General features: G+C 71.8%; 99 protein-coding genes and 1 pseudogene (1 of these 100 cut by a window edge). 63 read left to right on the forward strand and 37 right to left on the reverse strand.

Annotation, left to right across the window (positions count from 1 at the left end; translation table 11 throughout):
* Window positions 1-409: 409 nt before the first annotated feature.
* Window positions 410-1,402, forward strand: a complete 993-nt coding sequence (locus ABZ098_RS20705; protein ID WP_356593123.1) for a WD40 repeat domain-containing protein — start codon at window positions 410-412, stop codon at window positions 1,400-1,402.
* Here the strand turns inward: ABZ098_RS20705 and ABZ098_RS20710 are convergent.
* Window positions 1,385-2,176, reverse strand: a complete 792-nt coding sequence (locus ABZ098_RS20710; protein ID WP_356593125.1) for a TetR/AcrR family transcriptional regulator — start codon at window positions 2,174-2,176, stop codon at window positions 1,385-1,387. The genes ABZ098_RS20705 and ABZ098_RS20710 overlap by 18 nt on opposite strands.
* A gap of 88 nt (window positions 2,177-2,264) precedes the next feature.
* Here ABZ098_RS20710 and ABZ098_RS20715 point away from each other — a divergent pair, with 88 nt between their 5' ends.
* The 5 genes from ABZ098_RS20715 (at window position 2,265) to ABZ098_RS20735 (ending at window position 8,288) form a co-directional block, all read left to right on the forward strand.
* Window positions 2,265-3,236 (forward strand): ATP-binding cassette domain-containing protein, encoded by a 972-nt coding sequence (locus tag ABZ098_RS20715; RefSeq protein ID WP_356593127.1) that lies wholly within the window; start codon window positions 2,265-2,267, stop codon window positions 3,234-3,236.
* Window positions 3,233-4,042: an ABC transporter permease gene (locus ABZ098_RS20720; RefSeq protein WP_356593129.1), complete on the forward strand. Its 810-nt coding sequence runs from the start codon at window positions 3,233-3,235 to the stop codon at window positions 4,040-4,042. The genes ABZ098_RS20715 and ABZ098_RS20720 overlap by 4 nt, the downstream gene beginning before the upstream one ends.
* Window positions 4,043-4,171: 129 nt before the next feature.
* Window positions 4,172-5,692, forward strand: coding sequence for a cellulase family glycosylhydrolase (locus ABZ098_RS20725; RefSeq protein ID WP_356593131.1), 1,521 nt, complete (start codon window positions 4,172-4,174; stop codon window positions 5,690-5,692).
* A 166-nt stretch (window positions 5,693-5,858) separates the two neighbouring features.
* A complete protein-coding gene (locus tag ABZ098_RS20730) occupies window positions 5,859-7,472 on the forward strand; it encodes an alpha/beta hydrolase (RefSeq protein WP_356593133.1) in 1,614 nt (537 codons plus the stop codon).
* A gap of 213 nt (window positions 7,473-7,685) precedes the next feature.
* Entirely contained in the window at window positions 7,686-8,288 is a 603-nt protein-coding gene (locus ABZ098_RS20735; protein WP_356593135.1) for a hypothetical protein, read from the forward strand.
* A 70-nt stretch (window positions 8,289-8,358) separates the two neighbouring features.
* Here ABZ098_RS20735 and serC read toward each other — a convergent pair whose 3' ends face one another.
* The gene (gene serC, locus ABZ098_RS20740; protein ID WP_356593137.1) at window positions 8,359-9,477 is read right to left on the reverse strand and encodes a phosphoserine transaminase; all 1,119 of its coding nucleotides are present in this window, start codon (window positions 9,475-9,477) and stop codon (window positions 8,359-8,361) included.
* Window positions 9,478-9,567: 90 nt separating this feature from the next.
* Between serC and ABZ098_RS20745 the strand changes: the two genes are divergently transcribed.
* From ABZ098_RS20745 to ABZ098_RS20760, 4 genes and pseudogenes are all read left to right on the forward strand, one after another.
* Window positions 9,568-12,429 carry an FAD-binding and (Fe-S)-binding domain-containing protein gene (locus ABZ098_RS20745; protein WP_356593139.1) on the forward strand — a complete coding sequence of 954 codons (2,862 nt, stop codon included), beginning with the start codon at window positions 9,568-9,570 and terminating at the stop codon, window positions 12,427-12,429.
* 50 nt (window positions 12,430-12,479) lie between these two features.
* Window positions 12,480-13,247 (forward strand): metallophosphoesterase family protein, encoded by a 768-nt coding sequence (locus tag ABZ098_RS20750; protein WP_356593141.1) that lies wholly within the window; start codon window positions 12,480-12,482, stop codon window positions 13,245-13,247.
* Between the two features lie 12 nt (window positions 13,248-13,259).
* Window positions 13,260-13,700 carry a GNAT family N-acetyltransferase gene (locus tag ABZ098_RS20755; protein ID WP_356593143.1) on the forward strand — a complete coding sequence of 147 codons (441 nt, stop codon included), beginning with the start codon at window positions 13,260-13,262 and terminating at the stop codon, window positions 13,698-13,700.
* Between the two features lie 79 nt (window positions 13,701-13,779).
* Window positions 13,780-14,740 (forward strand): annotated as a pseudogene (locus ABZ098_RS20760) (EamA family transporter).
* Window positions 14,741-14,764: 24 nt separating this feature from the next.
* On the opposite strand, the gene ABZ098_RS20765 reads toward ABZ098_RS20760, so the two are convergent.
* The gene (locus tag ABZ098_RS20765) at window positions 14,765-15,505 is read right to left on the reverse strand and encodes a class I SAM-dependent methyltransferase (RefSeq protein ID WP_356593145.1); all 741 of its coding nucleotides are present in this window, start codon (window positions 15,503-15,505) and stop codon (window positions 14,765-14,767) included.
* A 268-nt stretch (window positions 15,506-15,773) separates the two neighbouring features.
* On the opposite strand from ABZ098_RS20765, the gene ABZ098_RS20770 reads away from it, so the two are divergent.
* From ABZ098_RS20770 to ABZ098_RS20810, 9 genes are all read left to right on the forward strand, one after another.
* Complete coding sequence (locus ABZ098_RS20770; RefSeq protein ID WP_356593147.1) at window positions 15,774-16,568, forward strand: TIGR03084 family metal-binding protein; 795 nt, start codon at window positions 15,774-15,776, stop codon at window positions 16,566-16,568.
* Window positions 16,565-16,738 carry a hypothetical protein gene (locus ABZ098_RS20775; RefSeq protein WP_356593149.1) on the forward strand — a complete coding sequence of 58 codons (174 nt, stop codon included), beginning with the start codon at window positions 16,565-16,567 and terminating at the stop codon, window positions 16,736-16,738. Before ABZ098_RS20770 ends, ABZ098_RS20775 begins: the two co-directional genes overlap by 4 nt.
* Window positions 16,735-18,411: an acyclic terpene utilization AtuA family protein gene (locus ABZ098_RS20780; protein ID WP_356593151.1), complete on the forward strand. Its 1,677-nt coding sequence runs from the start codon at window positions 16,735-16,737 to the stop codon at window positions 18,409-18,411. The genes ABZ098_RS20775 and ABZ098_RS20780 overlap by 4 nt, the downstream gene beginning before the upstream one ends.
* On the forward strand, window positions 18,408-20,006 hold the full coding sequence (locus ABZ098_RS20785; protein ID WP_356593152.1) for a carboxyl transferase domain-containing protein: 1,599 nt from the start codon (window positions 18,408-18,410) through the stop codon (window positions 20,004-20,006). The genes ABZ098_RS20780 and ABZ098_RS20785 overlap by 4 nt, the downstream gene beginning before the upstream one ends.
* A gap of 10 nt (window positions 20,007-20,016) precedes the next feature.
* Window positions 20,017-21,858: a biotin carboxylase N-terminal domain-containing protein gene (locus ABZ098_RS20790; RefSeq protein WP_356593154.1), complete on the forward strand. Its 1,842-nt coding sequence runs from the start codon at window positions 20,017-20,019 to the stop codon at window positions 21,856-21,858.
* A 67-nt stretch (window positions 21,859-21,925) separates the two neighbouring features.
* A complete protein-coding gene (locus ABZ098_RS20795) occupies window positions 21,926-23,062 on the forward strand; it encodes an acyl-CoA dehydrogenase (RefSeq protein ID WP_356593156.1) in 1,137 nt (378 codons plus the stop codon).
* A gap of 48 nt (window positions 23,063-23,110) precedes the next feature.
* A complete protein-coding gene (locus ABZ098_RS20800) occupies window positions 23,111-24,679 on the forward strand; it encodes a 4-coumarate--CoA ligase family protein (protein ID WP_356593158.1) in 1,569 nt (522 codons plus the stop codon).
* On the forward strand, window positions 24,676-25,410 hold the full coding sequence (locus tag ABZ098_RS20805) for an enoyl-CoA hydratase family protein (protein WP_356593160.1): 735 nt from the start codon (window positions 24,676-24,678) through the stop codon (window positions 25,408-25,410). The genes ABZ098_RS20800 and ABZ098_RS20805 overlap by 4 nt, the downstream gene beginning before the upstream one ends.
* On the forward strand, window positions 25,398-26,021 hold the full coding sequence (locus tag ABZ098_RS20810) for a TetR/AcrR family transcriptional regulator (protein ID WP_356593162.1): 624 nt from the start codon (window positions 25,398-25,400) through the stop codon (window positions 26,019-26,021). The genes ABZ098_RS20805 and ABZ098_RS20810 overlap by 13 nt, the downstream gene beginning before the upstream one ends.
* Before the next feature lie 66 nt (window positions 26,022-26,087).
* Here ABZ098_RS20810 and ABZ098_RS20815 read toward each other — a convergent pair whose 3' ends face one another.
* Window positions 26,088-27,212 carry a citrate synthase 2 gene (locus tag ABZ098_RS20815; RefSeq protein WP_356593164.1) on the reverse strand — a complete coding sequence of 375 codons (1,125 nt, stop codon included), beginning with the start codon at window positions 27,210-27,212 and terminating at the stop codon, window positions 26,088-26,090.
* A gap of 169 nt (window positions 27,213-27,381) precedes the next feature.
* Between ABZ098_RS20815 and pdxH the strand changes: the two genes are divergently transcribed.
* The 3 genes from pdxH to ABZ098_RS20830 all read left to right on the forward strand — a co-directional run bounded on the left by pdxH (window position 27,382) and on the right by ABZ098_RS20830 (window position 30,358).
* Window positions 27,382-28,011 (forward strand): pyridoxamine 5'-phosphate oxidase, encoded by a 630-nt coding sequence (gene pdxH, locus ABZ098_RS20820; protein ID WP_356593761.1) that lies wholly within the window; start codon window positions 27,382-27,384, stop codon window positions 28,009-28,011.
* Window positions 28,012-28,352: 341 nt separating this feature from the next.
* Window positions 28,353-28,811 (forward strand): GNAT family N-acetyltransferase, encoded by a 459-nt coding sequence (locus ABZ098_RS20825; protein WP_356593166.1) that lies wholly within the window; start codon window positions 28,353-28,355, stop codon window positions 28,809-28,811.
* A 146-nt stretch (window positions 28,812-28,957) separates the two neighbouring features.
* Window positions 28,958-30,358 (forward strand): PAS domain-containing protein, encoded by a 1,401-nt coding sequence (locus ABZ098_RS20830; RefSeq protein WP_356593168.1) that lies wholly within the window; start codon window positions 28,958-28,960, stop codon window positions 30,356-30,358.
* 23 nt (window positions 30,359-30,381) lie between these two features.
* On the opposite strand, the gene ABZ098_RS20835 is transcribed toward ABZ098_RS20830, so the two are convergent.
* Window positions 30,382-31,158 carry an SIS domain-containing protein gene (locus ABZ098_RS20835; protein ID WP_356593170.1) on the reverse strand — a complete coding sequence of 259 codons (777 nt, stop codon included), beginning with the start codon at window positions 31,156-31,158 and terminating at the stop codon, window positions 30,382-30,384.
* A 206-nt stretch (window positions 31,159-31,364) separates the two neighbouring features.
* Here ABZ098_RS20835 and ABZ098_RS20840 point away from each other — a divergent pair, with 206 nt between their 5' ends.
* Window positions 31,365-32,057, forward strand: a complete 693-nt coding sequence (locus tag ABZ098_RS20840; protein WP_037709529.1) for a metal-dependent transcriptional regulator — start codon at window positions 31,365-31,367, stop codon at window positions 32,055-32,057.
* A 521-nt stretch (window positions 32,058-32,578) separates the two neighbouring features.
* The gene (locus ABZ098_RS20845; RefSeq protein ID WP_356593172.1) at window positions 32,579-33,481 is read left to right on the forward strand and encodes an alpha/beta hydrolase; all 903 of its coding nucleotides are present in this window, start codon (window positions 32,579-32,581) and stop codon (window positions 33,479-33,481) included.
* Window positions 33,482-33,840: 359 nt separating this feature from the next.
* On the opposite strand, the gene ABZ098_RS20850 is transcribed toward ABZ098_RS20845, so the two are convergent.
* From ABZ098_RS20850 to ABZ098_RS20860, 3 genes are read right to left on the reverse strand one after another with little or no spacing between them, the layout of a single operon-like run.
* Entirely contained in the window at window positions 33,841-35,430 is a 1,590-nt protein-coding gene (locus ABZ098_RS20850) for a transporter (RefSeq protein ID WP_356593174.1), read from the reverse strand.
* A complete protein-coding gene (locus tag ABZ098_RS20855) occupies window positions 35,427-36,197 on the reverse strand; it encodes an ABC transporter ATP-binding protein (RefSeq protein WP_356593176.1) in 771 nt (256 codons plus the stop codon). The genes ABZ098_RS20850 and ABZ098_RS20855 overlap by 4 nt, the downstream gene beginning before the upstream one ends.
* Window positions 36,198-36,221: 24 nt before the next feature.
* Window positions 36,222-36,884, reverse strand: a complete 663-nt coding sequence (locus ABZ098_RS20860; RefSeq protein ID WP_356593178.1) for a bifunctional DNA primase/polymerase — start codon at window positions 36,882-36,884, stop codon at window positions 36,222-36,224.
* Between the two features lie 293 nt (window positions 36,885-37,177).
* Here ABZ098_RS20860 and ABZ098_RS20865 point away from each other — a divergent pair, with 293 nt between their 5' ends.
* Together ABZ098_RS20865 and ABZ098_RS20870 are read left to right on the forward strand one after the other, a co-directional pair.
* On the forward strand, window positions 37,178-38,563 hold the full coding sequence (locus ABZ098_RS20865) for a transcriptional regulator (protein ID WP_356593180.1): 1,386 nt from the start codon (window positions 37,178-37,180) through the stop codon (window positions 38,561-38,563).
* A 170-nt stretch (window positions 38,564-38,733) separates the two neighbouring features.
* A complete protein-coding gene (locus ABZ098_RS20870; RefSeq protein WP_356593182.1) occupies window positions 38,734-40,494 on the forward strand; it encodes a hypothetical protein in 1,761 nt (586 codons plus the stop codon).
* A 36-nt stretch (window positions 40,495-40,530) separates the two neighbouring features.
* Here ABZ098_RS20870 and ABZ098_RS20875 read toward each other — a convergent pair whose 3' ends face one another.
* Window positions 40,531-41,883, reverse strand: coding sequence for an ABC transporter substrate-binding protein (locus tag ABZ098_RS20875; RefSeq protein ID WP_356593184.1), 1,353 nt, complete (start codon window positions 41,881-41,883; stop codon window positions 40,531-40,533).
* Between the two features lie 118 nt (window positions 41,884-42,001).
* On the opposite strand from ABZ098_RS20875, the gene ABZ098_RS20880 reads away from it, so the two are divergent.
* Together ABZ098_RS20880 and purU are read left to right on the forward strand one after the other, a co-directional pair.
* Window positions 42,002-42,502 (forward strand): hypothetical protein, encoded by a 501-nt coding sequence (locus ABZ098_RS20880; protein ID WP_356593186.1) that lies wholly within the window; start codon window positions 42,002-42,004, stop codon window positions 42,500-42,502.
* Window positions 42,503-42,548: 46 nt separating this feature from the next.
* Window positions 42,549-43,430, forward strand: a complete 882-nt coding sequence (gene purU, locus ABZ098_RS20885; RefSeq protein ID WP_356593188.1) for a formyltetrahydrofolate deformylase — start codon at window positions 42,549-42,551, stop codon at window positions 43,428-43,430.
* Window positions 43,431-43,524: 94 nt separating this feature from the next.
* Here the strand turns inward: purU and ABZ098_RS20890 are convergent, their stop codons facing one another.
* Window positions 43,525-44,940 (reverse strand): MDMPI N domain containing protein, encoded by a 1,416-nt coding sequence (locus ABZ098_RS20890; RefSeq protein WP_356593190.1) that lies wholly within the window; start codon window positions 44,938-44,940, stop codon window positions 43,525-43,527.
* Window positions 44,937-45,518: a sigma-70 family RNA polymerase sigma factor gene (locus ABZ098_RS20895; RefSeq protein WP_356593192.1), complete on the reverse strand. Its 582-nt coding sequence runs from the start codon at window positions 45,516-45,518 to the stop codon at window positions 44,937-44,939. Before ABZ098_RS20895 ends, ABZ098_RS20890 begins: the two co-directional genes overlap by 4 nt.
* A 314-nt stretch (window positions 45,519-45,832) precedes the next feature.
* Between ABZ098_RS20895 and ABZ098_RS20900 the strand changes: the two genes are divergently transcribed.
* Both ABZ098_RS20900 and ABZ098_RS20905 read left to right on the forward strand, forming a co-directional pair.
* The gene (locus tag ABZ098_RS20900; RefSeq protein WP_356593763.1) at window positions 45,833-46,213 is read left to right on the forward strand and encodes an STAS domain-containing protein; all 381 of its coding nucleotides are present in this window, start codon (window positions 45,833-45,835) and stop codon (window positions 46,211-46,213) included.
* Window positions 46,214-46,398: 185 nt separating this feature from the next.
* A complete protein-coding gene (locus ABZ098_RS20905; RefSeq protein WP_356593194.1) occupies window positions 46,399-46,911 on the forward strand; it encodes an EF-hand domain-containing protein in 513 nt (170 codons plus the stop codon).
* On the opposite strand, the gene ABZ098_RS20910 is transcribed toward ABZ098_RS20905, so the two are convergent.
* Window positions 46,890-48,398 (reverse strand): AMP-binding protein, encoded by a 1,509-nt coding sequence (locus tag ABZ098_RS20910; protein ID WP_356593196.1) that lies wholly within the window; start codon window positions 48,396-48,398, stop codon window positions 46,890-46,892. The two genes, ABZ098_RS20905 and ABZ098_RS20910, sit on opposite strands and share 22 nt — an antisense overlap.
* 148 nt (window positions 48,399-48,546) lie before the next feature.
* Here ABZ098_RS20910 and ABZ098_RS20915 point away from each other — a divergent pair, with 148 nt between their 5' ends.
* The 3 genes from ABZ098_RS20915 to ABZ098_RS20925 all read left to right on the forward strand — a co-directional run bounded on the left by ABZ098_RS20915 (window position 48,547) and on the right by ABZ098_RS20925 (window position 51,622).
* Entirely contained in the window at window positions 48,547-49,680 is a 1,134-nt protein-coding gene (locus ABZ098_RS20915) for an acyl-CoA dehydrogenase family protein (RefSeq protein WP_356593198.1), read from the forward strand.
* Window positions 49,681-49,778: 98 nt separating this feature from the next.
* Entirely contained in the window at window positions 49,779-50,651 is an 873-nt protein-coding gene (locus tag ABZ098_RS20920; protein ID WP_356593200.1) for an acyl-CoA dehydrogenase family protein, read from the forward strand.
* Between the two features lie 509 nt (window positions 50,652-51,160).
* Complete coding sequence (locus ABZ098_RS20925) at window positions 51,161-51,622, forward strand: ATP-binding protein (RefSeq protein WP_356593202.1); 462 nt, start codon at window positions 51,161-51,163, stop codon at window positions 51,620-51,622.
* A gap of 316 nt (window positions 51,623-51,938) precedes the next feature.
* Here ABZ098_RS20925 and ABZ098_RS20930 read toward each other — a convergent pair whose 3' ends face one another.
* Complete coding sequence (locus ABZ098_RS20930; protein ID WP_356593204.1) at window positions 51,939-52,865, reverse strand: cyclase family protein; 927 nt, start codon at window positions 52,863-52,865, stop codon at window positions 51,939-51,941.
* 85 nt (window positions 52,866-52,950) lie between these two features.
* Between ABZ098_RS20930 and ABZ098_RS20935 the strand changes: the two genes are divergently transcribed.
* The 3 genes from ABZ098_RS20935 to ABZ098_RS20945 all read left to right on the forward strand — a co-directional run bounded on the left by ABZ098_RS20935 (window position 52,951) and on the right by ABZ098_RS20945 (window position 56,185).
* On the forward strand, window positions 52,951-53,832 hold the full coding sequence (locus tag ABZ098_RS20935) for an SDR family oxidoreductase (protein WP_356593206.1): 882 nt from the start codon (window positions 52,951-52,953) through the stop codon (window positions 53,830-53,832).
* Between the two features lie 152 nt (window positions 53,833-53,984).
* Window positions 53,985-55,136, forward strand: coding sequence for an acyl-CoA dehydrogenase family protein (locus ABZ098_RS20940; RefSeq protein ID WP_356593208.1), 1,152 nt, complete (start codon window positions 53,985-53,987; stop codon window positions 55,134-55,136).
* Window positions 55,136-56,185 (forward strand): Zn-dependent alcohol dehydrogenase, encoded by a 1,050-nt coding sequence (locus tag ABZ098_RS20945; protein WP_356593210.1) that lies wholly within the window; start codon window positions 55,136-55,138, stop codon window positions 56,183-56,185. Before ABZ098_RS20940 ends, ABZ098_RS20945 begins: the two co-directional genes overlap by 1 nt.
* 69 nt (window positions 56,186-56,254) lie before the next feature.
* Here ABZ098_RS20945 and ABZ098_RS20950 read toward each other — a convergent pair whose 3' ends face one another.
* Window positions 56,255-57,253 (reverse strand): helix-turn-helix domain-containing protein, encoded by a 999-nt coding sequence (locus ABZ098_RS20950; RefSeq protein WP_356593212.1) that lies wholly within the window; start codon window positions 57,251-57,253, stop codon window positions 56,255-56,257.
* A gap of 191 nt (window positions 57,254-57,444) precedes the next feature.
* Here ABZ098_RS20950 and ABZ098_RS20955 point away from each other — a divergent pair, with 191 nt between their 5' ends.
* The gene (locus tag ABZ098_RS20955; protein ID WP_356593214.1) at window positions 57,445-58,752 is read left to right on the forward strand and encodes an MFS transporter; all 1,308 of its coding nucleotides are present in this window, start codon (window positions 57,445-57,447) and stop codon (window positions 58,750-58,752) included.
* A 19-nt stretch (window positions 58,753-58,771) separates the two neighbouring features.
* Here ABZ098_RS20955 and ABZ098_RS20960 read toward each other — a convergent pair whose 3' ends face one another.
* The 6 genes from ABZ098_RS20960 to ABZ098_RS20985 form a co-directional block, all read right to left on the reverse strand.
* On the reverse strand, window positions 58,772-59,335 hold the full coding sequence (locus ABZ098_RS20960) for a flavin reductase family protein (protein ID WP_356593765.1): 564 nt from the start codon (window positions 59,333-59,335) through the stop codon (window positions 58,772-58,774).
* A 164-nt stretch (window positions 59,336-59,499) separates the two neighbouring features.
* Window positions 59,500-60,285: an enoyl-CoA hydratase-related protein gene (locus ABZ098_RS20965; protein WP_356593216.1), complete on the reverse strand. Its 786-nt coding sequence runs from the start codon at window positions 60,283-60,285 to the stop codon at window positions 59,500-59,502.
* Window positions 60,276-62,501: an acetate--CoA ligase family protein gene (locus ABZ098_RS20970; RefSeq protein WP_356593218.1), complete on the reverse strand. Its 2,226-nt coding sequence runs from the start codon at window positions 62,499-62,501 to the stop codon at window positions 60,276-60,278. The genes ABZ098_RS20965 and ABZ098_RS20970 overlap by 10 nt, the downstream gene beginning before the upstream one ends.
* 105 nt (window positions 62,502-62,606) lie before the next feature.
* Window positions 62,607-64,121 carry an FAD-dependent oxidoreductase gene (locus tag ABZ098_RS20975; RefSeq protein WP_356593220.1) on the reverse strand — a complete coding sequence of 505 codons (1,515 nt, stop codon included), beginning with the start codon at window positions 64,119-64,121 and terminating at the stop codon, window positions 62,607-62,609.
* Between the two features lie 148 nt (window positions 64,122-64,269).
* On the reverse strand, window positions 64,270-65,472 hold the full coding sequence (locus ABZ098_RS20980; RefSeq protein WP_356593222.1) for an NAD(P)/FAD-dependent oxidoreductase: 1,203 nt from the start codon (window positions 65,470-65,472) through the stop codon (window positions 64,270-64,272).
* A 278-nt stretch (window positions 65,473-65,750) separates the two neighbouring features.
* Window positions 65,751-67,439, reverse strand: coding sequence for a subtype B tannase (locus tag ABZ098_RS20985; RefSeq protein ID WP_356593224.1), 1,689 nt, complete (start codon window positions 67,437-67,439; stop codon window positions 65,751-65,753).
* 187 nt (window positions 67,440-67,626) lie between these two features.
* On the opposite strand from ABZ098_RS20985, the gene ABZ098_RS20990 reads away from it, so the two are divergent.
* The 4 genes from ABZ098_RS20990 (at window position 67,627) to ABZ098_RS21005 (ending at window position 70,424) form a co-directional block, all read left to right on the forward strand.
* Window positions 67,627-68,073: a DoxX family protein gene (locus ABZ098_RS20990; protein ID WP_356593226.1), complete on the forward strand. Its 447-nt coding sequence runs from the start codon at window positions 67,627-67,629 to the stop codon at window positions 68,071-68,073.
* Complete coding sequence (locus ABZ098_RS20995) at window positions 68,073-68,483, forward strand: OB-fold domain-containing protein (RefSeq protein ID WP_356593228.1); 411 nt, start codon at window positions 68,073-68,075, stop codon at window positions 68,481-68,483. The genes ABZ098_RS20990 and ABZ098_RS20995 overlap by 1 nt, the downstream gene beginning before the upstream one ends.
* Before the next feature lie 389 nt (window positions 68,484-68,872).
* Entirely contained in the window at window positions 68,873-69,469 is a 597-nt protein-coding gene (locus ABZ098_RS21000) for a GNAT family N-acetyltransferase (protein ID WP_356593230.1), read from the forward strand.
* A gap of 40 nt (window positions 69,470-69,509) precedes the next feature.
* Entirely contained in the window at window positions 69,510-70,424 is a 915-nt protein-coding gene (locus ABZ098_RS21005) for a GNAT family N-acetyltransferase (RefSeq protein WP_356593232.1), read from the forward strand.
* On the opposite strand, the gene ABZ098_RS21010 is transcribed toward ABZ098_RS21005, so the two are convergent.
* Genes ABZ098_RS21010 through ABZ098_RS21020 form a run of 3 tightly spaced genes read right to left on the reverse strand, consistent with a single transcriptional unit; the run spans window position 70,403 to window position 72,727 of the window.
* On the reverse strand, window positions 70,403-71,068 hold the full coding sequence (locus ABZ098_RS21010) for a pyridoxal 5'-phosphate synthase (protein ID WP_356593234.1): 666 nt from the start codon (window positions 71,066-71,068) through the stop codon (window positions 70,403-70,405). The two genes, ABZ098_RS21005 and ABZ098_RS21010, sit on opposite strands and share 22 nt — an antisense overlap.
* Window positions 71,069-71,071: 3 nt before the next feature.
* Window positions 71,072-71,497, reverse strand: coding sequence for a pyridoxamine 5'-phosphate oxidase family protein (locus ABZ098_RS21015; protein ID WP_356593236.1), 426 nt, complete (start codon window positions 71,495-71,497; stop codon window positions 71,072-71,074).
* A 60-nt stretch (window positions 71,498-71,557) separates the two neighbouring features.
* Window positions 71,558-72,727 carry an acetyl-CoA acetyltransferase gene (locus tag ABZ098_RS21020; protein WP_356593238.1) on the reverse strand — a complete coding sequence of 390 codons (1,170 nt, stop codon included), beginning with the start codon at window positions 72,725-72,727 and terminating at the stop codon, window positions 71,558-71,560.
* 81 nt (window positions 72,728-72,808) lie between these two features.
* On the opposite strand from ABZ098_RS21020, the gene ABZ098_RS21025 reads away from it, so the two are divergent.
* A complete protein-coding gene (locus ABZ098_RS21025) occupies window positions 72,809-74,191 on the forward strand; it encodes an acyl-CoA dehydrogenase family protein (protein WP_356593240.1) in 1,383 nt (460 codons plus the stop codon).
* Entirely contained in the window at window positions 74,188-74,679 is a 492-nt protein-coding gene (locus ABZ098_RS21030) for a nitroreductase family deazaflavin-dependent oxidoreductase (protein ID WP_356593242.1), read from the forward strand. The genes ABZ098_RS21025 and ABZ098_RS21030 overlap by 4 nt, the downstream gene beginning before the upstream one ends.
* A 46-nt stretch (window positions 74,680-74,725) precedes the next feature.
* Here the strand turns inward: ABZ098_RS21030 and ABZ098_RS21035 are convergent, their stop codons facing one another.
* A complete protein-coding gene (locus ABZ098_RS21035; RefSeq protein ID WP_356593767.1) occupies window positions 74,726-75,361 on the reverse strand; it encodes a TetR family transcriptional regulator in 636 nt (211 codons plus the stop codon).
* A 135-nt stretch (window positions 75,362-75,496) separates the two neighbouring features.
* Here ABZ098_RS21035 and ABZ098_RS21040 point away from each other — a divergent pair, with 135 nt between their 5' ends.
* The 3 genes from ABZ098_RS21040 to ABZ098_RS21050 all read left to right on the forward strand — a co-directional run bounded on the left by ABZ098_RS21040 (window position 75,497) and on the right by ABZ098_RS21050 (window position 79,277).
* Window positions 75,497-76,249, forward strand: a complete 753-nt coding sequence (locus ABZ098_RS21040; protein ID WP_356593244.1) for a VOC family protein — start codon at window positions 75,497-75,499, stop codon at window positions 76,247-76,249.
* A 168-nt stretch (window positions 76,250-76,417) separates the two neighbouring features.
* Window positions 76,418-78,766 (forward strand): PQQ-binding-like beta-propeller repeat protein, encoded by a 2,349-nt coding sequence (locus tag ABZ098_RS21045; protein ID WP_356593246.1) that lies wholly within the window; start codon window positions 76,418-76,420, stop codon window positions 78,764-78,766.
* A 34-nt stretch (window positions 78,767-78,800) separates the two neighbouring features.
* Window positions 78,801-79,277, forward strand: a complete 477-nt coding sequence (locus ABZ098_RS21050; protein ID WP_356593248.1) for a hypothetical protein — start codon at window positions 78,801-78,803, stop codon at window positions 79,275-79,277.
* A gap of 3 nt (window positions 79,278-79,280) precedes the next feature.
* Here ABZ098_RS21050 and ABZ098_RS21055 read toward each other — a convergent pair whose 3' ends face one another.
* From ABZ098_RS21055 to ABZ098_RS21070, 4 genes are read right to left on the reverse strand one after another with little or no spacing between them, the layout of a single operon-like run.
* Window positions 79,281-80,249: an alpha/beta hydrolase gene (locus ABZ098_RS21055; protein WP_356593250.1), complete on the reverse strand. Its 969-nt coding sequence runs from the start codon at window positions 80,247-80,249 to the stop codon at window positions 79,281-79,283.
* Window positions 80,250-80,285: 36 nt separating this feature from the next.
* Window positions 80,286-81,071 carry an enoyl-CoA hydratase/isomerase family protein gene (locus ABZ098_RS21060; protein ID WP_356593252.1) on the reverse strand — a complete coding sequence of 262 codons (786 nt, stop codon included), beginning with the start codon at window positions 81,069-81,071 and terminating at the stop codon, window positions 80,286-80,288.
* Window positions 81,056-81,463: an OB-fold domain-containing protein gene (locus tag ABZ098_RS21065; RefSeq protein WP_356593254.1), complete on the reverse strand. Its 408-nt coding sequence runs from the start codon at window positions 81,461-81,463 to the stop codon at window positions 81,056-81,058. Before ABZ098_RS21065 ends, ABZ098_RS21060 begins: the two co-directional genes overlap by 16 nt.
* Before the next feature lies 1 nt (window position 81,464).
* Window positions 81,465-82,625 (reverse strand): lipid-transfer protein, encoded by a 1,161-nt coding sequence (locus ABZ098_RS21070; RefSeq protein WP_356593256.1) that lies wholly within the window; start codon window positions 82,623-82,625, stop codon window positions 81,465-81,467.
* A gap of 105 nt (window positions 82,626-82,730) precedes the next feature.
* Here ABZ098_RS21070 and ABZ098_RS21075 point away from each other — a divergent pair, with 105 nt between their 5' ends.
* A complete protein-coding gene (locus ABZ098_RS21075; protein WP_356593258.1) occupies window positions 82,731-84,287 on the forward strand; it encodes a FadD3 family acyl-CoA ligase in 1,557 nt (518 codons plus the stop codon).
* Window positions 84,288-84,369: 82 nt separating this feature from the next.
* On the opposite strand, the gene ABZ098_RS21080 is transcribed toward ABZ098_RS21075, so the two are convergent.
* Window positions 84,370-84,558, reverse strand: a complete 189-nt coding sequence (locus tag ABZ098_RS21080; protein ID WP_356593260.1) for a hypothetical protein — start codon at window positions 84,556-84,558, stop codon at window positions 84,370-84,372.
* 237 nt (window positions 84,559-84,795) lie between these two features.
* Window positions 84,796-87,870, reverse strand: a complete 3,075-nt coding sequence (locus ABZ098_RS21085; RefSeq protein WP_356593262.1) for a BTAD domain-containing putative transcriptional regulator — start codon at window positions 87,868-87,870, stop codon at window positions 84,796-84,798.
* 208 nt (window positions 87,871-88,078) lie between these two features.
* Here ABZ098_RS21085 and ABZ098_RS21090 point away from each other — a divergent pair, with 208 nt between their 5' ends.
* The 7 genes from ABZ098_RS21090 (at window position 88,079) to ABZ098_RS21120 (ending at window position 96,214) form a co-directional block, all read left to right on the forward strand.
* A complete protein-coding gene (locus ABZ098_RS21090) occupies window positions 88,079-89,308 on the forward strand; it encodes an amidohydrolase family protein (RefSeq protein WP_356593264.1) in 1,230 nt (409 codons plus the stop codon).
* Window positions 89,305-90,219: an LLM class F420-dependent oxidoreductase gene (locus ABZ098_RS21095; protein ID WP_356593266.1), complete on the forward strand. Its 915-nt coding sequence runs from the start codon at window positions 89,305-89,307 to the stop codon at window positions 90,217-90,219. The genes ABZ098_RS21090 and ABZ098_RS21095 overlap by 4 nt, the downstream gene beginning before the upstream one ends.
* Before the next feature lie 11 nt (window positions 90,220-90,230).
* Window positions 90,231-91,001, forward strand: a complete 771-nt coding sequence (locus ABZ098_RS21100) for an SDR family oxidoreductase (protein ID WP_356593268.1) — start codon at window positions 90,231-90,233, stop codon at window positions 90,999-91,001.
* A gap of 98 nt (window positions 91,002-91,099) precedes the next feature.
* Entirely contained in the window at window positions 91,100-92,218 is a 1,119-nt protein-coding gene (locus ABZ098_RS21105; protein ID WP_356593270.1) for an LLM class flavin-dependent oxidoreductase, read from the forward strand.
* Window positions 92,219-92,338: 120 nt separating this feature from the next.
* A complete protein-coding gene (locus ABZ098_RS21110; protein WP_356593272.1) occupies window positions 92,339-94,069 on the forward strand; it encodes a D-aminoacylase in 1,731 nt (576 codons plus the stop codon).
* Window positions 94,066-95,532: an aldehyde dehydrogenase family protein gene (locus tag ABZ098_RS21115; protein WP_356593274.1), complete on the forward strand. Its 1,467-nt coding sequence runs from the start codon at window positions 94,066-94,068 to the stop codon at window positions 95,530-95,532. Before ABZ098_RS21110 ends, ABZ098_RS21115 begins: the two co-directional genes overlap by 4 nt.
* Before the next feature lie 145 nt (window positions 95,533-95,677).
* A complete protein-coding gene (locus ABZ098_RS21120) occupies window positions 95,678-96,214 on the forward strand; it encodes a DUF3455 domain-containing protein (protein ID WP_356593276.1) in 537 nt (178 codons plus the stop codon).
* A gap of 57 nt (window positions 96,215-96,271) precedes the next feature.
* Here ABZ098_RS21120 and ABZ098_RS21125 read toward each other — a convergent pair whose 3' ends face one another.
* A complete protein-coding gene (locus tag ABZ098_RS21125) occupies window positions 96,272-96,853 on the reverse strand; it encodes a sigma-70 family RNA polymerase sigma factor (protein WP_356593278.1) in 582 nt (193 codons plus the stop codon).
* 169 nt (window positions 96,854-97,022) lie between these two features.
* Window positions 97,023-100,403: a BTAD domain-containing putative transcriptional regulator gene (locus ABZ098_RS21130; RefSeq protein WP_356593280.1), complete on the reverse strand. Its 3,381-nt coding sequence runs from the start codon at window positions 100,401-100,403 to the stop codon at window positions 97,023-97,025.
* 213 nt (window positions 100,404-100,616) lie between these two features.
* Between ABZ098_RS21130 and ABZ098_RS21135 the strand changes: the two genes are divergently transcribed.
* The 3 genes from ABZ098_RS21135 to ABZ098_RS21145 all read left to right on the forward strand — a co-directional run bounded on the left by ABZ098_RS21135 (window position 100,617) and on the right by ABZ098_RS21145 (window position 103,762).
* Window positions 100,617-101,765: a serine hydrolase domain-containing protein gene (locus tag ABZ098_RS21135; RefSeq protein ID WP_356593282.1), complete on the forward strand. Its 1,149-nt coding sequence runs from the start codon at window positions 100,617-100,619 to the stop codon at window positions 101,763-101,765.
* Window positions 101,766-102,038: 273 nt separating this feature from the next.
* The gene (locus tag ABZ098_RS21140; RefSeq protein WP_356593284.1) at window positions 102,039-102,866 is read left to right on the forward strand and encodes an alpha/beta hydrolase; all 828 of its coding nucleotides are present in this window, start codon (window positions 102,039-102,041) and stop codon (window positions 102,864-102,866) included.
* A 62-nt stretch (window positions 102,867-102,928) separates the two neighbouring features.
* Entirely contained in the window at window positions 102,929-103,762 is an 834-nt protein-coding gene (locus ABZ098_RS21145) for an alpha/beta hydrolase (protein ID WP_356593286.1), read from the forward strand.
* 42 nt (window positions 103,763-103,804) lie between these two features.
* Here ABZ098_RS21145 and ABZ098_RS21150 read toward each other — a convergent pair whose 3' ends face one another.
* Window positions 103,805-104,197: a nitroreductase/quinone reductase family protein gene (locus ABZ098_RS21150; protein ID WP_356593288.1), complete on the reverse strand. Its 393-nt coding sequence runs from the start codon at window positions 104,195-104,197 to the stop codon at window positions 103,805-103,807.
* 92 nt (window positions 104,198-104,289) lie between these two features.
* On the opposite strand from ABZ098_RS21150, the gene ABZ098_RS21155 reads away from it, so the two are divergent.
* Window positions 104,290-105,117, forward strand: a complete 828-nt coding sequence (locus ABZ098_RS21155) for an endonuclease/exonuclease/phosphatase family protein (RefSeq protein WP_356593290.1) — start codon at window positions 104,290-104,292, stop codon at window positions 105,115-105,117.
* A gap of 83 nt (window positions 105,118-105,200) precedes the next feature.
* The gene (locus ABZ098_RS21160; RefSeq protein ID WP_356593292.1) at window positions 105,201-105,557 is read left to right on the forward strand and encodes a DoxX family protein; all 357 of its coding nucleotides are present in this window, start codon (window positions 105,201-105,203) and stop codon (window positions 105,555-105,557) included.
* Window positions 105,558-105,570: 13 nt separating this feature from the next.
* Here the strand turns inward: ABZ098_RS21160 and ABZ098_RS21165 are convergent, their stop codons facing one another.
* Both ABZ098_RS21165 and ABZ098_RS21170 read right to left on the reverse strand, forming a co-directional pair.
* Window positions 105,571-105,735: a DUF397 domain-containing protein gene (locus ABZ098_RS21165; RefSeq protein ID WP_356593294.1), complete on the reverse strand. Its 165-nt coding sequence runs from the start codon at window positions 105,733-105,735 to the stop codon at window positions 105,571-105,573.
* A gap of 10 nt (window positions 105,736-105,745) precedes the next feature.
* The gene (locus ABZ098_RS21170; RefSeq protein WP_356593296.1) at window positions 105,746-106,600 is read right to left on the reverse strand and encodes a helix-turn-helix transcriptional regulator; all 855 of its coding nucleotides are present in this window, start codon (window positions 106,598-106,600) and stop codon (window positions 105,746-105,748) included.
* A gap of 204 nt (window positions 106,601-106,804) precedes the next feature.
* Here ABZ098_RS21170 and ABZ098_RS21175 point away from each other — a divergent pair, with 204 nt between their 5' ends.
* Window positions 106,805-107,233 carry an ATP-binding protein gene (locus ABZ098_RS21175; RefSeq protein ID WP_356593298.1) on the forward strand — a complete coding sequence of 143 codons (429 nt, stop codon included), beginning with the start codon at window positions 106,805-106,807 and terminating at the stop codon, window positions 107,231-107,233.
* 38 nt (window positions 107,234-107,271) lie between these two features.
* Here the strand turns inward: ABZ098_RS21175 and ABZ098_RS21180 are convergent, their stop codons facing one another.
* Window positions 107,272-107,637 (reverse strand): VOC family protein, encoded by a 366-nt coding sequence (locus ABZ098_RS21180; protein ID WP_356593300.1) that lies wholly within the window; start codon window positions 107,635-107,637, stop codon window positions 107,272-107,274.
* Window positions 107,638-107,734: 97 nt separating this feature from the next.
* On the opposite strand from ABZ098_RS21180, the gene ABZ098_RS21185 reads away from it, so the two are divergent.
* On the forward strand, window positions 107,735-108,700 hold the full coding sequence (locus tag ABZ098_RS21185) for a WYL domain-containing protein (RefSeq protein WP_356593302.1): 966 nt from the start codon (window positions 107,735-107,737) through the stop codon (window positions 108,698-108,700).
* Between the two features lie 10 nt (window positions 108,701-108,710).
* On the opposite strand, the gene ABZ098_RS21190 is transcribed toward ABZ098_RS21185, so the two are convergent.
* Window positions 108,711-109,847, reverse strand: coding sequence for an NAD(P)/FAD-dependent oxidoreductase (locus ABZ098_RS21190; RefSeq protein ID WP_356593304.1), 1,137 nt, complete (start codon window positions 109,845-109,847; stop codon window positions 108,711-108,713).
* 292 nt (window positions 109,848-110,139) lie between these two features.
* Between ABZ098_RS21190 and ABZ098_RS21195 the strand changes: the two genes are divergently transcribed.
* On the forward strand, window positions 110,140-110,961 hold the full coding sequence (locus tag ABZ098_RS21195; protein ID WP_356593306.1) for an LLM class F420-dependent oxidoreductase: 822 nt from the start codon (window positions 110,140-110,142) through the stop codon (window positions 110,959-110,961).
* Window positions 110,962-111,112: 151 nt separating this feature from the next.
* Window positions 111,113-113,464, forward strand: the 5' portion of a protein-coding gene (locus tag ABZ098_RS21200; protein ID WP_356593308.1) for a bifunctional FO biosynthesis protein CofGH. Its footprint extends 234 nt past the window's final position; the window shows 2,352 of its 2,586 coding nt (coding positions 1-2,352); it begins with the start codon at window positions 111,113-111,115; its stop codon lies off the right edge, out of view.

Below are 113,464 nucleotides of genomic sequence, written 5' to 3' on the forward strand. Positions count from 1 at the left end.
CTTGGTCCCCGGCCTCCTTCCTCCGGTCCTCGGTCCCCGGCCTCCTTCCTCCGGTCCTCGGTCCCCGGCCTCCTTCCTCCGGTCCTCGGTCCCCGGCCTCCTTCCTCCGGTCCTCGGTCCCCGGCCCCCTTCCTCCGCCCCCGGTCTTCGGCGCCCTTTCTCCGGCCCTTGGTCCTCGGCGCCCTTCCTCCGGCCCCTGGTCTTCGGCGCCCTTCCTCCGGCCCCTGGTCCTCGGCGCCCTTCCTCCGCCCCCGGTCCCCGGCCCCCTTCCTCCGGCCCCCGGTCCCCGGCCCCCCGGTCCTCGGCCCCCCACCCCCGACCGCACCCTCCCGACCCCCTGCCCCCCCGGCCGACCCCTCCAACCCCTCCAACCCGTCCAACCCCCGGAGGGGATGGCAGGCTTGGGGGTATGCGTCGACCCTTTGCCCTGCTCGTCGGGATTCTGTTCGTGGGCGGCTTCACCCTGCCCGTCGTCGTGCCCGCCTCCGCCGCCGACGGGGACGGGAAGGGGGACGAGGGCTTCACCATCAGCGACCCCCGGATCACCGAGTCCAGCGGGCTCGCCGCCTCCCGGCAGCACCCGGGCATCTACTGGACCCACAACGACCAGGACACCGGCGCGTACCTGTACGCCGTCGACAGCGCGACCGGCAGGACCGTCGCCAGGATCACCATGACCGGCGTGGGCACCCCGCGGGACGTCGAGGCCATCGCCATCGGGCCCGGCAACCAGATCTGGGTCGGCGACATCGGCGACAACGACGGGGTGACCTGGCCCTATGTGTGGATCTACAAGCTGCCCGAGCCGAAGGACCTGAAGGACCAGTCCGTCAAGGCCACCCAGTACGTCGTGAAGTACACCGACGGCTCGCGCGACGCCGAGTCGATGGTCGTCCACCCGAAGACCGGGCGCGTCTACATCATCGACAAGCAGGAGGACGGCGGGCACCTCTACGCGGGGCCCACCACCCTCTCGCCCACCGGGACGAACGTGTTCAAGCCGGTCAAGCCCGTCGACCTTTGGGCCACCGACGCCGCCTTCTCACCGGACGGGCGGCAGCTCGCCGTACGCGGGTACTTCGGCGGCATCTGGTACGACTGGAACGGCGGCGACATCAAGAAGAAGGGGCGGCTCAGCGTGCCCCTCGGCCAGGGGGAATCCGTCTCCTACTCCCCGGACGGGACCAAGCTCCTGCTCGGCATGGAGGGCGCCGACAGCGAGGTGGAGGCGCAGGACGCGCCCGGTGACGGCGGGTCCGAGTCGTCCTCGGGGAGCGGGAGTTCCGCCGCCTCCGGGAGCGACGGCGGCGCGGACTCCCACGGCACCCTCAAGATCGGTGCCCTCGCCCTGGGGGCCGTCGCCGCCCTCTTCGGACTCCGGCGGCTATTCCGGCGCTCGTGAGCCGTCCGGGCCCGCCGAGCCCTCCCGCCGGGCCGCCACGAACACCTCCAGGCCGTCCAGGATCCGCTGGAGCCCGAACTCGAAGTGGTCGAACCCCGGGTCCCAGGTGTCCGCGGCGAGGGACGCGAGGACGGGGTAGCGCCCGCCGGCCATGACCTTCTCCAGGAACGGCGCCTGGGCCGCGAAGAAGTCCGCGGTCGTCATGCCCGACGTACGCTCCGCCTCCCGCTGGTAGACCTGCGTGCGCGCGGCCCCGACGACGTACCCGTCGACCATGATCACCGCCGACACCAGCTCCGGATCGGTCAGGCCCATCGGACGGATGCGGCCGAGCATCTTCTCCATGCCGTCCAGCGCGCTCGGGCCGAGCAGCGGACGGGCCTGGTTGACGCCGAGCAGCCAGGGGTGGCGGGTGTAGAGGGCGAGGGTGGCGCGGGCCATCGCCTCCAGGGCGGAACGCCAGGAGCCGTCACCAAGGTCGGACGGATTCTCGGACGGGCGCTGGACTCGGTCGAGCATCAGGTCGAGCAGCTCGGCCTTGCCGGGGACGTACCGGTACAGCGACATCGCGCCGGTGCCGAGCTCGGCCGCGATCCGGCGCATCGAGACCGCGTCGAACCCCTCCTCGTCCGCGATCCGGACGGCCACTTCCACGATCCGGTCCAGCGTCAGACCGGGCTTCGGTCCCCGGCTGGGCCGTGGGGCCCCGTCCCACAGCAGTTCGAGCGTGCGGACGATGTCCCCGCTGCCACTGGTGTCACCGCTGCTCGTCATGGGTGCAGCTTAGTTCCGGCGGAAAATTGAGTACAGCGTACGCGCAATCGGGTACGGTGTACTCAGTTGAGGAGAGAAGGGGGACCCCATGACCACCGACGACGGATACGCCGTGCGCGCCGAGGGGCTGGAGAAGCGGTACGGCGACAAGCGCGCCCTCGACGGCTTCGACCTGGCCGTCCGCGAGGGCACCGTGCACGGACTGCTCGGGCCGAACGGCGCGGGGAAGACCACGGCGGTCCGCATCCTGTCCACGCTGATCCGGCTGGACGGCGGCCGGGCGAGCGTGGCCGGCCTGGACGTCGTGAGCCAGGCGCGCGAGGTGCGGTCGAGGATCGGTCTCACCGGGCAGTACGCCGCCGTGGACGAGGTCCTCACCGGCCGGCAGAACCTGGAGATGTTCGGCCGGCTGTTCCACCTCGGCGGCAGGCGGGCCAAGCAGCGGGCCGCCGAGCTGCTGGACCGGTTCGACCTCACCGACGCCGCCGACAAGGGCGTGGGCAAGTACAGCGGCGGCATGCGGCGCCGGCTCGACCTCGCGGCCTCGATGATCCTCGCGCCCGCCGTGCTCTTCCTCGACGAGCCGACGACGGGCCTGGACCCCCGCAGCCGCGGCGAGGTCTGGGAGTCCGTGCGGGCGCTGGTGGCGAGCGGCACCACCGTGCTGCTGACCACGCAGTACCTGGAGGAGGCCGACAAGCTCGCCTCCCGCATCACCGTCATCGACCAGGGCCGGGCCATTGCCGACGACACCCCGGACGGCCTCAAGGACCGGGTCGGCGGCGACCGTATCGAGGTCGTGGTCGCCGAGCGGACGGACATCCCGCGCGCGGTGAAGGTCGTCGCCCGCGTCTGTGACGGCGAACCGGAGGCTGAGGAGGGGGAGTTGCGGGTGCACGCCCCTGTCGTCGACCGCGTCTCGGCGCTCACCGAAGTCGCCCGCACCCTCCAGGACGAGGGTGTGCGGGTCGAGGACATCGGACTGCGCAGGCCGAGCCTCGACGACGTGTTCCTGCGCCTGACCGGACACCGCACGGAGAAAGAGGAGACAGCGGCATGAGCACACTGGAGGCCACCCGCGGCCGTACCTACTGGGTCCTCGCCGACGTCTGGAACATCGTCCGCCGCGGACTCACCCACTACCAGCGCCAACCCATCAACATCGCCTGGCAGTTGGGCTTCCCGATCCTCTCCGTCCTGCTCTACGGCTATGTCTTCGGCAGTGCCATGCAGGTACCCGGCGGCGGGGACTACAAGGACTTCCTGATGCCCGGCATGTTCGTGATGACGATGGCCTTCGGGTTCATCAACACCGCGACCCTGGTGGTCCACGACGCCACGAAGGGCGTGATCGACCGGTTCCGCTCGATGCCGATGGCCTCCTCCGCGGTGGTCGCGGGGCGCGGGGTGACCGATCTGCTCGTCGCCTGCGCCGAGTTGGCGATCATGATGCTCACCGCGGTGGCCATGGGCTGGCGGCCCGACGGCGGGCTCGGCTTCCTCGCCGCCTTCGGACTGCTGCTGTGGCTGAGGTTCGCGCTCATCTGGATCGGGGTGTGGCTGGGTCTGATGGTCCCCAACCCGGAGGCGGCGGGCGGGCTGTTCGCGGTCGCCTTCCCGCTCACGATGATCTCCAGCATCTTCGTGGCTCCGCAGCTCATGCCCGACTGGCTGGGCGCGGTGGCCGCGTGGAACCCGATCTCCTCGACGGCCGCGGCCACCCGTGACCTGTTCGGCACGCCGGTCGGCGGCGGGGACTCCTGGGTCGAGCAGCACTCCCTGCTGATGGCCGGGGTGTGGCCCGTCGTGCTCACGGCGGTGTTCCTGCCGCTGGCGGTACGGAGGTTCCAGAAGCTCAGCAGGTGACGTCACGCGCACATGGACACGTCCAGCGTCTTGACGTGTCCATGCGACCTGTCTTCCATGGGAGGCGTGGGTGGTGGGAGCGCTCCCACCTCGTTCCGGGCCCGCGCCCCCCGAGAGGAAGCAGCGAACATGTTCCGCAGCTTGCGAAGAGCGCTGTGCGCGATGGCGGCGGCTCTCCTGTTGCCGCTGGGGACCGCCGGTCTTCAGACGGCCGACGCCGCCGAGGCGGCCGGCGCCGGATACTGGCACACCAGCGGCCGCCAGATCCTGGACGCCTCCGGGCAGCCGGTCCGGATCGCCGGCATCAACTGGTTCGGCTTCGAGACCAGCAACCAGGTCGTCCACGGCCTCTGGTCCCGCGACTACAAGTCCATGATCGACCAGATGAAGTCGCTGGGCTACAACACGATCCGCGTCCCGTTCAGCGACGACATCTTCAAGCCGGGCACCGTCCCCAGCAGCATCGACTTCTCCGGCGGCAAGAACGCCGACCTCCAGGGTCTGAACTCCCTCGGCGTCCTGGACCGGATCGTGTCGTACGCCGGCCGGGACGGCCTCAAGGTCATCCTCGACCGGCACCGCCCGGACGCCGGGGGGCAGTCGGCGCTCTGGTACACGGCAGCGGTCCCGGAGTCGACGTGGATCGCCAACCTCAAGGCGCTGGCGACGCGTTACAAGGGCCAGGACACCGTCGTGGGCATCGATCTGCACAACGAGCCCCACGACCCGGCCTGCTGGGGCTGCGGGGACACCGCAAGGGACTGGCGGCTGGCCGCCCAGCGGGCCGGGAACGCGGTGCTGTCCGTCAACCCCGAGCTGCTGATCTTCGTCGAGGGCGTGCAGACCTTCAACGGCGTCTCGGGCTGGTGGGGCGGCAACCTGATGGGCGTCGCCCAGTACCCGGTGCAGCTCGACGTCGCCAACCGGGTCGTGTACTCGGCCCACGACTACGCGACCAGCGTGGCCCAGCAGAGCTGGTTCAACGACCCGTCGTTCCCCGCCAACATGCCGGGAATCTGGGACAAGTACTGGGGCTACATCTTCAAGCAGAACATCGCCCCGGTGTGGGTCGGCGAGTTCGGCACCACCCTCCAGTCGACCGTGGACCAGAAGTGGCTGGCCGCGCTGGTGAGTTACCTGCGCCCGACCTCGACGTACGGCGCCGACTCCTTCCACTGGACCTTCTGGTCCTGGAACCCCAACTCCGGTGACACGGGCGGCATCCTGAAGGACGACTGGCAGACCGTGGACACCGTGAAGGACGGCTATCTGGCGAGCGTGAAGGCGCCGGGCTTCCCGGGCTCGGGCGGCGGCGGCCCCGGCGGCCCGGGCGACCCGGGCGGCGGCACGGCGGCCTGCACCGCCTCCTACTCCGTCAGCAGCGACTGGGGCGGCGGCTTCAACGCCGAGGTCAAGGTGACCAATTCGGGGTCGACGGCCCTCTCCTCCTGGAAGGTGACCTGGACCTGGCCGGGCGCGCAGAAGGTCACCTCCATGTGGAACGCCTCGTACACCCAGACCGGCTCGACCGTGACCGCGACCAGCGCCGCGCACAACGGGGCGGTCGCGGTGGGCGGTTCGGCGAGCTTCGGGTTCGGGGGCGCGCCCGGGGGCGGGGGTGTGCCGAGCGTGAGCTGCACGGCGACGTGAGTCCCGAGTGACGGAGGCGCTCGGGGGGTGCCGAGCGCCTCCAGATCAAAGGAGTTTCAAATCTTCCGTTGAGATGATTCTCATCTTCGAGCTTCTTCGACAAGATTCGGTCCGGACCGTGCACTTTCCGGTCCGGACCCAACCCCCCATGGTTTGAGAGAACTTCATGAGAAGAAGCGCAGTCGTGCTGTGCGGCGCGACCGTCGTCCTGGCCGGGACGCTCACCGCCGTCCCCGCCGAGGCCGGCACGTCGCTCTCCGCGGCCACCGCCCAGGCGACGGCCAAGGTCAGCTGGAAGAAATGCGGCACGGAGGACTACCCGACCCTGCAGTGCGGGTCGGTGAAGGTGCCCCTCGACTACGCCAAGCCGCAGGGCCGGAAGATAACCCTGGCCCTGTCCCGGGTCCCGCACACCGCGAAGAAGTACCAGGGCCCGCTGCTGGTCAACCCCGGAGGTCCCGGCGGCAGCGGTCTCACCCTCGCCGGCTTCGTCGCGGGCTCGCTGCCCAAGGCCGTCGCGGCACAGTACGACGTCATCGGCTTCGACCCGCGCGGTGTGGGCGACAGCACGCCCGCCCTCGACTGCAAGCCGGGTTACTTCAACCCGGTGCGCCCGGACTCCGTGCCGAGCACCCCCGCGATCGAGAAGGCCAACCTGGAGCGCGCCAAGTCCTTCGCGGCCGCCTGCGGCCGCAAGTACGCGGACGTGCTGCCGTACATCAACACGATCAACGCCGTGAAGGACATGGACTCGATCCGCAAGTCCCTCGGCGCCAAGAAGATCAACTACTTCGGCTACTCGTACGGCACCTACCTCGGCCAGGTCTACGCCAAGCTCTTCCCGGGCCAGGTGCGCCGCCTGGTGCTGGACTCGATCGTCGATCCCGACGGGGTCTGGTACGACGCCAACATCTCGCAGGACTACGCCTTCGACGCCCGGCAGAAGGCGTTCATGGCATGGATCGCCAAGTACGACTCCACGTACAAGCTCGGTACCGACCCGGCCAAGGTCGGGGCCAAGTGGTACGCCATGCGGGCGGCCCTGGCCAAGAACCCGGCCGGCGGCAAGGTGGGCGCATCCGAGCTGGAGGACACCTTCATCCCCGGCGGCTACTACAACGGCTACTGGCCCTCCCTCGCCCAGGCGTTCGCCGCCTACGTGAACCACAAGGACACCGCCCCGCTCGTCAAGGCGTACGAGGGCATGGCGGCCATCGACGCGTCCGGGGACAACGGCTACAGCGTCTACACCTCGGTGCAGTGCCGTGACGTCGCCTGGCCGCGCGACTGGAACCAGTGGCGCAAGGACAACTGGGCCGTGTACGAGAAGGCCCCGTTCATGGCCTGGAACAACGCCTGGTACAACGCGCCGTGCGCGTTCTGGCCCACCAAGCCGGCGAAGCCGGTGAACGTCGCCAACAGCAAGCTCCCGCCGGTGCTGCTGTTCCAGGCGACGAACGACGCGGCCACCCCCTACCAGGGCGGCGTCACCGTGCACCGCCTGCTCAAGCACTCCAGCCTGGTCGTCGAGCAGGGCGGCGGCAACCACGGCATCTCGCTGAGCGGCAACGCCTGCCTGGACAAGTACCTGGCCAAGTACCTGACCGACGGCACGGTTCCCCGCGGCCACGGCACGGCCGACGCGACCTGCAAGAAACTCCCGGACCCGACACCGCTGGAGCCTCAGTCGGCGAAGTCGGCCCTGAGCGGCACATCGGAGCCGGGCGCCACGGTTCCCGGCGGTGCCGCCCTGCACGGGATACTCGGCTTCCGAGATTGAGTTCGACCTGAACGACCCTGAGGGCGCCCGGTGTTCACCGGGCGCCCTCACTGTCTGTCAATCACCGATGGCATTTTCACCCGTGCGATTGATCATGTGGACATCTGAACGTGGAGCGTGTGTTTGCTCGATTACGTTTCGTCGCATGGTCAGTTCACAACATGACGCCGTGATCGGATCTTCCGGGAGGAGACCGATCTCCTGGCTCGGCTCGTGCCGGAGGCAGGCGTCAAGTTCCCCGAGTACAGCTCGATCGAGCCGCTCGACACCGATCTCACCGAGATGGCGAAGCAGCCCATCCGCATCGGGCGAAGTTTCCATACGGGCATGGAGGAGTTCCCCTTGGTCGTGGGGCCGTTCGGCGTGCGTCCGATCACCGACCCGGAGGAGGCGGCGAAAGACCTGGCCCTCACCACCATCTCCATTCTCATCAACGGCAAGGACCCGGCCATCCTTGCGATAGTGGACGAGGTGGCGCCGGTGCTGGGGCCCAACGCGAAATGGGCCGAATACATCGAGGTCGGTCTGGACGAAGGTCCGGCCCGCGGTCATTGGAGGCGACTGATGGCCGTGTACACCCCGAACTTCCCCGGCTTCGGCAGCGTGATGGAGGAGGCTTGGACCAAGGTTCACTCCGATGGTGAGGCCAAGGGTGAGGCCAAGGCCGTCCTTCGGGTTCTCCGTACGCGGGGCGTCGAGGTCCCGGAGTCCGTGGAGGAACGGGTCATGGCCTGCCTCGACCTGGAGGTCCTGGAGACCTGGCTCGACCGTTCCCTGAGCGTGGAGAGCGCCGAGGAGCTGTTCGGCGAGGAGTGAGTGGCCTGCCTCAGGACGAGAGAAGGGCGCCCGGCGAGAACCGGCGCCCTTCGTCGTCGTACCGGAGTGATCAGAGCTTCTCGATCACGTAGTCGATGCACTTGGTGAGCGCCTCGACGTCCGCCGGGTCGATCGCCGGGAACATCGCGACGCGCAGCTGGTTGCGCCCGAGCTTGCGGTAGGGCTCGGTGTCCACGATGCCGTTGGCGCGCAGGACCTTGGCGATCGCGGCGGCGTCGATCTCGTCCGAGAAGTCGATCGTGCCGATGACCTGCGAGCGCTTGGCCGCGTCGGTGACGAACGGCGTGGCGTGCTTGGACTCCTCCGCCCAGCTGTAGAGGCGGGTCGAGGAGTCCTTGGTGCGGGCCGTCGACCAGGCGAGGCCGCCCTGGCCGTTGATCCACTCGAGCTGCTGGTTCAGCAGGAAGAGGGTGGCGAGGGCCGGGGTGTTGTACGTCTGGTTCTTGCGGGAGTTGTCGATCGCCGTGGGCAGCGAGAAGAACTCCGGGACGTGGCGGCCGCTCGCGTGGATCCGCTCGGCGCGCTCGATCGCGGCCGGGGAGAACACGCCGATCCACAGGCCGCCGTCGGAGGCGAAGGACTTCTGCGGGGCGAAGTAGTAGACGTCCGTCTCGGCGATGTCGACCGGGAGGCCGCCGGCGCCGGAGGTGGCGTCCACCAGGACCAGGGAGCCCTCGTCGGCACCGGCCACGCGCCTGATCGGGGCGGCGACACCGGTGGAGGTCTCGTTGTGCGTGAACGCGTACACGTCGACGCCCGCCTCGGCCCGCGGGTCCGGGTGGGTGCCGGGGTCGGAGGAGACGACGGTGGGCTCGGCCAGCCAGGGAGCCAGCTTGGACGCCTTCGCGAACTTCGACGAGAACTCGCCGAAGGTCAGGTGCTGGGACTTGTTCTCGATCAGCCCGTGCGTCGCCACGTCCCAGAACGCGGTGGAGCCGCCGTTGCCGAGGACGACCTCGTAGCCCTCGGGGAGCGAGAACAGCTCACTGATGCCCTCGCGCACCTGGCCGACCAGGTTCTTCACCGGGGCCTGGCGGTGGGAGGTGCCGAGGAGGGAGGTTCCGGTCGCGGCCAGCGCGTCCAGCGCTTCCGTCCGCACCTTGGAGGGGCCCGCGCCGAATCGACCGTCGGCGGGCTTGATGTCAGCGGGAATCTGGATCTCAGCCACGAGGGGAGCGTAGCCCCTGGGGAAACCTGGTCGAAACGTAGTCCGTCCGGTGAGACGCGGCGGTGTCGGACGGACTGGTTTGCTGGAGTCATGACGGATCTCCAGGCTGATCTGCACAAGGCCGTCCGGGGCGAGGTCGGTTTCGACGTCACCTCCCGGGCCCTGACGACCATGGACGCGTCCAACTACCGGCGCGTCCCCCTCGGGGTCGTGGCACCCCGGGACGCCGACGACGTGGCCGCCGTCCTGGAGGTCTGTCGCTCGCACGGAGTACCCGTCGTGCCGCGGGGCGGCGGCACCTCCATCGCCGGACAGGCCACCGGCACCGGAGTCGTACTGGACTTCACCCGGCACATGGACAGGGTCCTGTCGCTGGACCCCGAGGCGCGCACGGCCGTGGTGCAGCCCGGGCTCGTCCTCGACCGCCTCCAGGAGGCCGCCGCCCCGCACGGGCTGCGGTTCGGGCCCGACCCCTCCACGCACAGCCGGTGCACGCTCGGCGGGATGATCGGCAACAACTCCTGCGGGTCGCACTCGGTGGCGTGGGGGACCACCGCCGACAGCGTGCGGGAGCTGGACGTCGTCACCGCGCGCGGGCAGCGGCTGCGGCTGGGGCAGGAGTGGGCCGGGGCGCCGGCCGGGCTGCGGGAACTGGCCGAGGGGGAGCTCGCGCGGCTCAGGACCGGGTTCCCCGAGCTGCCCCGCCGGATCTCCGGGTACGCGCTGGACGCCCTGCTGCCGGAGAACCGGGCCGACGTCGCGCGGTCCTTCTGCGGCAGCGAGGGCACCCTCGGCGTCCTCACCGAGGCCGTCGTCCGGCTCGTGGAGTCGCCACGCGCGCGTGCGCTCGCCGTGCTCGGGTACGCGGACGAAGGCGCGGCCGCCGAAGCCGCCGCCGGGCTGCTGGTGCACCGCCCCCTGACGGTGGAGGGCATGGCGGCCGACCTGGTGCCCTCGGCGGCCGCGCTGCCGAGGGGCGGCGCATGGCTGTTCGTGGAGACCGGCGCCGACAGCGAGGCGGAGGCACGTGCGCGTGCGGAGGAGATCGTGCGCGCCGCCGACGTCCTCGACGCCCTCGTGGTGACCGACCCCGCCGGGCAGCGGGCGCTGTGGCGCATCCGGGAGGACGCCAGCGGCACGGCCACCCGGATGCCGGACGGAACCGAGGCATGGCCCGGCTGGGAGGACTGCGCGGTGCCGCCACGGCGGCTCGGGGCGTATCTGCGGGACTTCCGGCGGCTGCTCGGCTCCCACGGCCTGCGCGGCACGCCGTACGGCCACTTCGGCGACGGCTGCATCCACGTCCGTATCGACTTCGACCTGCTGACACAGGCGGGGATCGGGAGGTTCCGCCGCTTCTCCGAGGAGCTCGCCGACCTCGTGGTGGCCCACGGCGGCTCACTGTCCGGCGAGCACGGCGACGGACAGGCACGCGCCGAACTGCTCCCGAGGATGTACGGCGACGAGATGGTCGCCCTCTTCGAGCGGGCGAAGGCCGTCTGGGACCCGGACGACCTGCTCAACCCCGGCACGCTGGTCCGCCCGGCCCCCCTCGACTCGAACCTCCGCTTCGCCGTCCTGCCCCGCGAGCCGGTCGACGTGGCCTTCGGGTACCCGGCCGACGGCGGCGACTTCCCGGCGGCCGTACGGCGCTGCGTCGGGGTCGCGAAATGCCGTACGACCTCGGTGTCCGGGCCCGCCGTCATGTGCCCGTCCTTCCGGGCCACCGGCGAGGAGGCGCACTCCACGCGCGGGCGTGCCCGGCTGCTGCACGAGATGCTGGCGGGGGAGCTGGTGACCGAGGGGTGGCGGTCCGAGGAGGTGCGGGACGCCCTCGACCTGTGCCTGTCCTGCAAGGGCTGCCGGTCCGACTGCCCGGTCGGGGTCGACATGGCCACGTACAAGGCGGAGTTCCTGCACCACCACTACGCAGGGCGCCGCCGCCCGGCCGCCCACCACAGCATGGGCCGGCTGCCGGAGTGGCTGCGCCGGGTGGACCGGCTGCGGGTGGCTCCGCTGGTCAACGCCCTGGCCGCCCTACGGCCCTCGGCCGCAGTCGCCAAACGGCTCGGCGGGATCGCGCCGGAACGCCGGATCCCGCGGGTGGCCGCGGAGACGTTCAGCCGCTGGTGGGGCCGGCGGAGCGCCCGCGGCACCGGTGAGCTGGTCGTCCTGTGGCCGGACACCTTCACCGAGCACCTCTCGCCGTCCGTGGGGCAGTCGGCCGTACGGGTGCTGGAGGCGGCGGGGCTGCGGGTGGCGCTGCCGCCCACCGTGCACCTGGCGAAGGCGCCGGTGGGCGACGGCAGGACGGTCGCCCTCGACCCGGTGTCCCTGCTGCGGGGCCGGGGCCGGGTCTGCTGCGGACTGACGTACGTGTCGACGGGGCAACTCGACCGCGCCCGTACGGTGTTGGGGCGCACCCTCGACCTGATGGCACCCGTGCTGGAGACCCGGGCCCCGGTCGTCGTCCTGGAACCGAGCTGCGCGGCCGCCCTGCGCACCGACCTGCCGGAGCTGCTGCACGACGACCCGCGGGCCGCCCTGCTCGCCTCCCGGGTGCTGACCTTCGCGGAGGCACTGGAGCGCCTCGCCCCCAGCTGGCGGCCACCGGCCCTCAACCGCCCGGTCGTCGGCCAGACCCACTGCCACCAGCACGCGGTCCTCGGCGACACGGCCGACCGCCGGCTGCGCGAGGCCGCCGGACTCACCGGCGAACTGACCGGCGGCTGCTGCGGTCTGGCGGGCAACTTCGGCTTCGAGAAAGGGCACTTCGAGGTGTCCGAGGCCTGCGCCGAGGAGCGGCTGCTGCCGTCGGTGCGCCGGGCGCCCGAGGACGCGGTGGTGCTGGCCGACGGATTCTCCTGCCGCACGCAGCTGGAGCAGCTGGCGGGGGTGCGGGGCAGACATCTCGCGGAGGTACTGGCCGAGGCACTGGAACGAGAGCCCTGACCAGGCGGCACGCGGGCGGAATCCCGGGGCTCCGGTGCAGACTCGGCACCATGACCGCCCTCGACCGTGTCGCCGTCCTCTCCGACATCCACGGGGTCCTGCCCGCCCTGGAAGCCGTCCTCGCCGAGCCCGAAGTGGCGACCGCCGACCGGATCGTGCTGACCGGCGACATCGCCGCGGGCCCCCAACCCACCGAAGTGCTCGCCCTGTTGAGAAGCCTGGGGGAGCGGGTGCTGTGGGTCGCGGGCAACGCGGACCGCGAGCTCGTCGAGTACAGAAGGGGAGAGCGGGAGGAGATCCTCGACCCCATCGGCCCCTTCGCCGCAGCGCAACTGGCCGACACCGACGTCGAGTTCCTCGCGTCGCTCCCCACCACCCGCACCCTCACCGTCCGCGGCCTCGGCGAGGTCCTCTTCTGCCACGCCACTCCCCGCGACGACGAGGAGTTCGTCCTGGTCGACTCGCGCCCCGACCGCTGGGCGCAGGTCCTCGGGGGCGTCCCCGTAAGCGTCCGCACGATCGTCTGCGGCCACACCCACATGCCCTACGTCCGTCTCGCCCACGGCCGCCTGGTCGTCAACCCCGGCAGCGTCGGCATGCCGTACGGCCGACCCGGCGCCCACTGGTGCCTGCTGGGCCCGGGGGCGGACCTGCGGGTGACGCCGTACGACATCCCGGCGGCCGTCGAGCGGCTGGTCGCGGAGTGCCGGTACCCGCAGATCGCCGAGTGGGCCGACCAGTACCTCCACGCGCGCGTGACGGACACGGAGGCGCTGGCGGCCTTCGGGCCTCGCGACGGCAGGGACAGCCCGTCCTGACAGACTCCGGCCATGGACACGAGCACCTGGAGCCTGAGGCCCGCGACCCCGGCCGACGTGGAGCCGATAGCCGAGCTGCGGGCTGTGGTGATGCGCCCCGACCTGGAGCGGTTGGGGCGGTTCGACGAGCAGCGGGTGCGGCAGCGGTTCCGGGACGCCTTCGTCGCGGAGCACCTGTCGGTCATCGAGGTCGAGGGCCGTTTCGCGGGCTGTGTCGCGCTGCGCCCGGCCGAGGACGGGCACTGGCTGGAGCACTTCTTCATCGACCCGGAACTCCAGGGCCGCGGCCTGGGCTCGGCCGTCCTGGGCGCCCTGCTCGCGCGGACCGACGCGCAGGGCGTGACCGTACGCCTCGACGTCCTCCAGGGCAGCCAGGCCCGCCGCCTCTACGAACGGCACAGTTTCACGGTGGAGTTCGAGGATCCGGTCGACGTATTCATGGTGCGGCGCTGAGTTCACCTTCTGAGACAGTCGTATAGCGGGTTTACGCACCTGACGCAGTCCATTACCCTGGACTGGGTAGTGCAGCTTGATGAACGACAGCCCTGGAATCGACCTCCTGGAAGCCCCCGTGACCACGCCCAGCACCGACCTGCCGTCCTCGCCCCCGGTATCCGCGGCGCTCCCCGGCCGCCCTCGCCGCCTCGGCTCCCTCGGCCCCGTCGGACTGGTCCTCGCCGGCGGTGTCTCCGTGCAGTTCGGCGCGGCGCTGGCCGTGACCCTGATGCCGAGGGCCGGTGCGCTCGGCGTGGTGACCCTGCGCCTGCTGGCCGCCGCGATCGTGCTGCTCGTGGTCTGCCATCCCCGGCTGCGCGGCCACTCCCGCACCGACTGGGGCACCGTCGTCGTCTTCGGTCTCACCATGGCCGCGATGAACGGCCTCTTCTACCAGGCCGTCGACCGCATCCCCCTCGGCGCCGCGGTCACCCTGGAGGTCCTCGGACCGCTAGCCCTCTCGGTGCTCGCCTCCCGCCGCGCGGTCAACCTCCTCTGGGCCGCTCTCGCGCTCACCGGCGTCTTCCTCCTCGGGGGGCGGGGACTTCGGCGGCCCCCCGCTCGGCGTGGCCTTCGCGCTGGGCGCCGGGGCCATGTGGGCGGCGTACATCGTCTTCAGCGCGCGCACCGGCCGCCGCTTCCCGCAGGCCGACGGGCTCGCCCTGGCGATGGCGGTGGGCGCGCTGGCGTTCCTGCCGTTCGGGGCGGTGGAGTCGGGCACCAGGCTCCTCGACCCGGTGACCGTGGGCCTGGGCGCGGCGGTGGCCGTGCTGTCCTCCGTGCTGCCCTACACCCTCGAACTCCTCGCCCTGCGCCGCCTGCCCGCCTCCACCTTCGCGGTGCTCATGAGCCTGGAGCCGGGCATCGCCGCCCTCGCGGGCTTCCTGATCCTCGGCCAGGCCCTGTCCGCGCTCCAGGCACTCGCCGTCGCGCTCGTGATCGTGGCGAGCATGGGAGCGGTCCGGACACAGGTGGGACGGGGCAAGGCGACCGGATGACCGTCGGCCGCGGCGGCCGTACGGTCAGTCCGCGGTCTTCTCCCACACCGAGACGTGGGACTCGCTGTCACCGGTGAAGGGGGCGCGGTTCCAGTCCGCCCACCGGTCCCGCAGCCGCATCCCGGCCAGCCGGGCCATCAGGTCCAGCTCCGCGGGCCAGACGTACCGGAAGGGGATCGACCGGAAGGAGCCCCGGCCGTCCTCGACGCTGACGTGATGCGAGGCCATCGCCTGGGTGGCGGTGTCGTAGGTGTCGAAGCCCAGGCGCGTCTCGCCGACGTGGAAGGGCACGGCGTTCTGTCCGGGCGGGAGTTTCCGCAGCTGGGGGACCATGACCTCGATGACGAAGGTCCCGCCGGGCGCCAGATGGGCCGCGATATTGCGGAAGCAGTCCACCTGGGCGTCCTGGGTCGTCAGGTTCATGATCGTGTTGAAGACCAGGTACGCGACCGAGAACGTGCCGGGCGCTCGGGCCGTCGCGAAGTCCCCGATCGTCACCCCGACCGCCTCGCCCCCGGGCTTGGCCCGCAGCCGGTCCGCCATCGCCCGGGACAGCTCGATGCCGTGCACCTCGACCCCGCGCCCCGCCAGCGGCAGCGCGATCCGCCCGGTCCCCACGCCCAGCTCCAGGGCCCGCCCCGCACCGGCGAGCTCCGCCAGCACGTCCACGGCCGGATCGACCGCGTCCGCCTCGAACATCGCCGCCGCCGACTCGTCGTAGGTCGCCGCGACGGGCTCTCCGAAGTAGTCCTCGTGATCGGTCACCGGGCGACCGTACCGGTGGTGTGGGGGGAGGGGCGCGCGATTTTCCGGGCGCACCCGGTGTAACGGGCGCGCTTGCTGTACCGGGTGCACCCGCTGTACCGGCCGCGGTCGCGCAGGCGCATGCTGGATGTACGGCAAGGGGGCGGGGATCACCTGTCGTGCTCACCGGCCATCCGGTCATCTCTACGACCCGGCGACCCGGGTGCGCGGCGCAAATATAAATGCAAGCACGCTTGCTTGTTTCTGTGGTCGCTGCCATCCTCACCCCATGGCAGACCCGACGCCCGTCATCGACGACCTGTGTGCGGAGAGCGAGGAACTCGACCGGATCGTGGCCGAGTTGAGCGCCGAGCAGTGGGCGCTCGCGACCCCCGCCCCCGGCTGGACCGTCGCCCACCAGATCGCCCACCTCGCCTGGACCGACCACTCCTCCCTGCTCGCCGTCACCGACCAGAAGGCCTTCTCCCGCGAGGTCGAGAAGGCGCTCGCGGCACCCGGGGACTTCGTGGACGACGGCGCGGAGGAGGGCGCACAAAAGCCCCCGGCGCGACTGCTCGCGTACTGGCGGGCGGGCCGCGAGGACCTGGCCGAGGCACTGCGGAACGCCCCCGAGGGCGCCCGCTTCCCCTGGTACGGCCCGCCCATGTCCACCGCCTCCATGGCCACCGCCCGCCTCATGGAGACCTGGGCCCACGGCCTGGACGTGGCGGACGCGCTCGGCGTGACCCGGGAGCCCACCGACCGGATCCGGCACATCGTCCGCCTCGGCGTCCGCACCCGCGACTTCTCCTTCGGCGTGCACGGCCTCACCCCGCCCTTCGAGGAGTTCCGCATCGAACTCACCTCCCCCTCCGGCGAGTTGTGGGCCTACGGTCCCGAAAACGCCACCGACCGCGTCACCGGCCCCGCCCTCGACCTCTGCCTCCTGGTCACCCAGCGCGCGCACCGCGCCGACCTGGCCCTGACCGCCGTGGGGGAGGACGCCGACCGATGGCTCGACATCGCCCAGGCCTTCGCGGGCCCGCCGGGCGCCGGGCGCGCGGCGAAGGGGACGGCCGCGTGATGCTCCGTGCCGGTGACGCGTTCGGCTTCCGTGGCGGCTTCCTCTTCCCGGGTGCCGGGGGCGCGGCCCCCGGCCGGTGGCTCGACTTCGCCCGGACCTTCGCGGGCTTGCCCGGCGCCGGGTGGGCGATGACGGGGGCCGGGCGGGCGACGACGGGGGTGGCCCGGTGAGCGTCCTGCGTATCGGCAACGCCTCCGGCTTCTACGGTGACCGCTTCGACGCCGTGCGCGAGATGCTCACCGGCGGCGAACTCGACGTCCTCACCGGGGACTACCTCGCCGAGCTGACCATGCTCATCCTGGGCCGGGACCGGCTGAAGGACCCGGCGGCCGGCTACGCCCGCACGTTCCTGCGGCAGTTGGAGGAGTACCTGGGGCTCGCGCGGGAGCGGGGCGTCAGGATCGTCGCCAACGCGGGCGGCCTCAACCCGGCCGGACTCGCCGCCCGCATCAGGGAATTGTCCGACCGGCTCGGCCTGGAGACACGCGTCGCCCACGTCGAGGGCGACGACCTCACCGCCCGGTACCCCGGCAGCCTCGCCGCCCACGCCTACCTCGGCGGCTTCGGCATCGCGGCCTGTCTGCGCGAGGGCGCGGACGTGGTCGTGACCGGCCGGGTGACGGACGCGGCCCTGGTCACCGGACCCGCCGCCGCCCACTTCGGCTGGGGGCCGGGGGAGTACGACCGCCTCGCGGGAGCGGTCGTCGCCGGGCACGTCCTGGAGTGCGGCACCCAGGCGACCGGCGGGAACTACGCCTTCTTCGCCGAGGGCCGGCACGATCTGAGAAGGCCCGGCTTCCCCCTCGCCGAACTCCACGAGGACGGCACCGCCGTCATCACCAAGCACCCCGGCACCGGCGGCTTCGTGGACATCGGCACGGTGACGGCCCAACTCCTGTACGAGACACAGGGCGCCCGGTACGCGGGCCCCGACGTCACCGCCCGCCTCGACACGGTCCACCTCACCCAGGACGGCCCCGACCGCGTCCGCATCTCCGGCGTCCGCGGTGAGGCCCCGCCGCCCACCCTCAAGGTCGGCCTCAACCGGCTGGGCGGCTTCCGCAACGAGGTCGTCTTCGTCCTGACCGGCCTCGACATCGAGGCCAAGGCCGCGCTGGTGCGGGAGCAGTTGGAGCCGACCCTCGCCAAGGTCACCGACGTGCGCTGGGACCTGGTCCGCACCGACCGCCCGGACGCCGGTACGGAGGAGACCGCCAGCGCCCTGCTGCGGCTGGTCGTCCGGGACGCGGACCAGGAGGTCGTCGGACGGGCGCTCAGCGGGGCCGCCGTGGAACTGGCCCTCGCGAGTTACCCCGGGTTCCATGTGCTCGCCCCACCGGGCAAGGGCTCCCCTTATGGGGTCTTCGAGGATGCGTACGTTCCCCATGGGGCCGTGGACCATGTGGCCGTCCTCCATGACGGTCGGCGGATCCCCGTGGCGCCGGCCCAGGAGACCGCCGTACTCGAGAACCCGCCGGAACCATCCCTGCCCGAGCCCCTGCCGCCCGGCCCGACCCGGCGGGCCCCCCTCGGGCTCGTCGCCGGGGCCCGCAGCGGGGACAAGGGCGGGAACGCCAACGTGGGCGTGTGGGCCCGCTCGGACGAGGCCTGGCGGTGGCTCGCGCACACGCTCACCGTCGACCGGCTGCGTGAACTCCTGCCGGAGACGGCCGACTTGGCCGTCACCCGCCACACCCTTCCCGAACTGCGCGCCCTGAACTTCGTCGTCGAGGGAATCCTCGGCGAGGGTGTCGCCGCCCAGCACCGCTTCGACCCGCAGGCCAAGGCCCTCGGCGAATGGCTGCGCTCCCGCCACCTGGAGATCCCGGAGGCCCTGCTTTGACGATCATCGACTCCAGCCTGGACACGGCAGGACCCGACTACCGGTCCCATCGAGAAGCCATGCTCGCCAAACTCGCCGAACTGGACGCCGAACACGCGAAGGCGCTCGCGGGCGGCGGCGAGAAGTACGTCCAACGACACCGGGGCCGCGGCAAGTTGCTCGCCCGGGAACGCATCGAACTGCTCCTCGACCCCGACACACCCTTCCTGGAACTGTCCCCGCTGGCCGCCTGGGGCAGCGACTACACGGTGGGCGCCTCCCTCGTCACCGGGATCGGGGTGGTGGCGGGCGTGGAGTGCCTGATCACCGCCAACGACCCGACCGTACGCGGGGGCGCGAGCAATCCCTGGTCGTTGAAGAAGGCCCTCCGCGCCAACGACATCGCCCTCGCCAACCGGCTGCCCTGCATCAGCCTGGTGGAGTCCGGCGGCGCTGACCTCCCCTCCCAGAAGGAGATCTTCATCCCCGGCGGGGCCATCTTCCGCGACCTGACCCGCCTGTCGGCGGCCGGGATCCCCACCGTCGCCGTCGTCTTCGGGAACTCCACGGCAGGCGGGGCGTACGTCCCCGGCATGTCCGACCACGTGATCATGGTCAAGGAGCGGGCCAAGGTGTTCCTCGGCGGCCCGCCCCTCGTCAAGATGGCCACCGGCGAGGAGAGCGACGACGAGTCCCTCGGCGGCGCCGAGATGCACGCGCGCGTGTCGGGCCTCGCGGACTACTTCGCGGTGGACGAGCAGGACGCCCTCAGGCAGGCCCGCAGGGTCGTGGCCCGCCTCAACCACCGCAAGGCGTACGGCGATCCCGGCCCGGCCGAGCCGCCCAAGTACGACACGGAGGAGCTCCTGGGCATCGTCCCCGGCGACCTGCGCACGCCCTTCGACCCGCGCGAGGTGATCGCACGGATCGTCGACGCCTCCGACTTCGACGAGTTCAAGCCGCTGTACGGGACGAGCCTGGTGACGGGCTGGGCGGCGCTGCACGGTTACCCGATCGGTGTGCTGGCCAACGCCCAGGGCGTGCTGTTCTCCGAGGAGTCCCAGAAGGCGGCCCAGTTCATCCAGTTGGCGAACCAGCGGGACATCCCCCTGCTCTTCCTGCACAACACGACCGGCTACATGGTCGGCAGGGAGTACGAGCAGGGCGGCATCATCAAGCACGGCGCGATGATGATCAACGCCGTCAGCAACTCGCGGGTCCCGCACCTCTCCGTCCTCATGGGCGCCTCGTACGGCGCGGGCCACTACGGCATGTGCGGCCGCGCCTACGACCCCCGCTTCCTCTTCGCCTGGCCCAGCGCCAAGTCGGCCGTCATGGGCCCCCAGCAGCTCGCCGGTGTCCTCTCCATCGTCGCCCGCCAGTCGGCCACGGCGAAGGGACTCCCGTACGACGAGGAGGGCGACGCCGCCCTGCGCGCCATGGTGGAGCAGCAGATCGAGTCCGAGTCGCTGCCCATGTTCCTGTCCGGGCGGCTCTACGACGACGGCGTCATCGACCCCCGCGACACCCGGACGGTCCTCGGCATGTGCCTGTCCGCGATCCACACCGCCCCCTACGAGGGCGCACGCGGCGGCTTCGGCGTCTTCCGGATGTGAGGAACCTTCAGTGATCACTTCTGTGCTCGTCGCCAACCGGGGCGAGATCGCCTGCCGGATCTTCCGCACCTGCCACGAACTGGGCGTCCGCACCGTCGCCGTGTACGCGGACCCGGACGCGAACGCGCTCCACACGCGTGTGGCGGACACGGCGGTACGGCTCCCGGGCGCGGCCCCCGCCGACACCTACCTGCGCGCCGACCTGATCGTGAAGGCGGCCCTCGCCTCGGGCGCCGACGCCGTGCACCCCGGCTACGGCTTCCTCTCCGAGAACGCCGACTTCGCCCGGGCCGTCCTGGACGCCGGCCTGGTCTGGATCGGGCCGCCCCCGTCCGCGATCGAGGCGATGGCGTCCAAGACGCGCGCGAAGCAGCTCATGGGGCTGGCTCCGCTGGGGGAGGTCACCGAGTCCGACCTGCCCGTGCTGGTGAAGGCGGCGGCGGGCGGCGGTGGCCGCGGCATGCGGATCGTCCGCCGCGTCGACGACCTGGCGGTCGCCCTGGAGAGCGCCCGCGCCGAGGCCGCGAGCGCCTTCGGCGACGGTGAGGTGTTCGTCGAGCCGTACGTCGAGGACGGCCGCCACGTGGAGGTCCAGATCCTCGCCGACACCCACGGCACGGTCTGGGCCCTGGGCACCCGCGACTGCTCCCTCCAGCGCCGCCACCAGAAGGTGATCGAGGAGGCCCCGGCACCCGGACTCCCGGAGAGCCTCACGGCGCACCTGCACGAGCTGGCGGTACGGGCGGCCCGCGCGGTGGACTACGTGGGCGCGGGCACCGTCGAGTTCCTGGTCTCCGGCACCAAGGCCCACTTCCTGGAGATGAACACCCGCCTCCAGGTCGAACACCCGGTGACGGAGGCGGTGTTCGGCATCGACCTGGTGGCGGAACAGATCAGGATCGCCGAAGGGCACGAGCTGGGTGACGAGCCCCCGCGCGCGCGTGGCCACGCGGTGGAGGCCCGCCTGTACGCCGAGGACCCGTCGAGGGACTGGACCCCGCAGACGGGCACCCTGCACCACCTCTCACTGCCCCCGTCCGTCCGCCTGGACACGGGCTACGAGAACGGCGACCCGATCCCCGTCCACTACGACCCGATGCTCGCGAAGGTCGTCGCCCACGCCCCCACGCGCGCGGAGGCGATCCGCAAACTCGCGGGCGCGCTGGAGCGGGCGACGATCCACGGCCCCACCACCAACCGGGACCTGCTGGTCAACTCCCTGCGCCACAAGGAGTTCACGACGGCCCGCATGGACACGGGCTTCTACGACCGCCACCTGCCCGCACTCACCGAGCCCGCCCCCGACCCGCTGGCCCCTCTGGCGGCGGCCCTGGCGGACGCCGTCGGCCGCTCCCGCTTCGGCGGCTTCCGCAACCTCCCCTCCACCCCGCGGACCAAGCGCTACGAGATGGCGGGCGAGGAGCACGAGGTCCACTACCGCCACACCCGGCAGGGCCTGGAGGCGGACGGGGCCCGGGTCCTGCACGCCGACGCGCGCGGGGTCGTACTCGAAGTGGACGGCGTGCGGCGGAAGTTCGAGGTGGCGAGGTACGGCGACGAGCTGTACGTGGGCCGCACGTCCCTGAGAGCCCTGCCCCGCTTCCCGGACCCGACGACCCAGCTCGCCCCGGGCTCGTTGCTGGCACCGATGCCGGGAACGGTCGTACGGGTCGCGGACGGCCTCGCGGAGGGATCCGCCGTGGAGGCGGGCCAGCCGCTCCTGTGGCTGGAGGCGATGAAGATGGAACACAAGATCACGGCACCGGTGAAAGGCACGCTGACCGTCCTGAATGCAGTGCCCGGCCAACAAGTGACGGTCGGTTCTCTACTGGCGGTTGTCCGAACTACCTAGGGACGCAGGACTGCATCGATTTGCGGCTACCGCCGCGCGGGCGCGACCACCACGACCAAGGAGCCACATGCCCACGATCGAAACGGACGAGCACAAAGCCCTCCGCACAGCCGTATCCGCCCTGGGCAAACGCCACGGCCGCGACTACGACAGAGAAGCACTCTGGGCCGAAGCAGCCAAACTCGGCTACCTAGGAGTCAACCTCCCCGAGGAACACGGCGGCGGAGGCGGCGGAATCGCCGAACTCTCCATCGTCCTGGAAGAACTCGGCGCGGCCGGCGCCCCCCTCCTGATGATGATCGTGTCACCGGCCATCTGCGGCACGGTGATCGCCCGCTTCGGCACCGAGGACCAGAAGCGGGAATGGCTCCCCGCCCTCGCCGACGGCACCCGCACGATGGCCTTCGGCATCACCGAACCCGACGCCGGCTCCAACAGCCACCGCATCACCACCACGGCCCGCCGCGATCAGGACACCGGAGACTGGCTGCTCACCGGCCGCAAGGTCTTCGTCTCCGGAGTCGACATCGCCGACGCCACCCTCATCGTCGGCCGCACGGAGGACTCCCGCACCGGCCGCCTCAAGCCCTGCCTTTTCATCGTCCCCCGCGACGCCCCGGGCTTCGGCAGGCGCCTGATCGAGATGGAACTGAACGCCCCGGAGAAGCAGTTCGAGCTCACCCTCGACGACGTGCGCCTGCCCGCCGAAGCCCTGGTGGGAGACGAGGACGCGGGCCTGCTGCAACTCTTCGCCGGCCTCAACCCCGAACGCATCATGACGGCCGCCTTCGCGATAGGAATGGGCCGCTACGCCCTGGGACAGGCCGTCACCTACGCCAAGGACCGCACGGTCTGGAACACCCCCATCGGCGCCCACCAGGCCATCGCCCACCCCCTCGCCCAGGCGCACATCGACCTCGAACTGGCCCGCCTGATGACGCAGAAGGCCGCTTACCTCTACGACGAGGGCGACGACGTGGCCGCGGGAGAGGCCGCCAACATGGCGAAGTACGCCGCCGGGGAGGCCTGTGTGAAGGCCGTGGACCAGGCGGTCCACACCCTCGGCGGCAACGGCCTCACCAAGGAGTTCGGCATCGCCTCGTTGATAACGGCCGCGCGCGTGGCTCGTATCGCACCGGTGAGCAGGGAGATGATTCTCAACTACGTCTCCCACCAGACCCTGGGCCTGCCCAAGTCGTACTAGATCGTCTCGGTATCAGGCCGTCTCGGTATCGGCCGCCCTGGAGGAACCGTGTTCCGCAGCGAGTACGCAGACGTCCAGCCCGTCGAACTCCCCATCCACGAAGCTGTGTTGGCCCGGGCCGCCGAGTTCGGTGACGCGCCCGCCCTGATCGACGGCACCGACGGCACCACCCTCACCTACGGGCAGCTCGACCGGTTCCACCGCCGGGTTGCCGCGGGCCTCGCGGAGGCGGGCGTCGCCCAGGGGGACGTGCTCGCGCTGCACAGCCCCAACACGATCGCCTTCCCGACCGCGTTCTACGCCGCCACGCGCGCGGGTGCCTCCGTCACGACCGTGCACCCGCTCGCCACGCCGGAGGAGTTCGCCAAGCAGCTCTCCGACTCCGCCGCCTGCTGGATCGTCACCGTCTCCCCCCTCCTGGAGACCGCCCGCCGGGCCGCCGAACTCGCGGGCGGCGTACGGGAGATCCTCGTCTGCGACAGCGCCCCCGGCCACCGCTCCCTCATCGACATGCTGGCCTCCACGTCCCCCGAGCCGGACCTCGCCATCGACCCCGTGACGGACGTGGCCGCGCTGCCGTACTCCTCGGGCACCACCGGCACCCCCAAGGGCGTGATGCTCACCCACCGGCAGATCGCCACCAACCTCGCCCAGCTCCAACCGCTGATGTCGGCGGGCCCCGAGGACCGCATCCTGGCGGTGCTTCCCTTCTTCCACATCTACGGCCTCACGGCCCTGATGAACGCGCCCCTGCGCGTCGGCGCGAGCGTCGTCGTCCTGCCCCGCTTCGACCTGGAGACCTTCCTCGCCGCCATCCAGAACCACCGCATCACCGGCCTGTACGTGGCCCCGCCGATCGTCCTCGCCCTCGCCAAGCACCCGCTGGTCGAGCAGTACGACCTCTCGTCCCTGCGCTACATCATCAGCGCCGCCGCCCCGCTGGACGCCCGGCTCGCCGCCACCTGTTCGGCCCGGCTCGGCCTCCCGCCCGTCGGTCAGGCGTACGGCATGACGGAACTCTCGCCCGGCACCCACGTCGTCCCCCTGTCCGCCATGCGCGAGGCACCGCCCGGAACCGTCGGCAAGCTCATCGGCGGCACCGAGATGCGGATCGTCTCCCTCGACGACCCCGACAGGGACCTCGGCACCGGCGAGCCCGGCGAGATCCTCATCCGCGGCCCGCAGGTCATGAAGGGCTACCTCGGCCGCCCCGACGACACCGCCGCGATAATCGACGCCGACGGCTGGCTGCACACCGGGGACGTCGGCCATGTCGACGCCGACGGCTGGCTGTTCGTCGTCGACCGGGTCAAGGAGCTCATCAAGTACAAGGGCTTCCAGGTGGCCCCCGCCGAACTGGAGGCCCTCCTGCTCACCCACCCCGGCATCGCCGACGCGGCCGTCATCGGCGCCTACAACGACGACGGCAACGAGGTCCCGCACGCCTTCGTCGTCCGCCAGCCCACCGCCCCCGAGCTCTCCGAGAGCGAGGTCATGATGTACGTCGCCGAACGCGTCGCCCCCTACAAACGCGTCCGCCAGGTCACCTTCACCGACGCGGTGCCCCGGGCCGCCTCCGGCAAGATCCTCCGACGACAGCTCAGGGAGCGCGCATGACGCTCGTCGCCCGCACGCGCGCGCGTGCCGTCGAGACCCTCACCCTCGACTCCCCGCACAACCGCAACGCCCTCTCGGCCGCCCTGGTGGGGGAGCTGACCGCCGCACTGACGGACTGCGCCGAGGAACCGGACGTCCGCGCGATCGTCCTCACCCACACCGGCAACACCTTCTCCGCAGGCGCCGACCTGAAGGACCCCCCGGCCCCGGACGCCCTGGTCGGCCTGCTGCGGCAGATCGTGGAACTCGGCAAACCGGTCGTCGCACGCGTCACCGGGCACGTCCGCGCGGGCGGCCTCGGCCTCCTCGCCGCCTGCGACATCGCGGCCGCGTCCACCCAGTCGACGTTCGCCTTCACGGAGGTCCGGATCGGGGTGGCCCCGGCGGTCATCTCACTGCCCCTGCTGCCCCGCACCGACCCCCGCGCACTCGCCCGCCACTACCTCACCGGAGAGCGCTTCGACGCGGTCGAGGCGGCCCGCATCGGCCTGGTGACGGCGGCGGGCGACGACGTGGACGCCGTACTCGAACCGATCCTCGATGGTCTGCGCCGGGCCGCTCCCGAGGCCCTGGCCGAGACGAAACGGCTGCTCACGGCTAAGGTGCTGGAGACCTTCGACCGGGACGCGGCCGACCTGACCGCGCTCTCGGCCCGCCTGTTCGCCGCACCGCACGCGCGCGAGGGCATGACAGCCTTCCTGGAACGACGGGATCCCTCATGGGTGGTGTGACCACGATCGGCGACCGGGCCGACCGGGTGCCGAAGCAGGACCGCAGCCGGGCCACCCGGCAGCGCCTCCTCGAAGCCGCCGTGGCCTGCCTCGCCGAACACGGCTGGGCCGGCTCCACGGTCACCGTCGTCGCCGAACGCGCCGGCGTCTCCCGAGGCGCCGCCCAGCACCACTTCCCGACCCGCGAGGACCTCTTCACGGCCGCGGTCGAGTACGTGGCGGAGGAACGCTCCACGGCCCTGCGCGCCCTGTTCCCGCAGGGCGCGCAGGACGACCGCCGCGCGGTGATCTCCGCCCTCGTCGACCTCTACACCGGCCCCCTCTTCCGAGCCGCCCTCCACCTCTGGGTGGCCGCCTCGAACGAGGAGCAACTGCGCCCCCGGGTGACGGAGCTGGAGGCGAGGGTGGGCCGGGAGACGCACAGGATCGCCGTAGACCTCCTGGGCGCCGACGAGTCGAAGCCGGGCGTCCGCGAAACGGTCCAGGGCCTCCTGGACATGGCCCGCGGCCTGGGCCTTGCGAACCTGCTGACGGACGACAAGGCCAGGCGAGACAGAGTGGTCACCCAGTGGACAGCACTACTGAACGAGACGCTGCTTCAAGGCCTTTAGGGGCGTGGGGAACTGCGCGACCAGCCACCAGCAGCCCGCAGTCGCCCACACTCCTCAGGCACCCTCTCAGTGGGCGATGCTCCCGTACCCCTCAATGTCCTGAGGATTCCGAGAGCCAGGCCCCACATACCGCGCGGACGGCCGCACCAGCCGCCCCGTCCGCTTCTGCTCGAGAATGTGCGCCGACCACCCAGCAGTCCGCGCACACGTGAACATCGACGTGAACATGTGCGCCGGCACCTCCGCGAAGTCGAGCACGATCGCCGCCCAGAACTCCACGTTGGTGGCGAGCACCCGGTCCGGCCGCCGCGCGTGCAGCTCCGCCAGCGCCGCCTTCTCCAACGCCTCGGCGATCTCGAACCGGGGCGCCCCCAGCTCACGAGCCGTACGACGCAGCACACGCGCGCGGGGATCCTCGGCCCGGTACACCCGGTGCCCGAACCCCATCAGCCGCTCACCGCGGTCCAGCGCCTGCTTGACGTACGCCTCCGCGTCCCCGGTCCGCTCGATCTCCTCGATCATCCCGAGCACCCGCGAGGGCGCACCACCGTGCAGCGGCCCGGACATGGCACCCACGGCACCGGACAGCGCGGCGGCGACATCCGCACCGGTGGAGGCGATCACGCGCGCGGTGAACGTGGAGGCATTCATCCCGTGCTCCGCGGCCGAGGTCCAGTACGCGTCGACGGCCGCGACGTGCTTCGGATCCGGCTCCCCACGCCAGCGGATCATGAAGCGCTCGACGACGGACTGCGCCTTGTCGATCTCCCGCTGCGGCACCATCGGCAGCCCCTGCCCGCGCGCGGACTGGGCGACGTAGGAGAGGGCCATCACGGCGGCCCGGGCGAGGTCGGCGCGCGCCTGCTCGGCATCGATGTCGAGCAGCGGTTTGAGCCCCCACACCGGGGCGAGCATGGCGAGGGCCGACTGGACGTCCACGCGGATGTCGCCGGAGTGCACCGGGATCGGGAACGGCTCGGCGGGCGGCAGACCGGGATTGAAGGCGCCGTCGACCAGCAGCCCCCACACGTTGCCGAACGAGACATGGCCGACCAGATCCTCGATGTCGACGCCCCGGTACCGCAGCGCGCCGCCCTCCTTGTCCGGTTCGGCGATCTCCGTCTCGAACGCGACGACTCCTTCGAGACCAGGTACAAAGCCGGTGTCAAATCCGGGGTCGAGGTCGGACATCAGGCGGCTCCTCATGATGTGTACGACGGATGACGCCACGATATCCCCGAGTGCCACCTTTGGGGAGAGCTGACGGCACTCAGTGCCACCTTCGCTGGAGGAGCGATCCGTACGGCAAGATGACGACGTGACCGACGCCGCACACGCCGTCTTCCCGGACCCCGCCTCCATGCGCCGGCAGTACCGCGCGGAGGGGCTCGCCGAGGCCGACCTGGCCGCCACGCCCGTCGAGCAGTTCGCGCGCTGGTTCAAGCAGGCGGCCACCGAGGCGCACCTCTTCGAGCCGAACGCCATGGTCGTCTCCACCGCGGACGCCGAGGGCCGCCCCAGCTCCCGCACGGTCCTGCTCAAGCAGTTCGACGAACAGGGCTTCGTCTTCTACACGAACTACGGCTCCCGCAAGGGCAGGGACCTCGCGCGGAACCCGTACGCCTCCCTGCTCTTCCCCTGGCACCCCATGGCCCGCCAGGTCATCGTCACCGGCCTCGCCCGGCGCACCGGCCGCGACGAGACCGCCGCCTACTTCCGCACCCGTCCGCACGGCTCCCAGCTCGGCGCCTGGGCCAGCGCGCAGTCCTCGGTGATCGAGAACCGCGAACAGGTCGACACCGCCTTCGCCGAACTGGCCGCCCGCTACCCCGAGGGCGAGCAGGTCCCGGTGCCGCCGCACTGGGGCGGCTTCCGGGTGGCGCCCGAGCGGGTCGAGTTCTGGCAGGGCCGCGAGGACCGCCTGCACGACCGGCTGTGCTACGTGGCTGAGCCGGACGGGAGCTGGCGGGTGGAGCGGCTGAGTCCCTGAGACGCAGGCGACCCGCGAGCTCTGGGTCCCTCCGCCTGACGGCGGGGGAGCCGGCCGGACGTTACCGGCGAGCTCGCGGGTCGGGTGACTGCGTTGGATTGGCCGGCTGCGTGCATCTCGTACACGCTGGTCCGGCACCGCACTCGGTGGGTGACGGGCCGCTAGCCCGCAGCCACCTCTTCCGTCCGGTATGAATACATCTGCCGAACCACCTCCTCTCCGAAGTACCTGCACCCTAAGAAAGCTTCGGCCCTCGGTTCAACCCCTTTTTTTCGAGGAGCGGCACCGGCTGTCCCGGAAGGCGATGGACGCGCCCGGAACGATCACCTAGCGTGCGGCCCATGACTGATCCGCGGATCGAACCCGTCGTAGGGGACGAGATGGCCGAGGAGTGGCGGCACGTGCACAACGTGATCGTTCCGCCCGCCGCCATGGGGCTCGAGGATGTACGGGAGCGCGGTCGGCGGTACCGGTTGGAGAACGCCTACCTCGGGGACGTGCTCGTGGGCTGCTCCACCGTGCGGCCGCCGCAGGGGGACGACGCCGTGGCGACCGTCATCGCGCGCGTGCTGCCCGATTACCGCGGGCGGGGTTTCGGGACGGCTCTCTACGAGAAGGGTCTTGATCATGCGCGTGTGCTCGGCGCCCGGGTGATCGAGACATGCGTGCTGGCCGTCAATGGGGACGGGGTCCGGTTCGCGCGGGCGCGCGGCTTCGTCGAGGTCGACCGGTATGTGCTGGACGGCGAGAGCGACGAGTGGATCGACCTGCGGCTGGAGCCGGACCGGAGAGCCGGTTAAGGGGACACGGAGCGTTTCCGGCGTACAACGATTCCCTCAATCTTGCGGGAACCCGGTGTGTGCTGCGTCACGTTCGAGTTGAATGATTGTTGGTGAGCGAACCGACGTGCGGTACGTACGGACGCGGCTGCTGGCAGGGGGTCCAGGTGAGTGCTTCCCGGCGTAGTGGGGCCACCGACGAGCTGGGGCCGGACGGGCCCGGGCCGGAGGGCTCGGGCGGTTCGGACCTGCTCGCCGCGCTGCTGGACGGCATGGACGCGGCACTGTGTGCCTTCGACGCGGACGGTGTCGTCACCCACTGGAATCGTGAGGCCGAGCGCATCCTCGGGTGGACCGCGGCCGAGGCCGTGGGACGGCACGGGTTCGCCGGATGGGCCGTACGGCCGGCGGACGCCGAGGAGGTCGAGGGGCGCCTGATGTCCGCCATGCGGGCGCCCGGACGGCAGGTGCACGAGTTCGCGCTGCTGACCAAGGACGGCGGTCGGGTGCTCGTACGTACCCAGTCAGCGGCCGTGCGCGGACCCGACGGGAAGCCGGCCGGGGTGTACTGCGCCTTCAGCGAGGTGCACACGCAGATCGACCTGGAGCGGTCGATCGCGCTCAGTGAGGCCCTGTTCGAGGACGCCTCCTGGGGTGTCGTACTGGTCGACGCCGATCTGCGGCCCGCCGTGGTCAACGCGCACGCGGCCCAGTCCCTGGGCGTCGGGCGTACGTCCGTGCTGGGGCGGCCCCTCGGGGAACTGCTCGCGCAGGGCGTGGAGGAGCTGGAGAGCGCGCTGACCCATGTGCTGGCCGAGGGCGCGCCGCCGGCGCCGGCCGAGATCTGGGTCGGGGTGCGGACACCGGACGGCGAGAAGCGGCGCTGCTGGCGGTGCGGGTTCGTGCGGCTGGCCTCGCCGCTCGCGGAGGAGCCGGTGCCGTTGGGCGTCGGCTGGCTGTTCCATGACGTCACCGAGGCCAAGCAGAGCGAGCAGGAGGCCTCGCTGCTGCGGTTCCGGACGAACCAGCTCCACCGGGCGGCCCGCGCGGCCGCGGAGTGCGAGGACCCGGCCGAGGCCGCCGTCGTGCATCTGGACTTCGCCCTCGCCGGGTTCGCCGACCACGCGCTGATCGACCGGGTGGCCGGGGGCGCGGTGGCCGACGGGGAGGAGACCGGTCCGGTCCGCCTGGTACGGGTCGCCGCGACACCCTCCGGGGCGCCGGGGCCGAGTCTGCGGGCGTCGGGCGCGGCCGGGTTGCCCGTGCGGTACGGGGAGGGTCATCCGGCGTTGCAGTGCGTGGACCGGGCGGGTTCGGTACGGGCGAGTGTCGGGTCGGTGCCGGGGGACAGGGCCCGCGAGTGGGCCGAGGCTCGCCAGTGGCCCTCGGACGCGGTGCACGCCCTGTGCGCGGTGCTGCGGAGCCGGGGGCGCACGCTCGGCGTCGTGACGTTCCTGCGGAGCTCCGGGAGGGGCCAGTTCGAGCGGAGCGACGCGCTGTACGCGGAGGACGTGGCGGTACGGATCGCCTCGGCGCTGGATCTGGGCGGCGTGGTGGGCCGGGCGTAGGGCCCCGCCTGCTGACCGGCGCGCTACTGCCGGTAGAAGATCCGGTCCCCGTACTCCTCGAACACCCGCTCGTTCCACTCCAGTCCGCCGTCCACGTTCCCCGACCGCAGCAGCGGCGGCTCGATCCCCCGCTCCGCCAGCGCGCCCGCCGCCGTCGCCATCACGGCCTGGAGCAGCGCCGAGGTCACGACCGTGGAGGCCGGGGCGAAGGGAGCCGGGACGGAGTCCAGGGAGAGCTCCGCGTCGCCCGGGGCGATCTTGGAGTCGAGGACGACGTCGCAGTGGTCCTTCAGGAAGGTGCCCGAGCTGTGCCGCGGCTTCGTCTCGCGGGTGTAGGCGACCGAGGTCACGCCGATGACCTTCACACCGAGGGCCCGCGCCTCCTGGGCCATCTCCACGGGGAGCGCGTTGCGGCCGGAGAGCGAGATGACCACCAGGGCGTCGCCCGCGCGGAGCGGTGAGCACTTCAGGACCGCGCTCGCGAGACCGTCCACGCGCTCCAGGGCGGAGCCCAGGGTCGCCGGCCTGACGTCGACGCCCACGACCCCCGGCACGGTCAGCAGGTTCATCAGGGCGAGTCCACCGGCCCGGTAGACGAGGTCCTGCGCGGCGAGCGAGGAGTGCCCGGCGCCGAAGGCGAAGAGGCGGCCACCGGAGGCGACGGTGTCGGCGAGGAGCTCACCGGCCGCCGTGACGGACCCGGCCTCCTCGTCACGGACCCGCCGCAGCAGCCCGATCGCTGCGTCCAGGAACTGCCCGGACAGCGTGCCGTCAGCGCTCGCGGAGCCCGTCTCGCCCATGCGTCGTCCAACCCTTCGTCGCTGTGTCGCGGATCACCGTGCGGTCTGGACCAGTGGGATGTCAATACGGCCGCGCGCCCGCTCGTGACCGCCCGGTCGCAACGGCACGGCACGGTTGTCGGTGGCATCCGGCAGAATTGACGTCAGGGCCAGCGCACACGCCGGAAAGCTGTCGTGCTTCCGGCAGATCTCATCAAGGGGCACGTATGTCCGGACTGATCGACACCACGGAGATGTATCTCCGCACCATCCTCGAGCTGGAGGAGGAAGGTGTGGTCCCCATGCGTGCCCGGATCGCCGAGCGACTCGACCAGAGCGGGCCGACCGTCAGCCAGACCGTGGCGCGGATGGAGCGCGACGGCCTGGTGTCCGTCGCCAGCGACCGGCACCTGGAGCTGACGGACGAGGGCCGACGGCTGGCCACCCGCGTGATGCGCAAGCACCGGCTCGCGGAGTGCCTGCTCGTCGACGTGATCGGCCTGGAGTGGGAGCAGGTCCACGCGGAGGCCTGCCGCTGGGAGCACGTGATGAGCGAGGCGGTGGAGCGCCGGGTGCTGGAGTTGCTGCGCCACCCCACCGAGTCGCCGTACGGCAACCCGATCCCCGGTCTGGAGGAGCTGGGCGAGAAGGACGGCCCGCACCCCTTCCTGGACGAGGGCATGGTGTCGCTGGCCGAGCTGGACCCGGGTCTCGATGGCAAGACGGTCGTCGTACGCCGTATCGGCGAGCCGATCCAGACGGACGCGCAGCTCATGTACACGCTGCGCAGGGCGGGTGTGCAGCCCGGTTCGGTGGTGAGCGTGACGGAGTCGGCCGGCGGGGTGCTGGTGGGCAGCGGTGGTGAGGCCGCCGAGCTGGAGTCGGACGTCGCCTCGCATGTGTTCGTCGCCAAGCGCTGAGGGCGTCGGGGGGCTCAATCGCCGCTGCCTGTGAGGCAGTTGTGCGTTCGCCGGGTCTCGCGTCCGGGCTCCTCCGGGAGCGCGTCGATCCGAGATTCACTGTGCGGAATCGCAGCGCTTCGACGCCCTTCGTGCGAGGCTGTCGCGTGAGGCATATGACCTGAGGGGGGCGGGCGGATGTGCCGTGGATGTGGGGATGGCCCCGGCGCCTTTCGGCGCCGGGGCCGGTCCTCCCCTGTGCTGACCCGGAGCCCCGAGCTCCCAGGGTCATTCCCCTCGGACCGATGTCCCCGAGCGGTCCGCCTCCCGCTGAAGGTCTCCCCTCGGCGGCGGCGATCATTCCTTGAGGGGCGTCACTCGAATGAGGGGTGTTACCGCGTGAGACCCGATTTTCGAAGGCGTATTCGATAAGTTCGAGCGTCTGGGGGTGACGGGGCGCGGGGGATGTGCGCTACAGGGATGTACGACAAGGAAGCGGCAGGCAGGGCAGGCACAGCGGTCAGGGGACTAGGGGGGTGCCAATGGCGCGGCGCATCGACGTGACCGGGGCGGGCGGCGTACGTCTGGCGGCCTGGGAGTTCGGTGACCCTCCCAAGACCGATCCGGCGGACCCGGCACGGGAGAGCCCGCAGGCTCCGGAGAAACGATCACCCGGGGTGCTGTTACTCCACGGCCTGATGGGCCGTGCCTCGCACTGGGCGTCCACCGCCCGCTGGCTCTCGGAGCGCTACCGGGCCGTCGCGCTCGACCAGCGCGGTCACGGCCAGAGCGACAAGCCCCCTCGGGCCGCCTTCACCCGTGACGCGTACGTCGAGGACGCGGAAGCCGCCCTCGAACAGCTGGAGCTCGCCCCGGTCGTCCTCATCGGACACGCGATGGGCGCTCTCACCGCCTGGCAGCTCGCCGCCCGCCGGCCCGACCTGGTCCGCGGAGTGATCATCTGCGACATGCGGGCCTCCGCCCTCGGCGCCGCCTCGCAGCGGGAGTGGGGCGAGTGGTTCAAGGCCTGGCCCGTCCCCTTCGCCACACTGGCCGACGTCCGCAAGTGGTTCGGCGAGGACGATCCCTGGGTGGAGCGGCCCAACCCGGCGCGCGGCGAGTTCTACGCCGAGGTGATGGCCGAGTCCCCGGACGGCTGGCGCCCCGTCTTCGACCCCGAGCAGATGCTGTCGTCCCGCGAGACCTGGGTCTACGACGCCCACTGGGAGGAACTGACCCAGGTCAGGTGCCCCGCCCTGGTCGTCCGCGGCCTCGACGGCGAACTGGGCCGCGCCGAGGCCCAGGAGATGGTCCGCGTCCTGCCCCGCGGCGAGTACGCCGAGGTCGCCGACGCCGGCCACCTCGTCCACTACGACCAGCCGGACGCCTGGCGCGCCGCGATAGAGCCCTTCCTGGACGCCCTGGCCACCGAGCCCGGCACCTGAGGTCCCGTGCTCGCCTGCCCGGCCTCAGCCTTGCCTGGACGTCCTGGCTGGACGAGACGGGTGTCTGGGGTTCCGGGCTCGTCTGCCTAATCTCAGCCTGGCCTGGACGTCCTGGTGGACGAGGCGGGTGCCTGAGGTCCCGGGCTCGTCTGCCTAATCTCAGCCTGGCCTGGACGTCCTGGTGGACGAGGCGGGTGCCTGAGGTCCCGGGCTCGTCTGCCCGGTTTCAGGCTTGCCTGGAGGTTTTGATGGGCGAGACGGGTGTCTAGGGTCCCGGGCTCGTCTGCCCGGTTTCAGGCTTGCCTGGACGTCCTGGCGGACGACACCGGTGCCTGAACCCCGGCTCCCCCCTCCCCGCCTCAGCCCTTGCTGACCGCCTGCAGGATCTCCGGCAGTCGGCGGGCCGTGCGGGGGGCCGCCAGGTGGAGGCCGCCCAGGGTGATCGCGATGCCGTACGCCGTGCCGACCGGCAGCAGGATCCAGTTCCAGTCGTCGCCGTTCGCGCTGAGACCGGCCCAGATCGTCAGGGCGATCACGGGGGCGCACAGCAGGGCGGCCGAGACCATTCCGCCGACGACGGCGGAGGCGGCGAGGCCGGACTGTCCGGGGGCCACGTTCTTGTAGCCCTCCTGCGGAATCGAGTACGGGAACCGCGCCGAGGTCCACGCCCCGGTCGCCAGCATCGCCCCGAGCAGCGCGAAGGACACACCGAGCACCTCGGGCAGCTTCGCCCAGTCGCCGATCAGCGCGGTCGTCAGGACGGTGACGAGAGCGGCGTACGGCAAGGTGATCACCAGCAAGGCCAGCGCACGCGCGCGGAGTTCGACGTAGGCGTCCCGCGTGGAGGAGATCGTCATCGCGACCATCCAGAAGGCGGAGGTGTCCTGCCCGAACTGGTTGTACATCTGCACGCCGAGCATGCCCGCCGCGAAGCACGCGAAGTAGATGGACCCCGTGCCCTGCACCGCGTTGAACACCGGCACGATCAGCCCGATGGCCAGCGACGTCACCCACGCGGCCTTGGTCTTGGGGTCGCGCCAGACATAGCGCAGGCTGCGTTCCATGACGGTGCCGGTGCGCCCGGCGGGCAGCAGCCGGCCGAGCCCCGTCGAGTTCCGCTCCCGGGCGGCCCCCTCCGCGGAGGGCAGCGTGGAGCCGTCGGGGGAGGTCATCAGCCGGGTCAGATGGCGGGACCACAGTGCCAGCAGGCCCACCAACGCGGCGACGGAGACGGCCAGTTGCAGGACGGCGACCGCGTACGACCCTTCGCTCGCCGAGTCGACCGCCCCGATCGCCGACGCGGGCGGCACCCACTTCAACACCTCCGTCGGGCCGTCCAGTTGGCCGAGCCCGCCCGAACCGAGCCGCTGCGCACCGAAGTTCACGACCTGCGCGCCGATCGCGATGACGAGGCCGCTCAGCACCGCCAGATCGCGACCCTTGCGGCTGGTCAGCAGCCGGATGTTGGCGACGGCGATGGCCCGCGCGAGCGCCACGCAGACCAGCAGCGCGAGCACGACACCGACGACCGAGAAGACGTACCCCGGCACGCCGTGCGCGACCGAGACGACGGACCCGACGAGCAGGCAGAGCGTGAAGACCGGCCCTATGCCCACCAGCGAGGCCACCAGCAGCGCCCGCACCAGGGGCCGGGGGCGCAGCGGCAGCATCACCAGGCGGGTGGGGTCGAGGGTTTCGTCGCCGCCGGGGAAGAACAGCGGCATCACGGCCCACCCGGCCGCCAGCACGGCGACCAGCGGGACGACGACGGAGCCCGCGTGCTCGTCACCGCGCAGCGCGACGAGACCGAGCAGCTGAAGGACGGAGAAGAGCAGGACGGCGATGGCCGAGGCGATCCAGGCGGCCCGCCGCCCACCGGACTGCCGCAGTCCGTTCCTGAGCAGCGACAGCTTCAGCCGTACGACGACCGGGGTGATGTCGGCGGTCATCGGGCCCCGCCGCCCAGCCAGTCGAGGTTCGCCCCGACGTCCTGCCCCTGCGCGCCCACGAGTTCGAGAAAGGCGCGCTGCAAGGAGGGCGCGGCGCCGCGTACCTCGTCTAGCGGCCCGTGGGCGCGGATGCGGCCGGCGGCCATGACGGCCACCCAGTCGCACAGTGACTCCACGAGCTCCATCACGTGCGAGGAGAAGACGACGGTGGCGCCGGAGGCGGTGTACCGCTCCAGCACCCCCCGGATGGTCTGCGCGGAGACGGGGTCGACGCCCTCGAACGGCTCGTCCAGGAAGAGCACTTCGGGGTTGTGGAGGAGTGCGGCCGCGAGCCCGATCTTCTTCCGCATGCCGGTCGAGTAGTCGACGACCAGCTTGTGCTGGGCTCCGGCCAGGTCGAGCACGTCGAGCAGTTGAGCGGCCCGCCGGTCGACCTCGCCTCCGGGCAGCCCCCGCAACCGCCCGGAATAAGCGAGGAGTTCGCGCCCCGACAGCCGCTCGAACAGCCGTAGCCCTTCGGGCAGGACACCGATCCGGGCCTTGACGGCCACCGGGTCCTCCCACACGTCGTGCCCGACGACCTCCACGGTCCCCTGATCGGGGCGGAGCAGCCCGGTCACCATGGAGAGGGTGGTGGTCTTGCCCGCCCCGTTGGGTCCCACGAGCCCGATGAACTTACCGGCGGGCAGCTCCAGATCGATCCCGGCGACAGCGACCTGCTGCCCGAACCGCTTCCAGAGCCCCCGCACACTCACAGCCGACGTCATGAACGCCAACTTTAGGCGTGCACGTCACCTGTCCCGACCGCACGCGTAGGCGAGCGGCGAGATCAACTCCTCGGCGTCCGGCAGCCAACGGTTCGCGGGCGTCGGACGGCAGGCCCACTGCACAGCGCCACTGGACCCGAACCGAGTGGGCGGCGCAGCGACATACGCCCCCTCGCCCAGCGCGACCAGGTCAAGGGACGAGGGGGCCCAGCCCAGCTTCCGGACCAGCTCCGGCAGCTTCACCGAGGCCCCCGGCAACACGAAGAACTGCATCCGGCGATCAGGCGTCAACGTCACGGGCCCCAGCGTCAACTCCATCCGCTCCATACGGGCCAGCGCCAGGAACCCGGCGGTCTCCGGGACGGAGATCGCGTCGAAGGTACGTCCGGTGGGCAGCAGGATCGAAGCCGTCGGCTGCTTCTGCCACATCCGGCGCGCGACCGTCGCACTGCCGGTGGCCTGCGTCGCCCAGTCCTCCCGAGCGGGATGCGCCCCCGGCGCGGCGCACGAGGTGTCACCGCAGGAGCACCGCTGCACCCCGTCGACGGCTTCCAGCCAGGTGCCGGGGAAGACGTCCCAGTGGCGCTCCTCGGCGTATCGTACGGCTGTCTCCAGCAGCGAATCCCCGCGCTGCTTCGGAATCTGAGCGGCCTCGGGGCCCGCGATCGTCTCTTCCACGCTCAGCACAACTCCCGCACTCACCTCGGGTTACGGCCGGGCCAGGACCTGCGCGCGCGGGGGAAGCGCATCGATTCCGGATCCGGGGCGCATGGATGCACGGGTGGGGGCGCAGAGGAGGAACCTCGACGTGAGCTGGGTAACCACGTGTGGGGTCGGTACGAGTCTTTACCCCGGCAATCCTCGCATGCCTCGCATTTTCGACACGTTGGTGGGGCATTGATCTTCACGGCCGGAACTTTTCGGTGGAAGACACGTCAACTCGGTGCGTGGGCAGGCACCGCAGCCACAGGGGGTACGCCATGGCCGCAAGGCCTCTCGTCGCGCGGCAGCCGAACGAACGGTTGCAGGCGCTCATCCAGGAGGCGGGGTGCTCGAACGCCGGGCTCGCCCGCCGGGTCAACATGTGCGGCGCCGAGCACGGCCTCGACCTGCGCTACGACAAGACGTCCGTGGCCCGTTGGCTGCGCGGACAGCAGCCGCGGGGCCGGGCGCCCGCGATCATCGCGGAGGCCCTCGGGCGCAAGCTCGGCCGTACGGTCACGATCGACGAGATCGGCATGGCCAACGGCAAGAACCTCGCCTCCGGCGTCGGGCTCCAGTTCTCGCCGACGGTGCTGGGCGCCATCGAGCAGGTGTGTGAGCTGTGGCGCAGTGACGTGGGCCGCCGGGACTTCCTGTCCGGCTCCTCGGTCGCCGCGTCCGCGCTGGTCGAGCCGAGCCGCGACTGGCTGATCTCCTCGCCCGACTCGCAGGTGGCGCGCCAGGCGGGCCCGCGCGTGGGGCAGTCCGACGTGTCGGCCGTGCGCGCGATGACCCAGGCGCTCGTCGACCTCGACCACCAGTACGGCAGCGGGCATGTGCGCCCGGTCGTCGTGCACTACCTCAACAGCGTGGTCTCCGGGCTGCTCGCGGGGTCGTACCGGGAGGCGACCGGGCGTGAACTGTTCGCGGCCGTCGCACGGTTGACCGAGCTCGCCGGGTACATGGCCATCGACACCGGCCAACCGGGCCTGGCCCAGCGGTACTACATCCAGGCGCTGCGGCTCGCGCAGGCGGCGGGCGACCGCGGCTACGGCGGCTATGTGCTCGCCGCGTCCATGAGCCACCTCGCCGCGCAGCTCGGGAACCCGCGCGAGATCGCCCAGTTGGCGCGGGCGGCGCAGGAAGGCGCCCGGGGGCGGGTGACACCGCGCGCGGAGGCGATGTTCCACGCGGCGGAGGCGCGCGGGCACGCCCTCATGGGCGACGCCCGGGCCACCCAGGCGGCGTCCGGACGGGCCGTACGCGCGCTGGAGGCCGCGGACCCGTCCTCCGGTGACGACCCGGCGTGGATCGCGCACTTCGACGAGGCCTACCTCGCCGACGAGTTGGCCCACTGCCACCGCGACCTCGGCCAGGCCGACGCGGCGGCGCGGTGCGCGCGGGAGGCCCTGGACGGGCTCCCCGAGAACAAGGCGCGCAGGCGGGCCATCGGGCTGGTGCTGCTGGCCACCGCGCAGGTGCAGCAGCGCGAGATCGAGCAGGCCTGCAACACCGGCCTGAAGGCGGTGGAGTTGCTGGAGACCGTCCGCTCCAACCGGGGCGCGGAGTACCTCGACGACTTCCAGCAGCGCCTGGAGCCCTTCGGGGACGAGCCGGTCGTAAGGGAGTTCGGGGCCCGGCTCGACCTTCAGGCGGCCGCGTAAAGGAGGACATATAGAGCGGATACGAGCCCGGAACCGTCACGTGATCTCCCGGGATTTGTTACTGCGGTCACAGGGACGCAGGTCAGGTCCTGTGCTACGTGGCACCGGGCTCGGAGGACCCGGTAGCGTGAGCCGACGATTCCGAAGTTCCCCCATTAGTAGGAGTCCCGGTGACGCAGAGTGGACAGGGCGAGCAGCCCTCGGCGCGCGAAGCGCGCGAAGGCATCGTGCTGCCCTCCGACGGCGGGGAACCCCTGCTGCCGGGACAGACGGGCGGATACGGCGGCCCGCAACCCGGCTACGGCCCCCCGCAGCAGGGCGGTTACGGCGGTCCTCCGCAGACCGGTGGGCCCGCTCAGGCCGCCGACGCGGCCTACAGCCAGCCGCCCGGCGGCCAGGCGTGGGACAGCCCGTGGGGCCCCGGCCGGCAGCAGGGCCAGGCGCAGCCGCAGGACCAGGCCCAGGAGCCGCAGACCCAGCACTGGTCGCAGCCGCCCGCCCAGACCTGGGGGGCGCCCCAGCAGCCCGACGGCATACCGGCCCAGTCCCAGGCCCAGGCCCAGCCGCAGTCCGGGCCGGCGTACGACACCGACGAGCCGACGTCCTACTACCTGCCGCCGGTCGGTCAAGCAGCCCCCCAGCCCCCGTCCCAGCCGCTGCCCCCGCAGCAGGGCCAGGTCGCGCCCTACGAGACTCCCGGGACCGGCGCACCCCAGCAGCGGCCGACGGCGGGCTACGACACCGACGAGCCGACGTCCTACTACCTGCCGCCCGTGGGCCAGCCCCTCCCGTCGGCCCCCGGCAACCCCGCCTCCGCGCCGCTGCCGCCCGCCGACGAAGGCGCCACCCAGTTCATCCCGCCGGTCGCGGCCGCCCCCGCCGACCACGAGGGAGCCACCCAGTACCTCCCGCCCGTGCGCCCCGGCGCGCTGCCGCCCGAGGTGTCCCCCCAGGCGGCGCAGTACCCGCGGCAGCACCCGCAGGCCCCGTACGGCACGCAGCCCCCGCCCGGCGCGCCCACCGGCCCCGACGCCGAGGCCACGCAGTACATCGCGCCCGTGCCCGGACAGGCCCCCGGCGCGCCCTACGGCGGGGAGCGGCAGCCGCCCTCCGACTTCGACAACCTCTTCCGCGGCGCACCGGGCGGTGACGGCGGAGCCGCGTCCACGCAGCAGATGCCCCGCTTCACCCAGCCCGAGGCCGTACCGCCCGCGTACGGGGCCCCGCAGCCCTCGTACGGCGCCCAGCCGCCGTACGGCCCGCCGGGCGGCGACCTCTACGACGACGGTGAGCGGGGCGGCCGCAGGCGGTCCCGGGTGCCGGTCATCGCCGCCGTGGGCATCGGCATCGTCGTGCTCGGCATCGGCGCGGGAGCGCTGCTCGCCGGCGGCGGGGGCGGTGACGGCGGCGACAAGAACCAGACCGTGTCGGCGACGGCCCCCGCGACCGACGGGTCCTCCTCGCCGGCCGCCGATCCGGCGAAGGCGCAGGCCGTCGAGCTGGACAAGCTGCTCGCCGACAGCGGCAACAGCCGTTCCTCGGTGATCAGCGCGGTGGCGAACGTGAAGTCCTGCAAGAACCTCGGCCAGGCGGCCCAGGACCTGCGGGACGCGGCGGCCCAGCGCACCGGCCTGGTGACCCGGCTCAAGACCCTCTCGGTCGACCGGCTGCCGAGCCACGCCGAGCTGACCGACGCCCTCACCAAGGCCTGGCAGGCGTCCGCGTCCGCCGACAACCACTACGCGGCCTGGGCCGACCAGGCGGCCGGCAAGAAGGGCTGCAAGAAGGGTCAGGCCCGCATCACGGGTCAGACCCAGGCCGGCAACCGGGACAGCGGCACCGCCAGCACCGAGAAGGCGGAGGCGGCCCGGCTGTGGAACGCGATCGCCAGGAAGTACAGCCTGACCGAGCGCACGGCCGCCCAGCTCTGAGCGGACCGCGGGGGACGCGCCGGCGCCCCCCGCGGGTCAGTCGACGTCCGCGTTCCTGAGGGTCTTCGTCACGTCGGTGAAGCCCTCGCGCGCCGCCACGAGCTGGCCCCCGCGCACCACCTGGAGCGTCACATGGGCGTTCACCATGCGCGGGAAGCCGACCGTGGCGAGGTCGTCTGCGGTGCTCCAGGTGTCCCGGGTGGTCCACTGGAGGGTGGGCGTCAGACCGCCGGTCGGGATCTTGAGGCCGTCGTTGAGGACCTCGCGCACGCTGTCGGCGGACACCTCGCCGTTGCCCAGCGACTCCACGGCCTTCTTGAGGACCGTGTAGGCGATCCAGGTGGTCTGCACGCCCGCGTCCGCCGCGTCGATGCGGTTGTCGCCGAAGGCCGCCGCGTTGATGACCTTCTTCATCGCGTCCCAGCGGGGGTCGCTCTCCACCGGGTACCAACCGGTGATGTACGACCCCTCGTAGGGCCCCGACGCCCCGCCGGACGCGTCGATCACCGTCTGGTCGACGCTGCCCATCGCCATGGCGGTGCGCACGGCCGGGTAGTCCGCGCGGGCGCGCCGGAAGGAGTCCATGAAGGTGCTGGTGCGGTCGCCGAGCGCGGGCACCACACACCCCTCCTTCGAGCCGGCGACCGAGGCGCCGGAGTCCGGGCCGCCGGACGTCGAGCTGTCGAGCGCCTTCGTCGACTGCGCCGAGTACTCGGTGGCGTCCTCCACCGCCCGCACGTCGCTCGCGGACCGGTGCCCGCCGGTGGTCAGACCGGAGTCCAGCAGGACGGGCAGCTCGTCGCCCACGATGGTGTCGGGCCGTACGAGGGTGACGTTGCCGCAGGCCGCGGCGAGCTCCTTGCCGAGGCCGGCCAGCAGGGTGGGCTGACCGCCGTTGACGGGGTAGGACAGCGGGCTGGTGAACTCGTCGTTGGTGACGCCGTAGCCGCCGATGTAGGGGATGCCCGCGCCCTCCAGGGGCGGGAAGAAGGAGTCGCCGTACTGGCTGTACGAGCCGACGACCGCGATCACGTTCTCCTTGACCGCGCGCCGGGCGCACTGTGCCGCGGCCACGCCGTCGTTGTGGTCGTTGCAGGTCAGGACGGTGAGCTTGCGGCCGTTGATGCCGCCCCTGGAGTTGATCCAGCGGGCGTAGGCCCGGGCGAAGGCGGGCATGCCGGGTTTGTTGGTCGCCTCGGTGTCCGACGGGGCCCAGGTCATGACCTTGATCGAGCCGTCCCCGGAACCCCCCGTGGTACCGGGGACGACCCCGCAACCGGTGACGAGGGAGGCACACGCCGCCAGGGCTCCCGCCGCGAGGGCGGTGGCTCGGACGGGCCGGTGGTGCCGGGGGAGGAAGGTGCTGCGGATGCGTCGCCTGCCGGTCATGGGCACACACGCTTCCGTCACATCCCCAACTCGGAAGTGACTCTCGGTCAAGGGAAGGTGACGTAAAGGTGAACACCGAGGGTCTGTGGGGCACGTATGGGGGAGGAACGTACGATCGGTGACCGTGCAAGGTTCGGAGAACTCTTCCCGTCGCGGCCGTCGCTCCTCCACCATGGGCGGCATGCCACTGAACGACATGCCGTGGTGGCGCTGGCGCAGCAATGTGCGCTCCGCGCTGCACATGCTCTCCGACCCCGGATTCCAGCAGAACGTCTGGCTGGCCGGCGTCGAGGGGTACGGGGACGTCACTGACGCCGTGTACCGCCTCGTCGAGGACACCTGGCTGGACAACTGGTCCGCCGAGAAGTACGTCGGCACGATCTTCCGGGACTCCCAGGAGGCGGCCCTCGTCGACACCGCCGTGCTGCGGGTGCTGCGGATCATGCACCAGGTCGGCCCGGACGCCCCCGTCTCCGTGTACATGGAGAACCCGGGGTGGCCGGACGCGGTGCGGGCGGCGCGGGACGCGCATGTGCGGATGGCGACGGCCGACGGCGAGGATCCCGACGCACCGCCGCGCACCCTCCAGGTGCTCCAGATCATGACCCGGTCCGCGTGACGGACGCGGTGTCTGCCGCGGCGGCGGATATGCGACCCTGTCCTGCATGAACGCGCAGTCCCCCCGAGCCGAGGCCCTGGCCGACCAGTACGTCCTGACCCTGTCCTGCCCCGACAAGCAGGGCATCGTGCACGCCGTGTCGAGCTACCTCTTCATGACCGGCTGCAACATCGAGGACAGCCAGCAGTTCGGTGACCACGACACGGGTCTGTTCTTCATGCGCGTCCACTTCTCGGCGGAGGCGCCGGTGACGGTGGACAAGCTGCGCGCGTCCTTCGCGGCGATCGGTGACGCCTTCCACATGGACTGGCAGATCAACCGGGCCGAGGACAAGATGCGGGTCGTGCTGATGGTCAGCAAGTTCGGGCACTGCCTGAACGACCTGCTCTTCCGCGCGCGCATCGGTGCGCTGCCGGTCGAGATCGCGGCCGTGGTGTCCAACCACACCGACTTCGCCGAGCTCGTGGGGTCGTACGACATTCCCTTCCACCACATTTCGGTGACGCGGGAGACCAAGGCCGAGGCGGAGGCGCGACTCCTCGAGCTGGTGCGGGAGCAGGACGTCGAGCTCGTCGTGCTCGCCCGGTACATGCAGGTGCTCTCCGACGACCTGTGCAAGCAGCTCAGCGGAAAGATCATCAACATCCACCACTCGTTCCTGCCGAGCTTCAAGGGCGCGAAGCCGTACCACCAGGCTCATGCGCGGGGCGTGAAGCTGATCGGGGCCACCGCGCACTACGTGACCGCGGACCTCGACGAGGGGCCGATCATCGAGCAGGAGGTCGAGCGGGTCGGGCACGACGTCACTCCGGACCAGCTCGTCGCGATCGGGCGGGACGTGGAGTGCCAGGCGCTGGCACGGGCCGTGAAGTGGCACGCCGAGCGCAGGATCCTGTTGAACGGGCGCCGGACGGTCGTGTTCGCCTAGGAGCTCGGGGGCTTCCGCGTGTCGGGCGGCTGCGGGTGGTTCGTGGTTGCTCGCGCAGTTCCCCGCGCCCCTTGAGCAGGTGCAGCGAACCCACCTACATGCGGCTCAGGCTCGCCGCCGCGTACAGAACATCCCTGATCGCGTCCCGGTCACCCACCTGCCCCGCCGCCGCATCCGCCGGAGGCACATGGCCGGCCGCCAACTGGCAGAACTCCACCCCGTCCAGCGCCACATGCGCCACCTCGTGCTCCGCCGAACCCACCGCGGCCGGGGAGTCGAGGGGGATCAGCCACTCGCCGCCGCCCAGCCCCTCGATCTCCAGACGCAGCGTGCGGCCCGGGCCCCCGGCGCTCACGAGGTGCCGTCCGGGGCCCGGTGCCGTCAGCCCCTTCTGGCGCCGTTCCGCCAGTACCGCGGGCAGCATCCGGGCCGCCAGGTCGATCATGCGGTTGAGGTGGCGGGGCGACGGGGGATCGTAGGGGTAGTCGACCGCCTCCGCGATGTCCTCGGCGTGGACCCAGCACTCGAAGGCGCGGTCCAGCATCGCGTCGTGCAGGGGGAGCGTGAAGTCGCCGTAGGCCACCTCCAGCTTGCCCGCGGTGCCGCCGGTGAAGGACACCGTGCGCACGAGGTCGTGGCTCTGCTCGCGCCACGGGGGCCGGACGGAGCGGGTCGGCGGGAAGTGCGACGCGCGCCAGTACGCCTCGGTACGGCCCGACGGCGTGGGCGCGTCCGCCAGGGCCTCGCCCAGCGGGTCGTCCAGGCCCAGGGCGACCGCGACCAGGCCGTCGACCGACAACAGGTGGGCTATGACCCCGGCGACCGTCGTACGGCGGCTCGTGCCCTCGTCGGCGTCGAACCAGCGCAGCCTGACCGGGGCGTGCCACTCGGCGTCGCCGAAGTCCTGGAGCAGGGCGTCGAGACGGGCGGTCTCGGCGTCGTACGGCATGGCCCAGTCGGGGATCGGGATGCGCGGCGGGCGCCGGTCCAGGCAGCCGGCCAGGACGCGGGTGCGCAGGCCGGGGTCCAGGTCGAGGCTCTCCGGCCGCTGCAACAGGCCGACCGCGCCGCGCAGCCGCAGCGCCTCCTCGGCGCAGGGTCCGCAGACGCCGAGGTGGTCCTCCACGGCGGCCGTCTCCGCCGCGGAACACGCGGCCAGCGCCCACGCCCCGAGCAGCGACTTCAGCACGCGGTGCTCCAGGACGAGGGGGGCGGGCGGGGGCAGCTCGTCCAGTTCGGGCAGGGGGTGGCCGGTGTCCTCGACGGAGGCACGGGGGAGCGGTATGCGGGGCGGGCGGTCGGGATCGGGGGCGGGGCTGTCGCCCGGACTTGGGTCGCTCGGGCCACCGGCGCCGGAGCCGCCCGGCCCGCCCGCGCCCGGGTGGGACGGCTCGCCGGTGCTGTCGGTGCCCTCGGTGCCGTCAGGGCCGGGGCCGTTGGACCCGCCCCGGCCGTCGTCGCCGTGCCCGTCCTGCTCGTCGTACGCCTCGAAGCCGTCTGTTCCGCTCACGCCGCGCCTCCGTATCCCGGCGGCGCCCCGGGCGCTCCCGTGTCGTGGGCCGTGGACAGGAGCTGGAGGCCCAGGCGGAGGCGGCGGCGGGCCTCGTCCTCGGTGATGCTGAGGTCGGCGGCGGCCTGGCGGTAGTCGCGGCGCTGGAAGTAGGCCAGCTCCAGGGCGGCCCGCAGGGGGGTGGGCATGGACTGGACGATGTAGTCGGCGCGGGCGGCGACCGAGGCGTGGCGCACCTTGCGCTCCAGCTCCTCGGCGGACCCCTCGCCGGCCCGGGTGAGGGCGGCGGACTCCGTGGCCCGCAGCCGCTGCACGGCCAGGCGGTGGGTCAGGCCCGCGACCCAGGAGCGCAGCGGGCCCTGCTTGGGGTCGTAGGTCTCGGGGTGCTCCCAGACGTGGGCGAAGACGTCCCGGGTGATGCCGTCGGCGGCGCGCTCGTCCCCGAGCACGCGGTGGGCGAGGCCGTGCACAAGTGAAGCGAAACGGTCGTAGAGCTCGCCGAGGGCGGCCGCCTCACCGCGTGCGAGCCGCTGCTGCATCTTGCGGTCCCAGCGGGGCGGTGCGTCCTTCTTCGCCATGCTGCCCCCTCACCCCCGGAAGTGTCCGGTCAAGCCTGCGCCGACCGTCTCCTCGAATGTAGTCGGCACCTCCGACCGTGCACGCCCCTTTGTTCCAATGCGCGCCCCCGGAGGGGCCTCAGGTGGTAGTGGACGTTCCTCTACCCGTTCGCTCATTGATCAGACTCGATCGAACAGGATCGAAGTCGACTAAAACAAGCCTCTTTCGAACGCTTTCTGTTTCTCGCTCTGTGTTTCAGGGAACGGCCGCTGGGCAGCCACGCTGCAAGGAAGCGTAGGAAAGGCTTCCGTTTGCTTTCCGGCGAATGAAGGGCATGGTGGTGGCGTTCAATGTGACCGGCGACGAGCAGGGCGAGTGGACCGTGCTCAGTGTGACGGGCGAGCTGGACCTGGTGACCTCACCGGTGCTCCGCGCCCGGGTGCACGACGCGGTGGCCGAGGGGCGCCACAGTCTCGTCCTCGACCTCTCCGAGGTCTATTTCTGCGATTCCAGCGGTGTCGGCGTCCTCATCGCCTCGCGCCGTCTGATCCGCTCCTGCCGGGGCGAGCTGCGGCTGATCCTCCCGGCCCAGGGCGCCGCCGACGGCTCCCACGTCAACCGCGTCCTCGGCGCGCTGGGCGTCCGCCGCCTGTTCGAGGTCCACCCGGACCTGGACTCGGCGACCGACGAGGAGGCGGGACCACTGTCCGCCTGACCGCGTGCACCCGTAACCCGTTCCGTCCGCACGGCTGTGACCTGGGGCACCCCGACTGCCACACCGTTGTCCCGAAATTCCCCCGGTCCTGGCACAAGCGCCGCCTTCCGTCCCCCTGGGCGCCGCTCGCGTCGTACGCTCCGTGCGAGACGCACCCGATGTGATGTGAGGCGGCCCGAAGAGACATGGTCAGCAGCGAGTACGAACGCAGGATCGCCGACCGGTTCGCCACCTTCGACCAGGACGGCAACGGCTACATCGACCGCGAGGACTTCAACGTGGCGGCCAAGGCGCTGCTCACGGAGTTCGGTACGGCGGCACGCTCCGACAAGGGACAGGCGCTGTACGTCGGCGCCGAGGCGTTCTGGCAGGGCATGGCCGGGATCGCCGACCGCGACGGCGACCAGCGGATCACCCGCGACGAGTTCGTGAACGGCGCCCTCAAGCGGCTGCGCGACAACCCGGACCGGTTCGCCGAGATCGCGCGCCCCTTCCTGCACGCGGCGATCGACGTCGCCGACCAGGACGGCGACGGACGCGCCACCGTCGAGGACACCGCGCGCGTGCTGCGCGTCCTGGGTGTCGGCGAGGACATCGCGCGGGCGGCCGCGGCCACCATGGACACCGACGGCGACGGAAAGATCGGCGAGGCCGAGATCGTGCCCGCCTTCGCGCGCTACTTCACCGTCCCCGAATAGCGTTCCCTGAGCCGGTACTTCAGGACCTTGCGCAGGGTCTCGTTGCGCGGAAGGGCGTCCACCACCTCCAGTTGCTCCGGCAGCTTGTGCGTCGACAGTCCTTCCGCGCGCAGGTACGCCGTCACGGTGTCCAGGGTCAACTCCACGGCGCCTTCCGGCTGTTCCACCACGGCACACACGCGTTCCCCGCGCTCGGCGTCCGGCAGCCCGATCACCGCCACGTCCCCGACGGCCGGATGCGCGGCGAGCAGGTCCTCGATCTCCTTCGCCGAGATGTTCTCGCCCTTGCGGATGATCACGTCCTTGAGCCGTCCGGTGAGCACCAGATGGCCGGTGTCCTTCACGAATCCCAGGTCCCCGGTGCGCAGATAGCCCTGCTCGTCGAAGGCCTCAGCGGTCTGCGCCGGATCCAGGTACCCCTGGCAGACCGCCTCCCCCTTCAGCCGCACCTCCCCGTCCACGATCCGCACGGACATCCCCTCCGGCGGCCGCCCCTCGGTCGTCGCCAGGTTCTCCACCGTGTCGTCGGGCGCCCCCATGGTGATCATCGGCACCTCGGTCATGCCGTACCCGTGCGTGAGCTGCACCCCCAGCTCCCGTACGACGGCGTGGTAGACCTCCGGCGGCTTGGGCGCCCCGCCGCCGGCGAGCAGCCGCAGGGTCGGGATGATCCGCTCGCCGGGCTGTTTGCGCTGCTCGGTGAGGAACATCGAGTAGAACGCCGTCGAACCGCCCGCCACCGTCACCCCGTGCCTGCGGTAGCCCTCCAGCGCGTCCGGCAGCGCGAACTGCTCGAACATCACCGCCGGGAAGCCGTACAGCAGCAGCATCACCGTGTAGTCGGGGCCCGCGATGTGCGCGTACGGGAAGGCCATCGAGCCCACGTCGTCCGCCGTGAGCCGCAGCGCGTGCGCGAGACAGGAGCCGCCCGCGATCAGCGAACGGTCCGTGTGCAGCACGCCCTTGGGGTCGGAGGTGGTGCCCGAGGTCCAGTAGATCCAGCGGACCGAGGTGCCGTCGGCGGGCGGGGCGGGCAGCACGGCCGGATCGCCGTCCGGGAGGTCGTCGTACGCCTCGAAGACGCCCTTGGCGCCGAGCCGCCGGGCCATCTCCGTGTGGTCGAAGCCGCGCCAGGTGCCCGGTACCGCGAAGAACTCCGCCTTCGACTCCCTGAGGGCGAAGCCGACCTCGCGGTCCCGGTAGAAGGGGATGACCGGCGACTGCACGGCGCCGAGGCGGGCCAGGGCGAAGGAGAGCAGGGCCGTCTCGATACGGGTGGGCAGCTGCCAGGCGACGACCGTGCCGGGGCGTACGCCCATGTCGTACAGGCCGGCCGCGACCCGCTCGGCACGCGCGCGCAGTTCGCCGAAGGTGAGCGTGCGGTCGTCCTGGAGGAGGACCGGGCGGTCCGGGGTCAGGTCGGCGCGGCGGGCGACCAGTTCCCAGAGGGTGCGGGACGCGCTGAGCGCGTGGGCGGTGTCGGTCACGGCGGCCCCCTCGTGGAGCGGACATACCTGACGGGTAGTCAGATCGTGGGCAGAGCGTAGGGCTCGACGCCTTGCCGGTCCAGGGGTGTGCCACCTAGCCTTCGTGCACGAGCTGTATCTGACGAGTCATCAGGTATGGGGTGGCGTCATGGATCTCGCGTACACGCCGGAGGAGGAGGAGTTCCGGGCGCGGCTGCGGGAGTGGCTCAGCAAGGCGCTCCCCGCCCTGCCCCCGAAACCGTCCCCCGAGGACTGGCCCGGACGCAGGGCGTACGACCTCGGCTGGCAGCGCATGCTCTACGACGCCGGGTACGCGCACGTGCACTGGGACGCCTCGCCCACCACGCGGCTGATCTTCCTGGAGGAGACGGAGACCGCGGGCGCGCCCTATGTCGGCGCCGGGTTCGTCGGACTGCTCCACGCGGGGCCCACGATCGCCGCCGAGGGCACGCCCGAGCAGCGAAAACGCTGGCTGCCGCCGATCCTGCGCGGCGAGGAGGTCTGGTGCCAGGGGTTCAGCGAACCGGACGCCGGGAGCGACCTCGCGGCGCTGCGCACCCGTGCCCGCAGGGACGGCCACGACTACGTGGTGACCGGGTCCAAGATCTGGACCTCGCACGCCGAAGTCGCCGACTGGTGCGAGCTGTTGGTCCGGACGGATCCGTCGGCGCCCAAGCACCGGGGCATCACCTGGCTGGCGATGCCCATGTCCGCACCCGGTGTCGTGGTGCGCCCCCTGCGCACGCTCGCCGGGTCCGCCGAGTTCGCCGAGGTGTTCCTCGACGAGGTGCGGGTGCCGGTGGCGAACCGGGTGGGCGAGGAGAACGACGGCTGGCGCGTGACCATGGTGACGCTGTCCTTCGAGCGCGGCACGGCCTTCGTGGGCGAGGTCGTCGCCTGCCGGCGGGTGCTGCGCGAACTCGCCCGTACGGCACGGGAGAACGGGCGCTGGGACGATCCGGTGCTGCGGCGCAGGCTCGGGCGGTTGAACGCCGAGTTCCGGGCGTTGTGGCGGTTGACGCAGTGGAACGTGAGCGCGGCGGAGGCGAGCGGTGGGGTGCCGGGGGTGGGAGGGTCCGTCTTCAAACTCCGGTACTCGCATGCGCGGCAGGAGCTGTACGAGGCCGCGGCGGAGGTTCTGGGTGCCGAGTCGCTGGATCTCGAACAGGACTGGGTGCTGGACCGGTTGTCCTCGTTGTCGTACACGATCGCGGCGGGGACTTCGCAGATTCAGCGGAACATCGTGGCCGAGCGGGTTCTCGGGTTGCCGAAGGGGCGGTAGCGGTCGAGTGCCGGGTGCGGGTGCGTCGTGGCTGGTCGCGCAGTTGCCCGCGCCCCTGAGTCGGCCACCGCAGCCCGCGTTGAGAAGGGGCTGTGAACATGCGGTTTCAACTGTCCGCTGACCAGCGGGCCTTGCAGGTCGCCGTGCGGGAGTTGCTCGCTCGGCGCTTTGACGGGGAGGCATTGCGCGCTGCCGTGGACCAGCCCGGGCTGGACCGTGCCCTGTGGCGGGAGCTGGGCGCCGCCGGGTTCTTCGCGCTGCAAGTGCCCGAAGCGGACGGCGGGGTCGGACTGGGGCTGCCCGAGGCCGTGTTGGTGTTCGAGGAGGCCGGGCGGGTGCTGCTGCCCGGGCCGCTGGTGGCGACCCACCTCGCCGCGGGGAAGGTGGACGGGGTCGCCGAGGGGGAGGTCGTCGTGGCCGACGTCGACCGGGACGGGCTCGTGGAGTGGCTGGAGGAGGCCGACGTCGTGCGCGGGGACGCCGCCGGGGCCGTACCCCTGAGGTCCGTGGATCCGCTCACTCCGCTCCACCGGGTTCCCGGAGCACGCGCGTGTGCGGTCGATCCCGTCGCCGTGCTCCTCACCGCCGCCGAGCAACTGGGCACGGCCACGCGCGCGTGTGAGCTCGCGGTGCAACACGCGCGGACCCGGGAGCAGTTCGGGCAGCCGATCGGGGCCTTCCAGGCGGTCAAGCATCTGTGCGCGCGGATGCTGGTGCGGACGGAGACCGCCCGGGCCGCCGTGTACGCGGCCGCCGTGACCGCGGACCCGCTGGACATCGCCGCGGCCCGGCTGCTGGCCGACGAGGCGGCCGAGCGGGGAGCCCGGGACTGTCTCCAGGTGCACGGCGGGATGGGCTTCACCTGGGAGTGCGAGGTGCAGCTCCATGTGAAGCGGGCCTGGGTGCGGGCCAGGCGGGCCGGTGGCGGTGCGGAGAGTGAGGAGTCGCTCGCCGTCGACCTGTTGGCCTGAGGCGCCCGCGACCGGCCCGCTCTCCGCAGGGCCCGCAGCGGATGTCGCGGATTGTGGCATACCGGAATCACGGAGCGTTGATATCGGGTTGTGTCCTATGTGTGACTCGTCACGTCCTGGAGTCGGCGTCCTGCTCCGGTACCTTGTGTGAGATGCGAGTGGTTCCGAGCATGAGCCATGCCGGTGTTGCCGATGGGGCGGCCCCGGACCCGGCGATGCGCGCCGCTGCTCGCAGGGCGGGAAGGCTTGCGGCCACCGCATGTTCGACTCCCTGCGGCGAGCGTCGCACAGTATCCCGCACGGGTACTCCTTCGCGCTGGAATATGCCCGAAGCGCTTGTTGGCGTGACTGTACGTCAACCATGCTGTCCCGTAAGGGATTCACGTTCTGTGACCCCGGTTTCGGTCATTGTTCTGGTCATGCAAAAAATGGCTACGATCGTGGCCCTCGTGAGGCGCGAGGCCATGTGCCCGCCGGTTCGGATGGTGTGAGCGGTGCAGGTGCTTCAGGTGCAGCTTGAGATCCGGCCCGACCCCGCGGAGGTGGGGCGAGCCCGGAGGTGGGCCCGCTCGCGGCTCGCCGGGTCCGGGATGGCGGTCGACGAACCGCTCGCCGAGACCCTGATCCTGCTCGTGTCCGAACTGGTCACCAACGCCGTGGTGCACACCGGTCGTCCGGCCGTCCTGCGGCTGTCCCTGCCGGGCGCCGAGGGGGCGTCCGCCACCGTCCGCCTGGAGGTCGCCGACCGCAGCGGCCGGGCCCCGGTGCCGCGCTGTGTGGACGGTGACGCGACCGGTGGCCGCGGCCTGGCCCTCGTCGACGGCCTCGCGGACCGCTGGGGCTGGAGCCCCGAGGGCGCGGGCAAGAGCATCTGGTGCGAACTCGACCGCTGCGACCGGCCGCGGAAGGGCACCGAGACCTACGGCATCGAGGCTTCGGCCTACGAGGGGTTCGCCTTCGAGGCGGTGTGACCGGCGCACGGTGGCAGAGACCGCCGTCCGCCCTTCCTCGCCACGGGGGCGGTGCGCCGGACGTGCATCCGTGCGCGGTCGTGACAAAAGGGTCGTAAGTCATAAATCCCCGTACGGGTGTTGACGCAGCGTGTTCGATTGATGACGCTGGTGGTCAGCGATTCGCCGCGAGGGGACGCCGGGGGCTTCGGTGACGGAAGCCCTCGACGAGTGCGGATCGTGACCCGGTGTCGATTTCCTCAGGGCGGAAGGAAGTCGATGACGGCGGCGCGCGATGCCGTGCTCGGGGCGGATCTGCGCGCCGCCGACCGACTCCTCACAGAACGGCCACCGGTGCCACGGGGGTTCCGGTGGCGCCGACGAACGGCTCGGGCATCGCCGACAGCAGGAACGCGTACCGGCCGGTTTCTCCACAGGCTGTGGACAACTTCTCCAGATTCCAGTTCTGGCCCTGGAGCATCCCCATCTCCACCAGGTCCAGCGCGTGCACCGGCAGCCACAGGTCCTCGATCTCGGGCGGGAAGATCTCGAACGTGAGGGTGTCGTTGGCCACCGCGGCCACATCGCGCGCGTGGAACCACTCCGGAGTACGCACCGACAGGCCCGGCGACGGATAGGCGTACGCCTCCCTGTCCCCGGCGAGATACACCTGGACCTGCCCGGTCCGTACGAGCACGACGTCCCCGGCCCGCACGCGCGTGCCCGCGAGTTCCTCGGCGGCCTCCAGGTCCTCGGGGGTCACGGCATGCCCCCCGTCGAGCCGGTCCACGCCCCGCGCCCGGGCCACGTCGAGCAGCACTCCGCGCGAGACGACGTACCGGGCCTTGTCGATCCCGCTGAACTCGGCGCCGCCGTGCGCGGTGACGGTGCCGGCCGGGCGGCCGTTGTAGAGCTTGCCGGAGTGCGAGACATGGGTGAGCGCGTCCCAGTGGGTGGCCGCCTGAAGGCCCATGGTCACCGCGTCGTCGCTGCACGCGACCGTCCCCGGGCCGAAGATCTCCTGGTTGATCTGCACCATCGCGTGCAGCGGGTTGACCCGGCCCGGCATCATCCCGGTCTGCACACCGTCCTGCCTGAGGGGCAGCGCGAGGGGGATGCGGCGGCCGGTGCGGACGGTCGTGGCGGCCTCGCGGACGACCTCGTCGGTGATCAGGTTCAGGGTGCCGATCTCGTCGTCGGCGCCCCAACGCCCCCAGTTGTTCACGCGCTTGGCGATGTCGTGGAACGCGGCCGGAAGCGACATCGGGCCCTCCCCGGGGCTTGTGTCCGCACATCTGACGGGACATAAAATCTAACGGTCCGTCAGAAACCGCGGGAAGGGGCCGGGCGTGGGGAACTTCTTGGCAGGCAGGGTCGTCGCCGTGACGGGCGCGGGGCGGGGGATCGGACGGGCGGTCGCCCTAGCGGCGGCCGCGGAGGGCGCACGGGTCGTCGTCAACGACTACGGCGTCTCGATCGACGGGGCCTCCCCGGCGAGCGAGATCGCCTCCGGGGTCGTGAAGGAGATCGAGGCGGCCGGCGGCGAGGCCGTCGCCGTGGCCGACGACATCTCGACCATGGCGGGCGGGCAGCGGGTCGTCGACACCGCGCTGTCGTCCTACGGGCGGCTCGACGGCGTCGTCTGCGTGGCCGGGATCCTGCGTGAGCGGATGCTGTTCAACATGTCCGAGGAGGAGTGGGACCCGGTCCTCGCGACCCATCTGAAGGGGACGTTCACCGTCTTCCGGGCCGCCTCCGCGGTGATGCGGCAGCAGCGGGCGGGGACCTTGATCGGGTTCACCAGCGGCAATCACCAAGGCTCCTACTCGCAGGCGAACTACAGCGCGGCCAAGGGCGGGATCATCTCGCTGGTGCGCAGTGCGGCGCTCGGGATGCACAAGTACGGGGTGACCGCCAACGCGGTGGCGCCGGTCGCCCGTACCCGGATGTCGGCGAACGTTCCCTTCGACCTGACGGAGATCGGGGAGCCGGAGGACGTGGCCGCCATGGTGGTCTACCTGCTGTCCGAGCGCGCCCGGGACATCACCGGGCAGGTGTACACCGTGGCGGGGCCGAAGATCGCGGTGTGGGCGCAGCCTCGGGAGTTGCGTGCCGCGTATGCCTCCGGCGGGTGGACGCCGGAGTCGATCGCGGAGTTCTTGCCGGGGAGCGTGGGGGTGGATCCGATGCCGTTGCTTTCTGGGCCGGGGCCTGAGGGGGTGGGGGCCTGAGGGGGTGGGGGCCTGAGGGGGTGGGGGTGCTTGTCGGGTGGCGGCCGCGGGTTGTCTGTGGCTGAGCGCGCCCGCGCGGCGGTAGCCGCAAATCGAGCACAGTCCCGCGCCCCTAGGTAGGTGACCCTGACCGGTGTGGAGAGGAGAGCCTCGTGGACTTTGGGTTTGGCGCTGAAGATGAGGCGTTCCGGTGCGAAGTGCGGGCGTGGCTCTCCAGCCACGCGGATGCGTCGCAGGACCGGCGTACCTGGGAGCGCACCCTCGGGAAGGCCGGGTGGATCGGGATCGGCTGGGCTGAATCCGGCTACGGGAACCGGACCGCCACGCTCACCCAACAGGTCGTCTGGGCGGAGGAGTACGCGCGGTCCGGGGCGCCCGCGCGGTCCGGGCACATCGGGGAGAAGCTGCTCGCGCCCACTCTCCTCGCGCACGGCACCGACGAGCAGAAGGCGCGGTTCCTTCCTCCCGTCGCCGCCGGGGAGGAGCTGTGGTGCCAGGGGTACAGCGAACCCGGGGCGGGGTCCGATCTCGCCGGGGTGCGGACCAGGGCCACGCGGGTCGGGGACGGGACGTACCGGATCAGCGGGCAGAAGATCTGGACGTCCCTCGCGCACGAGGCGGACTGGTGTTTCGTCCTCGCCCGGACCGATCCGGAGTCCCGCCGGCATCACGGGCTGACCTTCCTTCTCGTCCCCATGGACCAGCCTGGGCGTATCGAGGTGCGCCCGATCCGTCAGATGACCGGGACCAGTGAGTTCAACGAGGTCTTCTTCGAAGGGGCACACGCGCGTGCGGACCATGTCGTCGGGGGCGAGGGGCAGGGCTGGCGGGTCGCGATGAGCCTGCTGGGGTTCGAGCGCGGGGTGTCCACGCTGGCCCAACAAGTCGGATTCGCGCAGGAGTTGACCTCGGTGCTGCGGGCCGCCGTACGGACAGGCGCGGTCGCCGATCCCGTCGTACGGGCTCTGCTCGTACGGCAGTGGGCCGAGCTGCGGACCATGCGGTGGAACGCCCTGCGGACACTGGGCGGTTCGGGGGACACGGGTGCCCCCAGCGTGGCCAAGCTGCTGTGGGCGGGCTGGCACCAGCGGCTCGGGGAGCTGGCGATGCTCGTGCGGGGGGCGGAGGCCGCCGTCGGGCCCGGTGACTGGTCCGCTTCCGCGCCGTACGAACTCGACGCCCTCCAGCACCTGTTCCTGTTCTCGCGGGCCGACACGATCTACGGCGGCTCGGACCAGGTCCAGCGCACCATCATCGCCGAGCGCGTGCTCGGTCTGCCCAGGGAACCCAAGGGGGTCGTCTGATGCGCGGCGTGCTGTTCGACGGGAAGCAGGTCCAGGTCGTCGACGATCTGGAGGTGCGGGATCCGGGGCCGGGCGAGGTGCGGGTCGCGATCGCGGCGGCCGGGCTGTGCCACAGCGACCTGTCCGTCGTGGACGGGACCATCCCGTTCCCGGTCCCGGTGGTGCTGGGGCACGAGGGCGCGGGCGTGGTGGAGGCGGTGGGGGAAGGGGTCACGCATGTCGGGCCCGGTGACCACGTGGCGCTGTCCACCCTCGCCAACTGCGGTGCCTGCGCCGACTGCGACCGGGGGCGGCCGACCATGTGCCGCAAGGCCATCGGGCGGCCCCGGAAGCCGTTCTCGCGGGGCGGGCAGGGGGTGTTCCAGTTCGCGTGCAACTCCGCCTTCGCGGAACGGACCGTGGTGAAGGCCGTGCAGGCGGTCCGGATCCCGAAGGACATCCCGCTGCCGTCCGCCGCGCTCATCGGGTGCGGGGTGCTGACCGGGGTGGGAGCAGTGCTCAACCGGGCCCGGGTGGACCACGGGGAGAGCGTGCTGGTGATCGGGACCGGGGGAATCGGGCTCAACGTCATCCAGGGCGCCCGGATCGCGGGAGCGACGCGGATCGTGGCGGTGGACGCCAACCCGGCGAAGGAGGCGGTGGCCCGGCAGTTCGGCGCGACGGACTTCCTGACCTCGACGCAGGACGTGCGGGAGCTGCTGCCGCACGGGGCGGACCACGCCTTCGAGTGCGTCGGACGGGCCGAACTCGTGCGGGCCGCGGTGGACTTGCTGGACCGGCACGGCCAGGCGGTCCTGCTGGGGGTTCCGGCGGCGGGCGCGGAGGCGTCCTTCGTCGTCTCCTCGATGTTCCTCGACAAGTCCATCCTCGGCTGCCGCTACGGCTCCTCGCGTCCGCAGCGGGACATCCCGCTGTACGCGGAGCTCTACCGGCAGGGCCGGCTGCTCCTCGACGAACTGGTCACCGCGACCTATCCGATCGAGGACTTCGAGAAGGCGGTCGGGGACGCGGAGGCGGGACGGGTGGCGCGGGGGGTGCTCACGTTCTAGGCGGCGGGGCTCGGCTGGTGGGGGGAGGGGCGACGGGCCCGGTGCTCGGCGCGGGGTGGTGGTGCCGTCCTACCGCCCGGCAGCGGTGCCGATGTCGTCGTAGCGCCGGGCAGGGGTGTTGAAGCTGCCGCTTGCGGATCGGAACGTGCGGCGATAGGCCGTCGGGGTGACTCCGAGGGCCGTCTGTAGGTGCTGGCGCATCGACTGGGCGGTGCCGAAGCCCGCGTCCTGGGCGACCTGGTCGACGGAGAGGTCGGTGGACTCCAGGAGGTGCCGGGCGCGTTCCACGCGTTGCTGGGTGAGCCACTGGCCGGGGCTGACGCCGACCTCCTCGCGGAAGCGGCGGGTGAAGGTGCGCACCGACATGGCCTCCTGCTCGGCCATGTCCCGCAGTTGGATCGGCTCGTGCAGGCGGCCCAGCGCCCAGGCGCGGGCCGAGGTCGTGGTCGACTGCTGCGGGTCGGGCACGGGCCGGTGGATGTACTGCGCCTGACCGCCGTCGCGGTGCGGCGGTACGACGGTGCGGCGGGCCACCTCGGTGGCGACGGCCGTGCCGTGGTCCTGGCGCACCATGTGCAGGCACAGGTCGATGCCGGCGGCGACGCCCGCGGAGGTCAGGACGTCCCCGTCGTCGATGAACAGGACGTCCGGGTCGACCCTGATCCGCGGGAAGAGCCGCTGCAGACGGTCGGAGTCGGCCCAGTGCGTGGTGGCGGGGCGGCCGTCGAGGAAACCGGCGGCGGCCAGGACGTAGACGCCGGTGCAGATCGAGGCGAGCCGGGTGCCGGGGCGGATGTGGGCGAGGGCGGCGGCCAGTTCGTCGGTCAGCACGCCCTGCTCGAAGACCGGACCCAGTTCGTACGACGCCGGGACGATCACGGTGTCGGCGGTGGCCAGGGTCTCCGGGCCGTGCTCGACCTGGACGGCGAAGTCGGCGTCGGTCTGCACCGGGCCCGGCGGGCGGATCGAGCAGGTGACGACCTCGTACAGATGGCGCCCCTCGGCGTCCTTGGGGCGGCCGAAGATCCGGTGCGGGATGCCCAGCTCGAACGGCAGGACGCCGTCCATGGCGAGGACCACTACGCGGTGCGGGCGGAACCCCGGATCACGACGGTCCGCAAGGTCACCACGGTCCCCACCGTTCCCAGGGTCCTTACCGTTCCCACGGTCACCACTGTCTCGGCTCATGGCCCGATCCTAACGAATGCTGTCCTTCGGGCCAATGGAACGGGGAGGGCGCAGGCCGCAAGCTCTGTGTCGTGACCCAGACAACCGAAGCCGCCGTCCAGGCGTCCCAGCCGGAAAAGCACCCCGCACGCATCCACCGCGCCTGGTTCGTGGCCGCCGTCACCTTCGTGACGATCATCGGCGCGGCCGCCTTCCGCTCCCTGCCGGGCCTGCTCATCGACCCCCTGCACGAGGACTTCGGCTGGTCGCGCGGCACCATCGGGGCCGCCGTCTCCGTCAACCTCGCCCTGTACGGCCTGACCGCGCCCTTCGCCGCCGCGCTGATGGACCGCTTCGGCATCCGCCGGGTCGTCGCGGTCGCGCTGACCGTGATCGCGGTCGGCTCGGGCCTGACCGTGTGGATGACGGCCGCCTGGCAGCTGATGCTCTACTGGGGCCTGCTCGTCGGCCTCGGCAGCGGCTCGATGGCGCTGGCCTTCGCCGCGACCGTCACCAACCGCTGGTTCACCGAGCGGCGCGGCCTGGTCACCGGCATCCTCACCGCCGCCTCCGCCTCCGGCCAGCTGATCTTCCTGCCGGTGCTGTCCTGGATGGTGGAGAAGCACGACTGGCGCCCGGCGGCGATCACGGTCGCCCTCGCCGCCCTCGCGGTGGTGCCCTTCGTCTGGCTGCTGCTGCGAGACCACCCGGCGGACGTGGGCCTGAGGCCGTACGGCGCCACGGAGTTCGTCCCGCAGCCCGCTCCGGTGACCGGTGCCGCCCGCCGGACGATCAAGGTCCTCTTCTCGGCCGCCCGCACCGGACCCTTCTGGCTGCTCGCCGGCACCTTCGCGATCTGCGGTGCCTCCACCAACGGCCTGATCCAGACCCACTTCGTGCCCGCCGCCCACGACCACGGCATGCCCGTCACGGCCGCCGCCTCACTGCTCGCGGTCATCGGCGTCTTCGACGTCGTCGGCACGGTGGCCTCCGGCTGGTTCACCGACCGCTTCGAACCGCGCCGCCTGCTCGCCGTCTACTACGCCCTGCGCGGGATCTCGCTGCTCTTCCTCCCCATGCTGCTGGCCCCCTCCGTCCACCCGCCGATGCTCTTCTTCATCGTCTTCTACGGTCTCGACTGGGTCGCCACCGTCCCGCCCACCGTCGCCCTGTGCCGCGAGCAGTACGGCGACGACAGCGCGATCGTCTTCGGCTGGGTGCTCGCCTCCCACCAGGTCGGCGCGGCCCTGATCGCCTTCCTCGGCGGCGTGGCCCGGGACGTGTTCGGCACGTACGACATGGTCTGGTACGCCTCGGGAGCGCTGTGCGCGGCGGCGGCACTGATGGCGCTGGTGATCCGGCGACGGCCGGCCGCGGTGCCCCTGGCGGCGGCGGCCTAGCGGAACCGCCCCGCAGCCCTTACCGGAACCGCCCCCTGTGGAACAGCAGCGGAGCCTCGTCCTCGCCCGTCCCCAGCGCGTCCACCCGGCCCACCACGATGAGGTGGTCGCCGCCGGTGTGGACCGCGTGGATCGTGCAGTCGATCCACGCGAGCGTGCCCGCCAGGCGCGGGGAGCCGGAGGCCGGGGCCGGGTCGTGGGGGACGCCCGCGAACTTGTCGGCGCCGCTCACCGCGAACGCCCTGCACAGCTCGCCCTGGTCGGCGCTCAGGACGTTCACGCAGAAGACGCCCGCCCGGGCGATGCGCGGCCAGGTCGTCGACGTACGGCCCACCATGAAGGCGACGAGCGGGGGGTCGAGGGAGAGGGAGGAGAAGGACTGGCAGGCGAAGCCGGCCGGAGGCGTGCCGGGGGCCGTGATCACCGTGACGCCGGTCGCGAACGCGCCCAGCACGCGACGGAACTCGGCCGGGTCGACCGGCGCCCGCTCGTCCTCGCGCACACACCGCAGCTCCGGGCGGGGCAGCGCCTCCACGGCGAGCGCCTTCCCGGACCTGAGATAGCGGACGGCCGCTTCCGCCATCCCTGCTTGTCCCATCACACCCTTCATTGAACCTGACGGTGCGTCAGATGGGAAGGGATCGGACATGCGCGAGAAGGGCCCGTACGCCGACTCGCCCTTCGCCGTGTGTGACAGCACCGGCACCTGGCTGCGCGACGACAAGGGCGGCCACGACCCCCTGAGCCTCAACGCCCCCGGTACTCGGGGCTCCTGCGCTCCACGAAGCTCGCCACGCCCTCCTTGGCGTCGGACGTCGTCATGTTGATCTCCTGGGCGGCGGCCTCCGCGGCGAAGGCGGTCGCGCGGTCGCTGTCCAGGGAGGAGTTCACGAGCTGTTTCGTCAGGGCGAGGGCACGGGTCGGGCCGGTGGCCAGGCGGCCGGCCCACTCGCGGGCCGTCTTGTCCAGCTCCTCGTCCGGGACGACCCGGTTGACCAGGCCCAGGCGTTCGGCGTCGGCGGCGCCGAGCGCGTCGCCGAGGAACATCAGCTCCTTGGCGCGCTGCGGGCCGAGGAGACGGGTCAGGAGATACGCGCCGCCACCGTCCGGGACCAGGCCACGGCGGACGAAGACCTCGATGAACCGCGCCGACTCGGCGGCCAGGACCAGGTCGCAGGCGAAGGCGAGATGCGCGCCGATACCGGCCGCGGTGCCGTTCACCGCCGCGATCACCGGCTTCTCGCAGTCGAGAACGGCGGCGACCAGACGCTGGGCGCCGAGGCGGATCGTACGGGCGACGTCACCGGGGGCCGCCGCCCCGGGTGCGCCCCGCAGGTCCGCCCCCGCGCAGAACCCGCGCCCGGTCCCGGTGAGGACCACCGCCCGTACCTCCGGATCGGCCGAGGCGCTCGCCAACAGCTCGATGATCAGGTCCCGTTGGCCGGGTGTGAGGGCGTTGAGCACCTCGGGTCTGTTGAGGGTGACGTACCAGACCTGGCCGTCGACGGTGTGCAGCACCTCGCTCACCGGCACACCACCAACGCGTCCAGCGCCACCGCCCCCTGCCCCCGGTCCAGCACCATCAGCGGGTTGATGTCGAGCTCCGCGAGTTCGTCCCCGAGCTCCAGCGCCATGCGCTGCACGCGGAGCACGACCTCCACGAGCGCGTCGAGATCCGCGGGGGGCCGCCCCCGGACCCCGTCCAGGAGGGCCCGCCCGCGTAGGTCCCCGAGCATGTCCCGGGCCTGCTCCTCACCGAAGGGCGGCACCCGTACGGCCGTGTCCCGCAGCACCTCGACCAGGACCCCGCCGAGCCCGACCGTCACCGTCGGCCCGAACAGCTCGTCGTGTGCGGCCCCGACGACCATCTCGACGCCCCGCTCGACCATCTGGCAGACCAGGACGCCGTCCAGGGAGACGTCCTCGTAGCGGGCGATGTCGGTCAACTCGCGGTAGGCGTCGCGGACCTGGCTGGCGGAGGTCAGGCCGATCTTCACCAGGCCCAGCTCGGTCTTGTGGGCGATCCTCGCGCCGGACGCCTTCATCACCACCGGGTAGCCGACCTGGCCGGCCGCGCGCACGGCGGCCGCCGCGCTGGTCACCAACTGCTCGCGCGGCACCCGGATCCCGTACGCACGCAGCAGTTGCTTCGCCGCGTGCTCGCTGAGTTGCTGGCCCGGGCGCATCAGCGCCTGTGCCTTGCGGAAGGAGGGCGAGGGGGTGCGCGGGGCCTCGTCGAAGGGGGAGCGGTAGCCGCTGACGAAGCGGTGGTGGTCGAGGTAGGCGCGCACGGCGGTGATGCAGTTGCCGACCGTGCGGAAGGTGGCCACCCGGGAGGAGCCGAGCAGCACCTCGCGGTAGGCCGGTTCGGTGCCGACGGGCGAGCCCCACACCACGCACACCAGCTTGTCGGTCTGTTCGGCCGCGTCCACCAGGTCCCGCACCAGCCGGTCGCTCAGGGGCGGGAACGGCCCGGTGACCGGGCAGATCAGCACCCCGACCGACGGGTCGGCGAGGATCGCGTCGATGATCTTCCGGCCGCGCCAGTCGCCGACCGGGTGCCCGCCGTTGTCCACCGGGTTGGCCACGCTCAGGAACTCCGGTATCCACTGGTGCAGTTCGGTCTGCTTGGCCTCGGACAGCGCGGGCAGCTTCAGGCCCGCCTCCGTGGCCAGGTCGGCGAAGTGGGCGCCGGTGCCGCCCGAGATCGAGTAGACGACGACCCCTTCGGCGCGCGGCGGCCTCGCGCGGGCCAACAGAGCAGCGGTGTCCTGGAGTTCGTCGAGTCCGTCGACGCGGATCACGCCGAACTGGCGCATCGCCGCGTCCACCACCGTGTCCGCGCCGGTGAGCTTGCCGGTGTGGGAGGCGGCCGTGCGGGCGCCGGTCTCGGTACGGCCGACCTTGACCGCGACGACCGGCACCTTGCGGCGGGCGGCCCGGTCGGCGGCGAGCAGGAAGGAGCGGCCGTCCTTGAGGCCCTCCAGGTAGCAGGCGATGGCACCGACCTCGGGGCGCTCGGCGAACCAGGACAGGAAGTCCGCGGTCTCCAGGTCGGCCTCGTTGCCGGTGGGGGCCCAGTGGGTGAGGCGGATGCCGAGTTCCTGGAGGGCGAAGACCGGGCGGCCCTGGTGGCCGGACTGGGTGATCAGGGCGATGCCGGGGCCGTCGAGGTCGTCGCGGAAGGTCGAGAAGGCGTTCAGGTTGGTGTTGGGCCCCAGCAGCCGCATCCCTGACTCCGCCACCGCGGCCGCGAGACGCTGCTGGGCCGCGGCCCCCTCCTCGCCGGTCTCCGCGAAACCGGAGGCGAAGACGACCGCGAACTTCACCTTGGCCTCGGCCAGTTGCCCGATCAGCGGGAGCGGGTCGGCGACCAGCAGGACGGCCAGGTCGACCTGCTCGGGCAGGTCGGCGACGGACCTCGCACAGGGGATGCCGAAGACGGACTCGCGGGTCGGGTGCACCGGGTGCAGCCGGGCCCCGACCCGCTCCGCCCAGTCGATCAGCTGCCGGGTGACACCGGTGTTGGGGCGGCCCTCGGTGTCCGAGGCGCCGATCACGGCGACCGACTCCGGCCGGAAGAAGCGGTCCAGATCCGGGACGTCGGCGTACAGCGGCCGGCCGCCGACGTCGAGATCGTCGACCTCGGCGGGCCTGCCGTGGACGGCGGGCCCGGGTTGCTCGCCGCACGCGATGACCCGGGTCCGGCGGGAGTCGGTGGTGAGGGTGCCGTGGGTTGATCCAAGCATCGGTCCGCCCGCTCCTGTGTGACAGCGTGAATAACTGACGCTCTGTCAGATTACAGAACTGACGCTGTGTCAGGAACGGGCGTGCACGCAAAGTTGACGTGCGGACTACAGCACCGCGAGCACTTCCTTGGCCACCCGCTCACCGGAGCGGACGGCTCCGTCCATGAAGCCCATCCAGTGGACCGACGTCTCCGTCCCGGCCCAGTGGATGCCGCCGACCGGGGCGCGCAGGGCGGGGCCGTACTGGGTGAGCACCCCGGGCGCGCCGATGGAGACGGGGCCGCCGCGGGTGTAGGCCTCGTTGTTCCAGCGTTGCAGGACGAAGGACGTGGGGGAGGCCGCTTTCGGGCCGAAGTACGTCACGTAGTCCTTGAGGACGGCCGCCTTCACCTCCGCCTCGCTCGCCGCGTCGTACTTGCGCGCCTCGTCGGCCTCGATGAAGCCCATCAGCGCGCCGTAGGACGCGTCCGGCGGGGAGTTGTCGAAGGTCGAGCTGATCACGCCGGTGTCGCTGACGACCTGGCCGTTGAGGCCGTCGGCCCGCCAGAAGGGGGTGTCGTAGATCGCGATCGCCTTGCCGACCGAGGCCATCGGGAGGCGCTGGGTGAGCTGGTCGCGGGCGGCGGGCAGCAGCGGGTCGTAGGTGATGCGGGCCGCGAGCGGCGGGGGTACGGCGACGACGACCCGCTTGGCGGTGACGGTGACGCCGTCGGCCGTGACGACGTACTTCGAGCCGGACCTGGCGATCGTGCGCACCGGGGCGTTGAGGACCACCCGGTCGCCCAGCGTGGCGGCGAGCTTGATCGGGACCAGCTGGGAGCCGCCGACGAAGCGCAGTTCCTGGGCGCCGCCCGCGGTCTCGGTGAGGCGCTCCAGGGTGCCGGGAGTGGACTCGTTGCCGGCCGCGGCGATGTAGAAGAGGACGAACAGCAGGGACAGTTCTCGGGGTTCGGCCGAGAAGATCGACGTGCAGGCCACGTCCAGCAGGAACTTGGCCGACGGGACCACCGCGTTGGCGCGCAGCCAGCTCTCGAAGGTCTGGCGGTCCCATTCGTCGGCCTTGGCGGCCGTCCAGGGGGCGTCCACCGGGACCTGCTTGGCCATGTCGTCGAGGGAGGCCTGCACGATCGCCGCGTTGGCGAGGCCGGCCGCGTCGATCGGCGGGACCGAACCGAGGAGGCCGTCGGTGGCGTACGGGGTTTTCTTGCCGTCCTTGTAGAGCAGGTTGTTGCCGGTGTTGTAGGTGGCGAAGGTCTGCACTCCGAGCGAGTCCGCGAGGGCCTTGATGCGGTCCTGGGTGGGGCCGATGAACTCACCGCCGCCCTCGGTGACCCCGCCGTTCGCCAGCTTCAGGTTGACGACCCGGCCGCCGACGCGGTCCCGGGCCTCCAGGACGGCGACCGTCTTCCCGCCCGCGACCAGGTCGCGGGCCGCGGTGAGACCGGCCAGACCGGCGCCGACGATCGCGACGTCCACGTCACGGGTGGCGGCAAAGGCGGGGGAGGCCGCGGTGCCGGTGAGGGTGGCGGCCCCGGCCGCGGCGGCGGCACCGCCGAGCAGGGAGCGGCGGGAGAGCCGGGGGAGCGGGGAGAGCGGGGGGAGCTGTCTTTCGCGTGCCACGTGCGTCCTCCGTGGTGGAGAGAGTGTGGAGCTAGAACATGAGAAGTGTTCACATTCTGGCCCCGCACCAGGGCGCACGACAACGCTCCCGTCACATCTGACACATGAGCAACGGGAGTCGTAGTGAGGAGAGTTGAGGTCCGCTACGTCAGACGGGGAGCCGTGAGAGGCTGCCCGCGCCGTCCTTCGTCACGGTCTTCGCGATCTTCTCCGCGTCGATCGCCACCTGGCGGAGGGTGCCGCTGATGGGGGTGACGTAGCCCGTGAAATAGAGGCCGGGGGCGTTCTTGGGGGCCCGGGCGCCGTTGACGACCGGGTTGCCCCGCCGGTCGAGGACGTCGAGGTGACCGACCAGGCCGTCCAGGGCCCGGGTGTACCCCGTGGCCGCGATCACCGCGTCCGGCGCGACGCGGGTGCCGTCGGCGAGGAGCACCTCGCTGTCCTCGAAGCCCTCGACGGCGGCCACGACCTCGACCCTGCCCGTGCGGATCGCGTCGATGAGGCCGACGTCCTGGACCGGGATGGCGCCCTCCTTGACCCGGCTGTAGAGCCCGGTGTCGGGGCGGGGCAGGCCGTGCGCGGACAGGTCGGGCACGCTGAGCTTCGCCATCGGCCGGGCCAGCCGGTCCACCAGGCCGACCGGCAGGCGCCGTACGAGCACGCCCGTGTACTGGGCGGCCCAGCCGGCCGTGGAGCGGCGGACGATGTGCGGGGCGGTGCGCACGGACAGCCGCACCCGCGAGGCGCCGCCCTCGACCAGGTCCACGGCGATCTCGGCGCCGGTGTTGCCGACGCCGACGACGAGGACGTCACGGCCGGCGTACGGCTCGGGGTCGCGGTACTCGCCGGCGTGCACGAGCTCGCCCTTGTACTCCTCGCGGCCCGGCCAGTCCGGCAGCAGCGGGGTGTGGTTGTAGCCGGTGGCGACGACCACCGCGGCGCCGGTCAGCTCGCGGCCCCCGGTGGCGTGCAGCAGCCAGCCGGTGCCGTCGGGGGTGCGCTCGACGCGGGAGACCTCGACGCCGGTGACGGTCTCCAGTTCGTGGAACTCGGCGTACTTCTCCAGGTAGCGCACCACGTCGTCGCGGGAGACCCAGCGGCCGAAGCGGCGTGGCATCGGCAGGCCGGGCAGGGCCGACAGGCGGCGGGTGGTGTGCAGGTGGAGGCGGTCGTAGTGGCGCCGCCAGGAAGCGCCGACCCGGTCGGACTTCTCCAGGACCACCGCGCGGACGCCTCGGGCCCGCAGCGCGTACGCGACGGAGAGCCCTGCCGGGCCGCCGCCGATGACGTACACGGGGCGATCGGGCTGCCCCGGCTGGTCGGGGCGGTCTGCGGGCGTGGAGTCGGCCATGAGCGCGAGCGTAATCAGGCAGCGCGTTGATGGGTCTCGGTCAAGACGGGAATTGGTTGCGGATCGATCACGCCTGTAGGAGGGGTGGGTGGAGCCTGTGGCGTAGGTCACCTGGTTGTGCGCGTACGGAAAAGGCCACGGCGCCGGGTCCGCGGGTGCGGAGCTCGGCGCCGTGGCGGGCGGCGGCCGGAAACTGACGGGAAACCGGGGCCGCGTTCAGGGGGTTACGTGGTCTTCGTTTCCTTCTTGGTCTACCTGGTCTACCTGGTCTACCTGGTCTACCTGGGCTGCTTGGACTTCTTGCTCTTCTTGTAGCCCGTGACCTCGGCGATCCAGGTGATGAAGTCGCCCGGGTCGGTGTTGGCGCCGTGGCCCTGGTCCCAGTAGTAGAGGTGGTTCATCTCGTCGCCGAGGTTCTCGGCGCGGGCGGCGAGGTTCGCGGAGATGACGTGCGCGGTGTCGGTGTCGTTGGTGCCGAGGCGGATCCACCAGTGCCGGGAGCGCTTCCCGTTGACCTTCTCGACCAGGTGGTACATGGGGTTCATGAGCTTCAGCAGCTCGGGGACGTCGCTCTCGACGCGCTTGGTGGACAGGCCCGTGGTGTCGTTCTCGGCGCCGTACGCGGTGAAGTGGCGGTTCGCGGTCGTGGCCGAGCCGAACTCGTTGTTCTCGCCCGCCGACAGGTCGAAGGCGTCGAAGGCCGGCACGGACTTCTTGCGGGCGCCGACGTGGGTGAGGTAGTCGGCCCAGGTGAAGGCGGCCTTTTCGCCGTCCCAGGTGATGAAGGTGTTCTTGGCGAGGTAGGTCTCGCGCTCGGAGTCCGACAGCGCCGCGAGATAGGTGGTGGCCGAGGGCTCCATGTACTGCTTGAGCAGGTACTCGTCGTAGTTCCGGGCGGTGAGGGTGCCGAAGCCCGAGCCCTTGAGGCCGCGCAGCCGCAACTTCGCCTGGTACTCAGCGAACTGGGACCGGAGCTCCCTGGAGACCGTCTGGTCGACCTGCTTCCCGGAGCTGAGCGAGTTGGTGCCCCAGTTCCACTCGTAGGCGCCGTCGGCGTGCTCCAGATCGGTGATCGGGCACCAGGCGCCCACCGCGAAGATCGCGTCGGAGGCGTCGGCGGCGCCGATCTCCCTCAGGTACTTGTCGTAGATCGGGCTGTCGCCCGAGGCGCCGAGCAGGGTGGACACGGCGCCGCCCGCGCTGGTCCCCGCGGAGACGATCCGGTCGACGTCGCCGGGGATGCGGCCCTTGTTGGACCGCACGTAACGGACGGCCGCCTTGAGGTCGACGATCACGGCGGGGGCGCTGCCGTAATACTCGCCGGCCGAGTTCTTGAGGCCGCGGCCGCGGGCGCCGGGCTCGACGACGACGTACCCGGCGGCCAGGGCGAGGAGCTGGTTGCCGGCCAGGGCGCCGCCGGTGGCGTTGGTGTTGCCGTTGGCGCCGGGCGCCGTGGTCCCGGCCGAGGGGTTGGCCGAGGGGGCGGCCGAGGTGCTCGCGGAGGGTGCTCCGCTCGGGGTGCCGCCGCCCGTGCCGCCGCCGCCCGTGCCGCCGCCCATCCCGCCGGCGCCGATCCCGGTGGCGTTCGCCACGGAGGACGGCATGTAGCCGCCTACGGAGTTGGCGAACAGGATGGGGGCGTTGGTCGCGTCGACCGGGGTGCCGTCGATCTCGACCGGCACGCTGACGTTCAGCGACTGGTATGTGGCGTCGACCGGCTTGGAGACGTAGGTGATCGCCTTCCAGAAGTGGTAGGTGACCGCGTGCTCGGTGCCCTCCGTGTCGGTGACGGTCGTCGTCAGTTTCGTGTAGGCGTCGGGGTCGAAGACGAGGTCGCCGTCGCCGCTCCCGGTGGAGCTGTCGGTCGACGCGTCGGCGTTGAGGGACACGCCCCCGACGGCCGCGACCCCAGCCGCCGCGCCGAGGCCGAGGACGACGTTCCTGCGCTTGATTGCCCTGTGCTTCACGGTTGGCTCCCTAGGCGGTTTCGCTGGCGGGAACGAACGTAACCGGGTCTTTGACAAAATTGCCAACAATCCGCGGGTATTCATGGGTGACCCACAGCTTCACCGGGGGCGCACAGGGTTCTCCCGTGAATTCTCGCCGGGGACGCGGTCTTCCCGGGTCCTCTGATCTGACGTACCGTCAGATTCCATGGACACGATCTGGCTGACCGGCGCGCAATGGCTGGCCGTCCTGCGCATAGGCCTCGGGTTGTGGTGGCTGGAGAGCTGGCGGCACAAGGACAAGAAGACGTGGTTCGATGGCGGCGGCATCACCTGGGCTGCGGACATCGCCGCCAAGCACCGCTGGACCCCGGTCCGCAGCGGCTTCGGCGTGGTGGTCGCGCCCCGCCCCAAGACGATGGCGTACGTCGTCGTCTATGCCGAACTCGCCCTGGGGGCGGGCCTGATACTCGGCCTCCTGACCCCCTTGGCCCTGGTCGGCGGCCTGCTCCTCAACTTCCTCTACTTCACCCTGATGATCCACGACTGGGCCGAGCAGGGGCAGAACTCGATGATGGCCCTCATCTCGGTCGTGGCCCTGTTCGCGATGTCCTGGCAGACGTGGTCGCTCGACGCCGCGCTGGGCTGGTTCTGATGGGCGCGAGGTACGACCTGCCGGAGACGGACGCGTTCACGCGGACCTGGTGGGACGCGGCGGCGCGGGGGGTGCTGCTGCTCCGGCACTGCGGGAGCTGCGCCCAAGTGCACCACTACCCCCGCGAGTTCTGCCCGCGCTGCTGGAGCGAGGACGTCTCCTGGCACGCGGCGACCGGCCGGGCCACGCTCCACACCTGGTCCGTCGTCCACCGCAACGACCTGCCGCCCTTCCGGGACCGCACACCGTACGTCGCCGCCGTGGTCGACCTCGCCGAGGGGCCGCGGATGATGACGGAGATCGTGGACTGCGCACGGGAGGACCTGCGACCGGGGCTGGACCTGGAGGCGGTCTTCCCGGACGGGGTACCGAAGTTCCGGCCCGCGGGGCCGTCCCCGCGGGCTGAGTGATCGGCCGGTCCGCGCTGGTCCGTCGTCCAGGGTGAGGGCCTGTCGTCGTTCGGGATCACGGGCGTGTCCTGTGTGTTGCCGCGGTGGTCGACCTTGTGTGTGCGAGGGGTCGTGGCCGGGCTGGGCTCGGGGGCCGCTTACCGGGTGGGGTGCCGAGTGGGCTGAGTGACCGGCGGGCGGCGCTCCACACCCTTTCCGTCGGCCACCGCGACGAACTGCCGCCGCCGTGCTCGACCTCCCTCCGGGAACCCACGCCGTACGTCGCCCCCGTGATCGACCTCCTGCGCGCGTGAGGGCCCATGGCCCGGGCTGGACCTGGAGGCGGTCATCCCGGGCGGCGGGGTGATATTCCCACCGCACGGGACGACCCGGACGGTTTGAATGGGTGGATGAACGACATCGACGATCAGCACTCCATACGCCCCTTCACCCCGCTGCACGGCCACGGCCTGCGCCTGTGCGCCTGGGACGCGGACTCCGACACCCAGGCCCAGGACTGGCTGCGCGCCACGCTGGACCCCGAGTTCGGGCGCTACAACACCCCGCTCCACCTGATCCACGACCTCGACGGAGCCCGTGCCGCCCTGCGCCGCGGGGCCGAACGGGCGGCACAGGGCACGAGCGCGTCGTATCGGATCACGGACGAGTCGAGCGGTACGACGCTCGGGCACATCGGCCTCAACATGATCGACCACGTCTTCCGCACCGCCCGCGTCGGCTACTGGGTGCTCCCCGAGGCCCGCGGCCGGGGCGTGGCCACCCGGGCCCTCCGCCTCGCCACCCGCTGGGCCCTCACCGACCTCGGCCTGCACCGCCTGGAACTGGGCCACGCCCTCGGTCACGACGCCTCCTGCACCATCGCCGAACGCTGCGGCTTCCGCTACGAGGGCACGCTCAGGGGCGCGATGTTCGAGTCGGGGCGGCACGACGCGTTCCGGGACGCGCATCTGCACGCCCGCCTGGCGACGGATCCGGAGCCGTCGTAAATTCGCAGGCGCCGGCCCCGCCTCCGCAGGACCATGGAGCATGCGCCCCGACACCCCGCACCCCGCCCCGCACACGGCCCCGGCCGGCGCCGGCCGTTGGCACACCACCGGGGACCTCGACGCGTTCCTCTCCCGCGCCGGAGACTTCCTCCGCTCCCGGCCGGACCTGCACACCGTCCTGCTCACCGTGACCGACGGCCTGCGCACCCGAGGGCTCCACGCCTACGGCGACGGGACACCTTTCTTCGGGCTGCTGGAGGAGGACGGGAGCGTGCGCGGGGCGTACTTCCGGACCCCGCCGCACCGGCTGTACCTCACGCCGTTGACCGTCGAGCGGGCCGACTCCCTGGCCGCGCACCTGGAGGCCCTGGGCCGGGCCCTCCCCGGGGTCGGCGCCGAGGCCGGGACCGCCCTCGCGTTCACCGAGGCCTGGCGGCGCCGCACCGGCGCCGTACCCGTGCCGTACCGGAGCCAGCGGCTGTACCGGCTCGGCACGCTCACCGTCCCGCACCCCGTGCCACAGGGGCGGCCGAGGATCGCCGAGGAACGGGACCGGGAGCTGCTGGCGCGCTGGTACGGCGAGTTCAGCAGGGACATCGGGGAGAGCGAGGGCGGGCGCGCCGAGTCCTGGGCCGACGCCCGCCTCGCCTACGGCGGCGTCACCCTGTGGGAGGCCCCCGACGGCACCCCCCTCGCCATGGCCGGCCTCACCCCGCCGGTCGCCGGCCAGATCCGGGTGGCGCCCGTCTACACCCCGGCCCCGCTGCGCGGCCGCGGCTACGCCGGTGCCGCCACCGCGGAGGTCAGCAGAATCGCCCGGGAGCGGGGCGCCGCCGAGGTGCTGCTCTTCACCGATCTGGCCAACCCGACGAGCAACGGCCTCTACCAGCGCATCGGTTACCGGCCCGTGGCGGACTTCGCGGTGTACGACTTTCAGGGCCAGAGCAGTTCCTGAGCCCAACCACCCTCCGTACGGCGGTAGGTGAGCCGTACGTGGCGCCTGCGCTCGTCCCCCTGGAAGAACTCCACCTCCTCGGGCGCGAGCCGGTACAGCGTCCAGGACGGGACGGGCGCCGCGGGGTCCCGCCGCGCCCGCTCCCACGACTCCTCGGACGCCCGCGCCAACTCGTCGAGCGAGCCCAGGACTTCGCTCTGCCGCCCGGTGAGCGCGGCGGCCAGCGCACCGGTGGAACGGGCGTGCAGATCCGCCGCCGCCTCCGCGGAGGGCGCGGCGGTCACCGGCCCCCGCACCCGCACCTGCCGGCCGAGGACCGGCCAGTAGAACCCGAGGGCGGCGTACGGCCGTACCGCCAGGTGCCCGCCCTTGCGGCTGTGGGAGTGGCTCGCGAAGGCCCAGCCGTCCGCGTCGGCACCGTGCAGCATCACGGTCCGTACGTCCGGCCGGCCCTGCGCGTCCGCCGTAGCGAGGGACATGGTGTGCGGCTCGGTCTGCCCGGCGGTCACCGCCTCCGCGAACCACGTGGTGAACAGCTCCAGCGGGGTCGCGGGCGCGGCGGAGGGGTCGAAGGAGGGCAGCGAGGTGACCTCCCGGTCCCACACCCGCAGCGATCTGAGCAGTTCGTGAAGGTCCGTTGCCATGCCTCAGACGGTACCGAGGTCGGAGGTCACCCACCGCTCGGGCCGCATCCGCACGATCACCTGCTCGCCGTGGTTCTTCGCGGCGAACTCCACGTACCCCTCCACCTTCCCGGCGGGCAGGTAGCGGGCCGAGATCTCCCGCAGGTCGGCGAGGGTGCCGGGGCGCGTGTCGAGGACCGGCCCCTCGACGGACACGTAACGGATGGTGGGCTCGACGCGCTCGACCAGCAGGGAGAAGCGGCCGGCCGCCCGGATCAGCTCGTGCTTGCGGGACTCGGCGCCGGTCATGATCCAGAGGTCGCCGCCCGGTTCGTACTGGTACCAGATCGGCACGGTGAGCGGCGCGCGTCCCGCTCCCGCGTCGACCGCCAGCGCGGCGACATGGGGCTCGGCCAGGAACTGTTCACGTTCTTCGCGAGTCAGGGCCATACAGTGCAGGGTACTTCGGCCGCCACCACCGGGGTCGTGCGCCAACGCCCCCAACCGCCCCTAACGCCCCAGCACGACCGTCCCCGACGAGCAGAACCAGCCCCCCGTCCCGGACGCCACCGCCAGGTGCGGTGCCGAACCGTCCCGGCGCCGCACCTGGCGTGCGCCCGCCTCCCCGCGCAGTTGCCGTACGGCTTCCACCAGCAGGAACAGCCCTCGCATGCCCGGGTGTTGGGCCGACAGTCCGCCGCCGTCCGTGTTCACCGGCAGGCCCCCGCCCTCGACCAGCAGCCGCCCCTTCTCCACGAAGGAGCCACCCTCGCCCTTCCCGCAGAACCCGAGGTCCTCCAGCGTCACCAGTGTCATGTAGGTGAACGCGTCGTAGATCTCGGCGAGTTCGATCTCCTCGGGGCGGACGCCCGCCCGCTCGAAGGCCAGCCGTCCGCTCACCGCCGCGGGGGACACCGTGAAGTCGGGCCACTCGGACATGCTGACGTGCGAGACGTACTCGCCGGTGCCCAGCACCCAGACGGGAGCGGTACGGCAGTCCCGGACGTACTCCTCGGCCGCGAGCAGCACCGCCGCGCCGCCGTCGGAGCGGATGCAGCAGTGCAGCTTGGTGAAGGGGTCCGCGATCATCGGGCCGGAGAGGACGTCGTCGACGGTGACGGGGGCGCGGAACATCGCCTCGGGGTTGAGGGCGGCGTTCGCGCGGGCCTGGACCGCCACCTGCGCCAACTGCTCGATGGTCGTGCCGTTTTCGATCATGTGGCGGCGGGCCGCCATCGCGTACTTGGCGATCAGGGTGTGGCCGTAGGGCACCTCGAACTGGAGCGGGCCGCGGGCGCCGAAGGAGAGGGTGCCGGTGCGGCGGCCCGCCTTGATGTCGGCGCGGGCCGTGGAACCGTAGACCAGCAGGACCGCGTTCGCGTGTCCGGCGGCGATCGCGTCGGCCGCGTGGGCCGCCATGACCTCCCAGGTGGAGCCGCCCACCGAGGTCGAGTCGACCCAGGTGGGGCGCAGGCCCAGGTATTCGGCGACCTCGGCGGGGGCGAGGGTGCCGGTGCCGGCGGAGGCCAGGCCGTCGATGAGCCCGCGGTCCAGGCCCGCGTCGGCGAGGGCGCGGCGGGCGGCCTGGGCGTGCAGGGCGTAGGGGGTCGTGCCGTCCACGCGGCCGCAGTCGGCCAGGGCCACGCCGGTGATCGCGACTTTCCGGCTCCCGGGGGGCATGAGGGCCTCCTGCCTCTGGGCATCTGGTGCGGGCGCTCCTAATATGACGGACCGTCAGATCCGGAGGGAAGAGGAAGAGCCATGGACGCTCGCTTCACCGCCGAACAGGACGAGATCCGGGGCGCGTTGCGGGAACTGCTGCGGAAGCGGTGCGGGCCCGGGGAGTCCCGCTGCGCGGCCGACACCCCGGCCGGGTACGACCCGGCGCTGTGGACCGCCCTCGCCGAACAGCTCGGGCTGCCGGGGCTGGCGCTTCCCGACAAGTACGGCGGTGTCGGGTGCTCGGTCACCGAACTGGCGCTGGCCTGCGAGGAGACGGGCCGGGTGCTGGCCGCCACACCCCTGCTGGGCACGGCGGTTCTCACCGCCCCCCTGATCCTGGCCCTGGGCACGGAAGCCCAGCGGGCGGACCTGCTCCCCCGCATCGCCTCGGGCTCCCTGACAGCGACCCTGGCCGCACCCCCGGCCACGGCCCTCGCTCTGACCGGCGACAACCGGGGCGACTGGGCGGGAGGCGGCCGCGCGGGCGGAGTCCAGGCACGACGGGTCCCTGGAACGGGCGTCTGCGACCCACCGCCGGCGGGAGCCATGGGGACGGGAGGGTCTACCGGGGTCGGGGCGGAGCAGCAGGCGACCGTGCCCGTGGCGGGAGCCGGACCGGCGGGGCTGTCGGTCGCGGCCGGTTCGGAGCAGCTGGCGGCCGCGCTCGGGGCGGGTGCCGACCCCGTCGGGCGCCCGGCGGCCGCCGGTGTCGGGGGCTGGCGGCTCTACGGGCAGGTGGATCAGGTGCTCGACGGGCACAGTGCTGGTCTTCTGCTGGTCGCCGCTCATGCCGGGGGGTTCGCCCGTTCCCGCACCCTGCTCTTCCTCGTCCGGGGTGACGCCCCCGGGCTGGTCCGCACCCGGCAGACCGCCCTTGACGCGACTCGCCCCCTGGCCCGGGTCCAACTCCGTGACGTGGAAGCCGAGCTGCTCGGTGCCGACGACGGGGCCGATGTCCTCGGGGCGCTGGCCCGCACCGGGGACACCGCCGCCGCCGTACTCGCCTGCGAGGCGGTCGGCGCGGCGGACCGGGTGCTGGGGATGACCGTCGAGTACGTGGGGCAGCGGGAGCAGTTCGGGCGGCCGATCGGGTCGTTCCAGGCCGTCAAGCACCGGCTCGCCGATGTGTACGTGCAGCTCCAGGCGGCCCGTTCCGCGGCCTGCTTCGCCGCCTGGGCCGCCGGCCACGAGGAGCAGCGGGTCGGCGGGCTGGCCCTCGCCCAGGCACTGGAGGCCCTGCGGACGGCCGCCGCCGAGGGGATCCAGCTCCACGGGGGCATCGGGTTCACCTGGGAACACGAGGCGCAGCGGTACTTCAAGCGCGCCACCGGGGACGAGCTGCTCTTCGGGCCGGCGCACCGGCTGCGCGCGCACGCCGCCGACGTGGCTCGGCTCTTCGACGGTGCGGAGGTGTCGGTGTGATCGGCGAACGGCTCGTCCAGAAGGTCTCGTCCACCCGCGGCTTCGCCAAGGTCGCGCCGCATGTGATCCCCGCGCTGGACCGGGCCGTGCACCGGCTCACCCGCGGGCGGCTGCTGCTCAGCGCCCAGATGCTGCCGGGGGTGATCCTCACCTCCACGGGGGCGCGCAGCGGCCTGCCCCGCCGGACCCCGCTGGCCTGCATGCCGGAGGACGACGGCCGCACCTGGATCCTCATCGGCTCCAACTTCGGCCGCGACGGGCACCCCGCCTGGACCGCCAACCTCATCGCCCACCCCGACGCCGAGGTCAACTGGAAGGGCGTGGACGTCCCGGTCAGGGCGACCCTGCTGACGGGGCAGGAGCGGGCGGCCGTGTGGAAGACCGCGCTGGCGTTCTGGCCGCCGTACGCCACCTATCAGGCGCGGGTGGAGCGGGAGATACGGCTCTTCCGGATCGCACGCACGACGGGCGGCCGTCCACCCGCGTGAACAGCCGCCCGTCTGACAGGACTTGAGACCGGGGAGGGGAGCCGAGCTACTTCGTCGGCTTCTTCCCGGTGACACCCAGGTGCACCAACAGCGCCAGGTTCGGCTTGAGTTCGGCCTGCTTGACACCCCAGGTCTGGAAGCCCTTCTGGTGCGAGGCCACCGCCGCGAGCATCGCGACGAGTGAACCGGCGATCGCCGCCGGGTTGACGTCCTTGTCGACCTTGCCCTTGGCCTGGAGCTCGGCGACCGCGTCCGCGAGGGAGTTGTTCACCGAGTTGAGGATCTTCATGCGGATCTTGTAGAAGCGCTTGTCGCCCTCGGCGGCCCCGAGGTCGACCACGCGCAGGATCGCGTCGTTCTTGCGCCAGAACTCCAGGAAGCCGTCCACGAGTTCCTGCGCGGTCTGCCAGCCCGCCTTGCCGACCCACGACCGGCCGTCGAGCAGCTGCGTCAACTGGCCGCCCTCGGTGGCCATTTGCTCGGCGACCTCCAGGACGGCGCCCTCGACGTCCGGGAAGTACTGGTAGAAGGTCGCGGGTGAAGTGCCCGCCTTCCGGGCGACATCGATGACTTTGACGTCCCGGTAGGGGGAGGAGCTGAGCATCTCGCTGAGGCAGTCGAGCAGCTTCTGCCGGGTCGCCTGCCCACGCCGGCCGGCCACGCGGCCGTCGACGGTACGCACTTGTCCTGTCATGCCGTCAGCTTACCGAGGGGTGATCGGAGCGCGATTCGGCCGACTGCAAATGGGGTGCGCGAGGCTCGGGAGACGGGTGTGCCTGGTCCTGCGGGGTGCGTGCGGCGCCGTTACTTTGACGGTATGGCCGAAAACAGGGCATCCGCAGACGGAACGGGATACGGCGAGGGCGTCCCCTGCTGGGTGGACGCGCAGCTTCCCGACGTGGCCGCGGGGAAGCGGTTCTACGGTGAGCTCTTCGGGTGGACCTTCCACGACCGGCCGGACGTCCCCGGTGGTTCGGTGTGGGCCCACCACGAGGGCCGCCCCGTCGCCGCCCTCGCCCACAAGACGGACGGCCGCATGCCCACCGTGTGGACGGTCTACTTCGCCACCCCGGACATCGAGGGCCTCGCCGACCGGATCTGGGCGGCCGGCGGACAGGTCGTCACCGCGCCCATGCCGGTCGGCGAGCTGGGCACGTCCGCGCTGGTCACCGACCCGGAAGGGGCCGTCTTCGGGCTCTGGGAGCCGGGCGGCCACCCCGGCTTCGGCGCCCGGCACGAGATCGGCACCTTCGCCTGGGCCGAGCTGTACGCGCGCGACACCGAGGCCGCCAACACCTTCTACGGCGGGCTCTTCCACGACGCCCTCTTCGGACCCGAGGCCCACCCCGACTTCGGCCGCGCCCCCGTCTCCGACGTGTTCCCGGCCGAGATGCCGCCCCACTTCCTCGTGCATTTCGGTGTCGAGGACTGCGAGGCCGTGCTCGGGACGGTCGGCCGGCTCGGCGGACGGGTCCAGGCGCCGCCATTCGAGACGTCGTACGGAAAAGTGGCCGTCGTCACCGACAATCAGGGGGCGTCGTTCGCCGTTCTGGAGCGTTCGGAGCGGTAGAAGGTTCCGCTTTGCGGTATGACACCCTGTTTGGGCTCGGGTTCGCCACCAGGCCTCCGGCCAGGAAGAATCAGGGTTGCGTGCCGCCATGGCGGTGCGGTGGTGAGACGCTGCACGGGGTCGCGTACATGTGGGTGGCGCGGCTTGTACGGGGAGGTGGCAGGCAGAGTGGTGGATCAGCTGACGCAGCACGATCCGCGCAGGATCGGGCCGTTCGAGGTGCTGGGACGGCTCGGTGCCGGCGGCATGGGGCTGGTCTATCTCGCGCGTTCGGCGTCGGGCCGGCGCGTGGCGATCAAGACGGTGCGTACGGAGCTCGCCGAGGACCAGCTCTTCCGCGTCCGCTTCACCCGCGAGGTGGAGGCGGCCCGGGCGGTCTCCGGCTTCTACACGGCGGCCGTGGTCGACGCCGACCCGCGCGCGGCCGTCCCGTGGCTGGCCACCGCGTACGTCCCCGCGCCCTCCCTCGAGGAGATAGTGAACGAGTGCGGGCCGCTCCCGGCCCAGGCGGTGCGCTGGCTCGCGGCGGGCGTCGCCGAGGCCCTCCAGTCCATCCACGGCGCCGGGCTGGTCCACCGCGACCTCAAGCCCTCCAACGTCCTCGTCGTCGAAGACGGCCCCCGGGTGATCGACTTCGGTATCGCGTCCGGCGTCTCGAACACCCGTTTGACGATGACGAACGTCGCCGTCGGCACCCCCGCCTACATGTCGCCCGAGCAGGCGAAGGACTCCCGCAGCGTCACCGGCGCCAGCGACGTGTTCTCGCTCGGCTCCATGCTGGTCTTCGCCGCCACCGGCCACCCGCCCTTCCACGGCGCCAACCCGGTCGAGACGGTCTTCATGCTGCTGCGCGAGGGCCCCGACCTCGAAGGCCTCCCGGACGAGCTGCGCCCGCTCATCGAGTCCTGTATGCAGATGGAGGCCACCCAGCGCCCCAACCCGGCCGACCTCCAGGCCCAGCTCGCGCCCCATCTCTTCGGCTCCGGCTCCGACGACAGCGGTACGGCCTCGGCGTGGCTGCCAGAGAAGGCCGTCACCATGATCGAGACGCGGCGCGGCGGGCGCCCGGCGCCCACGCAGGCCGGCGGTGCCCGCAGCGGAGGCGGCCGTCCCGCCGTACCGCCGCCGCCCCCCTACGACCCGCCGCAGCCCGCCCCCGTCCCCGTGGGCGCCCCCGACACCGGCCCCGTGCGGCTCGCCGGCGCCCAGGTGCCCATCGGGCCGGGACCGCGCGTCGCCGACGCCCGGGCCGCCGCCGTGAAGGCGCCGCCGCCGGAGGCCGGCCTGGTCGCCTCCTGGTCCCGGCCGCGTCCCGGTGTCAACGGCACCGACGCCGCCGTGGGCCCGGCCGTACCGGCGCCCCAGCCCGCGCCGCCGGAGACCGCGGCCGGCTGGCGTCCCTGGCGCTTCCGCATGTCCAACGACGTGTGGGGCACCCCGGCCGTCGCCGGGGACCTCGTCTACGTCACCTCCTTCGAGGTGCACGCCCTGGACGTCGGCACCGGCCGCCGCCGCTTCAAGACGCGGGACGTGGCCTGGTCGATGGCGGTCGCGGACGGCCGTATCCACGCCTCCGACGGCCCCACCCTCTTCGCCCTGGACGCCCGCGAGGGCGCCGACCAGTGGCGGATCGGCACCGACGCATGGGTGTACTCCCTCAAGGCCGAGCGGGGCACGGTCATCACCGGCACGCGTGGTGGTGGCGTCCAGGCGTGGGAGGCCTCCAACGGGCAGAAACTCTGGGAGATCGCCGGCTGCCAGACCGACTTCGAGTCCCCGGAGGCCGGACCGGCGCTCCACGAGGGCACGGTCTACGTCTGGCAGGAGGGCCGCCTGCGCGCCCTGGACGCCCGCACCGGCGACGAGCGCTGGGCGTTCCCCATCGGCGACGCGGCCTCCTGTGCCGGGGTGCCGGTCCGGGTGACCCAGGCCGGCGACGGGTTCGTGTACGTCTCGGCCGGGACCCGCGTGATGGCCCTCGACGTGGCGAGCGGACGGGTGCGCTGGCACTTCGAGGCCCCGGCGGTCTTCCTGTGCCCGCCGACCTTCGTGCCCGGCGCCGCCGTGACGGGCGGCGGGGTCTACCTCGCCGACTACCTCGGCACGGTGTACGCCCTCGACGCGACCGACGGCCGCGACCGCTGGCGCATCGCCACCGAGGCCCGGTCCTCGGTCGAGCCGGTGCTGGTGGCCGGGGGCCACGTCCACGTGGGCAGCGGCAAGGGCCTGTACACGCTGGACGCCGTCACGGGCACGCCGAAGTGGCGGTTCCAGGCCGGCGGGGACATCGTGGGGGCGCCCGCGGTGGCCGAGGGCCGGATCCACTTCGGGTCCACGGACCACCTGCTCTACACCCTGAAGGCCGACGACGGCCGCCTGCGCTGGAAGCTCGCCACCGGCGGGGAGATCACCGGCTCGCCGGTCGTCAAGGACGGCGTGGTGTACGCGTGCAGCAAGGACCGCTGCGTGTACGCACTGGACGCGGAGAAGGGGACGGGGACGGCCCGGGCCACCTGAGCGGGATGTCGGTGGCGCCCATTAGGGTGACCCCATGCATGCACGGGGGCGGGTTCTCAGGTTCACGGCGGTCACGGCGACGGTGGTTCTCGCGCTGACCGGGTTCTCCAGCGGTCACAAGAGCAGCGGGCGGCACAAGAGCAGCCATGGTGACAGCGACGGCGGCGGGGGGTGCAGCAGCTCCAGCCAGGACCACGACAGCTACACGCCCCGCACCACCAGCACCCGCCACGCCTCGACACTCCAGGACGGCACGGCGGTGCTGGTGAGCTGCGCGACGAAGGCGGCTCCCTACGCCACGGTCGAGGTCAGCAACCCGAACAGCCGTCAGGCCGTCTTCGAGGTCGAGTTCTCCTTCACCGACGCCTCCGGCCGGACGCTGAGCCGTGGGGACAAGCAGGTCACGGTGTCCGCCGACGGCACGTCGAGGATCCAGGTGCCGGCGAGTCGGGCCGTGCTGGCGAAGCTCGACCAGTGCTGGGTCGAGCCGGAAGCCGACCTGGTGAACTGACCGTCAGTCCCGGAGCCCGGTCAGGAACTCCACCAGCAGCGCGTTCACCTCGTGCGGCCGCTCCTGCTGGGTCCAGTGGCCGCAGCCCGGCAGGAGGACCGGGTCGCGGACCAGGTTCGGCATCAGCTCCGGCAGACGCTCTATCAGTTCCGGGGTGCCCGGGAACGCCGGGACCAGGTCCCGGTCGCCGTACACGTACAGGGCGGGCGGGGTGACCCTCGCGCCGTGCCAGGGGGCGGTCAGCTCCCAGTTGCGGTCCAGGTTGCGGTACCAGTTGAGGGCGCCGGTGAAGCCCTTGGCGTAGCTGTCGGCGAGTTCGTCGAGGTCGGCCTCGGTGAGCCAGGCGGGGAGCGTCTCGGGGTCGGGCATGTCCGCGAGCCAGCCGCGGTCCGGGTCGGTCACCAGGGCCTGTTCGTAGCGTCCGGCGCCCTCGCCGTCGCCCGAGGCGCCGACCAGCAGCCTGCGCAGGGCGGAGCGGGGGTCCGCGCCGAACTCGGCGTCGGCGACCCTGGGCCGGTTGAAGTAGTTCCAGTAGAAGCGGCCGCCGAACCGCTCCTGCATGGCCTGGAGCGGCGGCCGTTCACCCCGGAACGGCGGCGGCACGCTCAGCCCCGCCACCCCGCGCACCACGTCGGGCCGCAGCAGCGCGGTGTGCCACGCGACCGGCGCTCCCCAGTCGTGCCCGATGACGAACGCCGTCTCCTCGCCCAGCGCGTGGACCAGTCCGACGACGTCCCCGACGAGGTGGAGGATGCTGTACGCCGACACGTCCTCGGGGTGGTCGCTGGCGCCGTATCCGCGCTGGTCCGGCGCGACCACCCGGAATCCGGCCGCGGCCAGTGGACCGAACTGGTGGCGCCAGGAGTGCCAGGACTCCGGGAAGCCGTGCAGCAGTACGACGAGCGGCCCCTCGCCCTCCTCCGCGATGTGCAGCCGGATGCCGTTCACGTCGACCATGCGATGCTCAACCATGGGGCGAGCATACGCCTGTACCGGGCACCGAAATTGCTAACGCAACCGGAACCCGGGCTGTCGCGAACGGAACAGTTCCGTCTGCCGTTCCGGCGGGAGATTGCCGAGCGCGACGAGGTGCGGCGCCTGCGCGAAGCCCCGCTGCACGGCGGCCTCCTTGGCGGCCCACAGCGCGCGGACCGTGCCCTGCACCCCCTGCGTCGGATACCCGGCGATGACCTCGGCGGCGGTGGTCGCGGCCGTCAACGCCCCGCCCGGGCCGGTGACTTCGGTGACCAGTCCGATGGCGTGGGCGCGTTCGGCGGAGAGCCGTTCCGCCGTCCCCATGAGCGCCATGCGCGCGGCCTCGCCGTGCGGCACGAGCTGCGCCATGAGCACCGACTCGTAGGCGCTGACCATCCCGTAGGCGGTGTGCGGGTCGAAGAAGGTGGCGGTGGGGTCGGCGATCAGGAAGTCACTCTCGCCCAGGAGGTAGAAGGCGCCCCCGCAGGCCATCCCGTTCACCGCCGCGACGACCGGCTTCCACAGGTCGTTGGACTTCGGCCCGACGCGCAGGAGCGGATCGTCCGCCATGTAGGGGGAGTCGGGCTGCGGGACCTCGGCGTCGCGGTCCAGGCCGGTGCAGAAGGCACGCTCCCCGGCACCGGTCAGGACCACCGCCCGCACGGAGTCGTCGTAGCGCAACTCCTGCCAGCAGGCGACGAGTTCGTCCCGCAGGTCCAGGTCGATGGCGTTCAGCCGGTGCGGCCGGTCGAGGGTGACGACCGTGACGCCGGTGTCCTTGTCGGCGGCGACGCGCAGGCCCGTCACGCCGGCACCCACTGCGGAAGCCCGTCCGAGAACACCACGTGCACCCGGGCGCCGACACGGATCCGGCCCGGGTCGAAGGAGTCGATCCCCGCCCCGGCCGCGGTGACCAGGTTCCCGACCAGCCGTATCCGGGGTGCCTCCGCCAGCTCGACCACGATCACGTTGTACGGCGCCCGCGCCGCGTAGTCGGGCAGGAGGGGCGGGTGGGGGACGACGTAGGACCAGATCCGGCCGCGCCCGGAGACCTGGCGCCACTCGGTCTCGAAGGACCGGCAGTGGGGGCAGCAGGGGCGGGGCGGGAAGCGGAGTTCGCCGCAGTCGGCGCAGGCCTGGACGCGGAGTTGGCCCCGGGCGGCGTACTCCCAGAAGGGGGCGCCCGTGGCGTCCTTCACCGGTTCGAGCATGTCAGCTCCTGTCGGTCCGGTTGGTCAGCAGCAGGGCGGAGGTGGGGACGCCCTCGCCGGCGGTGACGAGGCAGGTCGCGGCGTCCGGGACCTGCGCGGTGCTGGTCCCGCGCAGTTGCCGTACGCCCTCGTCGATGAGGTTGAAGCCGTGCACGTACGCCTCGGACAGCCCACCCCCGCCAGTGTTGATCGGCAGCCGTCCGCCGGTCTCCAGGGCGCCGCCCTCGGTGAAGGCACCGCCCTCACCGCGGCCGCAGAAGCCGTAGCCCTCCAGGGAGAGCGGGACGAGGGAGGTGAACGCGTCGTAGATCTGGGCCACGTCGACGTCCTGCGGGGTGAAGTCGGCGTGCTTCCACAGGTGTCGGGCGGCCGTCCAGGCGGGCCCGGTGAGCGGGTCGTCGTTCCAGTAGTTGACCATGCCGTGGTGCTGGGCGGGCAGGCCCTGCGCGGCGGAGTGGACGTAGACGGGGGTGTTCGGGCAGTCCCGGGCGCGCTCCCGGCTGACCAGTACACAGGCCAACGCCCCGTCCGTCTCCAGACAGTTGTCGAAGAGGCACAACGGCTCGCTGATCCAGCGGGAGGTCATGTACATCTCGCGGGTCAGGGGGCGGTCGTACATGATCGCGGCGGGGTTCTGGTTGGCGCGGTTGCGGCAGGCGAGGGCGACGTTGAAGAGGTGGTCGCGGGTCACGCCGTACTCGTGCATGTAGCGGCGGGTGAGCATGGCGATCTCGTCGGCGGGCCGCAGCAGGCCGAAGGGTCTCGTCCACTGGGCCGGGGTGGGGAGTTGGACGGTGGTGTTGGTCCAGGGGCGGGGGCCCGAGCCGCGCTTGCGGGACCGCCAGGCGACGCCGACCGTGGCCTGGCCGCTCGCTATCGCCGCCGCGAGATGGGCGACCGTGGCGCACGAACCGCCGCCGCCGTAGCCGACCTTGCTGAAGAAGGTGAGGTCACCGAGGCCGACGGCCTTGGCGAGCTCGACCTCGTCGGTCTCCTCCATCGTGTACGAGGCCAGGGCGTCGACCTCGCCGGGGGCGATCCCGGCGTCGTCGAGGGCGGCGAGCACGGCCCGGCAGGCCAGGGTCCGCTCGTCCTCGGCCAGGTGTTTGGCGAAGGGGGTCCGTCCGATGCCGACGATCGCCGTGGCGTCCTTGAGAGTCACGCTGCACGCACCTCCGCACACTGTGAGGCCTGCTGACAGCCCGTCAGGCTACAGCTAATCTGACGGGTAGTCAGCCAACGCGTTTCCGCTTTCGGGGAGGCCGATGTGGAGTGGCGCAGCATCCCGGAGCTGGTCCGGTGGGCGGCGGAGCGGTACGGCGCCGCGGAGGCGGTCGTGGAGGGCCGGAACCGAGTCACGTACGGCGAGTTGGGCGCCCGTGTGGAGCGGGCGGCGGCCGCGTGCGTCGCGAACGACGTGCGGCCCGGCGACCGGGTGGCCGTCTGGGCCCCCAACTCCCTGGACTGGATGGTCTCGGCGCTCGGCGCGGTGTCCGCCGGGGCGGTCCTGGTGCCCCTCAACACCCGCTTCAAGGGCGCCGAGGCGGCGGACGTGCTGCGCAGGAGCGGGGCGAGACTGCTGTTCATCACCGGGACCTTCCTCGGCACCTCGTACGTGGCGTCCCTGCGCAGGGCGGTCGCCGAGGGTGCGGGGCTGCCGGACCTGGAGCAGGTGGTGGTGCTGTCGGACGACGCCCCCGCCGACTACCGCACCTGGAAGGACTTCCTGGCGAGCGGGGACGCGGTGGGGGAGGCCGAGGTGCGGGCGCGGGCCGACGCCGTCGCCCCCGACTGGCCCTCGGACATCGTCTTCACCTCCGGCACCACCGGCCGCCCCAAGGGCGCGGTGATCACCCACGAGCAGACCCTGCGGGCGTACGACGTCTGGTGCGAGCTGGCCGGGTTGCGGCACGGCGACCGCTATCTGATCGTGAACCCCTTCTTCCACACCTTCGGCTACAAGGCCGGGGTGATCGCCTGTCTGATGCGGGGCGCGACGATGATCCCGCAGCCGGTGTTCGACGTGGACACCGTGCTGGCGAACATCGCGGCGGAACGGGTCTCGGTGCTGCCGGGCCCGCCCACCCTCCACCAGTCCCTCCTGGACCACCCGGCGCGCGCCTCCCACGACCTGTCCGCCCTGCGCCTGGTGGTGACCGGCGCGGCGGTCGTCCCGCTCCGGATGGTCGAGCAACTGCACGGCGAGCTGGGCGTGGAGACGGTCCTGACCGCGTACGGCCTCTCGGAGGCGAGCGGCATCGTCACCATGTGCCGGCGCGGCGACCCGCTGCCGGTCATCGCGTCGACGTCCGGGCGGGCCATCCCCGGCACCGAGGTGCGGGTGGAGGCACCGCCCGGGCAGCCCGGCGAGGTCCTGGTCCGCGGCTTCAACGTGATGCGCGGCTACTACGAGGACGCGGCGGCCACCGCGGAGGCGGTCACCGAGGACGGCTGGCTGCGCACCGGTGACATCGGCGTCCTGGACGCGGCGGGCAACCTGCGGATCACCGACCGCCTGAAGGACATGTTCATCGTCGGCGGCTTCAACGCCTATCCGGCGGAGATCGAGCAACTTCTCGGCCTGCACCCGGCGGTGGCCGACGTGGCGGTCGTCGGCGTACCGGACGCGCGGCTCGGCGAGGTCGGCAGGGCGTACGTGGTCCGCCGCCCGGACGCGGTCCTGACCGCCGACGACCTGATCGCCTGGGCCCGCCGGGAGATGGCGAACTACAAGGTGCCGAGGTCGGTGGAGTTCGTGGCGCGGCTGCCGCGGAACGCGAGCGGCAAGGTGGTGAAGGGGGAGCTGAGGCGGGGTCCCGGCTGAGCGGCGGACCCCGGACACGCCTCGGCCGCGACGGCTCCCCCTCCGCGCCGCCGCGGCCGATCCCCGTGCAAGGAAGCTTTCGTCAGGCCGTCTCGTCCGTGGCGTGGTTGTCGAGCGGCTTGACCGTGCCGTCCGTCGTGCCGGCGGCCAGGGTGACGACCTTCTCGGCGCCGGTGGCGTGGTTGTCGAGCGGCTTGACCTCGTCCTCGGTCCCCGTGGCGTGGTTGTCGAGCGGCTTGACGGTGCCGTCCTGCTTCTCGGTTTCACTCATGGGTGGTGACTCTCCCGTTTCGATGATGGGCCAGGCCGCCCGGCGACTCCCCCGAGGGCCGCCGGGCGGACATGTCAGGGTCGGTAACCCTAGCGATGGGGACCACCGCTGACCCGTCTGCCCCCCGACGCGACGGATCGACGAGGACGAGTCTGCCGCCCGGCGATAAACGAACGATGAACGTCCGTCCCCGCACCGGCGTGAAGGCCCGCCGTGCCGCTCTGCACGGTGGCCGCTCTACACGGTGGCCGACGGCGTGAGCAGGCGCCGTACGTCGACGGCCTCCGGCGAGCCGAGCTGCTCGAAGATGCCGAGCGCCTCCTGCCAGCACGCCTGGGCCCGACCGGGCTGCCCGAGCCCGCTCAGGGCGCGGCCGAGGACCGTCAGGACGTTGCCGCGCCGCCACTCGCCGCCGATGCCCCGCAGCACGGCCAGGGCCTGCTCGGTCAGGGCGGCGGCCTGCGCGGGCCGGCGGCCGGCGAGGTGCGCCTCGGCGAGCCGGAAGAGCGTCATGCCCTCCCACAGCCGCTGCCGGCTGTCGCGGAAGACCTCCAGCGCCTCCGTCAGCCGGTCCACGGCGGCGTCCAGCCGCCCCTGCCCGGTGAGCGCCAGGCCCAGCGCGTAGCGGCCGTTCGCGCCGCGCAGCGTGTGTCCCAGCCGGTCGTAGATGACGATGCCCTGCCGGGCGAGCTCCACGGCGCTGGTGCTGCGGCCCATGGCCAGGTGGATGCGGGAGAGGTTGCACAGCGCGCTGGCCTCGCCCGCGAGGTTCCGGTCGTGCCGGAAGCTCTCGATGGCCTCCTTCAGATACGCCTCTCCCTCGGGGTGGCGGCCCTGGTAGAGCGCGATGATGCCGCGGTCGTTGGCGGCCCAGCAGCTCGGTGCGAGGTCGTCCGCCGCGCGGGCGAGGTCCATGGCCAGCCGGGCCACCGCGTCCGCCTGGTCGAAGCGGCCGGCGACGATGTGGACATTGGTCAGGGCGGTGAGCACGCGCGCGCGGGTGCGCGGGTCGTCCGCCGCGTCGGCAGCGTCCCGCAGGGCGACGGCGGCGACCTCGTACTGCTTGGCGTTGGCCCCCGACTCGGCCAGGTCCTTCGCCACCCACAGCAGGTCCACCGCGCGTCGCAGCAGCGTCCCCTGCGCGCACTGCTGGACGAAGGCGAGCAGCGCGTTGGCCTCCGCGTACAGCCAGTCCTGGGCGCTGTGGCGGTCCTCGAAGGACAGCCCGGGGTAGCGGATCTCCTCCAGGTGCTCCACCAGCCGGTCCCCGGGCCGCTCGATGGCGTACACGGCCGCCGCGGTCGCGAGGTAGAAGTCCAGCAGCCGCGACAGCGCCGCCTCGCGCTCGGTGGGCGGCCACTCGTCGCGTTCGGCGCACGCACGCGCGTAGAGCCGTACGAGATCGTGGAACCGGTAGCGGCCGGGCGCCGCCGACTCCAGCAGCGAGGTGTCGACCAGGGCCTCCAGGAGGTCCTCGGTGTCCTCGACGGGCAGGTCCAGTACGGCGGCCGCGGCGGCCAGCGAGATGTCGGGGCCGTCGGCGAGGCCCAGCAGGCGGAAGGCGCGGGCCTGGGCGGGTTCGAGCTGGCCGTAGCCGAGCTCGAAGGTGGCCTTCACGGCGAGGTCGCCGGCCTGGAGCTCGTCGAGGCGACGGCGTTCGTCGGCGAGCTTCGCCGCGAGGACGGACACCGTCCAGGTGCGGCGGGCCGCCAGGCGGGAGGCGGCGATGCGGATCGCGAGCGGGAGGAAGCCGCAGGCGGCGACCACGTCGAGGGCGGCCTTGCGCTCGGAGGCGACCCGCTCCTCGCCGACGATCTTGGTGAAGAGCTGGAGTGCCTCGTCGGGGGACATGACGTCCAGGTCGACCAGGTGGGCGCCCGCGAGGTCGACCATCCGGACCCGGGAGGTCACCAGGGCCGCGCAGCCCTCCGTGCCCGGCAGCAGGGGCCGTATCTGGGCCGCGTCGCGCGCGTTGTCGAGCAGGACGAGGACCTGGCGGCCGTCCAGCACCGAGCGGTACAGGGCGGCCCGTTCCTCCAGGGAGTCGGGGATCGCCGAGTCGGCGGTGCCGAGGGCCCGGAGGAAGGCGCCGAGGACCGTCTCCGGTTCGGCCGCGCGGGCGCCGGCGCCCTGGAGGTCGACGTAGAGCTGCCCGTCGGGGAAGGCGGAGCGGGCCTGGTGGGCCACGTGCACGGCCAGCGTGGTCTTGCCGACGCCGCCGATGCCGGCCAGCGCGGAGACCGCCATCACCCGGCCCTCGGAACCGGAGGCGAGCACCTCGCACAGTTCGGTGACGAAGGACGCGCGGCCGGTGAAGTCAGGCACAGTGGCGGGGAGTTGAGCGGGCCGCACGGGGGCGGCGACCGGTTCGGGCCGCGGGGAGGAGGGCTCCGCGAGGCCCGGGTCGGCCTGGAGGATGCGCTGCTGGAGCTCGCGCAGGCCGGGGCGCGGGTCGACGCCGAGTTCGTCGGCGAGCAGGCGGCGGGTGTCGGCGTAGACCGCGAGGGCCTCCGCCTGCCGGCCGCTGCGGTACAGGGCCAGCATGAGCAGTTCGCGCAGGCGCTCGCGCAGGGGGTGCTCGGCGGTGAGGGCGGTGAGCTCGGACACCGCCTCCGCGTGGCAGCCCTGCTCCAGGTCCATGTCCAGGCGGGATTCGAGGAGTTGCAGCCGCCACTCCTCCAGCCGCACGCGCTGCCCCTCCGCGTACGGGCCCGGCACGCCCGCCAGCGCCTCGCCGTCCCACAGCCCCAGCGCCCGGGTCAGGGCGTCCCGCGCGTGGCACAGGTCGCCGGCGCTCTTGGCCTTCTCCGCCTCGGTGGCGAGTTCCTGGGCGGCGGCGAGGTCCAGGGCGTCCTCGCCGAGCCCGCGGATCGCGTAGCCGCCGGACTCGCTGACCAGGATGCCGGGGTCGAGGATCTTCCGGAGCCGGGAGGCGTACGTGCGCACGGCGGCCAAGGCCTGCGAGGGGGGCTCCTCGCCCCACAGGGCGTCGATCAGCTCGGCGGCGGTCGCGGTACGGCCCTCGCGCAGCAACAGGGCGGCCAGCAGGGCGCGTTGCTGCGGGGAGCCGGTGTTCAGCAGCTCCTCACCACGCCGGGCGCGCACGGGCCCGAGCACGCAGAAGCGAAGCGGCACGGGCGCTGTGGCGGGGGCCGTGTGCTGCCCGGTTTCCCTCGCGAGGCTCGTGTGCTGTCCGGCCCCCGTAACCGAGCCCGTGTGCTGTCCGGGTCCCGCCGAGGAGCCCGTGTCCTGCCCGGCCCCCGCCGGGGAGCCGGGACGTCTCTGCTCCGGCACCCGCGGTACACCGTCCATCGCCGTCCCCCTAGGGCCTGTTTACAACCCCGTCAGTTTGCCTTGTCCATGGCGGATGCGTCAGCTGTGGAGAGCCTGATCACAGGAGGACGCGCGGGATATCACAAGGCCTACACCCTCTCTCCGCACACTTCCGCACAGCAACCGTCGTCATCGGCCACCGCACACGGAGCTGACGGGTCGTCAGATCGGCGCTACCGTGAGCGCCATGGAGACCACGACGGCACTTCCGCAGATCATCTCCGTCGACGACCACACGGTGGAGCCCTCCGACGTCTGGCAGAACCGGCTCCCGAAGAAGCACCTCGACACGGGCCCCCGGGTGGTCCGCGCCCCGCTCAAGGAGATCAGCTTCCTCGGCGGACGGTTCAAGCCCGTGATGGGCGCCCCGGGCGACGACGGCCCGCTCGGCGACTGGTGGTTGTACGAGGGACTCCAGCGCCCCCTCACCCGCCTCGACACCGCGGTCGGCTACAGCAGGGACGAGATCAAGCTGGAGGTCATCACCTACGAGCAGATGCGCCCGGGGTCGTACGACGTTCCCGCCCGCCTCGCCGACATGGACGTCAACCACGTCCAGTCCGCGCTCTGCTTCCCGACCTTCCCGCGCTTCTGCGGCCAGACCTTCACCGAGGCCAAGGACCACGAACTGGGCCTGCTGTGCGTGCGGGCGTACAACGACTGGATGGTGGAGGAGTGGTGCGGCCCCCAGGCGCGGGGCCGGCTCATCCCCCTCACCCTGATCCCGCTCTGGGACGCCGAGTTGGCCGCCGCCGAGGTCCGCCGCAACGCGGCCCGGGGTGTGCGCGCGGTCGCCTTCTCCGAGATACCCCCGCACCTGGGCCTGCCCTCCGTCCACTCCGACGACTGGGACCCCTTCCTCGCCGCCTGCGACGAGACCGGCACGGTCGTCGCGATGCACATCGGCTCCAGCAGCCGTATGCCCTCCACCTCCGCCGACGCCCCGCCCGCCGTCGGCTCCACGATCACCTTCGCCAACTGCTGCTTCTCGATGGTCGACTGGCTGATGAGCGGCAAGTTCGAGCGCTTCCCGAACCTCAGGGTCATGTACGCCGAGGGCCAGATCGGCTGGATCCCCTACATCCTGGAGCGCGCCGACGTGGTCTGGGAGGAGAACCGCGGCTGGGGCGGCGTCGCCGACAAGGTCCACCGCCCGCCGTCCGAACTCTTCACCGAGCACGTCTACGGCTGCTTCTTCGACGACGCCTTCGGCCTGAAGAACCTCGACTCCATCGGCGTCGGCAACGTCCTCTACGAGACCGACTACCCCCACTCCGACTCCACCTGGCCGAAGTCGAAGGAGGTCGGCGAGGCCCAGATGGGACACCTGGACGCCGACGTGGTGGAACGGATCGTCCGCGGCAACGCCATCGACCTGCTCGGGCTCACCCCCGAGGGGCTGTGGAGCGGGGCATGAAGTACGGCATCCAGCTCCCCGTCCAGTCCCAGAGCACGATCTACGCCGAGCCCTGGGAGGCCGGCGCGGGGCCGGAGGATCTCGCCGGGATCGCCCGGGCCGCCGACCGCGCCGGGTTCGCGTACATCGCCGCCTGCGACCACGTGGCGATCCCGCGCCGCCTCGCGCCCGCGATGAGCACGGTCTGGTACGACCCGGTCGCCACCCTCGCCTTCCTGGCGGGCGTGACCGAACGGGCGAGGCTGCTCAGCCACGTGGCCGTCGTGGGGCTGCGGCACCCGCTCCTGACCGCCAAGCAGTACGCCACCCTCGACCACCTCAGCGGCGGACGGCTGATCCTCGGGGTCGGCGCGGGGCACGTCCAGGAGGAGTTCGAGGCGCTCGGGGTCGACTTCGCCGGGCGCGGGGCCGTCCTCGACGAGTCGATCGACGCCCTGCGCGCCGCCCTCGGCCCCGACGAGTTCCCCGAACACCACGGCAAGCTCTACGACTTCGCGGACCTCGGCCAGCGTCCCCGGCCGGCCCAGCCCCACGTCCCGGTGTGGGTCGGGGGTTCCTCCCCGGCCGCCGTGCGCCGGGCCGCGCTCAAGGGCGACGGCTGGCTGCCCCAGGGCGACCCACGGGACCGGCTGCCCGCGCAGATCGAGCGGATACGGCGGCTGCGGGCGGAGGCGGGCGTGGAAGGGCCGTTCACCGTCGGGGCCATCGCCGAGCCGCTGTACATCGGCACGCCCGCTTGGGACGTCGGCCGCCGGACGCTCAGCGGAACGCCCGACGAACTCGCCGGGTCCCTGCGCGCCTACCGCGCGATGGGCGTGGACCAGATCCAGGTGCGGTTCCGCAGCCGTGACCGCGCCGAACTCGTCGACCAGATCTCGGCGTTCGGCGCCGACATCGCCCCCCACCTCTGAGGAGTCACCGCATGGGCAAGCTGGACGGACGTGTCGTGCTCGTCACCGGCGCGGCACGCGGACAGGGGGAGCAGGAGGCCCGACTGTTCCGGGAGGAGGGCGCCGAGGTCGTCGTAGGGGATGTGCTGGACGAGCAGGGGCAGGCGCTCGCCGAGGAGATCGGGGCCCTGTACCTGCACCTCGACGTGAGTCAGGAGGCCGACTGGCGGCGGGCGACCGAGGCCGCCGTCGAGGAGTACGGGCGGATCGACGGGCTCGTCAACAACGCCGGCATTCTGCGCTTCAACTCCCTCCTCGACACGCCTCTCGACGAGTTCATGCGGATCGTGAACGTCAACCAGGTCGGCTGCTTCCTCGGCATCAGGACCGTCGGGCCGGTCCTGTCCGACGGGGGCACGATCGTCAACACGGCCTCCTACACCGGGGTGACCGGGATGGCGGGCGTGGGCGCCTACGCGGCCTCCAAGCACGCGGTCCTCGGGCTCACCCGGGTCGCCGCGCTGGAGCTGGCGCCGCGCGGGATCAGGGTCAACGCCATGTGCCCCGGGGCCGTCGACACAGCGATGTCCAACCCGGCCGTCCTGGACCCGTCCGCCGACGGGGAGGAGGCGTCCCGGGGGCTCGACCGGTTCTACCGCAAGATCGTGCCGCTCGGCCGGATCGGGCGGCCGGAGGAGGTGGCGCGGCTCGCGCTGTTCCTGACCTCCGCCGACTCCTCGTACATCACCGGGCAGCCGTTCGTGATCGACGGCGGCTGGCTGGCGGGAGTCAGCGTTATCTGACTGACCGTCAGCTATTGACCCTCCATGCCGGTGGTGCCACAGTCACATCGAAACTGACGAGCCGTCAGAAACATTCGGACCGGGGATGGTGACCCGCCTTGGAATTCGGGCTCTTTGTACAGGGATACGTGGGCAAGCGCGCCGAGACCGACCCGCTGGCCGAGCACAAGGCGCTGATGGAGGAGACCGAGTACGTCATCCAGGCGGACCGTTCCGGCTTCAAGTACGCCTGGGCGTCCGAGCACCACTTCCTGGAGGAGTACTCGCACCTCTCCGCCAACGACGTGTTCCTGGGATATCTGGCGCACGCCACCGAGCGGATCCACCTCGGTTCGGGGATCTTCAACCCGCTCGCCCAGGTCAATCACCCCGTGAAGGTCGCCGAGAAGGTGGCCATGCTCGACCATCTCACCGAGAACCGCTTCGAGTTCGGCAGCGGACGCGGGGCCGGGTCGCACGAGATCCTCGGGTTCATCCCCGGGGTGACCGACATGAACCACACCAAGGAGATCTGGGAAGAGACCATCGCCGAGTTCCCCAAGATGTGGCTCCAGGACGAGTACGTCGGCTTCCAGGGCAAGCACTGGCAGCTCCCGCCGCGCAAGATCCTGCCGAAGCCGTACGGAAAGTCGCACCCCGCGATGTGGTACGCGGCCGGGTCGCCGCCGTCGTACGCCATGGCGGCGAAGAAGGGGCTCGGGGTGCTCGGCTTCAGCGTGCAGAAGGTCTCCGACATGGAGTGGGTGCTGGAGCAGTACAAGACGGCGGTCGTGAACGCCGAGCCGATCGGGGACTTCGTCAACGACAACGTGATGGTGACGACGACCGCGATCTGCGCGCCGACACACGCCGAGGCGATCGAGATCGCGGTGAACGGCGGCCTGCACTACCTGCCCTCGCTGGTCTTCCGGTACCACGACACGTTCCCGCGGCCCGAGGGGTTCCCCGTCTGGCCCGAGACCCTGCCCGAGTACACCGCGGAGTTCGTCGAGGTGCTCATCGAGGAGGAGCTGCTGATCTGCGGCGACCCGGACGAGGTGGCCCGGCAGTGCAAGCGCTGGGAGCAGGCCGGCGCGGACCAGCTCAGCTTCGGGCTCCCGGTGGGCGTGCCGAAGGAGGAGACGTTGCAGACGATCCGGCTGATCGGGGAGCACGTGATTCCGAAGATCGACACGGATCCGGTGCATCGGACCACGCGGTTCCGTCAGGGGGCCTGAGCGTTCGTTGGCGGGTGCGGGTGGGTTGTGGCTGGTCGCGCCCACGCGGCGGAGCCGCAAATCGATACAGCCCCGCGCCCCTGAGTAGGTCAACCGGGCCTGCATGAGGAGGCAGCGTTCATGCTCGATCACGTCATCAAAGGGGCGACCGTTGTCGACGGGACCGGCACCCCCGCCCACACCGCCGACGTGGGCATACGCGACGGCCGTATCGCCGTCATGGGAAACGTCACCGAAGAGGCCCGCACCCGCGAGGACGCCACCGGGCTCGTCCTCGCGCCCGGGTTCGTCGATCCGCACACGCACTACGACGCCCAGCTGTTCTGGGACCCGTACGCGACCCCTTCGCTCAATCACGGGGTCACCACGGTCGCCGCCGGGAACTGCGGGTTCACCCTCGCGCCGCTCAACCCCGCCCGCCCCGAGGACGCCGACTACACCCGCCGGATGATGTCCAAGGTCGAGGGGATGTCCCTGGTCGCCCTGGAGGAAGGGGCGCCCTGGAGCTGGAGCTCCTTCGGGGAGTACCTGGACGCCCTGGAGGGGCGGATCGCCGTCAACGCCGGGTTCATGGTGGGGCACTGCGCGCTGCGCCGGTACGTCATGGGCCCGGACGCCGTCGGCGGGCAGCCGTCCGAGGAGCAACTCGACCAGATGCTGCGGCTGTTCCACGAGGCCATGGACGCCGGCGCCTGGGGCTTCTCCACCACCCAGTCCTCCACGCACTCCGACGGGGACGGCAAACCCGTCGCCTCCCGCCACGCGCTGCCCGCCGAGCTCCTCGCGCTGTCCCGGGCGGTCGGGGAGCACGAGGGGACCCAGATCGAGGCGATCGTCGCCGGGTGTCTCGACCAGTTCAGCGACGCCGAGATCGACCTGTTCGTGGAGATGAGCGCGGCGGCCGGCCGGCCGCTCAACTGGAACGTGCTGACCATCGACTCGGCCGTGCCCGAGCGGGTGCCGAGGCAGCTGTTCGCGAGCGAGCAGGCCCGGAAGGCGGGCGGCCGGGTCGTCGCCCTGACCATGCCGATCCTGACCCCGATGAACATGTCCCTGGGCACGTTCTGCGCGCTGAACCTGATCCCCGGCTGGGGCCCGGTGCTCGCCCTGCCCGTCCCCGAGCGCATCGAGAAACTGCGCGACCCGGACGTCCAGAGGGAACTGCTCCGGCAGTCCCAGTCCCAGGAGGCCGGGGTCTTCCGGCGGCTGACCAACTTCGGGCGGTACGTCATCGGCGACACCTACAGCGACGCGAACCGCGGGCTCAGCGGGCGTGTCGTGGAGGACATCGCGGCCGAGCGCGGGCAGGAACCGTTCGCCGCGCTGGTCGAGATCTGCGCGGCCGACTCGTTGCGTACGGTCCTGTGGCCCATGCCCACCGACAACGACCCGGCGTCCTGGGCGATGCGCGCCGAGGCCTGGCAGCACGAGGACGTCCTGCTCGGCGGGTCCGACGCGGGCGCGCACCTGGACCGGATGTGCGGGGCGCCGTACACCACCCGCTTCCTCGGGGACTGTCTGCGCGGGCGGAAGCTGACCTCGTTGGAGCAGGCCGTGAAGATGCTCACCGACGACCCGGCCCGGTTGTTCGGGCTGCGGGAGCGCGGACGGATCGAGGAGGGCTTCCATGCGGACCTCGTGCTCTTCGACCCGGAGCGGATCGCCGCGGGCACGGCCACCCTGGTGCACGACCTGCCGGGTGACAGTCCGCGGCTGGACTCCAAGGCGATCGGCGTACGGGCCGTGTGGGTCAACGGCGTCGAGGCGATCCGCGACGACGTGGTGAGCGGTGCGGTACCGGGCCGGGTGCTGCGGTCGGGGCGCGACACCCGGACGGTGAGCACCAGGTGAGTCCCGCGGAAGGATTTTCCGAGCAGCGGCTGTTCGTCGGCGGCGAGTGGGTGGCCCCCGACGCCGGGCACTACGCGGTGGTCGACCCGGCCACCGAGGAGACCGTCGGGTGGGCTCCGGAGGCCTCGCGGGATCAGGTGCACGCGGCTTGCGCCGCGGCCCGCGAGGCCTTCGGGCCGTGGTCGCGCACGGCACCGGAGGAGCGGGCCGCCCTGCTGGCCCGGGCCTCCGACATCATCCGCTCCCGCCTGGTGCCGTACGCCGAACTCGCCCAGGCCGAGACCGGCGCGACCACGGGTGTGGCCCGGGGTATGCAGGTCGGTGTGGCCGCCGCCCGCTTCCGGCGGTACGCCCGGGTGGAGCCCGCCGAGTGGGCGATCCCGCCGCAGGTCAACGAGGCCGGCCCGATGGGAAAGGCCGCGGTGATGGGGGCGCTGGCCGTCCGGCAGCCCGTCGGGGTCGTCACCTGCATCACGTCGTACAACAACCCGTGGGCCAACCCCGCCGGAAAGATCGCCCCAGCGCTCGCCATGGGCAACACCGTGGTGGTGAAGCCCGCCCCGCAGGACCCCCTCTCCGTCTACCGCATGGCGGAGGCGCTGGAGGCCGCCGGGGTGCCGCGCGGGGTCGTGAACGTGGTGAGCGGCCGTGCCGTGGAGGTCGGCGAGGCCGCCGTCGACTCGCCCGACATCGACATGGTCAGCTTCACCGGCTCCACGGCGGTCGGCCGGCGCATCGGCGAGGTGTGCGGGCGCTCCATGAAACGGCAGTTGATGGAGCTGGGCGGGAAGGGGGCGGCGGTCGTCTTCGAGGACGCGGACCTCGCGTCGGCCGTCGCCGGGATCGGCACCACCTTCTCCTTCTACAGCGGACAGATCTGCACGGCGCCGACACGGGTGCTGGCACAGCGCGGGATCTACGACCGGCTCGTCGAGCAACTGGCCGCGTACGCCCGCCGGTTGAAGGTGGGTGACCCGCGCGAGCCCGGGACGGTCGTCGGCCCGCTGATCTCGGCCGCGCACCGGGAGCGGGTGGAGTCGTACGTCGAACTCGGCCGCAAGGAGGGCGCGGTGGTGGTGGCGGGTGGCGAACGCCCGCCGCTGGAGCGGGGATTCCATGTCGCCCCGACCCTCCTCGCCGACTGCCGCCCCGACATGCGGGTGGTCCGTGAGGAGATCTTCGGCCCGGTCGTGACCGTGACGCCCTTCGACGACGAGGAGGAGGGCATCGCACTCGCCAACGACAGCGACTACGGCCTGATCGACTACGTCTGGTCGGCGGACGTCGCCCGCGCCTTCCGCGTGGCACGGCGGCTGCGGGCCGGGGGAGTCGGGGTCAACACGGTCGGCCGCAACATGGAGGCGCCGTTCGGGGGCTTCCGCCACAGCGGGGTCGGCCGGGACTGCGGGTCGTACGCGCTGCACGCCTACAGCGAGGTGCAGTCGATCGTCTGGCCGGGGTGAGGGAGCCGGGCAGGGAGCCCGGGGGCGCGTGTTCGGCCAACTGGCCGGTAACCCTCGGGTCGGCCCGTAGAGTCCCGGAGCGGAGGGCGACGGCCTCGACGTCGTCGCCCTGACCGACAGTCAAATCCCTCTCCGGAGAACCGACTTGAAGCTCACCAAGCGTCTCGCCCTGACCACCGCGGGCCTCGCCGCCGCGACCGCCCTGCTGGGCACGGCCACCGGTTACGCCACCCCCTCGGACCCCGCGCCGAAGCCCGTGAAGGCCCCCGCGGCTCTCAAGGTGCCCGACGGCAACAAGCTGACCGGCGTGTACCCGGCCCGGGGTGTCCAGACCTACACCTGCACCGACGGCGCCTGGAAGCTCTTGGAGCCCGCCGCCACCCTCTCCGACAGGAGAGGCCGTACCGTCGCCCTGCACTCCCGCGGCCCCGTCTGGGTCTCCACGGTGGACGGCAGCGCGGTGAACGCCACGGCGATCGCCAGCTCACCCAGGACCGGCACCATCCCCGAACTCCTCCTCCAGGCCACCGCGACCCGCGGCTCGGGCGTCTTCGGAGGCGTCTCCTACATACAGCGCCTCCACACCACCGGCGGCGTGGCCCCCACCACGGCCTGCACCGGCACGGACCAGGTGAGCGTGGCGTACACGGCGACGTACGCGTTCTACAAGCCGGCCAAGTGACCCGGGTGACTCCCTGAGGGGCGCGGCGGCGGTGCTCCGCGGGCCGCCGCGCCCTGGCTACCCCGAGAGAACACCCTGTCTCTCCAGCGCCTTGCGCAGTGCCCGCACGGCGTAGAAGGCGCGGCTCTTCACGGTGCCGGGCGGGACACCGAGGTGCTCGGCCGCCTGGGCCACGCTGCATTCCAGGTAGTACATGAGACGGATGACGGTCCGCTGCTGCTCGTTCAGTTCCCGCAGGGCCTTCAGCACCGCATGCGTGGTGAGCGTGGATTCGGTGCTGTCCCAGGACGCGTCCAGGTCCTCGACCGGCATGAGCTCCAGCGGCCGGTTCCGCCGGGCCCGATGGTGGTCGAGGACGAGGTTCCTTGCCACGGTGAACAGCCACGGCCTGACGTGGTCGTCACGGGTGCCCAGGAACCCGCTGTGCTTCCAGGCGCGGGCAGCGGTCTCCTGGAGGATGTCCTGCGCCTTGTGCCAGTCGCCGTCGAGCAGCCGCGTGGCGTACCGGACCAGCAGGGGCCCGTACCGGTCGTAGACGTCTCGCACGAAGGCGTCGCAGTCGGCGTCCGAGGCGACGTGCCGGGTGTGCGCCGTAGGCGGAGCGAGGGTGGTGGTCCCCGCTTCCATGATCCCGTTCATGGTGGTGCCCGTTCCTGTTCGAGTGTTCTGTGGCCTGCTCTCCCGCATGCGCGGTCGATCGGCTCCACACTCGTGGGGGGACCTTGACCCGACCTTGTCGTCGACTTGTCGTGAACCGCCGCCCCGTTCCGGGCGTTCACAGCACAGGACACACCTTCGGAGTTCTTCCCTACGGGTGCGCGGGACCACCGCTGCGCGGAACCGGGAGGCGATGGCTGCCGGTCACCCTCTCCGGCGCGGCGGGCGTGGGGTCCGCGTCCATGTCCAGGGCGGAGAGACGGTCGCGGACCTGCTGGGCGCTGTGCCGCATGGCTCGCTCGTCGGCGTTCTCCAGGGCCCTGACCCAGTCCGCTCGTGCGCCGTCCCGGTCGCCCTGGGCCAGCCGGGTGTCCCCGAGTCGCATCAGTGTGCCGATGGCGTTCCTGTGGTCGCCCAGTTCCTCGAAGGCCCGCGTCGCCCGCTGGTAGGTGGCCACCGATTCCGCGTGACGGCCGAGCGCACGGAGGATGTAGCCCACGATGTCCCACCCCTGGGCCAGCTGCCACGGCGCGTCCAGACGCTGGAACAGGGCGATGCCCTCCTCGCTGTACTGAAGGCCCTTCTCCAGCTGCCCCAGGTTGGCCTGGAACCAGGCGAGTTCGAGAAGGCACTCGGCCAGCCACAACTCCTCCCCGGTCTTCCGGGACAGCTCCAGTCCCCGCTCGGAGAACGTCACGGCTTCCTGGATCCGGCCGAACAGGAACAGCGCGCACGCCATGACGTAGTGGGCCCGCGCCTGTTCGCCGGTCGCGTCGAGCTGCTCGAAGATCGTGGTGGCGCGTCGCAGGTGCCGCAGGGCTTCTTCCTGGTGGCCGAGGTAACCGTGGATGCTGCCGAGATGGCGCAGGCAACGGCCCTCTTCGAGCCGGTCGCCCCGGCGCCGGGCCACTTCGAGGGCGGGGGTCAGCGCGTCGATGGCTTCGGGCCAGAACTCCTGGCGTTGGAGATGTTCCTTGAGCGACCAGGCCAGCCCGGTGGTGTGGTGGTCGAGCTCCTGGCTGACGGCGGTGTGGAGCAGGCCGGTCAGTACCCGGTGCTCGGCGGTGAACCACCGGGTCGCCTGCTCGCCGCCGGTGAACCTCTCCGGGGTGACGCCCGGGCCGGGCGCCCCGAGATCCAGTTCGGCCGTCGTGTCCTGCTTGAGGAGTTGGTTGGCCTCGTAGGCGGTGAACATGTAGTGGTCCAGGACCCGCGAGGTGGCGTCGCGGCGTTCCTGGGCGGTGTCGTGGAGCCGGCTGAGCTCACCGGCGTAGCTGCGCAGGAGGTCGTGCAGGCCGTAGCGGCCGGGCAGCGGTTGTTCCACGAGGCAGGAACCGGTCAGGGCGGCGAGCGCGCGGCGGGTCCGGGCGAGCGGGAGGCCGACCAGGCCCGCGGCTGCGGGGGCCGTGATGTGGGGGCCGGGGTGCAGGGCCAGGAAGCGGAAGAGCCGGGCGGCGTGCTCGTCCAGCGACCGGTAGGACCAGGAGAAGACGGTGCGCACGTCGGTGCTGCTGTCGAAACCGGTGAACGCGTCGAGGTCGCCCTGGGTGTGCTGAAGGTCGTCGACCAGGGCGTGAAGGGGGAAGGACGGATCGAGTTCGGCGCGGGCGGCGACCACGGCCATCGCCAGGGGGAGCCGTCCGCACAGGCGGATGATCTCGGCTGTGGCGGCGGGCTCGGCGGCCAGCCTCTCGCTTCCCAGACGTCGTTCGAGGGCCTGGTGGGCCTCGGTCTGTGAGGGCAGCGCGAGCGTGAGGGGCTTGGCGCCGTCGGCGGCGATCAGGCCGGGAAGCTGGTTGCGGCTCGTGATCAGGGTGAGGCAGCCCGCACCCGCCGGGAGCAGGGGACGTACTTGCTGCTCGTCACGGGCGTTGTCCAGGACCAGGAGGATCCGCCGGTCGGCCAGGAGGCTGCGGAAGAGCGTGCTGCGGGCCGGAGTGTCCTCCGGGATGTGCTGCGCGGGAACACCGAGTGCGGTGAGGAAGCCGTGCAGAACGGTGCCGGGGTCCACGGCGGGAGCGTGGGGGTGGAATCCGCACAGGTTCACGAACAGCTGTCCGTCGGGGAAGGACGAGGCGATGCGGTGGGCGTGGTGGACGGCGAAGGTGGTCTTGCCGACGCCGGGAGTACCGCTGATGACGACGACGGAGGCAGCCGTCGGTCCGGGCCGGCCCGGTGCACCGCCCACGGCCGACAGCCACGCACCCTCGGCGGCCCGTCCCGCGAACACCGGGAGACTGCCGGGCAGTTGAGCCGGACGGGCCAGAGGCGACGGCGCGGCCTGCTCCGCCGCGGCCGAGGCGTGACGTGCGTCTGACCGGTCGGTCGTTTCGGACCGGTCCACTGCGTCGGACCGGTCCACCGCGTCGGACCCGTCGGCTGCGTCGGACCCGTCGGCCGCGTCGGACCGGTCGCCCGTGTCGGACCCGTCGTCGGCGGCCGGAGCGGCGGGCGCGGCCCCCTCGCCCTCGTACGGCCCCCCGGACCTGGCGGGCCCGATCGGATCGTGGCCCTGCTCGGTGCCCCCGCCCGGGCCGGACGCCGCGCCGAATCCGTTCAGCTCACCGGTCGTCCGAAGGGGCGGCAGGTCGTGGTGGAGGATGCCCTGGTGCAGGGCGCGCAAGGGCGGGCCGGGTTCGAGGCCGAGTTCGTCCGCGAGGTGCCGGCGCAGTTCGGTGTAACGCTGAAGCGCCTCGGGGTGCCGGCCGGCGAGGTACAGGGCGCGCAGCAGCAGGGCCCAGCCGGTTTCCCGCAGGGGATGTGCCGTGGTCAACTCCTGTGCCGCGTCCAGGGCTTCGGTGATCCGCCCTTGCATGAGCAGCGCGGTGGTGCGGATCTCGCGTGCGGTCTGCCGCAGTTCTTCCAGGCGGGCTGTCTCATGGACGGCGAACAGGTGGTGCGCCGCGTCGGCGAACGCGGTGCCACGCCACAACTCCAGGGCGCTCTGGGCCTCTTCCACGACGCGCTCGGGCCGGCCCTGCTCCATGAACAGGCGCGCCCGGGCGAGGGACCGCTCGAAACGTACGGTGTCACGGCTCTCGGGCGGCACCCGCAGGGCGTAGCCCAGAGGCTCGGTGACCAGCAGTTCGAAGGTGCCGCGCCGACGCAGGTGCTGGGGCTCCAGGACCGCGCGCAGCTTGCTGATGTGGGCGTGCAGGGAGTTCATCGCTCCGCCCGGGGTCCGTCCGGGCTGCTGCGGCCACAGCTCCTCGCACAGCGTCTCTGGCGCGACCGCCAGGCCGTCGGCGAGCAGCAGGCGGATCAGCAGCAACCGCTGCTTGCGCCGACCCGGATCGAGGACCGCGTCAGCCCGCCGTACCACCAGCGGACCCAGCAGCCCGAAGTCGAGCCCCTGCCCCACAGCTGTCATCGCATCCACCCGGAATCCCGCTCGACGGCGCCACCACGGAAACCGGGCGCCGGCCCACCCGGACATCCGCGCGACCTTCGTCGTGACGCGCTGTCCGCCGAGACGGGGGTGGTCGGTGCGGGTGTCCGGAGGGGCGAGGACTCCGTCGTCCGCTGCCCGCATACCGGACGCGACATTAGCAGGAGCCCTTTCACGCGACGACGTCGAAGGCGGCGCCCTGGGGCTCCTCGCCACCCACCGAAGCGACGCTGTAGCCGTCGAGAGGGGTCACCCCGCGCCGGACGGCGGTCCGTCCCTCCGTGACGCGGTGTGAACCGGCGCGGGGTCCTTGCCGTTGTGTGACCGAACGGTCGTCGTCACGAGTGGGGAAAATTCATGGTCACCGTCGAAGGAACGAGCACCGCTCGGTTCGAACCGGTCCGAGCGGCGCTGGCAGCGCACCTGGAGTCCGGCGAGGAACTGGGGGCGTCGATCGCCGTCGACGTCGACGGAGTCATGGAAGTCGATCTGTGGGGTGGGCACACCGACGCGGCGCGGACCGTTCCGTGGCACCGGGACACGTTGGTCAGCCTGTGGTCGACCACCAAGACCCTCAGCGCTCTGGCGGCCCTCGTCCTCGTCGACCGGGGCGCCCTCGATCCTCACCGCCCGGTCGCGCACTACTGGCCCGAATTCGCCGCCCAGGGCAAACAGGACATCGAGGTACGGCATGTCCTGGCCCACACCTCGGGCCTCTCTGGCTGGCAGCAGCCCTTCACCATGGACGATCTGTACGACTGGCCGACCGCGAGCGCCCGGCTGGCCGCGCAGGCGCCTTGGTGGGAGCCGGGCAGTGCCTCGGGCTACCACGTGCAGACGCAGGGGCAGCTGATAGGTGAGCTCGTCCGGCGGGTCAGCGGCCGGACCCTGACCGAGTTCGTCGACACCGAGATCGCCGAGCCGTCACAGGCCGACGTGCAGATCGGTGCGCGGCAGGCCGACTGGCCGCGTATCGCCGAACTGGTGGCCCCGTCGCAGCTCTCCGGGGTACCCGCGGGCCTGGATCCCGAGGGGATCTTCACCAGGACGCTGCTCGGCAGCCCCGCCCGGGACGAGCACGTCGACACCCCGCAGTGGCGCCGTGCCGAACTCGGAGCCGTCAACGGACACGGCAACGCACGCGGTATGGCCCGTGCCCTCTCCGTGATCTCACGACACGGCCAGGTGAACGGCCACCGTCTCCTCTCCGCGGACACGGTGGACAAGGTCTTCGACGTACAGGCCGACGGCGTCGACCTGTTCCTGGGTGTTCCCGTGCGCTGGGGCCTCGGCTTCGCGCTCGCCGACGCCAGGACGATGCCGCACCTGCCCACCGGGAGGGTCTGCTTCTGGGTCGGCCGGGGCGGATCGATCGTCGTGATGGACCTCGACCGGCGCGTCACGTTCTCGTACACGATGAACCGCCTGGGCGACGGGATCCTCGGCTCCGAGCGCACCCGCAGCTACCTGAAGCAGGTCTACGAAGTCCTGGACTCCACGGACTGAGCACGGACCGCGGGGGCCCGCGCCGTTCTCGGGGTGAACCGATCCGGTCCCGCCGTCGTAGGACAGGACGCAGGACACCCCCCACCCCCGCACCGCCGGGGGCGATGGTGCTCCGGGCCCAGGTGGGCCGTGGCCGGACAGCCGCCCTTCTCGCCGCTGCGCGCCGCGCCGCCCACTCCTCTCCGAACTCGGTGCTTCGCCTCTCGAACGCACCGTCCCGCCCCGCCGGGTCCGATCTGGGCCGACGGCCAGGAAACACAAGGACGTTCACGCATGCGCACCACACTTCTCAACCGCAGATCCGCCCTGCTCGGTGTCACAGCGGCCGTAGGGCTGTCCGTGGCCGCCGTCACCCTGCCCGGTGCCAGTGCGGCACCCCTCCGCCCGGAACGACCGACGATCGTGCTGGAGCACGGGGCGTTCGCCGACTCCTCGAGCTGGGACGGTGTCGTCAAGCGGTTGCAGCGTGCGGGCTACCCCGTGGTGTCCGCCGCCAACCCGCTGCGCGGTCCCGCGACCGACGCCGCCTACCTGCGCAGCGTCGTCGACCACATCGAGGGGCCCGTGGTCCTGGTGGGCCATTCCTACGGCGGTACCGTCATCAGCCAGGCCGCCGCGGGCCTGGAGGGCAAGGTGAAGGCGCTGGTCTACATCGCCGCGTTCCTGCCCGACACCGGCGAGAGCTCGCTCGGACTGACCAACAAGTTCCCCGGCAGCACCCTCGGCCAGGCGATCGAGTCCGTCAACTACACGCTGCCCGACGGCGGTCAGGGTACGGACGTGTACATCAAGGCGGAGAAGTTCCGCGGCCAGTTCGCCGCGGACGTGCCGGCGGACAAGGCCGGGCTCATGGCGGTGGGACAGCGTCCGATCTCCGCCGCCGCGCTGGAGGAGAAGTCGACGAAGGCCGCCTGGAAGACGATCCCCTCCTGGTCCCTGGTGACCACGGAGGACCTCAACATCCCTGAGGCCGCCCAGCGTTACATGTCGGACCGGGCCGGGGCCCGCACCACCGTCATCGCCGCGTCGCACGCGGTGCCGGTCTCCCACCCCGACGCCGTCGCCCACATCGTGGAGCGCGCGGCCCGCACGGTCCGCTGAGCGACTGGCGCGGCCAGGCACTTCATCACCCACCACACCTCTCATCGAAGGGCAGTACCACCATGGCGTTCATCACCGTCGGCCAGGAGAACTCGACCAGCGTCGAGCTGTACTACGAGGACCACGGCACCGGGCAGCCGGTCGTGCTGATCCACGGCTACCCCCTCGACGGCCACTCCTGGGAGAAGCAGTCCGCCGCCCTGCTGTCGGCCGGCTATCGCGTGATCACGTACGACCGGCGCGGATTCGGCCGCTCCTCGCAGCCCACCACCGGCTACGACTACGACACCTTCGCCGCCGACCTGAACACGCTCCTCGAAACCCTCGACCTCGACGACGTCGTCCTGGTCGGCTTCTCCATGGGAACCGGCGAGGTCGGCCGCTACCTCGCCACCTACGGCTCAGCCCGAATAGCCAAGGCCGCCTTCCTCGCCTCCCTCGAACCCTTCCTCCTCAAGACCGACGACAACCCCGGCGGTGTCGACGGCGCCGTCTTCAAGGACATCGAAGAGGCCGTCACCGCCGACCGCTACGCCTACTTCACCGCGTTCTACGAGGACTTCTACAACCTCGACGAGAACCTCGGCACCCGCATCAGCGAGGAAGCCGTCCGCAACAGCTGGAACGTCGCCGCAGGAGCCTCCGCGTACGCCTCCCTGGCCTGCGTGGCGACCTGGTCCACCGATTTCCGTGCCGACCTGCCCAAGATCGACGTCCCGGCGCTGATCCTGCACGGCACCGCCGACCGGATCCTGCCCATCGAGGCCACCGGCGCCCTCTTCCACCGGGCGCTCCCGCAGGCCGACTACGTCGTCATCGACGGCGCGCCCCACGGCCTGCTGTGGACCCACGCCAGGGAGGTCACCGAGGCACTCCTGGCCTTCCTGGCCAAGTGACCGACGGCCTTCCCACCGGGAGCGGGCACACGCCCTTCCACGTCACCCGTCCAGATCCACCCGCACGGTCAACTGCCCGGCCCCTATGGCCCGTACGGCCGCGCTGTTCATCAGGGGCAGTGAGCGCAGCCGTACGGCGATGTCGTCCTCCGGCATGAGATGGGCGGTCCCGGTGTGCCACCGCCCGCGGACGCGCACCCGCACGCGCGGATCGGCCTTGATGTTGCGGACGTACTGCGACCGCTCGCCGAACTCCGAGACCAGCCAGAAGGAATCACCGACCCGCTTGCCGCCCACCGGGGTCCGGCGGGGCAGGCCCGAGGTGCGGCCGGTGGTCTCCAGGACGGTCTGCAGGGGCAGTCGGCGCATGACGGGGTTGAGAAGGCGCTGAACGGCCCTGGCGGCACGGTACTTGCGTTCGGCGTGGCGGGACATGGGCGGTGGGACTCCTGTCGCTCGTCTTCCGTAACCTGACCGGCGGCCCCGATGATCTCAGGGTGCGGCCGGGTGGACGAAGGGTGTCGGCGATGCGCGTGGTGACGTGGAACCTGTGGTGGCGCTTCGGGCCGTGGGAGGAACGCCAGAAGGCGATCCTCGCGGTGCTGCGGGAGCTGCGGCCCGATGTCGTCGGCCTCCAGGAGGTGTGGTCGGCGGGCGGCTCCGCTGGTGAGAACCTCGCGGAGTGGCTCGCCGGGGAGCTCGGGCTGCACTGGGCATGGGCCGCGTCACCCGCTTCGGAGCGCTGGCAGCGGCGGATCGGCGACCCGGGGGTGGAAGTCGGCAACGCGGTCCTGAGCCGCTGGCCGGTGATCGACCGGGCGGTCCTGCGACTGCCCGCCCCCGAGGAGCTGGACGACGGCCGCCTCGCCTTCCACACCCGGCTCGCGGGACCGTCGTACGACATCCCCTTCTTCACCACCCACCTCACCTCGGCCCCCACCGCCTCGGCGGTCCGCCGCCAACAGGTCACGGCGCTCGCGGAGTTCGTGGCCGCCCACCGCTCCGGCACCGACTTCCCCCCGGTGATCACCGGCGACTTCAACGCCTGGCCCGACTCCGACGAGGTCCGCCTCTTCGGCGGCTACAAGACGGCCCCGGCCGCCCCGGACCAACTCTTCCTGGACGCCTGGGAGTACGCGGACCCGACGGCCCCCTCCGCCACCTGGGACCCCGCCAACCCCTACGTCCGCGTCGACCCACCGGTCCGCATCGACTACATCCACGTGGGCCCGCCGGGACCTGCGGGACTGGGCCACGTCCTGAACGTCCGCCGCGCGGGCGACGGCCCGATGGACGGGGTCTGGCCCTCGGACCACGCGGCGGTGGTGGCGGACCTGGCGTCGACGCGGGCCTGACGACCGCTGGGCGCATGTCACACATCGGGTCACCCGCACGTCGTCCTGAAAAGCGGCATCACATCCACAGAACGGGGACCTTCGTGTTCGCCACGTACGTCACGGTCACCATCCTCGGCGCGGTCTTCAACGGCGCCGCGGCGGTCACCTACCTGATCGGCCATGAATACCCCAAGGCCCAGGCGGACATGAAGGGCATACCCCGCAAGTGGGTTCCGGTACTGGGCACGCTGCTGGCGGCGGGCACCCTGGGGCTGCTGGCCGGCCTCGCCGTACCGCTCCTGGGAACCCTCGCCGCCACCGGCCTCGTGCTGTACTTCATCGGCGCGATCATCGCCCACCTGCGGGTCGGCTCCCGCGACATCGTGGGCGGGATCGTGTTCCTCGCCACCGCGGTGGCCATCCTGGTCCTGGGCCTGCTCGACCACGGCCCGTGGTGACCGGACGGAGAGGTCAGAGCGACTTCAGCAGGGCAGCGAAGGCGTCGTGGCCGACGGTGACGACGGTCTCCGCGGCGTCGGAGTCGGTGAGGTGGACTGCGTCGGGGTCGGTGGATATGTGGACACAGGCTTCGCCCTCTTGGCAGTAGGACGACTTACGCCAGACGTGGGTGGTCATATCGGCTCCTTCACAGGCTCTGGTCGATGGAGTGGATCAGATCGCGGGACTTCGCGGGACTGAGGGCGATGGCCTCCACGACGTCCAGGAGGCGCCGGTACTTCTCCAGGTGGGCCTCGGCATCGAGAAGCACCGGACCGTGGAACTGGTCCAACTGCACAGTGTCCAGCGGGGGTACCGGGCCGCAGAGGTAGTTGATCGACTGTCCCGACCCGGGGAACGCCCCGACGTCGAAGGGGAGTACGCGCAGGGTGATGTGCTCTCGCAGGCTCATGTCGATCAGATGCCGAAGCTGATCGCGCGCCACCCGCCGCCCGCCGACCCGCATGTGCAGAGCGGCCTCATGGATCACCGTGCTGTACGGATTCGGGTCCGTCCGGAACACGAAGTCCTGCCGTTTGATGCGGTGCGAGACACGGTGCTCCACCTCCGGTGGCGTGGGCGCCGGGATCGCCTGGCTGAAGATCTCCCGGGCGTGCTCGGCGGTCTGGAGCATCCCGGGGATGTGAGCCGTGAAGGCGGTACGGACGGCTGTGGCGTGGTGCTCCAACTCCGCCAGTGACAGGAGTCCCGAGGGCAGTACCTCGCGATACGCGTCCCACCACCAGCCGCGGGACTTCTCGGCCGCCATGTCGGCGAGGGCGTCGACATAGGGCTGGTTCGTGCAGGAGTACAGAGCGGCCATCGCCCGCACGCGCTCCGGGCTCACGCCGAACCGGGCGGACTCGACATTGCTGAGTTGACCCGAACTCGTGCCGAGGAGCTGTGCGGCCTCGGTGGAGGTCAGGCCGGCCCGCTCGCGGAGTTTTCGCAGCTCCGTCGCGAGTCGGACGCGTCGGGCCGTAGGCGCGGGCCGGGGCGTCATGGGAACTCCTCCTACTGGGCGTCCAGCGGGTTTGTCACCCACACGAGGGAGAAGGTGCCGAGATCCTTCGAAGTGCCGCAAAGGACCTTTGCGAACCCTCTATCGTCATGTGCAGGCGCCATCCCACCTGGAAGCGCACCGTGGGACGCCACGGCGGAGACACCAGGCATCTGTCCAACTCCCCTCAGTGACCGGAGACTTCCGATGGCCACCGTATCCCCGTCCTGGAACTACACCCTGCATCTCCCGCACGATCCACGCGCACCGGGGATCGCGAGGGGCGCCCTGAGGCTGATCCTGGCCGCACACGAACTGGCCGACCTCACCCCCACCGCGGAGCTGCTCGCGGCGGAACTGCTGGCGAACGCGCACTGCCACACGCAGAGGCCGTACGCCTTCCGCCTCCTCTCCCCGGCCCCCGGACGGGTCCGGGTCGCCGTCTGGGACACGGACCCCCGGGTCCCACCAGGCTTCACCTCCGACAAGCCGCCCGCCGCACCGGAGGCCGAGAACGGCCGTGGCCTGCACCTGGTCCGTGCGTGCGCGGACGCGACGGGAGTGTCGGTACTGCGCGAACTGGGCGCGTCGAAGGGCGGAAAGCTGCTGTGGGCGGAGTGCGGGGTGCCGGGGTGATGAGCTCGCGTCGTGTGCGCCTGCCGCGTTGTGGTCCTTCAGCCCCGTGGTGCTACGCGGATACGGTTCCCGTCAGGATCGGCCGCGAGGAAGGTCAGCCCGAACCCCGCGTCATGAGGCTCGCGCAGGATCGTGACGCCCTTGGACTGCCACTGCTTGAAGATCCCGTCGACCTCGTCCGGCCCACCGTCGACGGCCAGGCACACCTCACCGGTACGCGGGACGTCCGGTGACAGTTCCTCGAACTGGCCGGACCACAGGCCGAGGTCAGCGCCTGGCCCGAGGTCGAAGGTGATGTATCCCGGGGTCTCGAACGAGGGGCTCATGTCGAGGAGGTCGCCGTAGAAACGGGCTGCGGCGGGAGCGTCGTTCACATAGACGATGGACACGACGGATGCGGTCATGGTTGTCCTTCTCGCAGGTGGCAGGGGCAGGTACGCATCCGCCAGCCTGATTGGAATATGCGCCGTATCGTGTCGCAATTCCTGAAAAACTCGGGGTGTGACGCCAGACCGCTTCTTCTCCTTGATGCTGCTCCTCGAATCGAGGGATGCGGTGACCACACAGGAACTTGCCTCGGCGCTCGGGGTTTCCCTTCGAACCATCACCCGGGACCTGAACTGGCTCCGCGATGCCGGTCTGCCGGTGACCGCACAGCGTGGCCGCCTCGGAGGCGTGACCATGCTGCCCGGGTCCGGGCTCGACCTCGCGCGCCTCACACCTGGCGAGTGTGATCACCTCTCGCTCACCGGGCTGGATGAGAAGCAACGTGCGGAGCTCGACGCATCCGCCGAAAGCCGGCGCGCCCTTTCCAAGGTCGTCGCCACACAGTCACGTCGAAGTCGTGAGGTCCTGCCGCTCGCCGACGTAGTGCACGTGGACAGTCGCCCCTGGCTCCGGACACGAGCTTCCGGCACGACTCCGGCTTCGCTGATCGGCTCAGTGCGGCGAGGTCGCCGGCTGCGGATCGAGTACGACAGCCCGCGCGAGCCATGCCCACGCGACCTGGTCGTGGATCCCTACGGGCTGTTCGCCAAGGCCGGCGTCTGGTATCTCGTCGCCGACTGTGACCAAGTGCCGCGGATGTACCGGCTCGAACGGATCACGACGTGGAACGAAGTCGACCAGCCACGACGGATCCGTGACAACCGGACCCTGGCCACCGTCGCCGCGGCACTCGTCGATCAGTGGGAAGGCAACCATGCGATAGAGGTCAGCGCCACCGTCGACCAGACCCAGATCGAGCGAGCACGACGGATCTTCGGCCAACGACTCGTCCGGGACGACCACGAGGAATCCGCCACCGGGCACCGGGTGACGATCCGCTTCCCGCATCTGGAGGACGTACGAGCTCTACTGCCGTTCGGGAGCACCATCACCGTGCACGGCCCCACCGAAGCCCGGGCTCACCTCCGCGCCCTCGCCACCGACCTTGCCCACCACTACGCGCCCTCACCAACGCCCTGACCGGCAACAACTAGTCGCCCTGCCTCTCCCCCCTGAACATGCTGACCACCCCGTGGGGCGCGGTGGGGCCGAACAGGAGGGCGTAGACCTCCATGCCCTCCGCGGCCGTTTCGGCGCTGCGGGGGAACAGGGCGCGCTCGTACTCGGTGAGCGCGGTCTCGATGTCGTCGGGGTGGGCCGCGAGGGCCTGGGCGAGCTCCGCGCCGTCGAGCATGGCGAGGTTGGCGCCCTCACCGTTCGGGGCGGCGACATGGGCGGCGTCGCCGAGCAGGGTCACTCCGGGCACCCGCTCCCACCGGTGGTCGGCCGGCAGGGCGGCGAGGGGACGCAGTACCGGAGCGGTGTCGGCGTCGGCGATCAGCGCGGTGAGTTCCGGTGCCCAGCCGTCGAACTCCCGCAGGATCCGTGCGGTGGCCGCCGCGGGGTCGGTGAAGTCGATGTCCGCGAACCAGTCCTGCGGCCGGGCCAGCATCACGTACGTGTGCAGGGTGCCGCCCCGCTCCCGGTGCGTCACGAAACCCTTGCCGGGGGCCAGTACGAACAGCGCCCCGCCTCCGACCACTTTCGCGCTGGCCGGGTGCCGGGTGTCGGCGTCGTGCAGGTAGACCTCGACACAGGACATCCCCGTGTACTCGGGCGTCGCGTCGGAGAGCAGCGGCCGTACCCGGGACCACGCACCGTCCGCGCCGACCAGCAGATCGGTGACGACGCTCGTGCCGTCGGCGAACGTCACCTCGTGGCCGCCCCCGCCGAGCGCACGGGTGCCGCTCACCTTGTGACCCCAGCGGACCGTCCCGGCCGGGAGCGAGTCGAGCAGGAGCTGCCGCAGTTCGCCGCGCTGCACCTCGGGGCGGCCGCCGGTGCCGTCGTCGGGGTGGTCGAACAGGAGGGTTCCGTCCCGGTCGACCAACCGCGTCGCCTCGCGGCCCTCCAGGACGAGGCCGCGGAACTCGTCCATCAGGCCGGCCGCCTGGAGGGCCAACTGCCCGTTGTAGTCGTGGATGTCGAGCATCCCGCCCTGCGCACGCGCCGTCGGTGAGGACTCCGCCTCGTAGACGGTGGCCGGGATGCCGTGGACGTGCAGGACGCGGGCGAGCGTGAGACCGCCGAGTCCGGCTCCGATGATCGTGACGTGTGTGGTGGGCATGGGGACTCCTCGGAAGGGGGTGGGGTGTGCGGCGGCGGGTCGGTCACCGGCCGTCTCCAGAAAGGTTCCGGGGTCCCGTCGACAGACCACCGACACCGGGCCCACACCCCCCGACAGCCGACCGACACCACCCCGACAACACGGCCGACACGGCAGTACGGGCCCGGCCGCCAGCACGGCCGACACGGCAGTACGGGCCCGACCGGCACACCCGCTCCGCGCATTCGCGAAGCCCCACAGATCCCGACCAGTCGGTATGGACATCCCCGCCCCGACCCGGTACAGATGCAGCATGCGCATTTCCGTGACGATCTTCCTCACCGACGAGACCATCACCCCGACCCGGCTCGCCCGTGAGCTGGAGGCGCGGGGCTTCGCCGGGCTGTATCTGCCCGAGCACACCCACATCCCGGTCGAGCGGGTCACCCCGTACCCGGCGGGCGGCGAACTGCCCCGCGAGTACGGCCGTACCCTCGACCCCTTCGTCGCGCTCGGCCAGGCCGCCGCCGTCACCGAGCGGCTCGGTCTCGGCACCGGCATCACGCTCGTCGCCCAGCACGACCCGATCGACCTCGCCAAGCAGATCGCCACCCTCGACCACCTCTCCGGGGGCCGGTTCACGCTCGGGCTCGGGTTCGGGTGGAACGTCGAGGAGGCCGCCGACCACGGCGTCGCGTGGCGTACCCGGCGCGAGCTCGTACGGGACCGAATGGCGCTCATGCGGGCCCTGTGGGCGGACGAACCGACCGCCTACGAAGGGGAGTTCGGGAGCGTACGGGCAAGCCATGCCTACCCCAAGCCCGTACGGAAGCGGACCCTCGTCGGTGGCGCCGCAGGGCCCAAGCTGTTCTCCCACATCTGCGAGTACGCCGACGGCTGGCTGCCCATCGGCGGACGGGGGCTGTCGGAGTCGCTGCCCGTCCTGCGTGCCGCCTGGGCGGACGCGGGCCGCGACCCGGGCGCCCTCCAGGTCGTCCCGTACGCCGTCCTGCCCACCCCGGGCAAGCTCGCCCACTACGCGGAGCTCGGCATCGAGGAGGTCGTGCTCCAACTGCCTCCGGCGGGGGAGGGCGAGGTGCTGAAGGTGCTCGACGAGTACGTCGCGTACGTGTAGCCCCAGGGCTGTGCGGCCGACCGAGGGGCGCGGGCAACTGCGCGACCAGCCACGACGAGCCCGCACCCGGCCTCGCCCCGCAGCCCCAGGACCAGGGCCGGACCACCCCCGTCCCCCCTGAACCGGCGGAGCCCCTCCGTATGCTCGAAGGATGACGACTTCCGCGACCTCCGGAACCGGCCCCACCGAGAACTCCATGCGTCGTGCTCTCAAACGTGCCCGGGACGGCGTCGCCCTCGACGTCTCCGAGGCCGCGGTGCTGCTCCAGGCGCGCGGCGCGGCCCTGGACGACCTCACCGCCTCCGCCGCCCGCGTCAGGGACGCGGGCCTCGAACAGGCGGGCCGCCCCGGCGTCATCACGTACTCGAAGAGCGTCTTCATCCCGCTGACCCGGCTGTGCCGGGACAAGTGCCACTACTGCACCTTCGTGACCGTGCCCGGCAAGCTCCGCCGGGCCGGGCACGGCATGTTCATGTCCCCCGACGAGGTCCTGGACGTGGCCCGCAAGGGCGCCGCGCTGGGCTGCAAGGAAGCCCTCATCACCCTCGGCGACAAGCCCGAGGACCGCTGGCCGGAGGCCAGGGAGTGGCTGGACGCGCACGGCTACGACGACACCATCGCCTACGTCCGGGCCATCTCCATCCGCATCCTGGAGGAGACGGGACTCCTCCCGCACCTCAACCCGGGCGTGCTCTCCTGGACCGACTTCCAGCGGCTGAAGCCGGTCGCGCCGAGCATGGGCATGATGCTGGAGACGACGGCCACGAGGTTGTGGTCCGAGCCCGGCGGGCCGCACCACGGCTCCCCGGACAAGGAACCCGCCGTACGGCTGCGGGTCCTGGAGGACGCGGGCCGTTCCTCCGTGCCCTTCACCTCCGGCATCCTCATCGGGATCGGGGAGACCTACGAGGAGCGCGCCGAGTCCCTCTTCGCGCTCCGGCGCACCGCACGGGCGTACCACAGCGTCCAGGAACTGATCATCCAGAACTTCCGCGCCAAGCCGGACACCGCGATGCGCGGCATGCCGGACGCGGAGCTGGACGAACTGGTCGCCGCGGTGGCGGTGGCCCGCCTCATCATGGGGCCGGCGGCCAACATCCAGGCCCCGCCGAACCTCGTCGACAGCGAGTACGAGCGGCTGATCGGGGCGGGCATCGACGACTGGGGCGGGGTCAGCCCGCTCACCATCGACCACGTCAACCCCGAGCGCCCCTGGCCGCAGATCGAGGAGCTCACCGAGCGCTCGCGCGCCGCCGGTTTCGAACTGCGGGAACGTCTCTGCGTGTACCCCGAGTTCGTCCAGCGGGGCGAGCCCTGGCTGGACCCGAGGCTGCGCCCGCACGTGGCGGCCCTCGCCGACCCGGACACCGGGCTCGCCCGCCCCGACGCCCTTCCGCAGGGGCTGCCGTGGCAGGAGCCCGAGGAGGTCTTCGTCCCCTCCGGCCGCACGGACCTGCACGCCACGATCGACACCGAGGGCCGTACGTCCGACCGCCGCGACGACTTCGACGAGGTCTACGGCGACTGGGGCGCCCTGCGCGAGGCGGCCGCCCCCGGGATGGTGCCCGAGCGCATCGACACGGACGTACGGGACGCGCTGCGTACAGCCGCCGACGACCCGACCAGGCTGACCGACGACGAGGCCCTCGCGCTGCTGCACGCCGACGGACCGGCCCTGGACGCGCTGACCCGGATCGCCGACGACGTCCGCAAGTCGGTGGTCGGCGACGACGTCACCTACATCGTCACGCGGAACATCAACTTCACCAACGTCTGCTACACCGGCTGCCGTTTCTGCGCCTTCGCCCAGCGGCGCACCGACGCCGACGCCTACACGCTCTCCCTCGACCAGGTCGCCGACCGCGCCCAACAGGCCTGGGAGGTGGGCGCGGTGGAGGTCTGCATGCAGGGCGGCATCCATCCGGACCTGCCCGGGACGGCGTACTTCGACATCGCGAAGGCGGTCAAGGAGCGCGTCCCCGGCATGCATGTGCACGCCTTCTCGCCGATGGAGGTCGTCAACGGCGCGACCCGCACCGGCATGTCCATCCGCGAGTGGCTGACCGCGGCCAAGGAGGCCGGCCTCGACTCCATACCCGGCACCGCGGCCGAGATCCTCGACGACGAGGTCCGCTGGGTGCTGACCAAGGGCAAACTGCCCACGGCGACCTGGATCGAGGTCATCGAGACCGCGCACGAGGTCGGCATCCGGTCCTCCTCGACGATGATGTACGGCCATGTCGACCAGCCACGGCACTGGCTCGGCCACCTGCGCACCCTGGCCGGCATCCAGCAACGCACGGGCGGATTCACGGAGTTCGTGACGCTCCCCTTCATCCACACCAACGCCCCGGTCTACCTGGCCGGCATCGCCCGCCCCGGCCCCTCCATGCGGGACAACAGGGCGGTCACCGCGATGGCGAGGCTGCTGCTGCACCCGTACATCCCCAACATCCAGACCAGCTGGGTCAAGCTGGGCACCGAGGGCGCGGCGGAGATGCTC

It is taken from the genome of Streptomyces sp. NPDC006335 (assembly GCF_040612795.1).
Taxonomy (GTDB): domain Bacteria; phylum Actinomycetota; class Actinomycetes; order Streptomycetales; family Streptomycetaceae; genus Streptomyces.

Coding starts and splice junctions, on each gene's coding strand:
- ABZ098_RS21025 (WP_356593240.1), top strand. CDS start 72,809: ATGGACGCTCGCTTCACCGCCGAACAGGACGAGATCCGGGGCGCGTTG.
- ABZ098_RS20815 (WP_356593164.1), bottom strand. CDS start 27,212: ATGTCCGACCTCGACCCCGGATTTGACACCGGCTTTGTACCTGGTCTC.
- ABZ098_RS20770 (WP_356593147.1), top strand. CDS start 15,774: ATGGCAGACCCGACGCCCGTCATCGACGACCTGTGTGCGGAGAGCGAG.
- ABZ098_RS20960 (WP_356593765.1), bottom strand. CDS start 59,335: ATGGCGGAAGCGGCCGTCCGCTATCTCAGGTCCGGGAAGGCGCTCGCC.
- ABZ098_RS20930 (WP_356593204.1), bottom strand. CDS start 52,865: ATGTCGCTTCCGGCCGCGTTCCACGACATCGCCAAGCGCGTGAACAAC.
- ABZ098_RS20950 (WP_356593212.1), bottom strand. CDS start 57,253: ATGGACGGCGTCCTGCCGTTCGAGCTGGGCATCCCGCACCGGATCTTC.
- ABZ098_RS20990 (WP_356593226.1), top strand. CDS start 67,627: ATGGACACGATCTGGCTGACCGGCGCGCAATGGCTGGCCGTCCTGCGC.
- ABZ098_RS20715 (WP_356593127.1), top strand. CDS start 2,265: ATGACCACCGACGACGGATACGCCGTGCGCGCCGAGGGGCTGGAGAAG.
- ABZ098_RS20725 (WP_356593131.1), top strand. CDS start 4,172: ATGTTCCGCAGCTTGCGAAGAGCGCTGTGCGCGATGGCGGCGGCTCTC.
- ABZ098_RS21155 (WP_356593290.1), top strand. CDS start 104,290: ATGCGCGTGGTGACGTGGAACCTGTGGTGGCGCTTCGGGCCGTGGGAG.
- ABZ098_RS20865 (WP_356593180.1), top strand. CDS start 37,178: ATGGCCGCAAGGCCTCTCGTCGCGCGGCAGCCGAACGAACGGTTGCAG.
- ABZ098_RS21010 (WP_356593234.1), bottom strand. CDS start 71,068: ATGGCAACGGACCTTCACGAACTGCTCAGATCGCTGCGGGTGTGGGAC.
- ABZ098_RS20835 (WP_356593170.1), bottom strand. CDS start 31,158: ATGGGCGAGACGGGCTCCGCGAGCGCTGACGGCACGCTGTCCGGGCAG.
- ABZ098_RS21100 (WP_356593268.1), top strand. CDS start 90,231: ATGGGCAAGCTGGACGGACGTGTCGTGCTCGTCACCGGCGCGGCACGC.
- ABZ098_RS21090 (WP_356593264.1), top strand. CDS start 88,079: ATGGAGACCACGACGGCACTTCCGCAGATCATCTCCGTCGACGACCAC.
- ABZ098_RS21065 (WP_356593254.1), bottom strand. CDS start 81,463: ATGCTCGAACCGGTGAAGGACGCCACGGGCGCCCCCTTCTGGGAGTAC.
- ABZ098_RS20980 (WP_356593222.1), bottom strand. CDS start 65,472: ATGGCCGACTCCACGCCCGCAGACCGCCCCGACCAGCCGGGGCAGCCC.
- ABZ098_RS20900 (WP_356593763.1), top strand. CDS start 45,833: ATGGTGGTGGCGTTCAATGTGACCGGCGACGAGCAGGGCGAGTGGACC.
- ABZ098_RS20825 (WP_356593166.1), top strand. CDS start 28,353: ATGACTGATCCGCGGATCGAACCCGTCGTAGGGGACGAGATGGCCGAG.
- ABZ098_RS20970 (WP_356593218.1), bottom strand. CDS start 62,501: ATGCTTGGATCAACCCACGGCACCCTCACCACCGACTCCCGCCGGACC.
- ABZ098_RS20895 (WP_356593192.1), bottom strand. CDS start 45,518: ATGGCGAAGAAGGACGCACCGCCCCGCTGGGACCGCAAGATGCAGCAG.
- ABZ098_RS21195 (WP_356593306.1), top strand. CDS start 110,140: ATGCGCATTTCCGTGACGATCTTCCTCACCGACGAGACCATCACCCCG.
- ABZ098_RS20710 (WP_356593125.1), bottom strand. CDS start 2,176: ATGACGAGCAGCGGTGACACCAGTGGCAGCGGGGACATCGTCCGCACG.
- ABZ098_RS21180 (WP_356593300.1), bottom strand. CDS start 107,637: ATGACCGCATCCGTCGTGTCCATCGTCTATGTGAACGACGCTCCCGCC.
- purU (WP_356593188.1), top strand. CDS start 42,549: ATGAACGCGCAGTCCCCCCGAGCCGAGGCCCTGGCCGACCAGTACGTC.
- ABZ098_RS20730 (WP_356593133.1), top strand. CDS start 5,859: ATGAGAAGAAGCGCAGTCGTGCTGTGCGGCGCGACCGTCGTCCTGGCC.
- ABZ098_RS21000 (WP_356593230.1), top strand. CDS start 68,873: ATGAACGACATCGACGATCAGCACTCCATACGCCCCTTCACCCCGCTG.
- ABZ098_RS21140 (WP_356593284.1), top strand. CDS start 102,039: ATGCGCACCACACTTCTCAACCGCAGATCCGCCCTGCTCGGTGTCACA.
- ABZ098_RS20720 (WP_356593129.1), top strand. CDS start 3,233: ATGAGCACACTGGAGGCCACCCGCGGCCGTACCTACTGGGTCCTCGCC.
- ABZ098_RS20755 (WP_356593143.1), top strand. CDS start 13,260: ATGGACACGAGCACCTGGAGCCTGAGGCCCGCGACCCCGGCCGACGTG.
- ABZ098_RS21145 (WP_356593286.1), top strand. CDS start 102,929: ATGGCGTTCATCACCGTCGGCCAGGAGAACTCGACCAGCGTCGAGCTG.
- ABZ098_RS20795 (WP_356593156.1), top strand. CDS start 21,926: ATGCCCACGATCGAAACGGACGAGCACAAAGCCCTCCGCACAGCCGTA.
- ABZ098_RS20845 (WP_356593172.1), top strand. CDS start 32,579: ATGGCGCGGCGCATCGACGTGACCGGGGCGGGCGGCGTACGTCTGGCG.
- ABZ098_RS21055 (WP_356593250.1), bottom strand. CDS start 80,249: ATGGTTGAGCATCGCATGGTCGACGTGAACGGCATCCGGCTGCACATC.
- ABZ098_RS21050 (WP_356593248.1), top strand. CDS start 78,801: ATGCATGCACGGGGGCGGGTTCTCAGGTTCACGGCGGTCACGGCGACG.
- ABZ098_RS21005 (WP_356593232.1), top strand. CDS start 69,510: ATGCGCCCCGACACCCCGCACCCCGCCCCGCACACGGCCCCGGCCGGC.
- ABZ098_RS20810 (WP_356593162.1), top strand. CDS start 25,398: ATGGGTGGTGTGACCACGATCGGCGACCGGGCCGACCGGGTGCCGAAG.
- ABZ098_RS20920 (WP_356593200.1), top strand. CDS start 49,779: ATGCGGTTTCAACTGTCCGCTGACCAGCGGGCCTTGCAGGTCGCCGTG.
- ABZ098_RS21150 (WP_356593288.1), bottom strand. CDS start 104,197: ATGTCCCGCCACGCCGAACGCAAGTACCGTGCCGCCAGGGCCGTTCAG.
- ABZ098_RS20905 (WP_356593194.1), top strand. CDS start 46,399: ATGGTCAGCAGCGAGTACGAACGCAGGATCGCCGACCGGTTCGCCACC.
- ABZ098_RS20945 (WP_356593210.1), top strand. CDS start 55,136: ATGCGCGGCGTGCTGTTCGACGGGAAGCAGGTCCAGGTCGTCGACGAT.
- ABZ098_RS20995 (WP_356593228.1), top strand. CDS start 68,073: ATGGGCGCGAGGTACGACCTGCCGGAGACGGACGCGTTCACGCGGACC.
- ABZ098_RS21080 (WP_356593260.1), bottom strand. CDS start 84,558: ATGAGTGAAACCGAGAAGCAGGACGGCACCGTCAAGCCGCTCGACAAC.
- ABZ098_RS20745 (WP_356593139.1), top strand. CDS start 9,568: ATGACGGATCTCCAGGCTGATCTGCACAAGGCCGTCCGGGGCGAGGTC.
- ABZ098_RS21020 (WP_356593238.1), bottom strand. CDS start 72,727: ATGCCCCCCGGGAGCCGGAAAGTCGCGATCACCGGCGTGGCCCTGGCC.
- ABZ098_RS21165 (WP_356593294.1), bottom strand. CDS start 105,735: ATGACCACCCACGTCTGGCGTAAGTCGTCCTACTGCCAAGAGGGCGAA.
- ABZ098_RS21015 (WP_356593236.1), bottom strand. CDS start 71,497: ATGGCCCTGACTCGCGAAGAACGTGAACAGTTCCTGGCCGAGCCCCAT.
- ABZ098_RS20875 (WP_356593184.1), bottom strand. CDS start 41,883: ATGACCGGCAGGCGACGCATCCGCAGCACCTTCCTCCCCCGGCACCAC.
- ABZ098_RS21085 (WP_356593262.1), bottom strand. CDS start 87,870: ATGGACGGTGTACCGCGGGTGCCGGAGCAGAGACGTCCCGGCTCCCCG.
- ABZ098_RS21095 (WP_356593266.1), top strand. CDS start 89,305: ATGAAGTACGGCATCCAGCTCCCCGTCCAGTCCCAGAGCACGATCTAC.
- ABZ098_RS20705 (WP_356593123.1), top strand. CDS start 410: ATGCGTCGACCCTTTGCCCTGCTCGTCGGGATTCTGTTCGTGGGCGGC.
- ABZ098_RS20840 (WP_037709529.1), top strand. CDS start 31,365: ATGTCCGGACTGATCGACACCACGGAGATGTATCTCCGCACCATCCTC.
- ABZ098_RS20855 (WP_356593176.1), bottom strand. CDS start 36,197: ATGACGTCGGCTGTGAGTGTGCGGGGGCTCTGGAAGCGGTTCGGGCAG.
- ABZ098_RS20850 (WP_356593174.1), bottom strand. CDS start 35,430: ATGACCGCCGACATCACCCCGGTCGTCGTACGGCTGAAGCTGTCGCTG.
- ABZ098_RS20805 (WP_356593160.1), top strand. CDS start 24,676: ATGACGCTCGTCGCCCGCACGCGCGCGCGTGCCGTCGAGACCCTCACC.
- ABZ098_RS20915 (WP_356593198.1), top strand. CDS start 48,547: ATGGATCTCGCGTACACGCCGGAGGAGGAGGAGTTCCGGGCGCGGCTG.
- ABZ098_RS21130 (WP_356593280.1), bottom strand. CDS start 100,403: ATGCGGGCAGCGGACGACGGAGTCCTCGCCCCTCCGGACACCCGCACC.
- ABZ098_RS21110 (WP_356593272.1), top strand. CDS start 92,339: ATGCTCGATCACGTCATCAAAGGGGCGACCGTTGTCGACGGGACCGGC.
- ABZ098_RS21125 (WP_356593278.1), bottom strand. CDS start 96,853: ATGAACGGGATCATGGAAGCGGGGACCACCACCCTCGCTCCGCCTACG.
- ABZ098_RS21135 (WP_356593282.1), top strand. CDS start 100,617: ATGGTCACCGTCGAAGGAACGAGCACCGCTCGGTTCGAACCGGTCCGA.
- ABZ098_RS21040 (WP_356593244.1), top strand. CDS start 75,497: ATGGCCGAAAACAGGGCATCCGCAGACGGAACGGGATACGGCGAGGGC.
- ABZ098_RS21175 (WP_356593298.1), top strand. CDS start 106,805: ATGGCCACCGTATCCCCGTCCTGGAACTACACCCTGCATCTCCCGCAC.
- pdxH (WP_356593761.1), top strand. CDS start 27,382: ATGCGCCGGCAGTACCGCGCGGAGGGGCTCGCCGAGGCCGACCTGGCC.
- ABZ098_RS20750 (WP_356593141.1), top strand. CDS start 12,480: ATGACCGCCCTCGACCGTGTCGCCGTCCTCTCCGACATCCACGGGGTC.
- ABZ098_RS21170 (WP_356593296.1), bottom strand. CDS start 106,600: ATGACGCCCCGGCCCGCGCCTACGGCCCGACGCGTCCGACTCGCGACG.
- ABZ098_RS21190 (WP_356593304.1), bottom strand. CDS start 109,847: ATGCCCACCACACACGTCACGATCATCGGAGCCGGACTCGGCGGTCTC.